The organism is Virgisporangium aurantiacum (assembly GCF_016863635.1).
GTDB lineage: Bacteria > Actinomycetota > Actinomycetes > Mycobacteriales > Micromonosporaceae > Virgisporangium > Virgisporangium aurantiacum.
Window position 1 is genome coordinate 1 of record NZ_BOPG01000012.1, and the last position, 115,343, is coordinate 115,343.

Annotated in this window: 102 protein-coding genes and 2 pseudogenes (1 of these 104 running past the window's edge); 42 read left to right on the forward strand and 62 right to left on the reverse strand. The window is 69.9% G+C overall.

Annotated elements, in window-relative coordinates; all coding sequences use genetic code 11:
• From Vau01_RS08830 to Vau01_RS08845, 4 genes are all read right to left on the reverse strand, one after another.
• The coding region (locus tag Vau01_RS08830; protein WP_203989125.1) for a ricin-type beta-trefoil lectin domain protein at window positions 1-2,249 on the reverse strand (2,249 nt) is incomplete at its 3' end.
• 214 nt (window positions 2,250-2,463) lie between these two features.
• Window positions 2,464-3,867 (reverse strand): endo-1,4-beta-xylanase, encoded by a 1,404-nt coding sequence (locus Vau01_RS08835; RefSeq protein ID WP_373320206.1) that lies wholly within the window; start codon window positions 3,865-3,867, stop codon window positions 2,464-2,466.
• Window positions 3,868-4,026: 159 nt separating this feature from the next.
• Entirely contained in the window at window positions 4,027-4,821 is a 795-nt protein-coding gene (locus Vau01_RS08840) for an RNA polymerase sigma factor (RefSeq protein WP_203989128.1), read from the reverse strand.
• Between the two features lie 42 nt (window positions 4,822-4,863).
• Entirely contained in the window at window positions 4,864-7,239 is a 2,376-nt protein-coding gene (locus Vau01_RS08845) for an RICIN domain-containing protein (protein WP_203989130.1), read from the reverse strand.
• 626 nt (window positions 7,240-7,865) lie between these two features.
• Here Vau01_RS08845 and Vau01_RS08850 point away from each other — a divergent pair.
• Window positions 7,866-9,554, forward strand: coding sequence for an arabinofuranosidase catalytic domain-containing protein (locus Vau01_RS08850; protein ID WP_239151436.1), 1,689 nt, complete (start codon window positions 7,866-7,868; stop codon window positions 9,552-9,554).
• 29 nt (window positions 9,555-9,583) lie between these two features.
• Window positions 9,584-10,918: a ricin-type beta-trefoil lectin domain protein gene (locus tag Vau01_RS08855; protein ID WP_203989132.1), complete on the forward strand. Its 1,335-nt coding sequence runs from the start codon at window positions 9,584-9,586 to the stop codon at window positions 10,916-10,918.
• Window positions 10,919-11,037: 119 nt separating this feature from the next.
• Here the strand turns inward: Vau01_RS08855 and Vau01_RS08860 are convergent, their stop codons facing one another.
• Window positions 11,038-12,084, reverse strand: a complete 1,047-nt coding sequence (locus tag Vau01_RS08860; RefSeq protein ID WP_203989134.1) for a LacI family DNA-binding transcriptional regulator — start codon at window positions 12,082-12,084, stop codon at window positions 11,038-11,040.
• Between the two features lie 193 nt (window positions 12,085-12,277).
• Between Vau01_RS08860 and Vau01_RS08865 the strand changes: the two genes are divergently transcribed.
• The 8 genes from Vau01_RS08865 to Vau01_RS08900 all read left to right on the forward strand — a co-directional run bounded on the left by Vau01_RS08865 (window position 12,278) and on the right by Vau01_RS08900 (window position 21,076).
• Window positions 12,278-13,489: a sugar ABC transporter substrate-binding protein gene (locus Vau01_RS08865; RefSeq protein ID WP_203989136.1), complete on the forward strand. Its 1,212-nt coding sequence runs from the start codon at window positions 12,278-12,280 to the stop codon at window positions 13,487-13,489.
• 16 nt (window positions 13,490-13,505) lie between these two features.
• The gene (locus tag Vau01_RS08870; RefSeq protein WP_239151437.1) at window positions 13,506-14,447 is read left to right on the forward strand and encodes a carbohydrate ABC transporter permease; all 942 of its coding nucleotides are present in this window, start codon (window positions 13,506-13,508) and stop codon (window positions 14,445-14,447) included.
• Between the two features lie 11 nt (window positions 14,448-14,458).
• Window positions 14,459-15,274 carry a carbohydrate ABC transporter permease gene (locus tag Vau01_RS08875; RefSeq protein WP_203989138.1) on the forward strand — a complete coding sequence of 272 codons (816 nt, stop codon included), beginning with the start codon at window positions 14,459-14,461 and terminating at the stop codon, window positions 15,272-15,274.
• A gap of 39 nt (window positions 15,275-15,313) precedes the next feature.
• A complete protein-coding gene (locus Vau01_RS08880) occupies window positions 15,314-16,498 on the forward strand; it encodes a mandelate racemase/muconate lactonizing enzyme family protein (protein WP_203989140.1) in 1,185 nt (394 codons plus the stop codon).
• A gap of 41 nt (window positions 16,499-16,539) precedes the next feature.
• Window positions 16,540-17,838 (forward strand): enolase C-terminal domain-like protein, encoded by a 1,299-nt coding sequence (locus Vau01_RS08885; protein ID WP_203989142.1) that lies wholly within the window; start codon window positions 16,540-16,542, stop codon window positions 17,836-17,838.
• A gap of 414 nt (window positions 17,839-18,252) precedes the next feature.
• Entirely contained in the window at window positions 18,253-19,290 is a 1,038-nt protein-coding gene (locus Vau01_RS08890; RefSeq protein ID WP_203989144.1) for an ABC transporter permease, read from the forward strand.
• Window positions 19,287-20,045 carry an ATP-binding cassette domain-containing protein gene (locus Vau01_RS08895; RefSeq protein WP_203989145.1) on the forward strand — a complete coding sequence of 253 codons (759 nt, stop codon included), beginning with the start codon at window positions 19,287-19,289 and terminating at the stop codon, window positions 20,043-20,045. The genes Vau01_RS08890 and Vau01_RS08895 overlap by 4 nt, the downstream gene beginning before the upstream one ends.
• Window positions 20,046-20,128: 83 nt before the next feature.
• Window positions 20,129-21,076, forward strand: a complete 948-nt coding sequence (locus tag Vau01_RS08900) for a sugar ABC transporter substrate-binding protein (protein ID WP_203989147.1) — start codon at window positions 20,129-20,131, stop codon at window positions 21,074-21,076.
• 8 nt (window positions 21,077-21,084) lie between these two features.
• Here Vau01_RS08900 and Vau01_RS08905 read toward each other — a convergent pair whose 3' ends face one another.
• From Vau01_RS08905 to Vau01_RS08945, 9 genes are all read right to left on the reverse strand, one after another.
• The gene (locus Vau01_RS08905) at window positions 21,085-21,810 is read right to left on the reverse strand and encodes a hypothetical protein (protein WP_203989150.1); all 726 of its coding nucleotides are present in this window, start codon (window positions 21,808-21,810) and stop codon (window positions 21,085-21,087) included.
• 8 nt (window positions 21,811-21,818) lie between these two features.
• Complete coding sequence (locus Vau01_RS08910) at window positions 21,819-22,865, reverse strand: aldose epimerase family protein (protein ID WP_203989151.1); 1,047 nt, start codon at window positions 22,863-22,865, stop codon at window positions 21,819-21,821.
• Between the two features lie 5 nt (window positions 22,866-22,870).
• A complete protein-coding gene (locus tag Vau01_RS08915; protein WP_203989152.1) occupies window positions 22,871-23,914 on the reverse strand; it encodes a Gfo/Idh/MocA family protein in 1,044 nt (347 codons plus the stop codon).
• On the reverse strand, window positions 23,911-24,915 hold the full coding sequence (locus Vau01_RS08920) for an ABC transporter permease (RefSeq protein WP_203989153.1): 1,005 nt from the start codon (window positions 24,913-24,915) through the stop codon (window positions 23,911-23,913). Before Vau01_RS08920 ends, Vau01_RS08915 begins: the two co-directional genes overlap by 4 nt.
• Before the next feature lie 36 nt (window positions 24,916-24,951).
• A complete protein-coding gene (locus Vau01_RS08925) occupies window positions 24,952-25,911 on the reverse strand; it encodes an ABC transporter permease (RefSeq protein ID WP_203989154.1) in 960 nt (319 codons plus the stop codon).
• The gene (locus Vau01_RS08930; RefSeq protein ID WP_203989155.1) at window positions 25,904-27,463 is read right to left on the reverse strand and encodes a sugar ABC transporter ATP-binding protein; all 1,560 of its coding nucleotides are present in this window, start codon (window positions 27,461-27,463) and stop codon (window positions 25,904-25,906) included. The genes Vau01_RS08925 and Vau01_RS08930 overlap by 8 nt, the downstream gene beginning before the upstream one ends.
• Before the next feature lie 14 nt (window positions 27,464-27,477).
• The gene (locus tag Vau01_RS08935) at window positions 27,478-28,560 is read right to left on the reverse strand and encodes an ABC transporter substrate-binding protein (protein WP_203989156.1); all 1,083 of its coding nucleotides are present in this window, start codon (window positions 28,558-28,560) and stop codon (window positions 27,478-27,480) included.
• Window positions 28,561-28,745: 185 nt separating this feature from the next.
• Window positions 28,746-29,564: a DeoR/GlpR family DNA-binding transcription regulator gene (locus Vau01_RS08940; RefSeq protein ID WP_203989158.1), complete on the reverse strand. Its 819-nt coding sequence runs from the start codon at window positions 29,562-29,564 to the stop codon at window positions 28,746-28,748.
• 37 nt (window positions 29,565-29,601) lie between these two features.
• Window positions 29,602-31,050, reverse strand: a complete 1,449-nt coding sequence (locus Vau01_RS08945) for a rhamnulokinase (protein WP_203989160.1) — start codon at window positions 31,048-31,050, stop codon at window positions 29,602-29,604.
• Window positions 31,051-31,213: 163 nt separating this feature from the next.
• On the opposite strand from Vau01_RS08945, the gene Vau01_RS08950 reads away from it, so the two are divergent.
• Window positions 31,214-31,939, forward strand: a complete 726-nt coding sequence (locus Vau01_RS08950) for a FadR/GntR family transcriptional regulator (RefSeq protein WP_203989161.1) — start codon at window positions 31,214-31,216, stop codon at window positions 31,937-31,939.
• A gap of 19 nt (window positions 31,940-31,958) precedes the next feature.
• Here the strand turns inward: Vau01_RS08950 and Vau01_RS08955 are convergent, their stop codons facing one another.
• Genes Vau01_RS08955 through Vau01_RS08975 form a run of 5 tightly spaced genes read right to left on the reverse strand, consistent with a single transcriptional unit; the run spans window position 31,959 to window position 37,506 of the window.
• Window positions 31,959-32,942: an aldo/keto reductase gene (locus tag Vau01_RS08955; protein ID WP_203989163.1), complete on the reverse strand. Its 984-nt coding sequence runs from the start codon at window positions 32,940-32,942 to the stop codon at window positions 31,959-31,961.
• A complete protein-coding gene (locus Vau01_RS08960; RefSeq protein ID WP_203989165.1) occupies window positions 32,939-34,102 on the reverse strand; it encodes a mandelate racemase/muconate lactonizing enzyme family protein in 1,164 nt (387 codons plus the stop codon). Before Vau01_RS08960 ends, Vau01_RS08955 begins: the two co-directional genes overlap by 4 nt.
• A 28-nt stretch (window positions 34,103-34,130) precedes the next feature.
• A complete protein-coding gene (locus Vau01_RS08965; protein WP_239151438.1) occupies window positions 34,131-35,012 on the reverse strand; it encodes a carbohydrate ABC transporter permease in 882 nt (293 codons plus the stop codon).
• A gap of 5 nt (window positions 35,013-35,017) precedes the next feature.
• The gene (locus Vau01_RS08970; protein ID WP_203989167.1) at window positions 35,018-35,959 is read right to left on the reverse strand and encodes a carbohydrate ABC transporter permease; all 942 of its coding nucleotides are present in this window, start codon (window positions 35,957-35,959) and stop codon (window positions 35,018-35,020) included.
• Window positions 35,956-37,506 (reverse strand): ABC transporter substrate-binding protein, encoded by a 1,551-nt coding sequence (locus Vau01_RS08975; RefSeq protein ID WP_239151439.1) that lies wholly within the window; start codon window positions 37,504-37,506, stop codon window positions 35,956-35,958. Before Vau01_RS08975 ends, Vau01_RS08970 begins: the two co-directional genes overlap by 4 nt.
• 178 nt (window positions 37,507-37,684) lie before the next feature.
• Here Vau01_RS08975 and Vau01_RS08980 point away from each other — a divergent pair, with 178 nt between their 5' ends.
• From Vau01_RS08980 to Vau01_RS09000, 5 genes are read left to right on the forward strand one after another with little or no spacing between them, the layout of a single operon-like run.
• Window positions 37,685-38,752 (forward strand): sugar ABC transporter substrate-binding protein, encoded by a 1,068-nt coding sequence (locus tag Vau01_RS08980; protein WP_203989169.1) that lies wholly within the window; start codon window positions 37,685-37,687, stop codon window positions 38,750-38,752.
• Entirely contained in the window at window positions 38,749-40,248 is a 1,500-nt protein-coding gene (locus Vau01_RS08985) for a sugar ABC transporter ATP-binding protein (protein ID WP_203989171.1), read from the forward strand. The genes Vau01_RS08980 and Vau01_RS08985 overlap by 4 nt, the downstream gene beginning before the upstream one ends.
• Window positions 40,241-41,275, forward strand: coding sequence for an ABC transporter permease (locus tag Vau01_RS08990; protein WP_203989173.1), 1,035 nt, complete (start codon window positions 40,241-40,243; stop codon window positions 41,273-41,275). The genes Vau01_RS08985 and Vau01_RS08990 overlap by 8 nt, the downstream gene beginning before the upstream one ends.
• 26 nt (window positions 41,276-41,301) lie before the next feature.
• Window positions 41,302-42,624, forward strand: coding sequence for an enolase C-terminal domain-like protein (locus tag Vau01_RS08995; protein WP_203989175.1), 1,323 nt, complete (start codon window positions 41,302-41,304; stop codon window positions 42,622-42,624).
• The gene (locus Vau01_RS09000; RefSeq protein ID WP_239151440.1) at window positions 42,588-43,499 is read left to right on the forward strand and encodes an amidohydrolase family protein; all 912 of its coding nucleotides are present in this window, start codon (window positions 42,588-42,590) and stop codon (window positions 43,497-43,499) included. Before Vau01_RS08995 ends, Vau01_RS09000 begins: the two co-directional genes overlap by 37 nt.
• Here the strand turns inward: Vau01_RS09000 and Vau01_RS09005 are convergent.
• Window positions 43,478-44,185 carry a FadR/GntR family transcriptional regulator gene (locus Vau01_RS09005; RefSeq protein WP_203989177.1) on the reverse strand — a complete coding sequence of 236 codons (708 nt, stop codon included), beginning with the start codon at window positions 44,183-44,185 and terminating at the stop codon, window positions 43,478-43,480. The two genes, Vau01_RS09000 and Vau01_RS09005, sit on opposite strands and share 22 nt — an antisense overlap.
• Window positions 44,186-44,241: 56 nt before the next feature.
• On the opposite strand from Vau01_RS09005, the gene Vau01_RS09010 reads away from it, so the two are divergent.
• Entirely contained in the window at window positions 44,242-45,276 is a 1,035-nt protein-coding gene (locus Vau01_RS09010) for a zinc-dependent alcohol dehydrogenase (protein WP_203989179.1), read from the forward strand.
• Window positions 45,273-46,034, forward strand: a complete 762-nt coding sequence (locus Vau01_RS09015) for an SDR family oxidoreductase (protein WP_203989181.1) — start codon at window positions 45,273-45,275, stop codon at window positions 46,032-46,034. The genes Vau01_RS09010 and Vau01_RS09015 overlap by 4 nt, the downstream gene beginning before the upstream one ends.
• Window positions 46,035-46,049: 15 nt before the next feature.
• Here Vau01_RS09015 and Vau01_RS09020 read toward each other — a convergent pair whose 3' ends face one another.
• Window positions 46,050-47,924, reverse strand: a complete 1,875-nt coding sequence (locus tag Vau01_RS09020) for a substrate-binding and GGDEF domain-containing protein (protein ID WP_203989189.1) — start codon at window positions 47,922-47,924, stop codon at window positions 46,050-46,052.
• 186 nt (window positions 47,925-48,110) lie between these two features.
• Between Vau01_RS09020 and Vau01_RS09025 the strand changes: the two genes are divergently transcribed.
• The gene (locus tag Vau01_RS09025; RefSeq protein ID WP_203989191.1) at window positions 48,111-48,836 is read left to right on the forward strand and encodes a hypothetical protein; all 726 of its coding nucleotides are present in this window, start codon (window positions 48,111-48,113) and stop codon (window positions 48,834-48,836) included.
• Window positions 48,837-48,838: 2 nt separating this feature from the next.
• Window positions 48,839-49,447, forward strand: a complete 609-nt coding sequence (locus Vau01_RS09030; RefSeq protein WP_203989193.1) for an ankyrin repeat domain-containing protein — start codon at window positions 48,839-48,841, stop codon at window positions 49,445-49,447.
• Here Vau01_RS09030 and Vau01_RS09035 read toward each other — a convergent pair.
• From Vau01_RS09035 to Vau01_RS09045, 3 genes are read right to left on the reverse strand one after another with little or no spacing between them, the layout of a single operon-like run.
• Complete coding sequence (locus tag Vau01_RS09035; RefSeq protein ID WP_203989195.1) at window positions 49,415-50,020, reverse strand: response regulator transcription factor; 606 nt, start codon at window positions 50,018-50,020, stop codon at window positions 49,415-49,417. The genes Vau01_RS09030 and Vau01_RS09035 overlap by 33 nt on opposite strands.
• On the reverse strand, window positions 50,017-51,183 hold the full coding sequence (locus Vau01_RS09040; RefSeq protein WP_239151518.1) for a sensor histidine kinase: 1,167 nt from the start codon (window positions 51,181-51,183) through the stop codon (window positions 50,017-50,019). Before Vau01_RS09040 ends, Vau01_RS09035 begins: the two co-directional genes overlap by 4 nt.
• Window positions 51,183-52,181: a hypothetical protein gene (locus Vau01_RS09045; RefSeq protein WP_203989199.1), complete on the reverse strand. Its 999-nt coding sequence runs from the start codon at window positions 52,179-52,181 to the stop codon at window positions 51,183-51,185. Before Vau01_RS09045 ends, Vau01_RS09040 begins: the two co-directional genes overlap by 1 nt.
• Before the next feature lie 185 nt (window positions 52,182-52,366).
• On the opposite strand from Vau01_RS09045, the gene Vau01_RS09050 reads away from it, so the two are divergent.
• Window positions 52,367-53,209 (forward strand): Rossmann-fold NAD(P)-binding domain-containing protein, encoded by an 843-nt coding sequence (locus tag Vau01_RS09050; protein ID WP_203989201.1) that lies wholly within the window; start codon window positions 52,367-52,369, stop codon window positions 53,207-53,209.
• Window positions 53,210-53,220: 11 nt separating this feature from the next.
• Window positions 53,221-53,778, forward strand: coding sequence for an anthrone oxygenase family protein (locus Vau01_RS09055; protein WP_239151441.1), 558 nt, complete (start codon window positions 53,221-53,223; stop codon window positions 53,776-53,778).
• Here the strand turns inward: Vau01_RS09055 and Vau01_RS09060 are convergent.
• On the reverse strand, window positions 53,763-54,446 hold the full coding sequence (locus tag Vau01_RS09060; protein WP_203989203.1) for a TetR/AcrR family transcriptional regulator: 684 nt from the start codon (window positions 54,444-54,446) through the stop codon (window positions 53,763-53,765). The two genes, Vau01_RS09055 and Vau01_RS09060, sit on opposite strands and share 16 nt — an antisense overlap.
• Window positions 54,447-54,524: 78 nt before the next feature.
• On the opposite strand from Vau01_RS09060, the gene Vau01_RS09065 reads away from it, so the two are divergent.
• Window positions 54,525-55,412, forward strand: coding sequence for an SMP-30/gluconolactonase/LRE family protein (locus Vau01_RS09065; protein ID WP_239151443.1), 888 nt, complete (start codon window positions 54,525-54,527; stop codon window positions 55,410-55,412).
• Window positions 55,413-55,418: 6 nt separating this feature from the next.
• Here Vau01_RS09065 and Vau01_RS09070 read toward each other — a convergent pair whose 3' ends face one another.
• From Vau01_RS09070 to Vau01_RS09100, 7 genes are all read right to left on the reverse strand, one after another.
• Window positions 55,419-56,465: an LLM class flavin-dependent oxidoreductase gene (locus Vau01_RS09070; protein ID WP_203989205.1), complete on the reverse strand. Its 1,047-nt coding sequence runs from the start codon at window positions 56,463-56,465 to the stop codon at window positions 55,419-55,421.
• 75 nt (window positions 56,466-56,540) lie between these two features.
• A complete protein-coding gene (locus tag Vau01_RS09075) occupies window positions 56,541-57,083 on the reverse strand; it encodes a cupin domain-containing protein (protein WP_203989207.1) in 543 nt (180 codons plus the stop codon).
• A gap of 11 nt (window positions 57,084-57,094) precedes the next feature.
• On the reverse strand, window positions 57,095-58,705 hold the full coding sequence (locus tag Vau01_RS09080) for a long-chain fatty acid--CoA ligase (RefSeq protein WP_239151445.1): 1,611 nt from the start codon (window positions 58,703-58,705) through the stop codon (window positions 57,095-57,097).
• A 20-nt stretch (window positions 58,706-58,725) separates the two neighbouring features.
• Window positions 58,726-59,730: an ABC transporter permease gene (locus Vau01_RS09085; RefSeq protein ID WP_203989211.1), complete on the reverse strand. Its 1,005-nt coding sequence runs from the start codon at window positions 59,728-59,730 to the stop codon at window positions 58,726-58,728.
• Window positions 59,727-60,716, reverse strand: coding sequence for an ABC transporter permease (locus Vau01_RS09090; protein WP_203989213.1), 990 nt, complete (start codon window positions 60,714-60,716; stop codon window positions 59,727-59,729). The genes Vau01_RS09085 and Vau01_RS09090 overlap by 4 nt, the downstream gene beginning before the upstream one ends.
• A complete protein-coding gene (locus tag Vau01_RS09095) occupies window positions 60,713-62,239 on the reverse strand; it encodes a sugar ABC transporter ATP-binding protein (protein ID WP_203989215.1) in 1,527 nt (508 codons plus the stop codon). The genes Vau01_RS09090 and Vau01_RS09095 overlap by 4 nt, the downstream gene beginning before the upstream one ends.
• Window positions 62,236-63,261, reverse strand: a complete 1,026-nt coding sequence (locus Vau01_RS09100) for a sugar ABC transporter substrate-binding protein (RefSeq protein WP_203989217.1) — start codon at window positions 63,259-63,261, stop codon at window positions 62,236-62,238. Before Vau01_RS09100 ends, Vau01_RS09095 begins: the two co-directional genes overlap by 4 nt.
• Window positions 63,262-63,393: 132 nt before the next feature.
• Here Vau01_RS09100 and Vau01_RS09105 point away from each other — a divergent pair, with 132 nt between their 5' ends.
• A complete protein-coding gene (locus Vau01_RS09105; protein WP_239151446.1) occupies window positions 63,394-65,166 on the forward strand; it encodes a helix-turn-helix domain-containing protein in 1,773 nt (590 codons plus the stop codon).
• A gap of 16 nt (window positions 65,167-65,182) precedes the next feature.
• On the opposite strand, the gene Vau01_RS09110 is transcribed toward Vau01_RS09105, so the two are convergent.
• The 8 genes and pseudogenes from Vau01_RS09110 to Vau01_RS09145 all read right to left on the reverse strand — a co-directional run bounded on the left by Vau01_RS09110 (window position 65,183) and on the right by Vau01_RS09145 (window position 72,732).
• Window positions 65,183-65,638 (reverse strand): DUF4190 domain-containing protein, encoded by a 456-nt coding sequence (locus Vau01_RS09110; RefSeq protein ID WP_239151447.1) that lies wholly within the window; start codon window positions 65,636-65,638, stop codon window positions 65,183-65,185.
• A 137-nt stretch (window positions 65,639-65,775) separates the two neighbouring features.
• Window positions 65,776-66,405, reverse strand: a complete 630-nt coding sequence (locus Vau01_RS09115) for a TetR/AcrR family transcriptional regulator (RefSeq protein WP_203989219.1) — start codon at window positions 66,403-66,405, stop codon at window positions 65,776-65,778.
• 68 nt (window positions 66,406-66,473) lie between these two features.
• Window positions 66,474-67,415, reverse strand: a pseudogene (locus tag Vau01_RS09120) (branched-chain amino acid ABC transporter permease); the annotation flags it as partial.
• A 68-nt stretch (window positions 67,416-67,483) separates the two neighbouring features.
• Window positions 67,484-68,356 carry a branched-chain amino acid ABC transporter permease gene (locus Vau01_RS09125; RefSeq protein WP_203989223.1) on the reverse strand — a complete coding sequence of 291 codons (873 nt, stop codon included), beginning with the start codon at window positions 68,354-68,356 and terminating at the stop codon, window positions 67,484-67,486.
• Window positions 68,353-69,597, reverse strand: a complete 1,245-nt coding sequence (locus Vau01_RS09130; protein ID WP_203989225.1) for an ABC transporter substrate-binding protein — start codon at window positions 69,595-69,597, stop codon at window positions 68,353-68,355. The genes Vau01_RS09125 and Vau01_RS09130 overlap by 4 nt, the downstream gene beginning before the upstream one ends.
• Before the next feature lie 18 nt (window positions 69,598-69,615).
• The gene (locus Vau01_RS09135) at window positions 69,616-70,308 is read right to left on the reverse strand and encodes an ABC transporter ATP-binding protein (RefSeq protein WP_203989227.1); all 693 of its coding nucleotides are present in this window, start codon (window positions 70,306-70,308) and stop codon (window positions 69,616-69,618) included.
• Window positions 70,301-71,074: an ABC transporter ATP-binding protein gene (locus tag Vau01_RS09140; RefSeq protein WP_239151448.1), complete on the reverse strand. Its 774-nt coding sequence runs from the start codon at window positions 71,072-71,074 to the stop codon at window positions 70,301-70,303. The genes Vau01_RS09135 and Vau01_RS09140 overlap by 8 nt, the downstream gene beginning before the upstream one ends.
• The gene (locus Vau01_RS09145) at window positions 71,071-72,732 is read right to left on the reverse strand and encodes a tannase/feruloyl esterase family alpha/beta hydrolase (RefSeq protein WP_203989235.1); all 1,662 of its coding nucleotides are present in this window, start codon (window positions 72,730-72,732) and stop codon (window positions 71,071-71,073) included. Before Vau01_RS09145 ends, Vau01_RS09140 begins: the two co-directional genes overlap by 4 nt.
• A 222-nt stretch (window positions 72,733-72,954) precedes the next feature.
• Here Vau01_RS09145 and Vau01_RS09150 point away from each other — a divergent pair, with 222 nt between their 5' ends.
• On the forward strand, window positions 72,955-74,889 hold the full coding sequence (locus tag Vau01_RS09150) for a WD40 repeat domain-containing protein (RefSeq protein ID WP_203989244.1): 1,935 nt from the start codon (window positions 72,955-72,957) through the stop codon (window positions 74,887-74,889).
• 44 nt (window positions 74,890-74,933) lie between these two features.
• Here Vau01_RS09150 and Vau01_RS09155 read toward each other — a convergent pair whose 3' ends face one another.
• Complete coding sequence (locus Vau01_RS09155; protein ID WP_239151449.1) at window positions 74,934-75,305, reverse strand: response regulator; 372 nt, start codon at window positions 75,303-75,305, stop codon at window positions 74,934-74,936.
• Between the two features lie 102 nt (window positions 75,306-75,407).
• Between Vau01_RS09155 and Vau01_RS09160 the strand changes: the two genes are divergently transcribed.
• Window positions 75,408-76,106: a response regulator gene (locus Vau01_RS09160; protein WP_239151450.1), complete on the forward strand. Its 699-nt coding sequence runs from the start codon at window positions 75,408-75,410 to the stop codon at window positions 76,104-76,106.
• Between the two features lie 21 nt (window positions 76,107-76,127).
• Here the strand turns inward: Vau01_RS09160 and Vau01_RS09165 are convergent, their stop codons facing one another.
• The 3 genes from Vau01_RS09165 to Vau01_RS09175 are packed head-to-tail and all read right to left on the reverse strand — an operon-like array spanning window position 76,128 to window position 78,614.
• A complete protein-coding gene (locus tag Vau01_RS09165; protein WP_203989252.1) occupies window positions 76,128-76,547 on the reverse strand; it encodes a CBS domain-containing protein in 420 nt (139 codons plus the stop codon).
• Complete coding sequence (locus Vau01_RS09170) at window positions 76,540-77,832, reverse strand: sugar ABC transporter permease (protein WP_203989254.1); 1,293 nt, start codon at window positions 77,830-77,832, stop codon at window positions 76,540-76,542. Before Vau01_RS09170 ends, Vau01_RS09165 begins: the two co-directional genes overlap by 8 nt.
• Window positions 77,829-78,614, reverse strand: a complete 786-nt coding sequence (locus Vau01_RS09175) for an ATP-binding cassette domain-containing protein (protein WP_203989256.1) — start codon at window positions 78,612-78,614, stop codon at window positions 77,829-77,831. The genes Vau01_RS09170 and Vau01_RS09175 overlap by 4 nt, the downstream gene beginning before the upstream one ends.
• Window positions 78,615-78,830: 216 nt before the next feature.
• Here Vau01_RS09175 and Vau01_RS09180 point away from each other — a divergent pair, with 216 nt between their 5' ends.
• Complete coding sequence (locus Vau01_RS09180) at window positions 78,831-79,190, forward strand: SPW repeat domain-containing protein (protein ID WP_203989258.1); 360 nt, start codon at window positions 78,831-78,833, stop codon at window positions 79,188-79,190.
• Between the two features lie 68 nt (window positions 79,191-79,258).
• On the opposite strand, the gene Vau01_RS09185 is transcribed toward Vau01_RS09180, so the two are convergent.
• The 3 genes from Vau01_RS09185 to Vau01_RS09195 all read right to left on the reverse strand — a co-directional run bounded on the left by Vau01_RS09185 (window position 79,259) and on the right by Vau01_RS09195 (window position 83,568).
• Entirely contained in the window at window positions 79,259-81,763 is a 2,505-nt protein-coding gene (locus Vau01_RS09185) for a GAF domain-containing protein (RefSeq protein WP_203989266.1), read from the reverse strand.
• 72 nt (window positions 81,764-81,835) lie between these two features.
• Complete coding sequence (locus Vau01_RS09190) at window positions 81,836-82,348, reverse strand: DUF6069 family protein (RefSeq protein ID WP_203989268.1); 513 nt, start codon at window positions 82,346-82,348, stop codon at window positions 81,836-81,838.
• Between the two features lie 134 nt (window positions 82,349-82,482).
• Window positions 82,483-83,568, reverse strand: a complete 1,086-nt coding sequence (locus Vau01_RS09195; protein ID WP_203989270.1) for a sugar ABC transporter substrate-binding protein — start codon at window positions 83,566-83,568, stop codon at window positions 82,483-82,485.
• Between the two features lie 306 nt (window positions 83,569-83,874).
• On the opposite strand from Vau01_RS09195, the gene Vau01_RS09200 reads away from it, so the two are divergent.
• The 3 genes and pseudogenes from Vau01_RS09200 to Vau01_RS64580 all read left to right on the forward strand — a co-directional run bounded on the left by Vau01_RS09200 (window position 83,875) and on the right by Vau01_RS64580 (window position 86,358).
• On the forward strand, window positions 83,875-85,314 hold the full coding sequence (locus Vau01_RS09200; protein ID WP_203989272.1) for an MFS transporter: 1,440 nt from the start codon (window positions 83,875-83,877) through the stop codon (window positions 85,312-85,314).
• Window positions 85,311-85,781: pseudogene (locus tag Vau01_RS65200) on the forward strand (DUF475 domain-containing protein); the annotation flags it as partial. The gene Vau01_RS09200 and the pseudogene Vau01_RS65200, both read left to right, overlap by 4 nt.
• Window positions 85,782-85,860: 79 nt before the next feature.
• A complete protein-coding gene (locus tag Vau01_RS64580; protein WP_275423929.1) occupies window positions 85,861-86,358 on the forward strand; it encodes a DUF475 domain-containing protein in 498 nt (165 codons plus the stop codon).
• Window positions 86,359-86,379: 21 nt separating this feature from the next.
• Here the strand turns inward: Vau01_RS64580 and Vau01_RS09215 are convergent, their stop codons facing one another.
• Window positions 86,380-86,865, reverse strand: coding sequence for a YflT domain-containing protein (locus Vau01_RS09215; RefSeq protein WP_239151451.1), 486 nt, complete (start codon window positions 86,863-86,865; stop codon window positions 86,380-86,382).
• 190 nt (window positions 86,866-87,055) lie between these two features.
• Here Vau01_RS09215 and Vau01_RS09220 point away from each other — a divergent pair, with 190 nt between their 5' ends.
• Window positions 87,056-87,343: a hypothetical protein gene (locus Vau01_RS09220; RefSeq protein ID WP_203989276.1), complete on the forward strand. Its 288-nt coding sequence runs from the start codon at window positions 87,056-87,058 to the stop codon at window positions 87,341-87,343.
• A gap of 195 nt (window positions 87,344-87,538) precedes the next feature.
• Here Vau01_RS09220 and Vau01_RS09225 read toward each other — a convergent pair whose 3' ends face one another.
• Genes Vau01_RS09225 through Vau01_RS09250 form a run of 6 tightly spaced genes read right to left on the reverse strand, consistent with a single transcriptional unit; the run spans window position 87,539 to window position 92,520 of the window.
• A complete protein-coding gene (locus tag Vau01_RS09225; protein WP_203989278.1) occupies window positions 87,539-87,796 on the reverse strand; it encodes an NAD(P)-binding domain-containing protein in 258 nt (85 codons plus the stop codon).
• 36 nt (window positions 87,797-87,832) lie between these two features.
• Entirely contained in the window at window positions 87,833-88,150 is a 318-nt protein-coding gene (locus Vau01_RS65205; RefSeq protein WP_203989280.1) for an NAD(P)-binding domain-containing protein, read from the reverse strand.
• Between the two features lie 18 nt (window positions 88,151-88,168).
• Window positions 88,169-89,653, reverse strand: a complete 1,485-nt coding sequence (locus tag Vau01_RS09235; RefSeq protein ID WP_203989282.1) for an MFS transporter — start codon at window positions 89,651-89,653, stop codon at window positions 88,169-88,171.
• Window positions 89,654-89,666: 13 nt separating this feature from the next.
• Complete coding sequence (locus Vau01_RS64585; protein WP_203989284.1) at window positions 89,667-90,059, reverse strand: ATP-dependent metallopeptidase FtsH/Yme1/Tma family protein; 393 nt, start codon at window positions 90,057-90,059, stop codon at window positions 89,667-89,669.
• On the reverse strand, window positions 89,945-91,564 hold the full coding sequence (locus Vau01_RS09245) for an ATP-dependent metallopeptidase FtsH/Yme1/Tma family protein (RefSeq protein WP_203989286.1): 1,620 nt from the start codon (window positions 91,562-91,564) through the stop codon (window positions 89,945-89,947). The genes Vau01_RS64585 and Vau01_RS09245 overlap by 115 nt, the downstream gene beginning before the upstream one ends.
• Complete coding sequence (locus tag Vau01_RS09250; protein ID WP_203989293.1) at window positions 91,561-92,520, reverse strand: PrsW family glutamic-type intramembrane protease; 960 nt, start codon at window positions 92,518-92,520, stop codon at window positions 91,561-91,563. Before Vau01_RS09250 ends, Vau01_RS09245 begins: the two co-directional genes overlap by 4 nt.
• A gap of 356 nt (window positions 92,521-92,876) precedes the next feature.
• On the opposite strand from Vau01_RS09250, the gene Vau01_RS09255 reads away from it, so the two are divergent.
• Window positions 92,877-93,194, forward strand: coding sequence for an aldo/keto reductase (locus tag Vau01_RS09255; RefSeq protein WP_203989295.1), 318 nt, complete (start codon window positions 92,877-92,879; stop codon window positions 93,192-93,194).
• Here Vau01_RS09255 and Vau01_RS09260 read toward each other — a convergent pair.
• Window positions 93,145-94,107, reverse strand: coding sequence for a serine/threonine-protein kinase (locus Vau01_RS09260; RefSeq protein ID WP_308440455.1), 963 nt, complete (start codon window positions 94,105-94,107; stop codon window positions 93,145-93,147). The genes Vau01_RS09255 and Vau01_RS09260 overlap by 50 nt on opposite strands.
• Before the next feature lie 133 nt (window positions 94,108-94,240).
• On the opposite strand from Vau01_RS09260, the gene zwf reads away from it, so the two are divergent.
• On the forward strand, window positions 94,241-95,656 hold the full coding sequence (gene zwf / locus Vau01_RS09265) for a glucose-6-phosphate dehydrogenase (protein ID WP_203989299.1): 1,416 nt from the start codon (window positions 94,241-94,243) through the stop codon (window positions 95,654-95,656).
• Window positions 95,657-95,752: 96 nt separating this feature from the next.
• Here the strand turns inward: zwf and Vau01_RS09270 are convergent, their stop codons facing one another.
• Entirely contained in the window at window positions 95,753-96,145 is a 393-nt protein-coding gene (locus tag Vau01_RS09270) for a hypothetical protein (protein WP_203989301.1), read from the reverse strand.
• Window positions 96,146-96,452: 307 nt separating this feature from the next.
• Here Vau01_RS09270 and Vau01_RS09275 point away from each other — a divergent pair, with 307 nt between their 5' ends.
• The 4 genes from Vau01_RS09275 (at window position 96,453) to Vau01_RS09290 (ending at window position 99,241) form a co-directional block, all read left to right on the forward strand.
• Entirely contained in the window at window positions 96,453-97,112 is a 660-nt protein-coding gene (locus Vau01_RS09275; RefSeq protein ID WP_203989303.1) for a hypothetical protein, read from the forward strand.
• A 148-nt stretch (window positions 97,113-97,260) separates the two neighbouring features.
• Complete coding sequence (locus Vau01_RS09280; RefSeq protein ID WP_203989306.1) at window positions 97,261-97,683, forward strand: hypothetical protein; 423 nt, start codon at window positions 97,261-97,263, stop codon at window positions 97,681-97,683.
• 9 nt (window positions 97,684-97,692) lie between these two features.
• On the forward strand, window positions 97,693-98,151 hold the full coding sequence (locus Vau01_RS09285; RefSeq protein WP_203989308.1) for a hypothetical protein: 459 nt from the start codon (window positions 97,693-97,695) through the stop codon (window positions 98,149-98,151).
• A 274-nt stretch (window positions 98,152-98,425) separates the two neighbouring features.
• Window positions 98,426-99,241 (forward strand): hypothetical protein, encoded by an 816-nt coding sequence (locus Vau01_RS09290; RefSeq protein ID WP_203989310.1) that lies wholly within the window; start codon window positions 98,426-98,428, stop codon window positions 99,239-99,241.
• Window positions 99,242-99,250: 9 nt separating this feature from the next.
• On the opposite strand, the gene Vau01_RS09295 is transcribed toward Vau01_RS09290, so the two are convergent.
• Window positions 99,251-101,644 (reverse strand): ATP-binding protein, encoded by a 2,394-nt coding sequence (locus Vau01_RS09295; RefSeq protein WP_203989313.1) that lies wholly within the window; start codon window positions 101,642-101,644, stop codon window positions 99,251-99,253.
• A gap of 193 nt (window positions 101,645-101,837) precedes the next feature.
• Between Vau01_RS09295 and Vau01_RS09300 the strand changes: the two genes are divergently transcribed.
• Complete coding sequence (locus Vau01_RS09300; RefSeq protein ID WP_203989315.1) at window positions 101,838-102,887, forward strand: hypothetical protein; 1,050 nt, start codon at window positions 101,838-101,840, stop codon at window positions 102,885-102,887.
• Between the two features lie 35 nt (window positions 102,888-102,922).
• On the opposite strand, the gene Vau01_RS09305 is transcribed toward Vau01_RS09300, so the two are convergent.
• Both Vau01_RS09305 and Vau01_RS09310 read right to left on the reverse strand, forming a co-directional pair.
• Complete coding sequence (locus tag Vau01_RS09305; protein ID WP_203989317.1) at window positions 102,923-103,102, reverse strand: hypothetical protein; 180 nt, start codon at window positions 103,100-103,102, stop codon at window positions 102,923-102,925.
• A 179-nt stretch (window positions 103,103-103,281) separates the two neighbouring features.
• The gene (locus Vau01_RS09310; RefSeq protein WP_203989319.1) at window positions 103,282-106,035 is read right to left on the reverse strand and encodes an AAA family ATPase; all 2,754 of its coding nucleotides are present in this window, start codon (window positions 106,033-106,035) and stop codon (window positions 103,282-103,284) included.
• A gap of 139 nt (window positions 106,036-106,174) precedes the next feature.
• On the opposite strand from Vau01_RS09310, the gene Vau01_RS09315 reads away from it, so the two are divergent.
• On the forward strand, window positions 106,175-106,864 hold the full coding sequence (locus Vau01_RS09315) for an alpha/beta fold hydrolase (RefSeq protein ID WP_203989321.1): 690 nt from the start codon (window positions 106,175-106,177) through the stop codon (window positions 106,862-106,864).
• 64 nt (window positions 106,865-106,928) lie between these two features.
• Here the strand turns inward: Vau01_RS09315 and Vau01_RS09320 are convergent, their stop codons facing one another.
• Both Vau01_RS09320 and Vau01_RS09325 read right to left on the reverse strand, forming a co-directional pair.
• Window positions 106,929-107,786, reverse strand: coding sequence for an alpha/beta fold hydrolase (locus Vau01_RS09320; RefSeq protein WP_203989323.1), 858 nt, complete (start codon window positions 107,784-107,786; stop codon window positions 106,929-106,931).
• Between the two features lie 81 nt (window positions 107,787-107,867).
• Window positions 107,868-110,624 (reverse strand): helix-turn-helix transcriptional regulator, encoded by a 2,757-nt coding sequence (locus Vau01_RS09325; protein ID WP_203989325.1) that lies wholly within the window; start codon window positions 110,622-110,624, stop codon window positions 107,868-107,870.
• Window positions 110,625-110,783: 159 nt separating this feature from the next.
• Between Vau01_RS09325 and Vau01_RS09330 the strand changes: the two genes are divergently transcribed.
• From Vau01_RS09330 to Vau01_RS09340, 3 genes are all read left to right on the forward strand, one after another.
• Window positions 110,784-111,455 carry a sigma-70 family RNA polymerase sigma factor gene (locus Vau01_RS09330; RefSeq protein ID WP_203989327.1) on the forward strand — a complete coding sequence of 224 codons (672 nt, stop codon included), beginning with the start codon at window positions 110,784-110,786 and terminating at the stop codon, window positions 111,453-111,455.
• Between the two features lie 13 nt (window positions 111,456-111,468).
• Window positions 111,469-112,650, forward strand: coding sequence for a low temperature requirement protein A (locus Vau01_RS09335; protein WP_239151452.1), 1,182 nt, complete (start codon window positions 111,469-111,471; stop codon window positions 112,648-112,650).
• Between the two features lie 140 nt (window positions 112,651-112,790).
• On the forward strand, window positions 112,791-115,220 hold the full coding sequence (locus Vau01_RS09340) for a discoidin domain-containing protein (RefSeq protein WP_203989329.1): 2,430 nt from the start codon (window positions 112,791-112,793) through the stop codon (window positions 115,218-115,220).
• A gap of 27 nt (window positions 115,221-115,247) precedes the next feature.
• Here the strand turns inward: Vau01_RS09340 and Vau01_RS09345 are convergent, their stop codons facing one another.
• A protein-coding gene (locus Vau01_RS09345) for a HEAT repeat domain-containing protein (RefSeq protein WP_203989331.1) crosses the window boundary here: on the reverse strand, window positions 115,248-115,343 show its 3' end. Its footprint extends 1,065 nt past the window's final position; the window shows 96 of its 1,161 coding nt (coding positions 1,066-1,161); its start codon lies off the right edge, out of view; the stop codon is at window positions 115,248-115,250.

Sequence of the window (115,343 nt, forward strand, 5' to 3'; positions counted from 1 at the left end):
ATCCGGATCCGGGCACCGGCGGCGGTGCCGGGCGCGTCGAGGCACTTGTTGCCGTACACGGTCAGCTGCTTGTTCGACGCGAGTGTCCATTGCTGGTTCGCACCGCCGTTGCAGTCCCAGATCTGCACGACCGCGCCGTCGGCCTGGCTGGCGCCGTTGACGTCCAGGCACCGGTTGGCGCCCGCGCCCCGGATCTCCCCGGTCGGGCCGGGTTGGGTGCCCACCGGGGTGATGGACAGGTTGTCGAACTGTGCCGTCACGCCCTGCCCGGTGGCGTAACCGATCTGCCCGGCGACCCAGGCGGAGTCCGTCACGCTGCCGACGGTGGCGCCGTCGACGGCGGCGGTGAGGGTGCTCCCGTTGAGGGTCAGCGACACGGTGTGCCAGCGGCCGGTGCCCAGGGCCGAGACGGTGCCGCTGGCGAGCGTCCGCTGGTTTCCGCTGGTGTTGTTGCTCCGGATCGACCAGGCCCCGTTGTCGGCCACCCGCAGGTAGTAGGCGTTGAGGTTCTGCGGTTGCTCGTGGTTGTAGGTGGTGGCCCGTCCGACGAGTTGCACGTAGCCGGACTTCTCCAACATGACGTCCGACGACACGGTGTAGTTGCGCCACGTCGTGTCACCCAGCAGGGCGAACGGTTCGGCGTGGCCGGAGGTCCAGTAGATGGGCGCCTGCTCCGACATCTGGCGCACGCACTGGCCGGTCCGGCCGCCGCCGCACCCGACCACCTCGAACGAGCCCTGGTGGTCGCTCAGGTACTTCGCTTCCCGCGCGGTCGCATAGCTGTCGAAGGTGTCGCTGTAGGGCAGCTGCAGGTTGCCCTGTGCGGATCCGCTCGCGGTCCCCTTCCCTTGTCCGCTGGTCGTGGTGATGCTGTAGACGTAGCCCGGCTGGACGGTGAGCGAGAACGTTCCGTTCGATGGCGTGATGTCGGCGCGCCTGACGAAGTATTCGCTCGCGTTGCTCGACCGCACGTTGGTCGACCACACGTGCACCGTTCCGGTCGACAGCCCGCCCGCCACGGTCAGCGTGAGGTCCTGGGCCGCGGCGGCGTCCATCGTCTCGATGACGGTGCTGTAGTCGCGGTTGTTGGTCGATTTCAACGAGACGTAGCTGCCGTTGCTGCGGTTGCCGCCGAGGTAACCGCTGGAACTGTCCAGGTACCGCCAGCCCGGCGCGACGAACTGCGTGGTGTGCCCCATCACCCACGCGTTCTTGCCGATGGAGTAGTAGCCCGACCACGGCTGCGAGGCCACCGCGAGGCCCGTGGTCGCCCACGGGATGTTCGGCGTGACCGCGGCGATGACCGGCCAGTTGATGTAGGCGGTCATCTTTCCGTCGATGTAGTCACGGTTGATACCGCGGGCCAGGGCCTGCGCGCCGGCGTTGTAGTCGTCGGAGCCGTTCTCGCTGGCCCACAGCGCCTTGCCGGAGTTCACCGCGGTGGTCGAGCTCGGGCAGTTCGTCTGCGCGCTGCGGTAGCCGCAGACGTAGTGGCTGCCGAACACGGCCACCGCGTTGGCGAACGCGGAGTCCCGCTGCGCGTCGTCGGCGGCACCCCAGCCGAACTCGTCGGCCGCCACGATCTTCACGTTCGGGTAGCCGCGGGAGTTCAGCGCCGAACGGAGGTTCTTGTACCAGGTCACGTCCCGGCCGCGCTCGTTCCACCCGCCGAGGTAGTCGATCGTCAGGCCGTGGCTGGACGCGCAGCCAAGGTAGGCGATCAGGTAGTCGATCGAGTCGGTGGACCAGAAGTTGCCGTTGCCGATCCAGCCCGGCGCTCCCCAGGACAGGGCGTAGATCTTGATGTCGGGGTTGCGGGCCTTCGCCTGGCCCATCAACCACCATTCGTACCCGCGGTCGCAGTTGACAGTGCCCCGGGTGTGTTCGTGGCTGGGTTCCGCGCCGGACGTCGAGTTGGTGTCGCCGCCGATCTCCACCTTCAGGATCTGCATGGCGGCGCCGTGGCCCGGCTTGAACAGGTAGTCGAGGATCTGGCCGCGTTGCGGTTCCGGATAGTCGACCAGCAGCCGGCTGTTGCCGCCCCCGCCGCTGATCGCACCGACGCCGTCGAACGCCCGTCCCCCCGACGAGCCGTTGATGGTGATCGCCGTCGCCGCCTGCGCGGGCGTGGGAAACGCGACAAGCACACCGGCCGCCGTCACCAACAGGCCGACGACGGACGCCCGGAGGCGACCGGGCCGGTGCCGGGCGGGCCGGTGGTACGACCCGCTGTCCGCACGTGTTCTCATGAGTTCCGTCCTTCTCGGTGAGGGGCCGACCCGTGACTGTCCGCGGCATCGGCGGCCGCCGCGTGTCGGCACATCGATCACGCAGGCACCTGTCGTCGACGATCCGGAGCTGGCCGGGGCGGCCCACCCGGTGCTGAGCACCACCGCCCCGGCCTGGCCGCCCCACCCCGGGCAGCCGTCTCCGCCGTGCCCTACGACATGGCGGTCGTTCCCGTCAGATCCGCGTCCACCGCTGGTTGCTGTTGCCGTGGCAGGACCAGACGATGACCGCGGTGCCGTTGGCGGTACCGGCGCCGTTGACGTCCAGGCACAGTCCGGTCTGGGCGTTGCTGACGGTGGCGTTGCTGTTGAGGGTCCACTGCTGGTTGGCGCCGCCGTTGCAGTCCCAGATCTGAACCCGGGTGCCGCCCGCGGCGTTCGACGGTGCCTCCAGGCACTTGCCCATCACCTGGAGCGCGGAGCCGTTCACGGTGAACTGCTGGTTGGTGCCGGTGTGGCAGTCGTAGATCTGTACCTGGGTCCCGTTGGTGGTCACGGAGTTCGGGATGTCCAGGCAGCGTCCGGAGGCTTCGCCGCGCAGCCGGTTACCGGTCGGGTTCGGGTTCGAGCCGCCGTTGAGGGTGTCGAGCACGGCGCCGTACGCGGCCTTCTTGTTGCCCGAGCAGTCGAACAGCAGCGGGTTGTCGCCGCTACGCCACGAGTCGCAGTCCCGCACGCCCCACACGGTGATACCGGTGCACCGGGACACCGCGAGACAGGCCCGGGTGACCGTGGCGTAGGCGTTCGCGTTGGCCTGCGCGATATCGAGCTCGGTGATCTGGACGTCGACGCCCAGGTCGGAGAAGCGCTGCAGGTTCGCCTGGTAGTCACCGGGAACGGAGCTGCCCAGGTGCGACTGGAAGCCCACACAGTCGATCGGCACGCCGCGGGACTTGAAGTCGCGGACCATGTTGTAGATGCCGGTCGACTTCGCGTTGATCCCGTCGGTGTTGTAGTCGTTGTAGCACAACTTGGCCAACGGGTCGGCGGCGCGTGCGGTGCGGAAGGCCACCTCGATCCAGTCGTTGCCGGTGCGCTGCAGGTTCGAGTCGCGCCGGCCGCCGCCGCCACCGTCGGCGAACGCCTCGTTCACCACGTCCCACGCGTAGATCTGCCCACGGAAGTGGGTGGCCACCTGCGTCACGTGGTTCATCGCCGCGTTGCGCAGCGCCGAACCGGACATGTTCTGCGCCCAGGGCGGCTGCTGCGCGTGCCACAGCAACGTGTGGCCACGCACCGACATCCCGCGGGACCGGGCATGGCTGACGATGCGGTCGCCGTTTCCGAAGTTGAACTGGCTCTGGTTCGGTTCGGTGTGGTCCCACTTCATCTCGTTCTCGGGCACGAGGCTGTTGAACTCGCGGTTGAGGACCGTCATGTAGGTGGAGTCGCCGAACTTGTACGTCCCGACGGCGGCGCCGAAGTAGCGGCCCTTTTCCGCCGCCGCCGTGCCGAGGGTGGTGCCCGCGTGGGCCGGTGCGGCGACGGCCACGGTCATGCCGGCCGTCAACAGCCCGACCGTCAGGATGGGCCGGACCGCTCTCAGAAGGTGTCGCCTCGACCCGCTGGAAAATCTCATGCTGACCTCTCTCAAAGTCGGACCGTCAGGTCGGCCCGCTGGAGGCTGCGGGTGGAAGCGCTAGCCCTCGATGTAACGCACATTGCCAGAATGTTTCGACACAATCAATAAACGACTATCGATGTTCTGTGGTCTTTCCCAACAGGCGGTCCACACCCGTCACGGGACCCCCGGTCGCGCTCCCACATAACACTTTTCCGGAAGCAACGCGAGACATTCGAACAGGACCTCCGGCGGAGGCAACCACGCCGACCGGTGGTCGCAGTCGGGGCACGACCGCACGTGCCGCACGATCCGCTTGCGCCAGAGCGGACCGGGCACGCCGTCCCAACCCTCCACCGTCGCGGCCAGCCCGCCGCAGCGCGGCACGGTGTCCAGCGCGACCACGACGGCTCTGCTCAGGTCCAGCCGGTTGCGGGAGCGCTGCACGCACACCCCCGCGTGCGGCACGCTCTTTCCCAGTGCCGACGCCAGCTCGGTGCGGGTCAGCCGGCCGGCGCTCTCCAGCCACCACAACCACAGCGGCGCCCGATCGTCCGGGTCGATCCACCGGCTGGCCCGCGCCATCTGTCGACGCTGGTTCGCCAGTTCCAGGCGGAGCAGGGCCGCGTCCTCGGCGGCCGCCACGGGCACGTCGACGGCCTCGTCCAGAGCGACGGTCCGGACGTCCGCCGCCCGCCCACGCGTGCGGAACGTGCTGACCTGACGCATGACGATCGCCATCAGCCACGGCCGGAAGCTCTCGGGTGTCCGCAACGCCCGCAGTTCCCGCAGGACACGCAGCATCGTCTCCTGCACGACGTCGTCGACGTCCGGCACGCCACCCAGTCCCCTGCGCACGGTGGTGTACACCAACGGCAGGTACGCGGTGACGAGTTCCGTGAGCGCGCGCCGGTCGCCGGCCTGCGCGGCGGAAAGCAGGCTCAGCTCGTGGGCACCGGCAGCCGACGTCATGCGTCACCCCCGCACCACCCCGCGGCGGCGCCGGCCTCCGGCCTACCTGCGCGTCCACTGCTGGTTCGTCCCGCCGTGACACGCCCACAGGTGCACCTTCGTACCGTTGGCCGTGCCCGATCCGCTGGCGTCCAGGCACAGCCCCGACTGCACCCCGGTGATCGTGCCGTTGGCGTTCAGGTTCCACTGCTGGTTGGTCTGGCCGTTGCAGTCCCAGATGATCGCGGTGGTGCCGTTCGCGGCACCCTGGCCGTTCGCGTCCAGGCACTTGGTGCCGTACACCATGAGCTGCTTGCCCGAGGTGTACGTCCAACTCTGGTTCGCGCCTCCGGAGCAGTCCCACAGTTGGGTCTGGGTGCCGTTGGTGGTGGTCGCGTTCGGGACGTCCAGGCAGCGCCCGGACGCGGCACCCACGATCTGGTTGCCCGGCTGCGAACTGCCGCCCTGCGGCCCGGCGGAGGCCATCACCGACTGGGCACCGGCCGGCCAGTTCCCGTTGGTCACCGTCACGTTGTTGTTGACCACGTTGCCGCGGTCGCCGTTGGTGACGTTGGTGCTGCCGTTGGTCGTCCAGTTGCCGGTGACGGTGAAGTTGCCCATGTTCTCGGCGAAGTAGTAGTTGGCCGTGGCCCACGTGCCGATGGCCGAGAAGACGTTGCGCGTCGCGGTGTAGTACCGCGAGCCCTCGTCGAAGTAGATCCCGAAGTAGCCGTTGGTGCGTAGGCAGTAGTTGTCGCTGATCATCGCGTTCGGGTTGGCCGACAGCGTGTAGATGCATCCGCCGTCGTTCATCTGCTGCATGACGTCGTGCACGTAGTTGCCGACGAGCCGGTTGTTCGACGCGGTGGTCGCCGTGGTGTATCGCGGCTGGTAGTTGTACAGGCCACGATCGGCGTAGTGGTTGCTGCCGCCGGCGTCGTTGGATCCCCAGCCGTACCCGATCGACATACCGGTGTAGGGCAGGTTGTACACCTCGTTGTGCGAGATGGTGGCGTTGGTGATGTAGGTCGCCAGCACCGAGACGATGCCCCGGTACTCCAGTCCCAGGTCGTGGACGCGGTTGTTGCTGATCGTGATGTCACGGTTGACCATCCGCTGGTCGCTCGGGTGGTGCGCGTCGGCGCGCACCCCGCCGACCACGATGCCGCCGGCCGAGCTCTGGGCGATCTCGGAACGGGTGACGGTGATACCGCTCGCGCCGAGGCCGACGCCGCTCGCGTGGGCGTTCGCGTCATTGCCGATGCCGATGGCTGTCTGGCCCAGATTGACGAACCGCGAGTCGGTGACGGTGACGGTGTTGGCGGCCGAGATCTGCACGGCGGCGGGCATCTGGAACCAGTTCGGCCGGGTGGCCTCGAACTGGGTGCAGCCGTTGTGGCAGGAGGTGAAGCCCGGCCAGCTCCAGTTGCCGGCCATGTAGGCGCCGGTCTGCTGGTCGACGTAGCCCTGGTTGCTGCTCGGGCCCAGCCAGCTGGTACCGGTGAAGGTGATGCCGCTGAACGTGATGTGGTGGGCCGGCGCGCCGTAGGTGCCACCGATGTTCACCAGGGACTGCAGCGCCGGAAGTTCGGCGCTGACGGTGGCCATGTTCTGGCCGGTCCGCGGGATGTAGTACAGCACCCCGGTTCCGGGGTTCAGGTACCACTCGCCGGGTGAGTCGAGGAACTCGTAGGCGTTGGTGAGGTACAGCGGACCGGCCCGGTGCGGGCTGGTGAAGGTGTCGTACCCGAAGTTGTTGTTGTTCCACGCCGGCTGCTGCATCGTGATGAGGTTCCCGCTGATGCTCTGCACCGGCGAGTACCGGTCGGTGAACGAGTTGACGGCCTCCATCTCGACCCGGCTCTGGTTGGCCAGGTTGTTCAGGTAGCTCAGGGCACCGTTCGAGAAGCGCATGCCGGTGCTCGACGCGGTGAAGTCGGCGCGGTTCACCTGGGTCCGGGCCCGGGTGGCGATCGCGCCGTCGACGTAGAACTGGCGGGAGTCGAGTCCGGGGGTGACGTTGGCACGCCAGATGTTGCGGCCCTGGTCGGCCACCGACCAGCCGGTCACCGGCCGGGCGCCGCTGATCACCGGCCGTGCCGACGCAGCCGCCTGCCACACCACCGTGTGGCCGTTCGACCCCGAGTCGTCGGCGGTCAGCCGTAGCGGTGCCGACGGCCGGTAGACCCCGTCGGCCAGTTGCACCACGATGTCGTCGGACATCGCGTCGTTCAACGACCGGACCGCGGCCTGCGCCTCGCCCAGCGAACACGGCTGGGCGGAGGAACAGGCGGTGCCCGATCCGGAGGGGGCGACATACAGGGTGGTGACCGCGGCGGACGCGGGGGCGGCAAGTGCCACCACGGCGGCCGCGGCGATCGCGGTCGTGGCGATCGCGGCCAGCAGGTGCCTTCGTACCGCGGGGGACGATACGAACACGGGATCCTCCTACCAGGGTGGGGGTGATCACGGGACGCGCGGCGACGGGTACCCGGACCCGATCGTCGGGTGGTCGGCGAGCCACCTGGCGATCGGAGCCGGGACCCGGGTCTGGACGCGCTGCGCCTACACGCATGCGGCGCTGTGGCCCGCGGTCGGGCGTGACGGTTCGGCCGCGGGGCGGGCCGCGGCTGGAGTCGAACATGGTCGATTCATATGACGTATTACGAAGCGTGAGCAACCTTAGAATGTTAACGTTCTCTTCGTCAAGTGATCGCGGTCGATTTGGTGGATGACCTCGCGAAAGAGGGCCAGTCCATCCCGGGCGATGGGCGGCATCCCGCCACGCCACGCGCCGCCGATGTCATGCGCCAGGCCACCCCACGGCGGCGCACACCGGGCGGGTTCGCTCACGCCTTCGCAGCGCCTTCGCGGGCACCCTCGCGGACGCCGAAAATCCTCAAAATCGTGCGCGATAAGTGTTATGGAATCCCTCCCACGAGGGTCGCATTGACTTATTCCGATGTGTATCTGCATGCTTGCCACGCCGGAGACCTGACTGCCTGTCACGGCGGACGGCATGTCGATCTCACGGCACACGCACGGCGCTCCGCGCCCGAACGCGGTTGCGCCGACTCGTGCCGGCGGCCGCGACACCGGCCGTCCACACCGCGCCAAGCGTCCTCAGCGGACAGTTCGTCGGCGCACGGTTGCTGCAGTGGGGCCGCCGCGGCGGCATGAACCAGTGGCGGCGGTTCAGCCTCGCCCGGCCCCACCGCATCGGGGTGCCCGGCGCGGCCTCGCCGGGCACCCCTCCCCCACGACACCAAGGAATCGACATGGACCTTCCACACCTCAGAAGTCGCCCGTACCGGCGGCTGACCGTGCTCGGCGCCGCCCTGCTGCTCGCTTTCGTCCCCGGCGCCGCGGCGGCCGCGCCGATCCAGCCCGGGCAGAGCGCCACCATCAGGGGCGTCCAGTCGGGCCGTTGTCTCGACGCGCCCGGCTCCACCAACGGCACGCAGGCACAGCTATGGGACTGCAGCGGCGCGGGCGGCCAGACGTGGACCTACACCTCGGCCCGACAGCTCATGGTGTTCGGCACCAAGTGCCTGGACGCCAACGGGCAGGGCACCACCAACGGCACCGCGGTCATCGTCTGGGACTGCAACGGTCAGCCGAACCAGCAGTGGAACGTCAACACCAACGGCTCGATCACCGGCGTCCAGTCCGGGTTGTGCCTCGACGCCAACGGTTCGGGCACGGCGAACGGCACGAAGATCATCCTCTGGGCCTGCCACGGCCAGAGCAACCAGCAGTGGGACTCGCCGTCGACCCAGCCGCCCTCCGGCACCGCGCCGTGCGACATCTACGCGTCGGCCGGTACACCCTGCATCGCCGCCCACAGCACCGTGCGGGCCCTCTACGGCGCTTACGGCGGCAACCTCTACCAGGTCCGGCGCTCGTCGGACAACGCCACCCGCGACATCGGCGGGCTGGGCACGGGCGGCGCCGCCAACGCCGCGACCCAGGACTCGTTCTGCGCCGGCACCGCGTGCGTCGTCACCGTGGTCTACGACCAGTCCGGCCGGGGAAACCACCTGTGGTATCAGGGATCCAGCGTGGTCCCCGGGTCCAGCCAGAGCCGTCCGGCGTCGGCGACCTCGGAGTCGCTGACGGTCGGCGGCACCAAGGCGTACTCGCTGTACATCAACCCGGGCAACAGCTACTGGCGCGACGGCCACCTCACCGGCGTGCCGACCGGCAGCGCGCCCGAAGGCATGTACATGGTGACCAGCGGCACCCACGTCAACAACGGCTGCTGCTTCGACTACGGCAACAGCGAGACGACGCGGGCGGCCGACGCCGCCGGTGCCATGGACGCGATCAACTTCAGCACCCAGTGTTGGTTCGGCGGCTGCTCCGGTAGCGGCCCGTGGGTGCAGGCGGACCTGGAGTGGGGGCTCTACCCCGGCGGGTCACAGTCGTGGAACCCCAACCAGCGGGCGTTCACCAGCAAGTTCGTGACGGCCATGTTGAAGAACAACGGCACCAACCGCTTCGCGCTCAAGGGCAGCAACGCGCAGGCCGGCAGCCTCTACACGCTCTACGACGGCGCCCTCCCGTCCGGGTACAGCCCGATGCGCAAGCAGGGCGCCATCATCCTCGGCAGCGGCGGCGACTGCTGCAAGCCCGGCGGCGGCGCCAACCTCAGCGCCGGCACCTTCTACGAAGGAGCGATGGTCGCCGGCTACCCGTCCGACGCCACGGAGAACGCGGTACACGCCAACGTCGTCGCCGCCGGCTACCGCTGACCCCCGCACAGAAGATCGGAGAAACGAACATGCGACACGGCAACGATCGTCATCGGTGGCGCGCGGGCCTCGCCATCGCCGCCACGACAGTGTTGGCCGCCGTCGGTTTCGTCGGCATCCGTCCGGCGTCGGCGGCCGGCAACCTCACCACGGACGTCACCACGCTCGCGACGACGGCGGGATGCGGCAAGGCGCCCGGGTTGGCCAGCGGTACCCACACGATCCAGAGCAACGGCAAGTCACGCAGCTTCATCCTGCGCGTGCCCGCGAACTACAACAACAGCAACCCGTACCGCCTGATCTTCGCGTTCCACTGGCGCGGCGGCACCATGAACGACGTCGCCTCGGGGGGCACCAGCGGCACTCCCTGGTCCTACTACGGGATGCAGGAGCAGTCGAACAACAGCGCGATCCTGGTCGCCCCGCAGGGCCTCGGCAACGGCTGGGCCAACTCCGGCGGCGAGGACATCACGTTCGTCGACGACATGAACCGGCTCATCGACAACGCGCTCTGCGTCGACACGACACAGCGGTTCGCCCTCGGGTTCAGCTACGGCGGCGGCATGAGCTACGCGATCGCGTGCGCCCGCGCCACCGTGTTCCGGGCGGTGGTGGCCTTCTCCGGCGCGCAGATCAGCGGCTGCAACGGCGGTACCCAGCCGATCGCGTACTTCGGCATCCACGGCATCTCCGACAACGTTCTCAACATCTCGGCCGGACGCTCGTTGCGCGACACGTTCGTCCGCAACAACGGCTGCACCGCGCAGAGCCCGCGGGAGCCTGCGGTCGGCAGCCGGACGCACATCACCACCGTCTACTCCGGATGCCGCGCCGGGTACCCGGTCCAGTGGGCGGCGTTCGACGGCGGCCACATGCCCGGACCGGTCGACGGGTGCGCCTGCGAGAGCGGCATCACCACCTGGACCAAGGGTGAGGTGTGGCGGTTCTTCTCGCAGTTCCAGGCAGGCGGCCCGGATCCCGGGCCGACCGGCAACCGGTTGCGCGGCGAGGCGTCCGGTCGCTGCCTCGACATCCCGAACTCCGGCACCGCCAACGGAACTCAGGTGCAGATCTGGGACTGCCACACCGGCACGAACCAGCAGTTCACCCAGAACGGCGCCGCGCTGCAGGTGATGGGCAAGTGTCTCGACGCGCCCACCAATGCCGCCGCCGGTACCCGGGTACAGATCTGGGACTGCAACGGCGGCACCAACCAGCAGTGGAACCTCAACGCCAACGGCACGATCACCAACGCCCAGACCGGACTGTGCCTGGACGTCAACGGCGCCGGCACCGCCAACGGCACCGCGGCGATCGTGTGGACCTGCCACGGCGGCACCAACCAGCGCTGGGCCCGCGCCTGACCGGCTCCGGGTACGGGTACGGCCCGCGGCGGACCGCCGCGGGCCGTACCAGCGCGTCAGCTACAGGGAGCCCGTTGAGCGCGGGCGAGTGGTGATCGCGGCCGGGTCACCGTCGCGGATCACGTCCTGCGGCGTGCGGCCGACCGCCCCGGTCCCGCGGTGCCGGCGGGAACCCGGCCGGTGGTCCCGCCGGGCACGAGCACACCCGTACGCAGCGCGGCGGACACCGGCGGCCTGCCGTCCAGCTGCTGGAGCAGGGCCTCGACTGCGAGGCGTCCCAGCTCCAGACCCGGAGTGCTGATGGTGGTCAGGGGCGGATCCCACATCTCCGCGAAGTCGGCCGAACTCAACATGGACAGGACCGACATGCGGTCGGGCACGGCCCGGTCGAGCCGCTTGAGCTCCGCGACGAGACCGGCCGCGCCCGCCTCGTCCTGCACGATCACCGCGGTGGTCCGCGGCGCCAGGGCCAGCAGTTCGCGGGCTGTTTCGCGGCCGGAGGCGACGTTCGACCGGCAGTACAGCACCACCGGGTCGATGCCGCGCTCGCCGGCCAGCTCCCGGTAGGCCTGCTCGGAGCGGACATACGGACCGAACCCGGCGACGCCCTCCTCGTCGCGGTCGCCGTTCACGAACGCGATGTGTCGGTGCCCGAGATCGACCAGGTGGTCCATGGCCACCCGCATCGAGGCCGCGATGTCGATGTCGACGTAGTGCAACCCGGTGACGTCGCGGGTGCGACCGATCAGCGTGAACGGGGTGTCCAGCCCGCGCAGCGCCTCCACCCGCGGATCGTCCAGCGCCACGGACATCAGCAGCACCCCGTCGACGAGCTTCTGGCCGACAAGCGTGACCAGTTCGTCGCCGTCGTTCCCCACCGGCCAGATCACCAGGTGGTGCCGGGCTTCCTTCGCCGCGGTGGCGGCACCGATGATGAACTCGCGGGTCGCGGCGCCCAGCCAGAGCCGGGAGAACGGGGTAGCGAGCGCGAGAATCCGGGTCCGGCGGCTGGCCAGGGCACGGGCGACCACGTTCGGCCGGAAGCCGAGCTCCGCCATGGCCCGTTCGATCCGCTGCCGGGTCTCCGGCGTGACCGGCTTGGTGTTGTTGACCACGAACGAGACGGTGGCGATCGACACCCCTGCGGCCTCCGCGACCTCACGCATCGTGACTGCCATTCGCGCGACCCCATTCCTGTCCGAAAGGACGTGTTGACAACCTTCCGGCTGGCTTCCAGACTCTACCGCGAGTCAGGTATAGCGCTTAACCACCCGTCGCGTCATGTCACAAGCCACCCCCTGTGTCCCGGCGGTTAAGCGCTATACCGAGCGCGATCGAGTCAGCTAAGGAGCTGTACCGATGACAAGAAGAATGGCCGCTGTCGCGGCCGCGGCCACCCTGGCAGCCCTCACCCTCACCGCCTGCGGCAGCGACGGGTCCTCGTCCGACGAGACCGTCGACAGCCTGACCGTGCTGGACTACTACACCGACGAACCGACCACGTCCCAGGTGCGCGCCCTGCTCGAGAAGTGCGGGACGACCATCGGGGTGGGCAAGATCGACCGGACCGCCGTGCCCGGACCGACCCTCATCCAGAAGGTCCTGCAGCAGGCGTCGTCGAAGACGATGCCGGACGTGCTGATGCTCGACAACCCCGACATCCAGCAGATCGCCGCCACCGGCGCGCTCACACCGCTGGACGACTACGGCATCAAGGCCGACGGCTACGCCGCCGGTCCGGTGTCGGCCGCCACGTACAAGGGCAAGCTGTACGGTCTGCAGCCGGCCGCCAACACCATCGCCATCTTCTACAACAAGGACGTCCTCGCGAAGGCCGGCGTCACCCCGCCCACCACGTGGGCGGAGCTGAAGGCCACCGCCAGGAAACTGACCGCCGGCGACCAGTACGGCTTCGCGTTCAACGCCACCGCGGACTTCGAGGGCGCCTGGCAGTTCCTACCGCCGATGTGGACCAACGGCGGCGACGAGACCAACCTCAAGAGCCCGCAGGTCGCCGGGGCACTCCAGCTGTGGAAGGACCTCGTCGACAGCGGTGTGACGTCCAAGAGCGTGGTCACCTGGACCCAGGCGGACGTCAACGACCAGTTCATCGCCGGCAAGGCAGCCATGATGCTCAACGGGCCGTGGCAGATCCCCACCCTGGACAAAGCGAAGGTCAACTTCGGCGTCGTCCCGTTCCCGGTCAACACCCCCGGACAGACGTCGACCGCACCGCTCGGCGGTGAGGCCTGGACCGTTCCGCTCACCGGCGACAAGGCGCGGATGAGCAAAGCGGCTGAGCTGGTCAAGTGCATGAACACCGACGAGAACCAGCTGGCCCGGGCGAAGGACGGCGGGCTGGTGCCCACCAGGCTCGCGCTCGGAGCCAGGTTCAAGACCGAGGTACCGGCGATGGCCGGCTTCGCCGACGCGGTGGCGCAGGCCCGGGCACGCACCGGAAAGCTCGGCGAGAAATGGCCCGACACCGCCAAGGTGATCTTCTCCGGCATGCAGTTGGTCCTCACCGGTCAGGCGGCTCCCGCCGACGCGATGGCCAAGGCCGGCGGCTAGCCGGTCCGTGGCCGAGATGAGTCGACGAATGTCGAACGACGCCCGGGTGACCCCCGCGCCGGCCCCTCGATGGGGCCGGCGCGGGGAGCGGATCGCGGAAATCCTGTTCGTGGTGCCGGCCGCCCTGGCCATCGCCGTCCTGTTCGGCTATCCGGTGGTCAAGAACCTGGTCATGAGCTTCCAGGACTACAGCCTGCGGACCTTCTTCACCGGCGAGGCGCCGTGGGTCGGCCTACGGAACTTCGCGACCGTCGCCGACGACGCGGTGTTCACCAAGGCGGTTGTCAACACGGTCGTGTTCACCGCCGGGTCGATCGCCGGCCAGTTCGTGATCGGCCTGTCGTTGGCGGTGTTCTTCCACCGCAACTTCCCGCTCAACCGGTTGATCCGCGCGCTGTTCCTGCTCCCCTGGCTCATCCCGTTGATCGTGGGCAGCGCCGCGTGGCGGGCGATCCTGGACCAGGACAGCGGGATCCTGAACGTCATGCTCCAGCGCGCCGGCGTCATCGACTCGCCGGTTCCCTGGTTGACCTCCCCGGACGTCGCGCTCGTCACGGTGATCCTGGTGAACATCTGGCTGGGGGTGCCGTTCAACCTCACTCTCCTCTACAGCGGCCTGCAGGACATTCCGTCGGACCTCTACGAGGCGGGCTCCCTCGACGGCGCCACCGGGTGGAAGGCGTTCCGGCACATCACCTGGCCCAACCTGCGCGAAGTCGTCGGCATCGTGCTGATGCTCGGCGTGATCTACACGTTGAAGGTGATCGACATCATCCTCGGTCTGACCGGAGGCGGCCCGGCCAACGCCACCGAGACCATCGCCACACAGTCCTACGAGCGCTCGTTCGTGGAGTTCGCGTTCGGCGAGGGCGCCGCCCTGAGCAACATCCTCATCGTCATCTCGTTGGCGTTCGCGGTCGTGTACCTGCGCGCCACCCGACGCCGGATCTACGACTAATGAACCGACCCATGACCGTTCATCGAATCCGGAGAACCGTCCGCACCGCGGTCGCGCTGGTTCTTCTCACCGTCATGCTGTTCCCCGTCTACTGGATGGTGAACATCTCGCTGCAGCCCAGCGGGAACACATTGTCCGCCACCTATCTCCCGGCCCATCCGACGCTCGACGGCTACCGGACCGCGCTGCACGACCAGGGACACAACCTGGTGACCAGCCTGCTGGTCGCCTCCGGCACCGTGGTGCTCACGTTGGTCGTCGCCGCACCGTGCGGCTACGCGCTGGCGCAGTTCAGGTTCCGCTGGATCAACTGGGCCCTGCTGGCCGTGCTGCTCTCGCAGATGATCCCGGGCATCGTGATCGCCAACGCGTTGTACACGCTGTACGAACGGCTGGGCCTGCTCAACTCCGTTCCCGGCCTGATCGTCGCGAACGCCGCCAACGCGATACCGTTCGGCATCCTGATCCTGCGCTCATTCATGCTGGGCGTGCCACCGTCGATCGTCGAGGCGGCCCGCGTCGACGGCGCCGGTCCGCTCCGGTCCTTCCTGTCGGTCGTGGTACCGATCAGCCGCAACTCACTGATCACCGTCGGGCTGTTCGCGTTCCTGTTCGCCTGGAGCGACTTCATCTTCGCGCTGACCCTGACGACGAAGGGCACCGTCGTACCGGTCACGCTGGGGATCTACACCTATCTGGGCGCGCACGTGTCCAACTGGAGCGCGGTGATGGCCACCGCGGTGCTCGCGTCGATCCCCGCCGTCATCCTGCTCGTCGTCGCCCAGAAGTACGTCGCCGCCGGCGCCACCGGTGGCGCCGTCAAGTAGCGCGTACCCGTTCCACCGAGGGAAGATCGAAGGGCTGACATGCGGATTACCGGGTACCGGACCCTGACGACGGTCCAGGACTGGGGTCGACCCATCGGCGACGCCAACGGCGTCTACGCCGACGGGATCGTGTCGGTGCCGATCATCCTGGTCGACACCGACGAGGGCATCACCGGTGTCGGCCTCGGCCCGCACGTGCAGGTCGACTCGGTGTTCGCCGCCATCGACGGCGAGGACCCGCGCAGCGTGACCGCGCTTTACGACCGCATGTTGCGGCGGACGTTCAAGGCCGGCCACGCGGGCGCCGTGTTCGGAACCATCGGCGCGCTGGACACCGCGTTGTGGGACATCAAGGCACAGGCGGCGGGCGAGCCGTTGTGGCGCCTGCTCGGTGGACGCGACCGCACAGTCCCCGCCTACGCCTCCGGCCTCGACATCGGCCTGACCGACAGCGAGCTCGTCTCGGTCTACCGGACCTTCGCCGGGTACGGGTTACGCGCGGCCAAGCTCAAGGGCGGCCTCGACATCGAGCGCGACCGCCACCGTCTGACCCTGGTGCGCGACGTTCTGACCGACGCCGCGCACGGCTCGCGGCCGAGCCTGATGCTAGACGTCAACGAGTCGTGGACCCGCAAGCAGGCGGTTCGGCACGTCCAGGAGATCGAGCGGATCCTCGACCTCACCTGGATCGAGGAGCCCGTCCGGCGCTGGGACGCCGAGGGTCTGGCCGTGGTCAGTCGCGCGGTCCACGCGTCGGTCGCGACGGGCGAGAACCTCACCGGCCTGGAGCAATTCCGTCCACTGGTCGCCGCCGGAGCCGTCGACGTGGTCCAGATCGCCGCGGTGTGGGGCATCACGCACTTCCTCCGGGTCGCCGCGCTCGCCAACGCGCACGATCTTCCGGTGAGCCCGATCGGCAACACTCCGATCGCGCTGCTGCACGCCGCAACGTCGACGCCAAACCACCTCGTGAGCGAGCTCCAGGACCTCCAGCCGCCGGTCGGGGTCTCCTTCGACCTGACGATCGAGGACGGCGCGTTCATCCTGGCCGACTCGCCCGGACTGGGCATCAGGGTCGACGAGGCCGCGATCGCCGCCACCCCTCTCCGGCCGCACGACGACGTGGGCGAGGGGCCCTCGGTGCGGCCGGACCAGGCAGGGCGGCGGCTGCTGGTGACCGCGCGAGCCGTCACCCGGCCGGCTCCGGCCCCCGTCGCGTCGTGAACCGGTAACGCCGCCCGTCTCTCCCGCATCGGAGTTCAGCCATGCCGACGATCACCGCGATCGACGTCGTCGACGTCCGTTTTCCCACCGCCCGGGTCCGGCCCGGGTGCCCGCCGACGCATCCGGACCGGGAGCACTCCGTCGCGTACGTGGCGATCTGGACCAGCACCGAACTGGCCGGCCACGGCCTCGCGTTCACCATCGGCCGAGACAACCCCGTGTGCGTCGCCGCGGCGCGCCGGGTCGCCGCACCGCTGCTGGGTCGGGACGTGGACGACGTGGCCGCGTCGCTCGGGACGACGTACCGACAACTCGTCGAGGCCGGCGAACCTGACGCGGGCACGGCTGTGGTCCGGCTCGCCACCGCCGCCGTGCTGACGGCGGTCTGGGATCTGGTGGCCCGGCGGGCGGGGAAACCGGTGTGGCGCCTGGTCTCGGAGATGGAACCGACCGAACTGGTGGCGGCGTGCGACTTCGGGCCGCTGTCCGACGCGTTGCCCCGGCAGGAGGCGGTGGAGATGCTCGAGCGACTCGCTCCCACCCGCGCGCAGCGGGTGCGGCATCTCGCCCAGGTCGGGTATCCGGCGTACACCAGCGTTCCGGGCCCGCCGGGCCACACCGACGCGCAGCTACGGACGTTCTACGAGAACGCGGTCGCCGACGGGTGGCACGCCGTCAAGGTCGAGGTCGGCGGCAACGTCGGCGGTGTCAGACGGAGGCTGGCCGCCGCCCGCGCGGCGCTGGGTCCCGACGCCACGCTGCTCGTCGACGCCCGACACCGGTGGGACGTGAAGGAAGCCATCCACCACGGCACCGAGCTCGCCGAGTTCGGTCCACTGTGGATAGAGGAGCCGACGGATCCGGACGACGTCGCCGGGCACGCCTCCATCAGGGCGGCCCTGTCACCGGTCGGCGTGGCGACGGTCGGCAGTTGCCACAGCCGGGTCATGGTCAAGCGGATGGTGGAGGCCCGCGCCGTCGACTGTTGCCGGATCGACCCCGGCCGGTTGGTGAGCGTCAACGAGATCGTGCCGGTGCTGCTGCTCGCGGCGAAGTTCGGCGTTCCGGTGTGCTATCCCGGCGATGGCGTCGGGCTGAGCGAGCTGGTTCAACACATCGCCATGATCGACTTCATCTGTGTGAGCGGCAGCATGGTCGGGCGGCTCATCGAGCACGTCGACGTCCTCCACGAGCACTTCAGCAGTCCCGCGGTCGTCGAAGGTGCGTGGCACCGGCCGCCGACGGATCCCGGATACAGTGCCCGCATGCAACCCGAGTCCCTTGCGACGTACCGCTATCCCGACGGCGCGTACTGGCGTGAGGCCGCGGCGCGGCGGTAGGAGCGGCGTGGCCGGCTCGACCCCGGCGCCACATCATCGGGGTCGAGGACGCGGTGCGCGCAATGAGCGCCACCGGCCGGCGGGGATGCCCTGGCCCACGTCAACACGTCCGAGTCGTGGCTGCGCACCGTCCTGAGTCAGCAGCCGACCGAGGATCCGGCGTAGCTCCGCATGGCACGAACATCAGATGAATCCGTGATCGATGAAGCTAACGCGTCTGCGATCTGCGCACCGCTAAGCAAGCATTTTTGTGGTATGACCTCGATTTATGGCCGCCCGAGCCGTTTGGAGACTAGACGAGAAGTCTGCCGCCGCGTATAAAACATCTTATCAATCCTGACGGGATTGCCGTACTACGTTCACCGCCCGTAGTGCGCACCCGTCGCCGTGCGCGGTCCGGAACGAGGTGGACGCATGGCCGTGAGCACGACCGAGCCCGACGTCACTCCGAAGACGGGTCCGCCCTCGCGGCGCCCCACCTGGCCGAGCATCGCGCTCGCGGTGATCCGCACCGGTCCGGCGCTGATGCTCGTCGCGGTCATCGCGGCGGCGGGCATGCTGTCGCCGGTCTTCCTCACCACCCGCAACCTCGGCAACGTGCTCGCGCAGACGGCGGTCATCGCGATCCTGGCGATCGCACAGCTGCTCGTCATCATCACGCGCGGCATCGATCTCTCCGTCGGCTCCACCATCGCTCTCGCGGCCGTCGTCGGCGCACTGACGTTCGAGGCTGTCCCGTCCACGCCACTGGTCGTGCTGGCGATGCTCGGCACCGGCCTGGCCGTGGGTCTGGTGAACGGCACCGGACTCGTGTGGGGCCGCCTGCCGCACCCGTTCATCGTCACGCTGGCGACGCTCAGCGTGGCCCACGGCCTCGCGCTGTGGCTCGCCGGTGGCCAGCCGCACCGGGGAATGCCCGACCTCGTCCAGCAGATCGGCGGGGGCTCGATCGGGTGGCTCCCGTACTCGACGTTCCTCGTCATCGCGCTCGCCCTCGCGGTCCTGTTCCTGACCACACGCGTGGTCTGGGGACGGTGGATCTATGCCGTCGGCGGCAACCCCGACGCCGCGCGTCGCTCGGCGATCCCCGTCAACGGCGTGCTCATCTCGGTGTACGCGCTCAGCGGTCTGTCCGCGGGCATCGCGGCGATCGTCACCTCCGGCCGCCTCAACGCCGGCTCACCGACCTTCGGGGAACTCGCCGAGCTCGACGCCATCGCCGCGGTCGTGATCGGCGGGGCGAGCTTCCTCGGTGGACGCGGGACGGTGGGCAACGCGCTGATCGGAGCCTTCATGATCGGGGTCATCCGCAACGCGATGAACCTCCTGAACGTCGACGCCTTCGTCCAGCCGATCGTGATCGGCCTGGTGATCCTGGTCGCGGTGGAACTCGACGTCGTGCGCGGCGTGCTGGAGCGGCGGTTCCGGGTGATGCGGGCGGCGCAGTCATGACCGCCACCGCCCGGGTACCGGCGCTCCGCGTGGTCGCCGCGGTGAAGAGATTCGGGCTCGTCGTCGCGCTCGACGGAGTCGACCTCGAGGTCCACCACGGCGAAATTCTCGCTCTCCTGGGCGACAACGGCGCCGGAAAGTCAACGCTGATCAAGTGCATCAGCGGGGTGCACCGGCTCGACTCCGGACACGTCGAACTCGACGGCACGCCGGTCGACCTCCACTCGCCGGCGGCGGCCCGCGCCCACGGCATCGAAACCGTCTACCAGGACCTGGCGCTGTTCGACAATCTGGATCCGGCGGCCAACTTCTACGCCGGGCGGGAATCGGCCGGGCCGCGATGGCTACCACGGGGACTGCGGGTGCTGCGACGCCGCGCGATGGCCGAAACCACCGCCGACGTCCTCGACCGGCTGCAGGTCCAGGTGCACGGCGGCCAGTCCACCGTCGGCCTGCTGTCCGGCGGTCAGCGCCAGGCGATCGCCGTCGCCCGCGCGGCCGCGTTCGACTCCCGCATCGTCATCCTCGACGAACCGACCGCCGCGCTCGGACTCCGCGAGTCCCGGCGCGTCCTCGACCTGATCATCCGCCTTCGCGACGAAGGCCGGGCCGTCATCGTCATCTCACACGCCATGGACCACGTGATCGAAATCGCCGACCGGGCCGCCGTCATGAGGCGGGGCCGCAAGGTAGGCGAGGAAGTGCCCAACCCGGACACCCGACAGCGGATCGTCTCGCTGATCGTCGGCGCCTGACGCCGCCACCCCACCCCGCAGGCACGCACCGTGTGCCTGCGGCACTTCCCCCATCCCACGTCGATCCCGAAGGGACTGACTCCATGAAACGCACCCGATCCCTGCTTGCGCCTGCCCTCACCGTCGCCGTGGCCGTCGCCATCGCCGCGGCCGGCTGCGGCTCCGACGACCCGGCCGCCGGCTCCGACACCATCAAGGTCGGTTTCATCACCAAGTTCCCGGTGGACTTCTACGACACCATGGTCGACGCGGTCAAGAAGTACGACGCCGACCACAAGGACGTCGACGTCGTCTTCGGCCAGGGAAAGAGCGGCACCGACGACGAAGGCGTCATCGCCATCATCGAGAACATGATCACCCAGGACGTGAAGGCGATCGCCGTCACGCCGACGAGCCCCAACGTCCAGGGCGCCCTTGACAAGGCGGTGAAGGCGGGCATCAAGGTCGTGCTCGTCGACAACGACATCCCGGGCTGGAACGGCAAGTCGTCGGTGGTGGCGACCGACAACCTCGCCGGTGGCAAGCTCGCCGGCGAGTGGCTCGCGAAGAAGCTGTCGCCCGGCTCCACCCTCGCCGTTCTCCAGGGTCGGCTGGGCAACCCGTCGCTGGACGATCGCGTCAAGGGCCTCAAGCAGGGACTGGGAACCGTCGCCACGATCGTCGCCGAGCCCGCCACCGACTGCGACCAGACCAAGGGCCTCAACGCGGCACAGGACATCCTCACCGCCAACCCGAACGTCACCGCGATCTACGGCGCGTGCGGACCGCCCATCACCGGCGCCCTGCAGGCGATCAAGGCCGCCAACAAGAAGGCGGGGGCCATCACCGTGGTCGGGTTCGACGCCTCCCCCGACGAGCTGACCGCGATCGCCAACGGCGAGCAGGCCGCGTCCGTCGCGCAGTTCCCGGCCAAGATGGGTTCCCTCGGTATCGAGACCGCCGTCGCCGCCGCCCGCGGGGAGCAGGTGTCGGCCAACGTCGACACCGGTACGGAAATCGTCACGAAGGACAACGTGAGCCAGTTCAAGTAGGACCCGGCCTATCCCCCGGAGATCAGCACGTACGCGATGGACGCGGCGCACAGCAGCCCGAACAGGACCACCGGCACCAGCAGCCAGGTGACAATGCCGAGGCCGGCGGCCACGAAACCCTGGGCGCCGGCCGACAGGTGGAACCGCGGATCCGGGGACGGGTTCGGCGTGGGTTCGGTGGCCAGGTGGATGACGTCGCCCGGCGACAGGAGGTGCTCGGCGACCGTGAAGCGGCCCGGATCGGCTTCGATCCGGGCGCGCACCGCGGCCGGCAGCCCCACCGCGGAAAGGCGGTCCAGCATGGCGATGTCGATCGGGAACCGGGTCACGTGACCCACCGGCACGTCCACGACGATCCGGTCGGCGCGCACCGCCAGCGTGCCGGGCCGGTGGGTGACCTGCTTCCGCCGGGTGCGGATCTCCTGGTCGTAACGGACCTGGATGTCCCCGGCGGACGTCCACTGCCACAACGGGTGCGGCTGGTCGGCAGCCGTGACGGAGGTCGTCGCCAGCGCACCCGGCGCTCCGGTCAGCGGGCCGCGGACGGTGGACGGGCCGGTGATCACGCCGCGGACCGCGATCGCCACCGCGCCCGCCTCGTGGAGCCTGATCAGCGCGTTGCGCCCCGGAGCCCGGTTGGCCGCGCGCACGACGAGGCGCGCGGCCCAGGCGCTGACCGCCGCGATCCCGGCGACGAGCAGCCAGCCGAGCACGTCGCCGATCAGTCCGAGCACGACCTGCATTATCGGCTCGTGCTGAACCGGTAGACGGTGGTGGTCCGGTAGACCTGTCCCGGCCGCAGCACCGTGGTGGGGAAGTTCGGGTGGTTCGGGGAGTCGGGGAAGTGCTGGGTCTCCAGCGCGAAGCCGGCGCCCCGGTGGTAGGCGCGTCCGCTGGTGCCCGTCAGTGTCCCGTCGAGGAGGTTGCCGGAGTAGAACTGGATTCCGGGCTCCTCGGTCAGCACCGTCAGCACGCGTCCACTCTGCGGCTCGACGACCGTGGCCACCTCCACCAGACCGGAGCCCGGCTCCCGGTCCAGGACCCAGTTGTGGTCGTAGCCACCACCGTTGACCAGTTGCGGGAAGTCGTCGCGGATCCGCTCGCCGATCGCGACCGGCCGGGTGAAGTCCATCGGCGTTCCGGCGACGGGGTCGATGCTGCCGGTCGGGATCAGGGTCTCGTCGACCGGCGTGTACCGGCCGGCGTCGATCCGCAGCACGTGGCCCTCGACGCTGCCGGAGCCCTCGCCGGCGAGGTTGAAGTACGTGTGGTTGGTGAGGTTGACGATCGTCGGCCGGTCGGTCGTGGCCCGGTACCCGATCCGGAGGGCGTTGTCGGAGGTGAGCGTGTACGTGACCGTCGTGGTCAGGGTGCCCGGGTAACCCTGGTCGAGATCCGGGCTGATGTGCCGCATCCGGACGCCGACCGCGTCGCCCCGCTCGAACGGCGTCGCTTTCCAGACGTGCTTGTCGAAGCCCACGGTGCCACCGTGCAGGCTGTTCGGACCGTCGTTGGTCGGCAGCCGGTAGCTGGCACCGTCGAGGGTGAACCGGCCCAGCGCGATCCGGTTGGCGTAGCGGCCGGTGATGCATCCGAAGTACGGACTGCGCTCCACGTAGTCGGTGAGACCGGCGAAACCCAGGACGACGTTCGACACCCGACCGCGCCGGTCGGGAACCTCGATCGACTGGATGATCCCGCCGAACGTCAGGATCCGTACGCGCATGCCCTGTGTGTTGCCGAGCGTGAACCGGTCGACCTCGCCGTCGAGGACGTCTCTTCCGTACATGTCCGCTACTCCACTGTGGACACTCGCGTGCCGGTCTCGAAGGAGCGCACGACCGCGTCGGCCAGCACGAGGGCGCGCCGCCCGGCGGCCATCGGGACCGGCGGCTCACGCCCGTCGCGCAGCGCCGCGAACACCTCGTCGACGTGCCGGTCGAACGTCGCATGGAAGCTGCGGTCGGTGTCGTTGAAGTAGCCGGCCCGCCAGACGTGTGCGGTCTCGTCGCCGGCGCGTTGCAGGCTGAACCGGCGCACGGTGTCGTGGATCTGCACCCGACCGGCGGTGCCGTTCAGCTCCACGACGTGCGTGTCGGGGTAGGCGTACGACGAGTCGTAGCTTCCGATCAGGCTGCCGACCGCGCCGTTGTCGAAGCGCAACGCGACCGCGAGGGTGGACCAGCCGTTCCCGCTGGGGTCGGCCAGTTGCGCCATGACCGAGGTGATCGGTCCGCACAGGTGCTCCAGCATGTCGAAGCCGTGGCACTGGGTCTCGATGAGATTGGCGTGCGGGTGCCGGCCGGTGCCCGCCTCGCCGCCGAAGCGCCACGTGGCGAACGCGAGCCGGCCCAGGTCGCCGCGGGCGATCGCGTCGAACGCCAGGCGCACCGGCCGGGCGTACCGGTGGTTGAAGTTGATCCCGACGAACAGCCGGCGTGCCTCCGCCTCCGCGATGAGGATGTCGGCCTCGTCCAGCGAGAACACCAACGGCTTCTCCACCAGCAGCGGCACCGCGCACCGGATGAGCTGCAGCGTCGGCGCGAAATGCGCCTCGTTCGGCAGGCAGACCGTGACGAGCTCGGGCCGTTCGCGGTCGATCATCTCCTCGACGTCGACGTAACCCCGCGTCCTGAACTCCAGCGCGCGGGCGGCGGTGCGCGCCGGATCGCGTCCGACGACCGCCACCAGCGACGCGTCGGTGCGGCTGGCGAACAGTTCCGCGTGCTGGCGTCCCCACCATTCGCCCGTTCCGACGACGGCGACCCGCACCGGCGCGCCCGTGCCGCGGTCGCCGCGCCGGACCACGCCGGGAGCGTAGGCCGCGGCCCGGTTCACCGGGGCCTCCGCCGGGCCAGCCGGGACTGGACGAGCACCACCACGATCAGGAACGTCCCGCTGACGACCTGCTGGTAGTACGACGTGAGCGTGCCCACCTGGTTGATCAGGTTCTGGATCACCTTCAGCAGCAGCACTCCCACCAGGGTCCCGCTCAGCGAACCGGCACCACCGGACAGCAGGGTCCCCCCGATGACCACCGCGGCGATCGCCTCCAGTTCCCGCCCCTCGCCGATCGTCGGCAGGCCCGACTGTGTCTGCGCGGCGACGAGGACACCGGCGACCCCGGCCAGAACCGCGCTGATCACGTAGACCAGCAGCCGCACCCGGGCGACGGGTGCGCCCATCAGCTCCGCCGCCTCCTGGTTGTCGCCGACGGCGAACACGGACTGGCCGAACCGGGTCCGGTTGAGCACCACCACGCCGACCGCGAACGCCAGCAGCGCGAGCCACACCGGCGCGTGCAGGCCCAGCCAGCGGGCCTGGCCGAGCCGGGTCAACGTGAGATCCGCCGGGATGATGAAGACCGTGTTCCCCTCGTCGGCGACGGCGAACGCCAATCCACGGGCGAAAAGCAGCGCGGCCAGCGTGACGATGAACGGAGCGATCCGCGCCCGCGCGATCAGCAGTCCGTTGACCAGACCGAACACCGCGCACACCAGCAACGGCAACACGATGGCCGGAACGCTGCCCCAGCGCGCGCCGTACGCCGTGAGCACGCCCGACAGCGCCAGCAGCGAACCCACCGACAGGTCGATGCCACCGCTGAGAATGACGAACGTCATCCCGATGGCGATCAGCAGAAGGTAGGACCCGTCGAGCGCGATGTTGCCCAGGTTCTGTGCGCTGGCGAAGCTGTCGCCGAACGCCACCGCACCACCGACGAGCACCAGCGCCAGGACGATCGGCGCACCGGCCCGCTCGGCCGGCCACCGCCGGCCGCGCAGCGACAGGCCCAGCCGTCGTGGCGGTGTCCCGACCGCGTTCTCAGCCGTCGTCATGCGATCCGCCCGACCCGGTGCGCCGCGCGTGGGAGGTCAAGCCCGGCTCCGTCCGCGTTGCGCGTACACCGCCGCGACGATGATGCCCGCCTGGATCATGCGGGCGGCGGAGTCCGGCAGGTTCTGCTGAATCACCGTTGCCGTGATGAGCTGCATCAGCAGCGCTCCCATCAGTGTGCCGAGAATGCGGACGCGGCCACCGGACAACGGTGTGCCGCCGACGACGACCGCCGTGATGGCGCTCAGTTCGATGAGCAGACCGACGAACGACGGGTCGCTCGCGCCCTGCCGCGCGGTGCTCAGGACCCCGGCGCCGGCGGCGAGCGCCCCGCTCACCACGTACACCGTGACGAGCGTCCGCTTGACCGGTAGACCGGCGAGCGTGGCCGCCGCCCGGTTCCCACCGACCGCGAGCACCCGCCGGCCGAACGCCGCCCGGCGGACCGCGAGCCCGGCGGCGGCGGTGACCGCGAGCACGATCAGGACGCTGATCGGGACGCCGAGCACCGCCCCGTTGCCCAGCGCGTCGAGGGTCGGGTCGAACAGCTCGGTCAGCCGCCCGTCGGTGAAGACCAGCGCCAGCCCGCGGCCGGCCACGAGCAGACCGAGCGTCGCGATGATCGGCTGCATGCCGGCGAAGGCCACGAGGGAACCGTTCACCAGACCGACCGCGACGCCGGCCACGAGCGCGATCGCGATCGCGGGCCACACGCCGTAGCCGATGTACAACGGCAGCAGCGCCGCGCTGATCGCCATGGTCGAACCGACCGACAGGTCGATGCCCTCGGTGGCGATGACCAGCGCCATCCCGATGGCGACGATGGCCACCGGTGCGACCTGCACCAGTTGCAGGCGCAGGTTGGTCACCGTGGCGAAGTGCGGCGTGAACATGAGGTTGAAGACCAGCAACAGCGCGGTCGCCACGTAGACACCCGTCCGCTGGACCAGGTCCGGTACGTCGACGCTCCGCCGGCGCGCGGTGCGGCTGTCAGGCATCGCGGTCCCCCGGCTCGTACCCGGCCTCCGACGCCGACTCCGACGCGACGGCGATGGTGCGCATGATGCGGTCCTCGCTGATCTCGTCGCCGCGCAGCGTGCCGACGACCGCGCCGTCACGGAGGACCAGCACACGGTCGGCGCCCTCGACGACCTCCTCGAGCTCGGAGGAGATCAGCAGGACGCCGAGGCCCTGCTCGGCGAGTTCGTCGATGAGGGACTGGATCTCCGACTTCGCGCCGACGTCGATCCCGCGGGTGGGCTCGTCGAGGATGAGCACCTTCGGGTGCAGGCACAGCATCCGGGCCAGCAGCACCTTCTGCTGGTTGCCCCCGGACAGCTCGCGCACCTTCTGGTCGGTGCTCGCGACCTTGATCCGCAGGCGTTCGACGAAGGTGTCGACGAGCTCCGCCTGCCGGCGTTCGGACAGGAATCCACCGGTGGTGAGCCGCGGCAGTGCCGCCAACACGATGTTGTCGCGCACGGACAGGTCGGCGATGATGCCCTCCGCCTTGCGGTCCTCGGGGATCATCGCGAGACCGTCACGGACGGACGACGCCGGTGACCACCGCCGCCGCGCGCGGCCACCGACGCTGACCGATCCGCTGTCGACCGGGTCGACGCCGAAGACCGCCTTCGCCGTTTCCGTGCGCCCCGATCCCAGGAGTCCGGCCAGGCCGACGACCTCACCCGCGTTCACGTCGACGGTGATGTCGTCGAGCAACGGCCGCCGGGTGAGCCCGGCGGCCTGCAGCACGGGCGCGCCGGTGACGCCGCGATGTTCGTCGGTGAACGTCGTCGCGCCGTGTTCGCGCACCTCGTCGACGTCGCGGCCGAGCATGGTCGCCACCAGCCGCAGCCGGGTGGTGTCGGCGACCGGGCCGCTGTGCACGAGCCGGCCGTCCCGGAGGACGGTGACCCGCGCGCAGAACCGGAAGACCTCGTCGAGCTTGTGCGTCACGTACAGGACGGCGACCCGCTGGCGGCGCAGCACGTCGATCACCCCGGCGAGCAGGTCGACCTCGCGTGGCTCCAACGACGAGGTCGGTTCGTCCATGATGACCACGCGGGCGTCGGTCGACAGCGCCCGGGCCACCGCGACCATCTGCTGCACGCCGAGCCCGAGCTCGCCGAGCCGGCGCCGGACGTCGACGGTGATGCCGTACCGGGCCAGCGTGTCCCGCGCTGCCCGGTACATCCGCCGGCGGTCGACGAGGCCGAGCCGGTTCCTCGGTTCCCGGCCCAGGAACAGGTTGCTGGCGACGCTCTGCAGCGGCACCAGGTTCACCTCCTGGTAGATGGTGCTGATCCCGGCGGCCTGCGCGTCGCGGGGCCCGGCGAACGCGACCGGTTCGCCGAGGAAGCGCACCTCGCCCGCGTCCGGCCGGTACACCCCGGTGATGAGCTTGATCAGGGTCGACTTGCCGGCGCCGTTCTCGCCGACCAGCGCGTGCACCTCGCCGGCCCGCAGCTGCATCGAGACGCCGTCGAGGGCTCGGACACCGGCGAACTGCTTGCTCACCGACCGGACGTCGATGGCGGGGGTCGTCATGCGGCTCACACCCGTCAGTACGCGTTGACCAGTTCGGCCTGCGCGTTCTCCTTCGTGTACTCCTTGTCCGAGATGATCGTCTTCTCCGCGACGCCCTTGCCGCTGTAGAAGTCCTCGAGCGCCTGGAAGGCAAGGGGACCGAAGCGCGGGTTCGACTCGATGACCCCGGCGATCCAGCCGTCGACGATGCCCTGCACCGCGCCCTTGGTGCCGTCGATCGTGATGATCTTGACGTCGCCCGGCTTCTTGTTCGCGCCCTTGAGCGCCGCCACGGCACCCAGCGCCATCTCGTCGTTCTCGGCGTAGATCGCCGTGATGTTCGGGTTGGCGGAGATCAGCTGCTCGGTGACCTTCTGGCCCTTCTCCCGCGTGAAGTCGCCGGTCTGCTCGGCGACGACCTTCAGCTTGGAGCCCTTCGCCACGAGCTGGTCCTTGAAGCCCTTCGTGCGGTCGACCGTGACGTTGACACCCGACGCGCCGAGCAGGATCGCCACGTCGCCCTGGTCACCGGTCGCCTTCATCATGGCGTCGGCCGCCCGCTCACCCTGCTTGACGAAGTCCGAGCCGATCCAGCCCAGGTAGTCCTTGCAGGCGGTCTTCGTGGTCAGCAACCGGTCGATGGTCATGACCGGCACCTTCGCGTCCTGTGCCGCCTTGAGCGCCGGGTCGAGGCCCTCGGAGTTGAGCGGCGAGATGATCAGCGCCTTGGCACCCTGCGCGATCATGCCCTGGATGTCGGCGATCTCCTTGTTGAGGTCCGACTGGGCGTTGGTCGTGATCAGCTTGATGCCGCGCTTGGCCGCCTCGTCCTTGATGGACTGGGTCTCGGTGATCCGGAAGGGGTTGGCTTCCTTCTCCGATTGCGCGAAGCCGACGGTGATGTTCTTCAGGTCGAGCTTGGGAACGCCGCCGTTGTACTTCTCCGGCGTACATCCGCCCGCCCCGGAGGTCGCCTGGACCTGCTGGGCGGAGTCGCCCTGGGCGCCGGTCTTGTCGGCGTCGTCGGCGCTCTTGGTGCAGGCACCGGCGCCGAGCACGAACACGGCGAGGACGGTGCCGACTGCTGTGCCACGGAAGAGTTTTCTGGACCGAGGCATCGGGTGCCTCCCTTTCCATAGGTACGGCGGAGCGGGCGTCGCAGCCCGGGGAAGGGCGGCTCGACGCCACAAGATGAAAGAGTTTGACTGAACGTGGTCGGATCCTAGTCGCAACATGCCAAGTTCTGTCAAGAGTGTCGACGCGGATGACAGAAAACGCGCCAGGGTGGTGCCGGGAGCGCGAGCTACGCGATCCGCACGTCGATGCCCTCGGTGCGCAACCGGCGCACGACGTCCGCGTCGGCCCGCTCGTCGGTGACGAGGATGTCCATCCGCTCGCTGGGAACGGTCTGACACATGGTGTCGCGGCCCAGCTTCGTGTGATCGGCCAGCACCACCACCTGGCTGCCGGCGGCCATCATCGCCTGGTCGGTCGCGGCGGCGAAGACGTTGGGCGTCGTAAGACCCCGTTCGACCGTCACGCCCTCGCCGGAGAGGAACACCTGGGCCCCACGGAGCCCCTGCAGCGCCTGCTCGGTGATGGGACCCACGACCGCGCCGATCGAGCGGCGCAGCGCGCCGCCGATCAGCAGGACGTCGATCTGTGGCGCGGGGACCAGCGCGTCGGTGACGGTGATCGAGTTGGTGACGACGGTCAGGTGGCTGATCGTGGCGAGGTTGCGGGCCAACGCGGTGGTCGTCCGGCCGGGGCCGAGGAGGATCGCGCTGCCCGGGACGACCAGCGCCGCCGCGGCGGCGGCGATCGCCTCCCGCTCGGCGCGCTGCGGGTCGGACGGGTGGCCGCCGCGGGCCGCCGGCGCCGCGCCGGCGCGGTGGTCACGGTCATGGCCCGTGGTCGGCTCGGCCCGCGCCGCCACGATTGACGACGCCGGCCCCACGCCGCCGCGGGTCGCGGTGAGCAGCCCGTCGGAGACCATCGAGCGCAAGTCCCGACGGACCGTCGACTCGGAGATGTCCAGCGCCTCGGCGAGCTCGCGGAACGAGACGTAGCCCCGATCGCGCACGTGATCGAGCAGCCGCCGCCGACGCTCAGCGATCAGCACTGACGACACCTCCCCGGTCGCACCTTGGCAAAATATGTCAGATCCTGTCACCACTGTCCAGCAACCGGCGGAACCGCGCGTAGGCCGCCTCGACCGCGGCGGACCCGTGCGGCTCGAACCGGCGCGGTGGAAGAGATCGTGCCACCACGTCCCGGAGCTCGGTCAGCGAGGTCAGTGCGCCCGTCGCCCGCGCCTGCAGGAGCAGGTTGCCCACCGCGGTCGCCTCGACCGGGCCCGCCAGCACGGGCCGGCCGCTCAGATCCGCGGTGAGCTGACACAACAACGGGTTCGCGGCGCCGCCACCCACGATGTGCATGACGTCGGCCCGGACACCCGACAACTCCTCCGCCTGTTCCAGCGTCCACCGGTGCTTGCAGGCGAGGCTCTCCAGGATGCAGCGCACCACCGAGGCGCGGTCGTCCGGCACCGGCTGCCCGGTCTCCCGGCACCGGGCCGCGATCCGCGCCGGCATGTCCGGCGGCGAGACGAACTCGGGAGCGTCCGGGTCGACCAGCCCCTGGAACGCGGGTGCGTCGGCCGCCGCGGCGACCAGATCGGCGTACGGCGGCGAGTCCCATACCGCCCGGCACCGCTGCAGCAGCCACAGGCCGGTGCCGTTGCGCAGGAACCGGATCGTGCCGTCGACGCCGGCCTCGTTGGAGAACCCGGCCGCCATCGCCGCGTCGGTGAGCACCGGTGCGGAAAGCTCCAACCCGACCAGCGACCAGGTACCGGACGAGATGTAGCCGAACGTCGGCGCGGTGGCCGGCACCGCGGCGACGGCCGACGCGGTGTCGTGGCCGGCGACCGTCCACAGTGGAACCCGCGGATGGTCGAGCAGGGTGCCCACCCGGACGCCCGCGGGCACCACGTCGAAGTCGAAGAGCCGGCGCGGGATACCGAGCTTGTCGATCACGTCGATCGCCCACGTGCGGGTGGCGACGTTCAGCAGCTGGCTCGTGCTCGCGATGGTCTGCTCCGTGGCGAGGTGCCCGGTCAACCAGAAGCCGAACAGGTCGGGCAGCATCACCAACCGCTGCGCCACCTCGAGCTGCGGCGAGCCTTCCATCGCCACCAGTTGGCTCGCCGTGTTGATCGGCAACGGCGGCGTGCCGGTCGTCCGGTAGATGGCGCCGGCACCGACCCGGGCGGCGACGAGGGCGGTGCTGGCACGCGTCCGCGGGTCCCGGTAATGCCAGGGGTTGCCGACGAGCCGCCCGTCGCGGTCGAGAAGGGCGAAGTCGTTGCCCCAGGCGTCGATGCCCACGCCGGCGGCCTCGGACCCGCACTCCGACACCGCCGCGTCGAGGCCCTCCGACAGGTCGGCGAACAGCGCCAGCACATCCCAGTGCAGCCCTTGAGGCAACGCCACCGGACGGTTGGTGAATCGGCGGACCTCCCGCACCGTGAGCCGGCCGTCACGGAGCGAGCCGCGCAGCACCCGGCCACTCTCCGCGCCGAGATCGACGGCCAGGAAGACGGGCACCGCCAGAGCTTAGCCGCGCCGGTACCGGTGCCGCCCGGCCCGCTGATCGTCCGGGACCGCGTGGTCAGCACGGTATGCTGACGCGGTGCCACATGTCCGACCCGCGACCGCGAGCGCCGGCCCGCTCCAAACCGGGGACGACGTTCGCCGCCCACTCCCGCCCGTGGAACCACGACGCGGCGGACGGCTGGGCGACACGGTCGTGGCCCATGTCGTGGACCGCATCGTGTCGGGCAGCTACGCCGTCGGAGAGAGTCTTCCCACGGAGCCGCAGTTGTGCGCGGAATTCGGCATCTCCCGCACGGTGGTACGGGAGTCCATCAAGCTGCTGGAGGAGAAGGGTCTGGTCAAGGCCACCTCCGGTCGCGGCACACAGGTACTCCCCCGGGCCGGCTGGAACCTGCTCGACCCCGTGGTGCTCGAGGCACAGATCCGCCACGACCGGGGACTGCACATCCTCGACGATCTGGTCGAGGTCCGGGCGGCGCTCGAATGTGACATGGCCGCGCGGTGCGCCCGGGTGATCGGGCCCGCCGACAAGGAGGCGTTGGCGCGTCAGCTGGATTTCCTCGCCACCTGTGTCGACGACCCGGAGCGCTACCTGGCCGAAGACGTCGTCTTCCACGAGATGATCATGGCGGCGTCCGGCAACGAGCTCGGATACGCCATCGTCCACAGCATCCACGCCAAGGCGCGCCTGTCCGGGCGGTACAACGGCATGCCGCCGGCCGGTGACCTCGCCGTCTCGCTCGCGGAGCATCAGCGCATCGGAGCGGCCATCCTCGCCAACGACCCGGACGCCGCGGCGACGCACATGCGACGGCACATCGTCGAGTCGTGGGAACGACGCCGCCCGGCGTTGCACGGCGGACAGACCCCCACGCCCTGAACCCGCCCCGAAACCAGCCCTACGGCCGCGGTGCTTCGATCAGGCCGTCCGCCCGAAGCGCCGCCCACAGCTCGTCCGGAACCTCGGACCCGGCCCGGTGGATCGTCTCGGCCACCTCGATATCGTTGTGCATCCCGACCACCGTCGACACGACCGCCGGATCCGACCGCACGAACGCGAGGGCGGCCACCGGCAGGGTGACGCCGTACCGTTCGCAGACCACGGCGATCCGCGTCGCGCGGGCCACCCGCTCCGGATCGGCGGGTCGGTAGTCGTAGGTGGCGTCGGTGGGCGGCCGGTCGCGCGACAGCAGCCCCGAGTTGTACACGCCGGCGATCACGACGTCCACGCCGCGCTCCCGGGCGGCCGGCAACAGGTCACCGGCGGCGCTCTGATCCAGCAGGGTGTACCGGCCGGCGCACATCACCAGATCGACGTCGGTCTCCCGCACGAACCGCGCCAGCGGGTCTGACCGGTTCATACCGGCCCCGACGGCACCGACACTGCCCTCGTCCCGCAGTTCGACCAGTGCCGGCACCCCGACGTCGGCCGCCTGCCGCCAATGCTCGTCCGGATCGTGGAGGTAGACGATGTCGAACCGGTCCAGGCCGGTGCGGTGCAGGCTGGCGTCCAGGGACCGGCGAATCCCGTCGCGGCTGAAGTCCCAGACGCGCCGGTGCGTCGCCGCGACCGCGAACCCGTCCGGGTCGGCCCGGCCCGCGGTCTCCGGCGACGGCACGAGCAGCCGCCCGACCTTCGTCGACACGACGTACTCCTCGCGTGGGCGGCCCCGCAGGGCGGCGCCGAGGCGGCGCTCGGACAGCCCGAGCCCGTAATGCGGCGCCGTGTCGAAGTGCCGGATTCCCGCGTTCCAGGCCGCGTCGACGGCCGACGCGAACTGCTCGTCGGTGATCGCGGAGTACAGGTTGCCACCCGGCGATCCGCCGAAACCCAGTTCGCTGAGCCGCACCGCCGGCCGCCGGCGCAGTCGCCGCACCCTCACGCGTCGACGGAGGTCTCGAAATGAGCGTCCGGTACGAGTCGCAGCCCGGCGCGCGAGGGACGCACGTGCGGACCGTCGACGGCCACCGACGGATTGACCGCCGGGGCGGCGTCGACGCGCTGCTCGTCGACGCGGATCCCCAGACCGGGCTCGTCGCCGAGAACGATCCCGCCGTCGACGAACTGCTGATCGATGTGCACGCCGATCGGTGCGGTGAGGTGCTGCACCTCGAACGTCAGGTGGTTGGGGACGGCCGCGGCGGCGTGGGCGAGCGTGTTGCCGTGATGCCCGACCGGGCTCACCGGCAGGTCCCGGCTGTGCGCCACGGCGGACACCCGCAGGAAGTGGGTGATACCCCAGACGTTGCCGACCTGGACGATGTCGACGGCGTCGGCGTCGAGCAGCGGGCGGTACTGCTCCAGGCCGGTGAGGTTCTCACCGGTGGCGACCGCGGCGCGGATGCCGTTGCGGACCGAGGCGAGCCCCGCGGCGTCCCAGCGGCGGACCGGTTCCTCCACCCAGGTCAGATCGACGGTTCGCTCCAGCGCGGTGACGTAGCGGACGGCCTGCGAGCGGTGCCACGACTCGTTCGCGTCCAGCATCAGCGCGGGACTGGCCGAGTTCCGGCCCAGGACGTCGCGCAACGCCTCCAGCCGTCGCCGGTCCCGCGCCAGGTCCCGACCGCCCTTGAGCTTGGCCGCGCTGAAGCCGCGATCGGCGAAGCCTTCGTAGAGACGGACCAGGGCGTCGTCGTCGAGCGCGATGTCCAGACCCGAGGCGTAGCCGGGCACGAACCGGTCGAGCGCGCCGAGGATGCGCCACAACGGCTCACCGGCGGCCTTCGCCTTGAGGTCCCACAGGGCCATGTCGATCGCGCCGATGGTTCCGAACACGCTGCCGGCATGGCCGCTCTTGAAGGCACGGTTGAGCATCCGGTCGTACAGCGCGGTGACGGCCCGCGGATCCTCGCCCTCGACGGCGTCGAAGACGCGGCCGATGTCGCCGTGCGGGCCGACACCGACACCGTCGAGCCCTTCGTCGGTGGTCAGGATGAGCAGATGCACGTCGGTACGCGGCTCCGGCAGCACGCCGTTGGCGTCACCGACGAGACGCTCCCAGTCGTATCGCGTCGTCAGGCTGCGGTATCCGGTGATTTTCACGGTTGTTCCTCGTGGTCGGTGCGACGGTTCACTCTTTGGTGCCTCCGGCGGTCATGCCCGCGACCAGGAAGCGTTGCGAGAACAGAAAGACGATCAGGACGGGCAGGATGGAGATGACGGTCGCGAGGGCCAGCGTCGGCAACTGCACCGACTGGGAACCGACGGAACTCGGGTTGAACGCGGGCGTCGACGCGAGCAGCGACGTGAGACCGACCTGCACCGGGTAGCCGTCGCTGGAGGGCAGCATCACGAAGGGTAGGAAGAAGTTGTTCCAGCTCTGCACGAAGCTGAAGAACGCGACCAGCGCGACGACGGGCCGGGCCAGCGGCAGGGCCACCCGGGTGAACACCTGACGTTCGGAGCAGCCGTCGATGCGGGCCGCGGCGAGCAGGTCACGGGGAACGCTCGTGGCGAAGTAGATGTAGGTCAGGTACACCCCGAACGGGAAGAACGACATCGGCAAAATCACCGACAACGGGTCACCGATCAGCCCGATCACGTTGAGCTCCAGGAAGATCGGGAGCACCAGTGCCGTGTTGGGAACGAGCATGACGACCAACGTGAGCACCAGCAGCGACCGGCGGAACCGGAACCGGGTCAACGCCATGGCGTATCCGGCCGGGATGCTGACGATCAACGTGATGACCAGTGCGCCCAGGGCGTAGGTCGCCGAGTTCAGCACCCATCCCGTCACCGCACCGTCCTGGAAGTCGAACAGCTCGTTCCAGTTCTCGGCCAGATCGCCGAGACTGCCGGGCCGGAACGGGTTGCCGACGATGAGCCCGCGCGCCGATTTCGTCGTGGCCAGCAGCAGCCAGACGATGGGGATGGCGAAGAACAGCACGAAGACGGATACGACGACCGCGACGAGCACCCGCCCGCTCCAGCCGGTGACACCTTTTCCGTCCACTGTGGTCAGTCCGTCTCGAACAGGCCGCCGCGCGTCACGAAGACCGTCGACAGCACGAGGGTTATCAGGAGCAGCATCAGCGAGATGGCGGCAGCGCCGTTGAAGTCGTTCTGCTGGAACGCGTAGAGGTACGCCAGCTGGTTGAGCGAGTAGTCGTTCGGCACGACCGCGGTGCTGGCCTGGGACAGCAGTTGCGGTTCGACGAACAGCTGGGTGCCGGCGGCCAGCGACATGATGCCCATGTACGAGATCCATTTGCGCAGCAGCGGCAGTTGGATGCGCCAGGCGATCTGAACGACGTTCGCACCGTCGATGCGGGCGGCCTCGATCATCTCCGCGCTGATGGTGTTCAGCGCGCCGTACATGATGACGATCCAGCCCCCGGCACCGGTCCAGAACGCGATGATCGCGAAGATCGGCGGAAGGTGCGACGGCGCGATCACCTGAAGGAAGCTGTCGTAGCCCAGCAGCCGCAGCACCGGCGCGACCGGGCTGACCGTCGGGTCGAGCACGAACAGCCACAGCAGCACGCTGGAGGCGCCCGCGACCGCGCCGGGCAGGTAGAAGACCAGCCGCAGGGTCCGGCTGAGCCAGCGCACCCGGATGGCGTGCACCACCAGCGCCAGCACGGTCACCAGCACCACCAGGGCGACCAGCCAGATCACGAGGTACAACGCGACGTGGCCGACGGCGGGCAGGAACCGGAAGTCGTCGATCACCTTGGTGAAGTTGTCCAGGCCGGCGAAGCCGCCGGTGCCGGTGGTGAACGCCAGGTACAGGGCGTAGAGCGCGGGAAGCACGCCGAAGGCCAGGGTCAGTGCCGCGTGCCCGGCTACGAACAGGTAGCTCATGCCCCCGCGACGGGACCGGGCCCGGCGGCGATGGGTGGGGTGGCGAGGCCGCCCGTCCGCGGACCGGGCGGCCTCCTCCGTGAACGTGGTGCTCATGAAACGGTGTAACCGTCCACCTGCGCCTGGTTCTTGATCGCGGTGCCCCACTGCGGCAGCATGTCGACCAGGCTCTTGCCGCTGGTGACCGCCGGTGTCATGGTCTTCGCCCAGATCGCTTCCTGGCTGAAGATTCCCGACCCCCAGCCGCTCCAGATCTGGGTTCCGGCCTTGATCACCGCCTGCAGGTCGGTGGCGTAGTAGCCGCTGGCCTCCTGCTTCTTGATCCATTTGTCGCCGGCGGGCCCGTACGCGGGGTATCCGGGGGCGACGTTCACCTGGTAGTCGTCGGCCGTCGTGACGAACTCGACGAACTTCGCGGCCGCCTTCAGGTTCTTGGAGTGGCTGCTGATGAACCAGGTTCCGCCGCCGACGTTGCCGGTGACGGCCTCCTCGCCCTGCCAGGGCAGCGGCGCGGCGACGCCGAGCTGTCCCTTGGGGACGTTGAGCGATTGGGGATTGTTGAAGATGGCGCCCGCGTACCAGGCCGGCCCCGGCATCATCACGACCTTGCCGGAGTACTTCTGGACGAACTCCGGGGTGAAGACGCTGATGTTCGGCGTCGTGCCGTTCTTGATGAGCGTGTCGAGCAGCGCGGCGGCGCGCTTGCACTCGGTGGTCTCGACGTTGACCTTGACCGTCTTCGAGCCGGTGATGTCGTTCGCCTGGCACTTGCTGGCCCAGAAGAACACCTCGGGAGTCCACGGGTCGCCGGTGGTGCCGACGATGTAACCGGGGTGCTCGCGGGCCACCTTCTCGCCGAGGGCCTGGTACTCCTGCCAGCTGGTGGGCAATTGGTAGCCGAACTGGTCCAGCAGCGTCTTGTTGTACCACAGCACCGCTTGCGCGAGGTCGTTGCGCAGGCAGTACACCTTGCCACCGACCGTGCACGGGTTCAGCGCGCCCTTGGTGAAGTTGTCCAGCACGGTCTTGGGCACCAGACCCTGATCGAGCGTGGCGGCGAACGCCTGCTTGCCGTTGGTGGTCTGGCTCGCCCAGGCGGCGTCGTTGTTCTGGGTGGAGAACACCACGTCGGGCCAGCCGTCACCGGCCCGGTCGAACAGCTGCATCTTGGTGCGGAACGAGTTCGAGCCGTTCGCGGATCCGTCGTACGACACGACCTCGATCGGAACGTCGGCGTTGGCCTTCTTGAAGGCGTCGGCCGCTCCGGCGCGGTCGGAGTCGACCCAGACGGTGATCTTCGCCTTGTCGTCCTGCTTGGTCTGTGGGAAGCCGTAGGAACCGGACGACGTACCGCTGTCGTCCTTGTTGCACGCGGTCATCGTCAGGGCCAGGGCCAGGGCCCCGACCGCGATCGCCCCTAAGGCCCGGCGGGGGCGCCCGGGTGTGGAGTTGTCGACCATTGAACGTCCTTCATGTGGCGGCGGTGTCCTCGGTAGGTAACGACGAACAGTAAGACCATACGTATGATGTTTACAAAAACCAATCGCTGCAGCGCTCCCCTCACGGCGCCGCCCGAACATCAGATGTAACGCCACCGCGTCGCCGCGTCGCGGCGCACGGAACAGGGAGATGTCGGAGACCATGGACAGAATCCAGAGCCTGTTCTATAAATACATCTGATGTCTGGCCGGTTACGAGCCGGTCAGCGTCCCCCACTCGCCCCCGCGCGACGCCCCACTTCTGTCTCCGCCGGCCCCGCCATGCGGCCGACGGCGATCAGTTCGCCGCGCCCGTGCACCGAATCCGTCCCGGAGGGAACCGGTGAACCACAAAGCTCTGTTCAGCCTGGGGCTGGCCGTCACGCTCGGCGTGGCCACGTCCGTCACCGGCTGCGGCAACGACGGCCCGTCCGACAGCGGCGGTGGCAGCTCCGCGCCGTTGATCGGTGTCGACTACCCGCGGTCGGACACCGACTTCTGGAACTCCTACATCAAGTACGTGCCGCAGTTCTCGAAGGAACTCGGCATCGACCTGAAGACCACCAACTCCCAGAACGACATCGCGAACCTCATCTCCAACGCGCAGACCTTCATCAGCCAGGGGGTCAAGGGCGTCGTCATGGCGCCGCAGGACACCGCCGCCATCGCACCGACCCTCAGCCAGTTCGCGGCGAAGAAGATCCCCGTCGTCACCATCGACACCCGCCCGGACACCGGAAACGTGTTCATGGTGGTGCGGGCCGACAACCGCGCCTACGGCACCAAGGCGTGCCAGTTCCTGGGCACCAAACTCGGCGGACAGGGCAAGGTCGTCATGCTCCAGGGCGACCTCGCCTCGGTCAACGGCCGGGACCGGACCGAGGCCTTCAACGAGTGCATGAAGAAGGACTTCCCCGGTATCACCGTGTTCGGCGAGGCCACCGACTGGAAGGCCGACGTGGCCGCGACCAAGCTGCAGACCCGGCTCGCGTCGGACCCCGACATCAAGGGTGTCTACATGCAGTCGTCGTTCGCGCTGTCGGGCACGCTGCAGATCCTCAAGCAGAAGGGCCTGCAGGTCGCGCCGTCCGACCCGAAACACGTCTACATCGTGTCCAACGACGGCATCCCCGAGGAGCTCAAGAACATCGGGGACGGTCTCATCGACGCCACGGTCAGCCAGCCGGCCGACCTGTACGCCAAGTTCGGCCTGTACTACGCGAAGGCCGCGATCGACGGCCGGACGTTCCAACCCGGCCCGACCGATCACGGCAGCACCATCATCAAGGTCCGCGACGGCCTGCTCGAGGACCAGCTCGCTGCACCGCTGGTGACCCGGGACGGCACGGCGATCGGCGGGCAACCCACCCTCAAGTTCGACGACAAATCCCTGTGGGGAAACAACACATGAGTCCCGCCGTCGTCGAGGCAGCGCACATCACCAAACGATTCGGATCGACCGTGGCGCTGTCCGACGCCGGCATCGTGGTCGACCAGGGCGAGACGCACGCCCTGGTCGGGCGCAACGGGGCCGGCAAGTCGACCCTCGTCGGCATCCTCACCGGCCTGCAGACTCCCGACGCGGGCACGGTCACCTTCGGCGGAACCCCGGCACCCCCGATCAGTGACCGCGACGCGTGGCGGCAACGGGTGGCGTGCGTCTACCAGAAGTCGACCATCATCCCGACGCTGACCGTCGCGGAGAACCTGTTCCTCAACCGGCACGCCCGCGGCCGGGACCGGCTGATCCGCTGGTCGACCCTGCGCCGCGAGGCCGAGCAGTTGCTCGCCACCTGGGCGGTCGACGTCGACGTGCGCCAACCGGCGGCGACGCTGTCGGTGGAACAGCGGCAATTCGTGGAGATCGCGCGGGCGCTGTCGTTCGGCGCCCGGTTCATCATTCTCGACGAGCCGACGGCACAGCTCGACGCTGCCGGGATCAGCCGGCTGTTCGACCGGATCCGCGACCTGCGCGCGCAGGGGGTCACGTTCCTGTTCATCAGCCATCACCTGCAGGAGATCTACGAGATCTGCGACCAGGTGACGGTGTTCCGCGACGCCCGGCACATCGTGTCGGCGCCGGTGGCCGACCTCGACCGGCAGGCCCTGGTCACGGCGATGACCGGCGAAGACGTGACCATGCCCGAGGCCGTCCACAGGCCGCCGCCGGCCGACGCGCCGGTGCTCCTGTCGGTGCGGGACCTACGGACCCGCTCCGGCGCCGAACTGTCGATCGAGGCCCGCACCGGCGAGGTCGTCGGCATCGCGGGCGCCGGCGGCAGCGGCAAGGTCGAGGTGGCCGAGGCGATCGTCGGGCTGGCCCGTCCGTCGGGGGGAACCGTAGTCCTCGACGGGCGCACGCTGCGTCCCGGCAGCGTGCCGGACGCGCTCGACGCCGGCGTCGGGCTCGTCCCCCAGGACCGGCACCGGGAAGGGCTGATACCCCAGCTGTCGATCGGCGAGAACGTCACGATGACCGTCCCGGACCGCATCACCCGCAACGGGTTCATCTCACCGGCCCGGCGCGACGCGGTCGCCCGCGAGGCCATCGCCGACCTCGCGATCAAGGCGACCGGGCCGGACGTCGCGGTGTCGGACCTGTCCGGCGGAAACCAGCAGAAGACCGTGATGGCCCGGGCCCTGGCCAGCGATCCGAAACTGCTGGTCCTCATCACGCCGACCGCGGGCGTCGACGTGCGCTCCAAGCAGACACTGCTCGGCGTCGTCGACGAGGTGCGTGGGCGCGGCAGCACGGTGCTCGTCGTCTCCGACGAACTCGACGACCTGCGCATCTGCGACCGGGTGCTGGTGATGTTCCAGGGCCGGGTGGTCGCCGAGAAGCCGCGCGGATGGACCGACAACGAACTGGTAGCCGCCATGGAAGGGGTCGACCTCCACCATGTCTGACACGCTGTCGAAGACCGACGCGTCACCGGCGGCGGCGCAGCCGCCCGGTCGCCGCCGGGCCCTCGCCATCGCCCGCCTGCGCGACCTCGCGCTGGTTCCGGCGATCATCGCCGTCGCGATCGTCGGGTACTTCGTCAACCCGGTCTTCCTCCAGTCGGACAACGTCATCAACGTGCTGCAGAGCATGTCCGAGATCTCCATCCTGGTTCTCGCGCAGACCATGGTCCTGATCACGGGCAAGATGGACCTGTCCCTGGAGTCCACCTTCGGGCTCGCCCCCGGCATCGCGGCGTGGTTGATCGTCGACCCCGCGGTCACCCACGGGCTCGGCGTCCACGTGCTGCCGCCGGCGTTGGCGATTCCGGTCGTCCTGCTCGTCGGAGTTCTCGTCGGCGCCTTCAACGGACTGCTGATCGTGCGGTTCGGGCTCAACGGGTTCATCGTCACGCTCGGCATGCTCATCGTGCTGCGCGGCCTGTTGACCGGGGTGTCCGGCGGCAAGACCTTCTTCGCGCTGCCGTCGTCGATGACGTATCTCGGCTCCGCCGTCTGGCTCGGCGTCCCCGCGTCCGTCTGGATCTCGCTGCTGCTGTTCGTGGCCGGAATCGTCGTGCTGGGCTTCACCCGGGTGGGCCGTGCGCTCTACGCGATCGGCGGAAACGTCGACGCGGCCCGGGCGGCGGGCATCCGCACCGACCGCATCCTGTGGCTGACCCTGGTCGTGGCCAGCACCCTGGCGGCCCTCGCCGGTCTGTTGTTGAGCGGCCGGCTCGCGGCCGTGCCCGCCGCACAGGGCGACGGCGCGATCTTCCAGGTCTTCGCCGCGGCGGTCATCGGCGGGGTGAGCCTCAACGGGGGCAAGGGAACGGTCTTCGGCGCCTTCACCGGCGTCCTCCTGCTCTTCATGATCATTAATGTCCTCACCCTGGCCGGCGTGCCCGCGCAGTGGACCAACTTCCTCAACGGCGCGGTCATCCTCGTGGCGCTGGTGGTCTCCCGCGTCACCGGAGGCAAGGCACAGAACTGAGGCCGTCCCACAACCCGTCAGGAGCAATGGTGATCGACCGCGTCCTTTCCGTGGACACCATCGACATCCGGTTTCCCACCTCCAGGCATCGGGATGGATCCGATGCGATGAACCCGTTCCCGGACTACTCCGCCGCCTACGTCGTCCTGCGCACCAGCGCGGGGGCGGAAGGGCACGGATTCGTGTTCACCGTCGGCCGGGGCACCGAGATCGAGGTCGCGGCGCTGCGGTCACTCGCCGGCATGGTCATCGGCCAGCCCGTCGACGAGCTCGTCGCCGATCCGGGATCCCTCGCGCGTCGACTCATCGGTGACAGCCAGATCCGATGGCTCGGCCCGGAAAAGGGTGTCGTGCACATGGCCGCCGGCGGACTGGTCAACGCGGTGTGGGACCTCGCCGCACGACGGGCCGGCACGCCGCTGTGGAAGTTCCTGTCCGCCCTCGCTCCGGAAGATCTGGTGGCCCAGATCGACTTCCGCTACCTGCGCGACGCGCTCACCGAGGACGAGGCCCTCGACCTGTTGCGGTCGGCCGCCGCCGGGCGGGCCGGCCGGGAACGGCTGCTGTTGGCCGAGGGCTACCCGGCCTACACCACCACCCCGGGCTGGCTCGGCTACGACGACGAGAAGCTCGCGCGGCTGTGCCGGGAGGCCGTCGGGTCCGGCTACCGGCTCATCAAGCTCAAGGTCGGCGGAGATCTGGCCGACGACGTACGCCGGCTGGGCATCGCCCGTCAGGTCGTCGGGCCGGACATCCGCATCGCCGTCGACGCCAACCAGATCTGGGGGGTGCCCGACGCCATCGAATGGATGCGGGCGCTCAGCCCGTTCGACCCGTACTGGATCGAGGAGCCGACGTCACCGGACGACGTGCTCGGCCACGCCGCGGTCCGCCGGGCCGTCGCACCCGTCAAGGTCGCCACCGGTGAACACGTGCACAACGCCGTGATGTTCAAACAGCTCCTGCAGGCAGGCGCCGTCGACGTCGTCCAGATCGACGCCTGCCGCGTCGGCGGGGTCAACGAGAACCTGGCGATCCTGCTGCTCGCGGCGAAGTTCGGCGTGCCGGTCTGCCCTCACGCCGGCGGGGTCGGACTGTGCGAACTGGTGCAGCACCTGGCCATGTTCGACTTCGTGGCGGTCAGCGGCAGCACCGACGAGCGCGCCATCGAGTACGTGGACCACCTGCACGAGCATTTCGTCGACCCGGTCCGCATCGACAACGGGCGGTACCTGGCGCCGACGGCCGCGGGCATGAGCGCACAGATGCTCGCCGCGTCGCTCGACGAGTACCGGTTCCCCGACGGTCGCGCGTGGGCCGCCGCACCGGCGACAACGGCAACGGCCTGACCATGATGATCGACGCCCATCACCACCTGTGGCAACCCGACCGTGGCTACACGTGGCTCGACGAACCGGGCCTGGCGGACATCCGCCGGCCGTTCACGCCGGCCGACCTGACCGCCGAACTCGACGCCACCGGCGTCGACGGCACGGTGCTCGTGGAGGGCGGCCGCTGCCATCCCGACGAGGCCGCCGAGTTCCTGGCCTACGCCGCCGACACGCCGCCGATCCTCGGGGTCGTGGCCTGGATCGACGTCGCGGCGCCCGACGTGGCCGCGACCATCGACCGGTACCGTCGCCGGCGCGGCGGCGACCTGCTGGTCGGGTTGCGCGCGCAGGTGCAGGGGGAGGCCGACCCCGACTACCTCGACCGGCCCGACGTCCGGCGCGGACTCGCCGAGATCGGCGCCGCCGGGCTCGTCTTCGATCTGGTGGTCCGCGCCGACCAGTTGCCCGCGGCCGCCCGCGCCGCCCGGGCCGTACCGGGGCTCCGTTTCGTCCTCGACCACCTCGGCAAGCCCCGCATCGACCGGGGCGCCGACGGGCTGCGGCGGTGGCGGGAGCCGTTCGCGACGCTGGCCGCCAACCCCAACGTGATGTGCAAGCTCTCCGGAATGGTCACCGAGGCCGGGACCGGGTGGACACCCGACGCGCTGCGCCCGTTCGTCGGCGTCGCGGTCGAGGAGTTCGGGCCCGGGCGGCTGATGTTCGGTTCGGACTGGCCGGTGTGTCTGCTCGTGGCCGACTACCGGGCCGTCCTCGACGCGTTGCGCGACGCCCTCCCGCCGCTGCCGCGGCCGGACCGGGACGAGATCTTCGCCGGCACCGCGATCCGGGCCTACGGCCTCGCCGACCGGATTCACCCGGGAGTCGCGCGATGACCCGCCGACGCGGCGAGCACCGCCCGCAGCCAGGCTTCCGACGTGTTGACGTGCATCAGTGCCGTGGCGTGGGCGAGCAACTGGTCGCCCGCGCGCAGCGCCAGATAGATGGCGTGGTGTTCCTCGATCGTCGTGTGCGCGGAGTTGCCCTCGATCAGACCCCGCCAGACCCGCGCCCGCACCGTGCGGCTCGACAGCCCGTCGAGCAGCGAGGTGAGCGTCTCGTTGCCGGTGGCCGCGACCACGGTGCGGTGGAACGCGGTGTCGAACCCGATCAGTTTCTCGGCGTCGTCGGCGGCCCCGCGCATGTCGTCGAGAATCTGCGCGAGCTCGGCCAGCGTCTCCCCGGTCATCCGCAGCGCCGCCATGCCGGTCGCGACCGGCTCCAGCATTCGCCGCACCTCCATGACCTCCAGCAGCGTGTCGTCGCGCAGCAGTTCCACCGCGACGCCGAGACCCTCCAGCAGAAGCCGGGGCGCGAGGCTCGTCACGTACGTGCCGTCGCCGCGGCGAACGTCGAGCACCCGGGCCGACTCGAGCACCTTCACCGCTTCGCGCACGCCGCTTCGCGACAGCCCCATCTGTGCTGCGAGCTGCTGCTCGGTCGGCAGCCTCGACCCCGGCGGCAGCTCGCCGCTCTGGATCATGCTCCGGATCTTCACGATCGCCTCGTCGGTCAGTGCCACCCGCCAACTATAGAGACATCAGATGTTTCTGCCGGTCACGACATCAGGGAGAACGCATGACGCGCAGCGCACGCTACGTCGGCGATCGGAGGATCGTCGTCGGGGACGCCGATCCGGTGCCACCCGGACCGGGACAGGTCCGCATCGACGTCGCCTACACCGGCATCTGCGGCACCGACCTGCACATCATGCACGGCGCGATGGACCGCCGGGTGCACACGCCGGCCGTCATCGGCCACGAGATGTCCGGCCGGATCGCGGCGCTCGGCGCCGGCGTCACCGACCACGCCGTCGGCGACCCGGTGACGGTGATGCCGCTGGACTGGTGCGGAAACTGCCCGGCCTGTCACGCCGGACACACCCACATCTGCCACCGGCTCAACTTCGTCGGGATCGACTCGGCCGGCTCGATGCAGCACTCCTGGACCGTGCCGGCCCGCATCCTGGTCCCCCTGCCGGCGGACCTGCCGCTGCGCCGGGCCGCCCTGATCGAGCCGACGGCGGTGGCCGTGCACGACGTGCGCCGGTCGCGGCTCACCGCGGGCGAGCGGTCGGTGGTCATCGGCGCCGGTCCGGTCGGACTGCTCATCGCCAAGGTCGCCCAGACCACCGGCGCCACGGTCACCGTCGTCGAGATCGACCCGGATCGCCGGGCCGTCGCCGCCGAACTCGGCATCGCCACCGTCGACCCGACCGACGTCGACGTCGCCGCCCACGTGGCCGAGCAGACCGGAGGCGCCGGCGCCGACGTGGTGTTCGAGGTCTCCGGATCCGCCGCCGGCGTCCGCACGGCAACCGACCTGCTCGCGGTGCGGGGGCGGCTCGTCGTCGTCGGCATCCACCCCGCGCCGCGCGAGGTCGACCTGCACCGCGTCTTCTGGCGGGAGCTCGAGATGATCGGCGTCCGCGTGTACCAGCGCGAGGACTACGACGAGGCCGTCCGCCTGGTGCACGAGGAACGGATACCGGCGGACCGCCTCATCTCCCGCGTGGTGCCGCTCGAGGACGCCGCGGAGGCGTTCCGGGCGCTGGAGGCCGGCGGCGACGTCAAGGTGCTCATCGACTGCGGCGACCCGGGAGCGGACGCGTGAACCCCTTCGACCTGAGCGGCAAACTGGCCGCCGTGACGGGCTGCCGCCGCGGCATCGGCCTGGCGATGACGGAGGCCCTGGCCGCGGCCGGCGCCGACATCATCGGCGTGAGCGCGACGCTGGAAGCCGACGGCAGCGAGGTCGCCGATCGGGTACGGCGCCACCACCGCTCGTTCGTGCCCTACCGCGCCGACCTGTCCGACCGGGCCGCGGTCCGCACCCTGGCCGCGTGGCTGAACGACCACGACCGGCCGGTCGACATCCTGGTCAACAACGCGGGCACCATCCGCCGGGCTCCCGCCGAGACCCACAGCGACGAGGACTGGGACCACGTCCTGGAGGTGAATCTGTCCGCGCAGTTCGTGTTGGCACGCGAGGTCGGTCGGCAGATGCTGCGGCGCTCGACCGGAAAGATCATCTTCACCGCATCGATGCTGAGCTTCCAGGGCGGAGTCACCGTCCCCGGCTACGCCGCCGCCAAGTCGGGTCTCGCCGGCCTCACCCGGGCGCTGGCCAACGAGTGGGCCGGACGCGGCGTCAACGTCAACGCGATCGCCCCCGGCTACATCGCCACCGACAACACGCAGGGGTTGCGGGATCAGCCGGAACGCAACAGGACCATCCTGGAACGCATCCCCGCCGGCCGGTGGGGCCGCCCCGACGACCTGGCCGGCGCCACGGTCTTCCTGGCGTCCGCGGCCGCGGACTACGTGCACGGGGCGATCATCCCGGTCGACGGCGGCTGGCTCGCCCGCTGACCAGACCGCCGCGTGTCATGCGGCCCGGCTGGCCTTCCGCCGCAGCTTCGCCTCGTACATCGCCGCATCCGCGTGGCGCAACAGGTCCTCGGGAGAAGACGGGCCGTCGGCGGACGTCGCGACACCGATGCTCACACCGACCCGGACCTCCTGACCGTCGAGGATCACCGGGTCGACGAACGTGGCCCGGATCCGGTCGCTCACCTGTCGCGGTCCCTGCGGCAGGTCCACCCCGTCGAGGAGGATGACGAACTCGTCTCCGCCCAACCGGGCCGCGGTGTCACTGTCGCGCAGCAGGTCGGACAGCCGCCGCCCGACCCGCACCAGCAACTGGTCACCGACGGCGTGGCCGAGCGTGTCGTTGACGTGCTTGAAGCCGTCGAGATCCATGAACAGCAACGCCAGCCGGTGGTCCGGGTCGTCGACGGACCGCTGCCACGCCTGCCGGAGCCGGTCGGTGAACAGTGCCCGGTTCGGCAGACCGGTGAGGTGATCGTGGAGCGCCGCCTGACGCAGCCGCTCCTCGCTCTCGTGCAGCGATCGCAGGAGCGCGTGCTGTTCGAGCGCCAACGCCAGCAGCGCACTGGAGTTGTTCATCATTTCGCGGCCCGGCGGTGTGGTGTCCTGGATCCGGCCGACGGCGGCCAGGACACCCCAGTCGTGCGCCTCACTGCGGACCGGGACCACGAACACGACGTGCCCGGCCGCGCCGTCAGCGAGCGCGAACAGGTCGGCGGGCGGGAAATCGCCGACCCGCATGACCGGGTCCGCCGGCAGCTGTGCCGGGCCGTCGGCGTCGTACACGCCGACGATCTCGATCGCGGGCTCCGGGACGGTGCCGACGATCGCACCGGGACGGCTCGCCCGTCGCCACAGGCCCAGGCAGCCGGCGAGCGCCGGGGTGCGCCCCAACCAGGCCAGCCCCAACGGATCCCGGCCGTGCCGGCCGAGCAGTTCGATGCTCAGCCGGTACTGGATGTCCAGGGTCTTCTGCAGGTACGCGGTGTCCTGGAACTGCGCCCGGAACTGGTCCTCCGAGACCCGCAGGCCCTGTGGCGGGCACCCGCACGAATCGCGGGTGACCAGCTCCGACGCGACGGTGTGCGTCGCCGCCGGTGCGGGAGCCCGCGGTGTGGCGACAAGTTCGTACGCGAGCCGCCCCAGCCGGTCCAGCGGCTGGTTCACCGTCGACAGGCTCGGCCGCAGGAAGCGGGCGTCGGGGATGTCGTCGAACCCGACCACCGCGAGCGCGTCGGGCAGGTCGAAACCCGCCCCGGTCAACGCCCGCATCAGCCCGATCGCGTTCCGGTCGGTTCCGAGCACGATCGCGGTGGCGGGCATGCCGGCCGCCATCAGCTGCCCGGCGATCGTCACGCCGCCGCTCTCGTGGTTGTCCGGCGCGGGGAACAGCAAAGCCGGGTCGGGGACGATTCCCTTGTCCAGCAGCCCCGCCCGGTACCCCTCGTGGCGTTCCCGCAGGTCGAAGTGGCTCAGGTCGCCACCGAACGCGATCCGTTCGTGGCCGTGCTCCACGAGGTGGTGGACGCTGTCCCGCACGCCGCCCCGGTTGTCGGCGAGCACCACCGGACAGTCGACGCCGGCCAGCTCGTGGCCGATCAGCGCCACCCTGATACCGGCATCGATCAAGGCCCGCACGTAGTCGGGAGCGACCGCGGCCGGCATCACCACCACCCCGTCCAGGTGCCGCCAGGCGATGGGACGTCGGAAATCGGGTATCCCGCTGGAGTCGGCGCTCGGTGATCCGGGATCGAGGGTCTGAATGGCGATCGCCCGGTCGCCGTCCGCCACCGCGGCACGGTTCACCGCGGCGATCACGGCACCGTAGTAGTCCCCACCGACGAACGGGGTCAGCACTGCGAACGTTCGCACGCCACCTCCGTCTCGCCGGCCCCACCGGATCCCGCACGTCGCGCACGTCGGGCCTGTCACCACGTTCGGCAGGCACGGCCGGATTCTGAGGCTCCCGCGCGGCTCCCGCGAGGGACTCGACGACGCTCGCCCGCCTTGCGCGATCGGCAATGTGCGCAATGATGCGGACATGGCAGGTGGGAGATCATGACGGACGAATCCGGTCAGGCACCGGCGCCGAAAGACACCGACAACGCGGCACTGCGCGCCCAGGTCCTGGCGGCCGAGCACTGGAGCCTGCTCGCGACCCGCAGCAGCATCTGGCAGGAGATCTTCAGCCGCACCGGCACCTTCCTCACCATCCTCTCCGCGACGGTGGTGGCGCTGTCGCTGGTGGTGCAGGCGACCGGGTTCGAGACGAACTTCCGGATCATCGCGCTGCTGGTGCTCCCCGTGGTCCTCCTCGTCGGCATCGCCACCTTCATCCGCCTCATGGAGGCCGACGTCGAGGACGCCTGGCTGCTGATCGGGATGAACCGGCTCCGGCACGCATACGTCGAACTCGTGCCCGACCTCGACCGCTTCCTGGTCACCGGACACCACGACGACGAAGCCGGCCTCACCCAGACCTACAGCTTCCGGCGCCGCCTCGGGTTCGGCCACTTCCTCGCCGGATCGCCCGTCATCGTCGGAATCATCGACGCGGTGCTCAGCGGCGTGCTGGCCGTCATCGTGTGCACCGCGCTCGGTGCCCCCACCTGGCTCCAGGTCACGGCGGGCCTGCTGATCGCCCTCGGCACCGCCGCGGCCCTGGGCACCGTGCTGCACGGCCGGGTCAGCCGGTTCCGCCGCGCCTACCGGCCACAGTTCCCGACCCCGCCGGACACCGACGACAAGGGGCGCGAACGACACGTGCACGAGAGCAGCGAATAGGCATGGCGGAGGAACTGCACGATGCGGCCTGGAACGGCGACCTCGACCGTGTCCACGCACTCCTCGCCGACGGCGCCGACCCGAACGTGCCGGAGTTGGACGACACGGCGTTCGGCTGGTCCCCGCTGATGCTCGCCGCCCGGAAGCCCGGGGTGATGAAGGCACTCCTGGCCGCGGGCGCGGATCCGGCCTACGCGACGCCGAGCGGTGAACTGGTGGCGATGGCGGTGGCCCGGATCGGTACACCGGAGGGGCTGAGACTGCTTCAGGCGGCCGGTGCCGACCTGCGGGCGACGGACCGCGCCGGCAACAACGCGTTGATGGAGGCGGCCGGCGCGGGCAACCGGGACACCGTCGCGTTCCTGCTCGACCAGGGCCTGGGCGTCGACGACACGACGCACGACGGTGGAACGGCCCTCATGGCCGCGGCCGAGGCCGGAGAGGCCGAGGTGACGCGGCAACTCCTCGCGGCCGGCGCCGACCCGCGTCGACGCCTTCGCACCGGAACCCGTGCGGACCGGACCGCGATCGACCTCGCCGCCGAACACGGCCACGCGACCGTGGTGGAACTGCTGGCCTCACAGCCACCCGGCGTTGCGGGCGATCCGTAGGGCATCGATGCGGTTGCGTGCATTGGTCTTGGTGATGGCGCTGGACAGGTAGTTGCGAATCGTGGCCGGCGACAGCGACAGCCGTTTCGCGATCTCGGCGGTCGACAGGCCGGCCTCGGTGGCCAGCAGCACATCGGTCTCCCGCGGCGTCAGCGGGCTGGCGCCGGTTTCGAGGGCGTCGGCGATCAGGTCGGGGTCGATGAAGCGCTGGCCGGCCGCGACCCGGCGGACGCCGTCGGCCAGGCTGCGGGCCGGTGCGTCCTTGAGAATGAAGCCACGGGCGTGGGCCTGGAGGGCACGCAGGAGGTTCCCGGGTTGGCTGAGCCCGGTGAGGATGAGGGTGCGGCACTCGGGCAGCGCCGTGTGGAGCCGGTCGGTGGCGGTGAGGCCGTCCACCACCGGCAGGTCGATGTCGATGACCGCCACGTCCGGGCGGACCCGCAGCGCGGTGGGCACGATCTCGTCACCCCGTTCGACCTCCGCGACGACCAGCATGTCCGCTTCCCGGGCGAGCAGGGCGGCGACCGCGCCGCGGATGAGGTGCATGTCCTCCGCGATCAGGATCCTGATCACCACGGTTCCCGGGGAATCTCTACCTCGAGCCGGAACAGGCCGTCGGGGGTGAACTGAGCGGTGGCACGGCCGGACAGCAGATGCGCGCGGGCCGCCACGCCGGCGAGACCGCCGAGCAGGCTGTCGCCACGCGCCGCGTCCTGCAGGGCGTTGTCGTTGACGATGGTCAGCCGGATCCGATCGGAGGTGTTCCGGGTCGTGACCGACCATCTCGTCGCCCGGCTGTGCCGGAGCGTGTTGGTCGCCGCTTCCCGCACCGCCCAGGCCAACGCCTCGTCGACCGGGCCGGCCAGGTCCGACTCTCCGAGGTCGATCTCGGTATGAACGCCGGCCGCACCGAGCAGGGTCGTCGCACTGGCGATCTCGGACCGAAGCGTCACCGAGTGCTCGTCCCGTGTCACGGCTCGGATGTCGTGCAGGGCACGACGGGCGACGGTGGCCACGCGTTCCATCTCCGCGCGGGCGGCGGCGGGGTCGGCGGGCAGCAACGTCAGCGCGAGGTCGCCCTGCAGCGAGGTCGTCGCCAGGCTGTGGCCGAGCAGGTCGTGCAGGTCGCGGGAGAGCCGCACCCGTTCCCGGGTCGCGGCGAGGCGGGCCTGCGCGTGCCGCGCCTCGTCGAGTTCGGTCAGGGTCCGCGCCAGCCAGCCCGAACCGACGAGCGCGGCACTGCCCGCGGTGATGAGGGTGAGGGTGTACAGGACGAACACGACCAGCAGGCCGGGCCCGACGGTCGGATCGTGCCCGACGTACCAGCCGGCGGCCACGGTCTGGCCGACGATCGGGCCGGCGCACACGACCACGGCCAGGCGGCGGGGCAGCGTCATCGCCGCCGACGCGACCACGAACCATTGCATGATCGCCCAGTCCCAGGTGAACAGCGGCAGCGGAACGTAGACGAGCAGGCACACCCCGAGAAACGTCCAGGGCGCGCCGGCGGCCCGGCGGCCGTGTGCGGCGGCCAGGCTGTGACGCATCTGCAGCCCGCCGATGGCGGCCGCGGTGAGTGCCAACAGCACGGCGTCGGCCGGTTCGAGCTGGTGACGGGGAATCGTGACCACCGGCCCGGCGACCACGAACGGCACGTGGAGGGCGGCGAGGAACCACGCACTGCGCCGCGCCGTCCACGCCGGCACCCCGACCGTGTCGCCCGACGACGGGCGCATCACGACCGGGCCTCGACGTGCACACTCAGCCGGGCCGGCTCGTCGTCGCGACCGACCCGGATGACGCAACTGCGAACCGTCTCGTCGTGCAGAACGGCGGCGACATCGCGCTGGAGGTCCGACCGCAACCGCGCGTCGGCGGGCAGGTGGCGATCCGCGTCGGCGAACTCGACGCTGGTCGGAATTCCCGCCGCGGTGAGCAGCGCCGCTGCCGCATCGACCTCCGAGACGAGCGGGTGCAGGCGGTAGCTGCGCAGCAGCCGACGCACGTCGGCCCCGGCCTGCCGCGACGTCAGCACGGACGTGCGGATGTGCCGGGCGGTGGCCGACCGGTCCGACGCGGCGAGCCCGGCGGCCGCGTCCGCCTGCGCGGCGATCGTCTCCAGCGCCGACCCGACCACGGTCCGCACCTCACCGTCGACGCGCAGCCGCTCGTCGACGACCGCCTTCTCCGCCAACGCATCCTGGGCCGCCGAGAGTTGACGCAGCGCACGCAGCAGCCAGATGGGGACGAACAGCGCCGAGGCGCGCCACCAGAGGGCGAACACGTAGTAGGACGGTGCGGCCGTCACGGGGCTGTCGAGCAGCACCGCCAGGGGTGCCTGCGCGGCCACGAGCGCGAGCGCGACCACCAACGACCGCGGCCACGGCAGCACCAGCATGGCCGACACCGCGACGACGGCGAAGACCGGAAGCCAGTTGCTGCCGGCGATCGGGACGCCCGCACCGACGATCGCGGCCAGCCCGGCCACCGTCCACGCGCCGCCCGGCACCCGGGTACCGGACACGGCCGCGTGTACCTGCCACAGAAAGAGCGGCAGGTAGCAGGCCGTCGCGAGAACCGCCCACCCGGCGTGCTCGGACCGACCCGGATAGGTCAGGACGATGCCGAGTTGCACCAGCGCGAACGTGCTGCAGTACACGAGGACGGCGGGCACTGCCAGCCGCCCGATACGCGCCCACGGCCCATGGGCCCGGGACTCCGGTGCCCATCCCATGCCCGGGAGTCTCCCACGACGTGGATCACCTGACGAGGCACCGAAGTCCCGGCCCGCGCCGTGACAATTGTCAGTGCCGCCGCTCCGCATCGACGACGGCCGCCCGGTGACAAGAGTTCCTACCGGCCAATTCGTCCAACCGGCACTGTTCGGTGACCGACATCCACACCGGGAGGACGATCACCATGACACCGGAATCAGGGCACACGGTTCTGATCACCAACGGCACGGGCAAGACCGGGCGGCGGCTCGGGGAACGACTCGACCGTCTCGGCGTGCCGGTGCGGCTCGGCTCGCGGAACGGCGCGACGACGTTCGACTGGGGCGACCGGCGGACCTGGAAAGCCGCACTGGACGGGGCGTCCGCGGCCTACGTCACCTACGTTCCCGACCTCGCCGCGACCGGCGCGACCACGGTCATCGAGGCATTCACCGATGCCGCGCTGGCGGCCGGCACCCGACGCCTCGTGCTGCTGTCCGGCCGCGGCGAGGAGGAGGCCCAGGAGTGCGAGAAGATCGTCGCCGGTTCCGGTGCCGATTGGACCGTCCTACGCTGCAGCTGGTTCGCGCAGAACTTCGACGAGGGGTACCTGCTCGATCCGATTCTCGCCGGCGAGGTCGCCCTGCCCGCCGGCGACGTCGGAGAGCCGTTCGTCGACCTCGACGACGTCGCCGAGGTCGCCGCCGCCGTGTTGACCGGGGACGGCCACCTCGGCGAGGTCTACGAGTTGACCGGGCCGGGCCTGCTCACGTTCAGCGAGGCGGTCGACGTCATCGCCCGCACGGCCGGCATTCCGATCGTGTACCGCAGGATCTCCCCGGCCGAGTTCACCGCCGCCCTCGACCCGGAGACTCCGGCCGACATCGTCGAGCTGCTGAGCTACCTGTTCACCACCGTGCTCGACGGTCGCAACGCGCACCTGGGCGACGGCGTCCAGCGCGCCCTCGGCCGGCAACCCCGCGACTTCGCCGCCTACGCACACGCTGCCGCCGCCACCGGCGTCTGGACCGCGGGCGGAACCCGATGAGCCTCCGGACGGTGCAGACGATCTCACTGATCGCGGCGACGATGACGACGGGACTCATCGCCGGGGTGTTCGGGCTCTACGCGCACACCATCATGCGGGGCCTCGGCAACACCGACGACCGCACCTTCGTCGGTGCCTTCCAGGCGATCGACCGCGCCATCATCAACCCGTTGTTCATGCTGACGTTCTTCGGCGCACTGCTGCTCAGCGGTGTCGCCGCGGCGTCCCACCTCCGCGGTGACGCGCGGCGCGCGGCGCCGTGGATCCTGGTGGCCGGCGTTCTCTACTTCGCCACCGTCGTCATCACGATGACGATCAACGTTCCGCTCAACGACGCCATCAAGGCGGCCGGCGACCCGGACCGGATCGTCGACCTGGCGGCCGTCCGGGCGGATTTCCACGAGACGCGCTGGATCGCCTGGAACGTCGTGCGGACGGTGGCCACCACCGTCGCGTTCGGATGCCTCGCCTGGTCCCTCGTCCTGCACGGTCAGGTCCGCACCGCGGCGGGTGAATCGCGAACGCCACCCGCCGACCGGGTGATCGTGAAGGGTCACCCATCACCATGAAGCACCGGCGGGTGCTCGACGAGTTTCAGCGCGAGGGCGGCATAGAACTCGCCGAGTTGTTCCGGCGAGTCGGTGCCGTCGAGCCGGTACCAGCGCACGAGGTCGATACTGAGCGACAGCATCGCCCGGGTCACCCGTTTGACGTCGACCGGGGCGAAGGACCCGTCAGCGATGCCCCGCGTGACGGCGTCGTGGAAGAACTCGTTCGTCCGGTGCCGCAGTTCGAGGATCTCCGCGTAGTGCTCGGACGTGAGCGCCGAGAGCTCGAACTGGCAGACGCGGGCGGCGACATGGTGGCGAGCGTGCCAGGCGGTGTACCGCGAGATGATGGCGCCCAGCCGCTCGTCGGACCGGTCGATGTCGAGGACGGCGGGCTCCTGCACGGCGGCGAGCGCACGGTGGTGGCCGGCCAGCATGATGTCGAAGAGAACCGTTTCCTTCGAGTCGAAGTGGACGTACAGCGCGGCCGGGCTGAGACCGACGCCGACACAGATGTCACGGGTCGTCGTGCCGTGATAACCGTTCTTGGCGAAGCACCGCACCGCCGAGGTCAGCAGACTGCGCATGACCTCGGGCCGTTCCTGGTCCCAGAGATCGGCCGAGTCGTCGTGCAGCCGTGGATCGTCGGCCAGTTCCTCGACGGTGAACCGGGCCTGCCGTTTCGCCATTCGCGACCGCTCCTTCTGGGCCCTTGACACGTCCACTGTAAACGGTGACTATGCGCTTATTCACCTGAGGAGCGCAACGTGACCGGTCCGATGACAACGGTGGCCGACGGCTTCCACTTCCTTGAAGCACCCCGCTGGCACGCCGGGCGCCTCTGGTTCTCCGACTTCTACGGCTATCTCGTCCGGTCGATGCGGGAAGACGGGTCCGACATCCGCGAGGAGGCGAGCGTCCCCGGGCAACCGTCGGGTCTTGGATGGTTGCCCGACGGGCGGCTCCTCGTCGTGTCGATGCTCGACCGCACGGTCCTGCGCCGGGAGCCCGACGGCACCCTGTCGGTCCACGCCGACCTGGGCGGCCACGCGACCGGACACACCAACGACATGGTCGTCGACGCGCGGGGCCGGGCGTACGTCGGCAACTTCGGCTTCAACCTGATGGCCGGTGACCCGATCGAGACCGCCGCGCTGCACCGCGTCGACCCCGACGGGACCGTCACCGAGGTCGCCGACGACCTGTGGTTCCCCAACGGATGCGCGATCACCGCCGACGGCGTACTGGTCGTCGTGGAGACGTTCGGCAACCGGGTCACCGCGTTCGACGTCACCGACGGCGGTGAACTCGTCAACCGACGGGTGTGGGCGGAGTTCGGCCCACTGCCCACCGATCTCAGTGTCGCCGGGTCGCTCGCGCAGGTGAATGTCGCGCCCGACGGCGCGTGCCTCGACGCCGAGGGCGGGCTGTGGATCGCCGACGCCATCGGCAACCGGCTGATCCGGGTGGTCGAGGGCGGCACCATCACCGACGTGGTCGATCCCGGTTCGCCGGTGTACGCCTGCGGGCTCGGTGGACCGGCCGGCACCACGCTGTTCGCCTGTGCCGCCCCGGACTTTCACGAAGGCCCCCGCAAGGCCGCCACCGAGGCCCGCATGCTCGCCACCGAGGTGTCCGTCCCCGCCCCGAAGTGACGACCGTCAGCCCATCAGTTCAGCCAATGCGGCCATCTCGCGGTCGGGGTCGACGACGGGTTGGATGACGATCTCGTCGATGCCGGCGGCCTCCAGCGTCGCGATGCGCGCCACCAGTTCATCCCGCGTGCCGATCAGCGCGAGCTTGTCCACCAGCGACGGCACCACCAGGTCGCGGTCGGCGGCGTCGATGCGGCCGAGATAGTTGCGGTACAGGCTGCGGTGCCGGTCGGGCGCCGTCGCGGTGGTGCCCCGCCGCTGCAGCAGGCGTCGCACGGCGTCGGCCTCATCGGGCTCCAGCGAATCGCCGAACGCCGGGTTGTCGGCCGCGAACGTCAGGAGGGCCATCGCGACGTGGCCCATCGAGTCCTTCGCCAGGTCGCTGTGGCGGCTTTCCCCGTCGTCCAGCACATGTAGCGACGTCATCACGTACGAGTCGGCGCGGGCCGGCTGCCCGGCGGCCACGGCCGCCTCCCGCCGCGTCTCGTGAAATGCCGTCCACAGGTCGGGAGCGAGCAGCCCGAAGGAGATGATGCCGGCGCCCAGGCGGCCGGCGATCGCCGCGGCTTTGAGTCCGAACGCCGCGACGACGAACTCCACCGCGTCCTGCGTGTTGACGTAGGGACCGACGTGCAGGAACCGGACGTCGCGCGTCCGCGCGCCTTCCGTGTACGCCGTCTCCCGCCCGGACGTGAGATCCTGCAACGCTCGCGTGAACTCCTCGAGCCGGGCCATCGTCGTCGGCAGCATGCCGAGCGTGCGGCGGGCAGTGTTGCCGGTGCCGACGCCGCAGATCACCCGGCCCGGCGCGATCGCGTTGAGGCTCGCCACCGCGGCGGCGGCCGCCGGCGCCGAACGTAGGGCCGGAGAGGTGACGCCGATCCCCAGCTTGATCACGCTCGTCGCCTTCGCGCACAGCGCCAGGGCGACGAACGGATCCCCGTTGACCATCGGCGTGTCATAGACCCAGAAGCTGGTGAACCCGAGCTGCTCGGCCCGTGCGGCCAGGTCTTCGACTCCGGGCCGGGCGGTGACCACGATTCCAGTGCGCATCGGCACTCCAACGGCTGGGAGGGGCGGTTCCGGCGCTTGTGACTAAGCGCATAGTCACCGACGCTCGTCCCGGTGTCAAGGCACCCGCGTGGCGCCGATCTGCACGTAGCACATGAAGGCCGGCCGATCGCTCTTGTTCTTCCACGCGTGCCTGGTCCCGCGCTGGACCACGCACGTCCCGGGCGTCAACGTGATCTCCGCGCCGTTGTCGAGTTCGAGGCACAGCTCGCCCTCGACACAGATCGCGTAGTCGACGGTGTCCGTCGTGTGCATTCCCTCGTTGCCGTCCTCGAACGGGTCCAACAGACCGGGAAGCTTGTCGGCGACGTCGCTCCGCACGGCCTCGGGATCCGGGGTCGGCGCGGGTTCGTCGGAGTGGGGAGCCCACCGCAGGAAGATGACGCGGCTGCCGCCGACGCCGGGGAAATAGGGCCGCATGACCGGCATCGGGTCCGGCTCGCCGACCGTCGGAGCCCCGTCCTGCGTACCCCACATCATGTAGAACTCGGCTCCGGGCAATGCCAGGACCTCAACCGGTTCCGGGTGACGTTCGTCGACGAAGACCGCGTCACCGTCGGAGTTGTGGCCGGTGACGACAAGGCGCGGTTCGAAGGGCATGTGGGTTCCTTTCAGTCCGAGTCGGAAGTCTGGTCGACGAAGCGCTGCCGCAACGCCTGCTTCGACAATTTGCCGGTGGCGGTCTTCGGGATCTCGCTCATCATTTCGATGCGCTCGGGGATCCACCACGATGCGACCCGGTCGCGCAGGTGCGCCCGAACGTCCTCGGGCGTGAGGTCGGTCCCGGCGGACGGAACGACACAGGCCACCGGACGTTCACCCCACCGCGGATCGGTCACGCCGATGACGGCGGCCTCCTTGACCCGCGGATCGGACATGACCGCGTTCTCCAGGGCAACCGACGAGATCCACTCACCGCCCGACTTGACCAGGTCCTTGGTGCGGTCGACGATGCGCAGGTACCCCCACTCGTCGATCGTCGCCACATCGCCGGTGCGGAGCCAGCCGTCCGGGGTGAACGCGTCCGCTCCCACGTCGGTGCCGAAGTAGGCGCTGGCGATCGTCGCTCCGGCCACCTGCAGTTCCCCCGGGGAGCTTCCGTCGCGCGGCTGCTCCACGCCGTCGTCGGAAACGACCCGCATGTCGGTCAGCGGCACCGCCGGCCCGGGGGTGCCGAGCAGCAGCCGTCGGGCGTCACCGTCGAGCCCGGCGTGGTGCGTCCCCAGGCGGGAGGTCGTGACGACGGGACTGGTCTCGGTCATCCCCCACGCGTTGATGAGCGGGATCCCGAGGGCCTTCTCGTACGCGCTGGACAGCGCGTCGTCGACGGCTCCGCCGCCGCACGCGATGTGGCGCAGGCTGCTGAGGTCGTGGTTCTTCAGGACCGGGACCAGGTCACGCCAGACCGTCGCGACGGCGGCGCTGAACGTGGCGCGGTGCCGGGACAGGAAGGAGACGAGCTCCTCCGGTGTGCTGGTGGGTCCCGGCAACAGCAGGTCCGAACCGCACTGCATCGCCGCGTACGGAAGCCCCCAGGCATTCACGTGGAACATCGGGACGATGGGCGCGACGACGTCCCGCTCGCTCAACGCGAAGACGTCCGCGCCGAGCAGAAGGAGGCTGTGCAGGACGACGGACCGGTGGCTGTAGAGGACCCCCTTGGGATTGCCGGTCGTTCCGGACGTGTAGCACAGTGACGCGGCCGCGTTCTCGTCCTCGACGGTGTTCTCCAGCGGCACGTCGGACTGCTGGCCGAGAAGCGTCTCGTAGTCGAGGATCCGGGGGTCGTCCGGTATCGGCATGTCACCGCCGTCGTCCATGACGACGACGTACCGGACGGTGCGGAACGTCGAGACCAACGGCCAGACCACCGGCAGGATGGTCCGGTCGACGAACAGGACGTCGTCGGCCGCGTCGTTGACGATGAACGTGACCTGTTCGTGGAACAGCCGGTGGTTGATCGTGTGCAGGATCCGGCCCGAGCTCGGGATCGCGAGGTAGAGCTCGACGTGGCGCTGGCTGTTCCAGGCGAACGTCCCGACACACGCGTTCGCCGGCACGCCGAGGCTCTCCAGGACCCGCGCCAGCTTGCGGACGCGGGGCGCCACGTCGCGCCAGGTCGTCACGGTCTCCGTGGCACCACCGGAGATGATCCGCTTGTGCCCGAAGGTGGCCTCGACCCGGGACAGCATCGACGGGATGGTCAGCGGCCGATGCTGCATCAGACCGCGCATGGGGTGTGTCACGTGGCTTCGTGCCTTCCGGGCTCCAGCTGCGGGTGAGACTGCGGATGGGTGAGGCGGGTGCGCTGCCGGACGAGCGCACGGTGCAGATCCGGGGCGTCGACGACGACGATGACGCCGAGCAGGCTCGCGAAGAACAGCTGCGTGACGTATCCCGGAACCGCGGTGACCGTCACGATCTCGGCCAGCATGGCCACCGCCAGGATCCCGCCGAGCAGACCGGGTGCGGAGCCGCGCCCGCCGGCGAGGGACACCCCACCGAGCAGGGCGGCGGCAGCGGCCACGATCAGCGGCTGAACACCGGGGTCGGGGTTCGCCGATCCCAGGCTGAAACTCAGCAGCGAGCCGCCGAGCGCCGACAGGACACCGGAGACCACGAACGTGCCCACGATCAGACGGTCGACCCGCACGCCCGCCACCCGGCTCGCCCGCCGGTCGCCACCGATCGCGCGCAGCTCGTACCCCCACCGGGTGAAGGACAGCACGGCCGCCGCGAGGACGAAGAATCCGAGCGTGATCAGGCTTCGCGGGGAGAAGTACGTCAGCACCGTCTGGTCGACCCACAGGGTCACCGACACGTTCGAGTAGGTCTTCGTGAGTCCACCGGACAGCGCGCTCGTGAGTCCGAGCAGGGCGATGTAGGTCGCCAGGGTGACCGGCATCGACGGCAGCCGCAGCCCGGCGATCAGACCACCCTGCAGCAGGCCGATGGCCGCCCCGGCGGCCACCGCCGCGAGCAGGCCGTAGAGGGCGTGCTCCGGCCCGACCTGAACGGTCAGCATGCCGCCGAGGGCGTACGTGCCCACCACCGACAGGTCGAACTCTCCCGCGATCATCGTCAGTCCGAGCGCGAGGGTGAGCAGACCGAGCCGCGCGAAGATCTGGAACGTGTTGTAGACGTCGAACGGGGCGACGGTCGAGTCCGTGTACGTCGGGATCAGCGCGAACGCGATGACGGTGATGGTGAGGGCCGTCGTCGGCAGGAGCACCTCGGGTCGCCTCATGCACGGCCCTCCTTCGAACGCAGGTGCACGATGACGACGACGAACAGGACGATCAGCCCCTTGACCATGATCTGGACTCCGGTGGAGTAGCCGCGCAGCAGCAGGATGTCCGACACGGCCGCGATCAGCACCGCGCCGGCCAGGGTGCGCAACGCGGACCCGCGCCCGCCCGCGACGGACGTGCCGCCGGCGAGGACCGCGGCGATGGCGTCGAACGTGAGCGTGCCACCGAGGTTGACGTTGGCCGACGTGTTGAAGGCGGCGGTGAACACGGCCGTCACCGCGAACAGGGTGCCCGCGCCGAGCCAGGCGACCGTGGTCGTCAGCCCGACCGGCAGGCCCGCGGCGCGGGCCGCCGGACGGTTCTCACCGACGAGGTACAGCCGCCGTCCGAAGCTCGTCCGTCGGAGGCTCCACTCCACGATCAGGGCCAACGCGATCAGGACGTAGACACTCAGGGCCACGCCACCGGGTGTGGCGTTGAGGCTGTCGTATCCGGCATCGGTCGGCGACACCGTCGATCCGCCGCTGATGCCGATCGCCGTTCCCGTGATGGCGAAACTTGCCGCGATGGTGAGGACCACCGGGTTGGCGCCGGCATAACCGACCACGGCGCCCTGGACGCCGGTGACGAGCATTCCGCACATCACGGCGATGAGCAGTGCCGGTCCCAGACCGAGCGACTGGGTCGCCAGGAAGATCATCCCGACCGCCGCGACGGTCGGCGAGATAGCCAGCGACACCGCGGACCCGCCGATCGTGATCAACGTCAGGCCGAGCGCCGCGATCCCAACCAGACTGGCCGACGTGATGATCGCCTTGGCGTTCGCCACCGTCGCGAAGCGATGGGTCGACAGGCCGACGACGACCGCCACCAGCACAGCGAGGACCACAGTCGCGGTGATGGCGATGTCGACCCGGGACCGGTGCCGGCTCCGTCCGGCCGGTGTCGCGTTGGGCCGGGTCGGTATGGAGAGGACCTTCACGATGCCGCGCCGTGGGTCATCTCGCGAACCAGCACCGCGCCCGCCGTCGTGCCCTCGTGCCGCTGAACCGCCACGCCCTTGTGCATCGTGACGACGACGTCGGCGAGGTCCAGCAGTTCCTCCAGGTCGGTCGAGGTGAAGAGCACCGCCACGCCCCGGTCGGCGGCCGCCCGCAGGAGGGCGTGGATCGCCGCGCGGCCACCGATGTCCACGCCCCGCGTCGGATCGTCGAGCAGCAGCACGCGGACGTCGTCGCGTCCGAGGCCGCGCCCGACGAAGACCTTCTGCTGGTTGCCGCCGCTCAGGGAGCGCACGGCGTGGTCGGCGCGCGCGGCTTCCAGGCCGCACAGCTCGACGAGCCGGGCCAATGTCGCCGACCAGACCCGGCGGTTGACCACCCCGAGCCGGGTGACGTGCGGCAGGCGGGTGGCGAGCAGGTTCCAGCTCGTCGGCTTGTCCAGAAACAACCCCTCCGACTTGCGGTCGTTGGAAACAAAGGCAATTCCGGCCCGGATCGCGGCCCGCGGCCGGCCCGGGCCGACCGCGACGCCGTCGACGGTGATGCCGGCGGTGGCCGACGGCACGAGCCCGGCGATCGCGCGCAGCACGTCGGAGGCACCCGACCCGAGCTGACCGGCCACGGCACACACCTGGCCGGCCCGCAGGACGATGCCGAAGTCGTCGACCCGGCCGGGCACGGACAACCCGGAGACGGCGAGCGCCTCGGCGCCATCGCCGGTGTCATCCTTGGTCCGCTTGTCCGGTCGGTGCGGCAACTCGCCCAGCATCTGCACGATGAGCGAGTCGATCGTCAGGTCGGCGACCGGCGTGGTCGCCACGACCTCGCCGTCACGCATCACCGTGACGTTGTCGCACAGGTCGAGCACCTCACCGAGCCGGTGCGAGACGAACAGGATGGCGCAGCCCGTGGTCACCACGGTGCGGACAGCCGCGTACACGTAGTCGCTCTCGACGTCGCTGAGGGTGGCGGTCGGCTCGTCGAGGATGACGAGCCTCGCGTCCTGGCCCAGTGCCCGCGCGATCTCTATCAACTGGCGCTCGCCGATGCTCAGGTCCGACAGCGGCCGGTCGAGATCGACATGGCCGAGGCCGACGCTGTCGAGCAGGGTCCGGAACCGCTTGCCGGCGGCACGTCGCCGCGTGATCCAGCGGGTCCGCACGTCTCCCAGCATCAGATTCTCGGCGACCGTGAGCGACGGGACGACGCTCAGCTCCTGGTCGACCAGCGCGATCCCGTTGCCCTGCGCGACCTGCCGGCTGCGCAGGTCGAGCACCTCGCCCCCGATGCGGATGGCCCCGCTGTCCGGTGTCTCCTGCCCGGACAGCATCTTGACGACCGTGCTCTTTCCGGCGCCGTTGTGCCCGCACAGCGCGTGGATCTCGCCGCGCGCGATGCTGAAGGACGCCCTGCGGACGGCCCGCGTGCTGCCGAAGCTCTTGGTCAGGCCCTCCGCGCGGACCAGCTCCTCGCCGGGCCGCGCGAAGGGCGCTGCCGGGTTCACGCCTTGCTGCACTGTTCCTCGAACTGCGCGACGTTCTGGGCGGTCACCCGGTCTTCCTTGACGAGTTCCTTCTTCGGCGGGTTCTCCCCGTTGAAGTACCGGATCACGTAGTCGGCGGTCTGCTCGGCGATCGTGCCGGGGTCCTCGGTGGCGGTTCCGTACAGGGTGCCGGCCTTGATCGCGTCGATGCCCACCTTGAAGCAGTTGCTGGCGGTGACGATGACGCCGGTCTTGCCGCCGACCTCACAGCCGGCCTGCTTCGCCGCCGCGACGATCGGGAGCGCCATGTAGTCGGCCATGCCGAAGGCGCCCTGGATACCCGAGCAGCCGTACTTGGCGAACAGCTGGGTGGCGATCTTGCCGGACAACGTCGGATCCCAGTTGCCGTCCTGGTTGTCGACGACCTTCAACCCCGGCGTCTTGGCCAACTCGGCGTCGAAAGCCTTCATCCGGTCCTGCGACGCATACCCGGACTTGGTGCCGGTGATCACGATGATGTTGCCGGAGTCCTTGCCCTGGCCCTTCAGCCCTTCGACGAGGTTCTGGGCCGCCGCGATCCCGAGCGCCTCGTTGTCGGAGAGGACCTGCATGACGTCACCGTCGACGGACGGGTCGGGCCGGCCGTCGAAGACGAGCACGGGAATCTTCGCCTGCTTGGCCTTCTTGATCGGCACCACCGTCGAGGAGGTGTCGAGGAGGGCCGCCACGATCAGGTCGGGTTTGTTGGAGATGGCCTGGTTGAAGTTCGTCACCGCGGTGCCGGGGTCCATCGTGGTGAGGTCGACGACCTTGGCGCCCTGGGACTCGAGCTTCTTGATGAACACGCTGTTGAAGTAGGCGCCCCACGGGTTGTCCTTGCCGTAGCCGACGAAGTCGATCGTCTTGCCCTTGAGCCCGCCACTGCCCGACGTGGCCGCCTGGTCGCCGGAGGAGTCGTCTCCGCACGCGGCCGTCGTGAGCGACACACACAGAAGGACTGCGGCCAGCGTTCGGAACCGGTGCGCGAAATGGACCTGAAACATGCCAGACTCCCGATTTACCCGGTGCTTGTGATGCGCGTCACCACTCCGGGGACTTTAGGGCTGGAGAGACGCTTCGGAGAGAGACGTTCTTGCCACTGTTCATGGGCAGACGGTGTGCATATCCTCCACCGTGTGGAAAACGCTGATCTCGCGTCGTATCGCATCCGGCGGGAGCGGGAGCTCGGCGCGCTGTACGCGACTGCGCGGTCGTTGACCGCTCTCGGGGAGCTCGACGCGGTGCTGGAGTCCATCGTCCGCGAGGCGCACGAGCTCGTCGGTACCGACTTCACGTACCTCTCGCTGGTCGACCCCGAGGGCGAGCTGAGGCTGAAGGCGTCGCAGGGCACGATTTCGCCGTCGTTCAACCAGGCGCACGTGCCCTCGGGAACCGGTGTCGGTGGCCGGGTCATCGCCAGCGGCGCTCCGGCCTGGGTCAGCAACTACCTGCAGGCGCGGGATCTCCCGCACGACCGGACCTTCGACGATCTGGTCATTCCCGAGGGCATGGTGGCGTTACTGGGCGTCCCTCTCCTGGTCGGAGAGGAGGTCATCGGTGTCCTGTTCGCCGCCGACCGCACCGAGCGGCCCTTCGAGCCCGACGAGGTGGCGTTGCTGAGCGCATTCGCCGATCACGCGGCGATCGCCCTCAACAACGCCCGGCTGTACGACGAGAGCCGGTCGGCACTCAAGCAGTTGCAGGCCGCATACCTCACGATCGAGCGCCAGGTCGCGATCATGGAACGGGCGCAGTCCGTCCACGAGTCGCTCACCCACGTGGTGCTCAAGGGTGGCGGCGCCGACGAGATAGCCCGGTTGCTGGTCGACCACCTGCAGGGAGCGGTCACCGTGTTCGACCGGTCCGGCGCCGTCGTCGCCCGGTGTTCGCTCGACCCGGACCTCGACACCGGCACAGCCCAGCAGCCGTCCGACGGCGCGGTCGAACAGGCCCGCCGGTCCGGACGATGGGCGACGACCACCGACAGCACCGGTCGGTGGCACACCGCGGCAACCGTGCAGGCGGGCGACACCTACCTCGGCGCGGTTCTGCTGACGCGGGTGGAGGCGCCCACACCGGTCGACATCCGCACGGTGGAGCGCGCCGCACAGATCATGGGACTGCTGATTCTCAAGGACACCGCCGTCGCCGAGGCCGAGGAACGGGTCCGGGGCGAACTGCTCACCGAACTCCTGGTCTCCGCCCCACCGGTGGGTTCCGCCCAGCGGGCGCGCGCTCATGCCCGGGGCGTCGACATCGCGTCGCTGAACGTCGTCGTCGTCGCGATGTCGGAGACCAGATCCGCCTCCGACGTCGGCCGTCGACTGCGTGCGCTGTCCTCGGAATGGAACGGGCTCGCCGGGGAACACCGGGGTCGCGCGACGCTCCTCGCCGCGGCGTCCGAGCCCGCCCTGGTCGCGGAGACGGTGCACGCCCGACTCCGTAAGGAGCTCGGGTCGGCGGTCCGGGTGGTCGCGGAGCGGGTCGCCGACGACAACTGGGGACGGGCGTTCGAGCTGGCCAGCAGGTGCTGCGACCTCATGCGGAACCTGGGCGTGACCGATCTCGGGTCGACGGCAGAGCGGTACGCCATGTTCGCCCTGCTGTTCGACACCGACCGCGCACAGGACCTCGACCGGTTCGTCACGGACACGCTGGGGCCGCTGCTCGTCTACGACGTGCGGAGGTCGACACAGCTGGTGGTCACCCTGTCGTCGTACTTCGGAAACTCCGGGAACCTCACCCGGACGGCCAAAGCACTGCGGGTACACATGAACACCCTGCTCAAGCGGCTCGACCGGGTCGAGGGCATCCTCGGCGACGACTGGCGCGCGCCCGACCGGGCCCTGCAGCTCCAGATGGCGCTGCGGCTGCACGGTCTGCGGACGCAGACCGGCCGGACCACATGACGCGGACGCCGGCCGATCACGACTCGGTTGCGGCCCCGAAGAAGCCCATGGCGAAGGGCACCCAGAAGGCGAGCCAGAGAACAAACGCGATCCAGCCGATGATGACGCCGGCCAAGGCCACGCCGCTCCCTTTCTGGAGGTACGGCTGGAGGATCCGAAACACCCCTTCGCGATCCTCGGGTGCGACTCCCACCGGACGGTGCACCATCTGGCGGGCGCCCTCTACCCGCTGCCGGATCTGCTTGCGGGCGACGTGGCCCATGATCGCCCCGATCAGGGCCGGGAAGCCGCACACGAACAATCCGCACAGCGAGATGACCAGGCTCGCCACCGCAAGCGTCTTGGCCCGCGGGTAGAGGTCGAGCCCGGCAGTGGGCAGGCGAGGCCGGTATCGCGTGCCCGGGGTGAGCCTGGTACCCAGGGGCAGCATACGCCTGGTTCGCAGCCGGCCACGACGGATCTTGCGGACCACCGGGTTGCTGTGGGTAGGACATGTCGACGCTCCACGCCGTGAAATGGCCCGGTGTCCCGCTAAGGACCGGCTCGGGCCAGCGTAAACATGGCGGTCCACTGCAGAAGTCACCGCAGTTGCCCGATGTCGGACGGCCTCTAAAGGAGCTCCTCCGCCGCATCCTTCAACGAGGTCAGGACGCCGCGGGTGTGCGGCGTGTCCGGGAGCACGGCGAGGAGCAGTGGAGTGCTCGAGAACGACGTCTGGTGGATCATCAGGCGGCGAACCCATTCCATGCCCGCCGCCGACTCGGCAACCGCATCGGTGGCGCCGCCGCTGCGCACCCAGTTACCGAGCGCCGAGCGATGGATCGCGTCGATGAGGGCCGCGAGGGCGATCGGCTGGAACGACGGGGTGTCGGGCGGAAGGTGATCGCGTAGGAACGCACGGGTCAGCGCCACGTACCGCTCGTGTTCGACGATTTCCCGCTTGCGCAACTCGGGCACGATGCGCGTCAGTTTGTACCGTCGCAGGGCCAGTTCGGGCCGGCTGAGGAAGTCGCGCAGGGACTCCTCCGTGGCCGCGATGACGGCATCGACCGGATCCGTGCCGGGAGCGGATTCGACGAGACACCGCTCCACCAGCCCGAGGCGTTCGGTGTGGTCCGGGAACACCAGTTCGTCTTTGCTTTCGAAGTGCCGGAAGACGGTGCGACGCGACACGCTGGACGCCTCGGCGACGGCTTCGACGGTGACGTTCGCGTACCCCTCCTTCAGGAACAGGGCCATCGCCGTCTCCGAGATCCGGTACTTGGTCTCGAGTATTCTTCCGGAAGTCACCGACAGGTGCCCTATCCTCACTTGGTGTCGCGCGAGCGCTGCCGCCGGGCCAGCCATTGGCCCCGAACGGTACCCCAGATTCCACGACGGAACAGCAGCACCACCAGCACGAAGACGGTGCCGGTGACCAGGTCGATGCCGTGGAAGCCGGACGAGGCGAGGTAGTCGGCGAGCATCACGTTCAGGAACGCACCCACGGTCCCTCCCCACAGGGTTCCGATGCCGCCGAGCACCGTCATCAGCACGACTTCGCCCGAGGTGCTCCAGTGCAGTTCGGTCAGCGCGACGAAACCGTGGTTGATGGCGAACACGCCGCCGGCCAGGCCGGTCAGTCCGGCCGACAGCACGAACGCGATGACCTTGTACTTCTCCACTTCGTAGCCGAGGGCCCGGGCCCGCTGGCTGTTGTCGCGGATCGCCACCAGGACCCGTCCGAACGGCGAGTGCACGATGCGCCAGGCCGCCCACATGCCGAGCAGGAGGATCGGCAGGGCCGCGTAGTAGAAGTAGAACGACTCCGTCTCGATCAGCTCGATGCCGAAGAACGTCCGGGGCACGCCCTGCAGCCCGTTCTCGCCGCCGGTCAGGTCGCTCCACCGGTAGCCGATGAAGTAGACCATCTGCGCGAAGGCGAGGGTCACCATGGCGAAGTAGATCCCGGACCGGCGCACCGACACGTACCCGATGGGTAGGGCGAGGATCATCGCGAACACCGCGCCGCCGAGGACGGCCACCGGAAACGGCACGCCGTAGTGCGTCGCGATCAACCCGGTCACGTACGCCGAACTGCCCCAGAACGCCGCGTGGCCGAAGGAGAGCAGGCCCGTGTAGCCGAGGAGGATGTCGAGGGCGATCGCGAACAGTGCCAGCGACACGATGTCCATCGCCACCGGCGGATAGACGAACCAGGGCAGCGCCAGCGCCGCCGTGAGGCCGACGGCCAGCAGGATCCATCGCAGCTTCGGGCCGCTGCGCACCGGACGGCTGTCCGCCCGGACGACCGGGGCCTCGGTAACGACGGGGTGAGTCATGCGGTCGCCTCCTTGCGTCCGAACAAACCGGCGGGCCGGACGAGGATGATCAGCGCCATCAGGACGAAGATGAGGATCTGCGCGAACGTCGGGGCGTAGGCCTGTCCGAACGCCTCCACCAGGCCCACCAGGAAACCCGCGAGCACCGCGCCGGAGATCGACCCGAGCCCGCCGATGACCACGACCGCGAAGAGAATGATCGCGAAGTTGTTGCCCATCTCGGCGGTGATCGCCCGGAACGGTGCCGCGAGCACGCCGGCCAGGCCGGCGAGCGCGACCCCGAAACCGAAGACCGGGGTCACCCAGCGACCCACGTTGATGCCGAGGGCCCGGGCGAGGTCGGGCTTCTCGGTCGCCGCCCGCACGATCATGCCGACCCTGGTCCGCGTCATCACCAACCAGACGAGCACGCAGATCGCCACGGAGAACAGCAGGACGAACAACTGGTAGCGCGGCAGCACGACGCCGGCCAGGTCGAACCGGCCCTGAAGGGCCTTCGGAAGCCGGTACGGCAGCCCCGAGACGCCGTACCGCTGCTTGACCAACTCGACGAGGACCAGCGTGAGACCGAACGTGAGCAAGAAGTTGTAGAGCGGGTCGAGCCGGAGCAGCCATTGCACGAGCAGCCGCTCCACCGCGACGCCGAAGACGAACATCAGCACCGGAACCAGCAGCAGCGACCACCACAGCGCGAGATCGAGCGAGTCGAGCAGGACGGCCGCGGTGACCGCGCCGAGCATGTAGAACGCGCCGTGGGCGAAGTTCACCACGCCGAGGACGCCGAAGATGATCGCCAGTCCGAGGGCGGCCAGCGCGTAGAAGCTGCCGGCCGCCAGTCCCTGCACGGTGTACTGCAGGAACGCGTTCACATCGAGCAGCCCGACGCCTCAGCGGGAGGGAACGCCTTCGCCGCGGGAATCGTGGTCACGATCTCCTCGTAATCCCAGTCCTCCTTGACGTCGGCCGGCTTCTTGACCCGCACGAGGTAGGCGTCGTGGACGACGGAGTGGTCCTTGGCGCGGATCTCGCCGTTGCGCAGGAACACGTCGTTGAGCTTCTTGCCTTCGAGCTTGCCGATCACCTTGTCGGCGTCGTCGGTGCCGGCCGCCTGGACCGCCTCCAGGTACTGGGTCGCCGCGGAGTAGTTGCCGGCGTGTTCGAAGGACGGGCGGGTGCCGGTCTCGGCCTTGAACCGGTCGGCCCAGGCGCGCGACTCGGCGTCCATGTTCCAGTACCAGGCGTCGGTGAAGAGCGTGCCGGCGAACTGTTCCACGCCCAACGAGTGGATGTCGTTGATGAGCATCAGCCCCACGGCCAGCTCGATACCCTTCTCCTTCAACCCCGACTCGTTGAACTGCTTGACGAAGTTGATCAGGTCACCGCCGGCGTGCATCGTGCCGATCACGTCGGGATTGGTGCTGCCGGCCTTGGTGAGGAAGGTCGCGAAGTTCTCGTTCGGGAACGGCGTGGGAATGGTGCCCTGCACCGCGCCACCCGCCTTCTTGACCGCGTCGGTGAACGACTTGGTCATGTTCTGACCGAACTCGTAGTCGGGGTAGACGATGTTCCAGTTCTTGCCGCCGTTCTCGGTGACCGTCGTGCCGGTGCCGTTGGCGAGCATGTAGGTGTTGTAGGCCCACTGGAACGTGTACTTGTTGCATTGGGCGCCGGTCAGGGCGGTGGTCGCCGCGCTCACGTCGAGAAACAGCTTCTTGTGGTTCTTCGCCTGGGTGGCGACGGCCAGGGCGGCCGACGAGGTCGGCACGTCGAGGATGACGTCGGCCCCGCCGCGCTCGTACAGCTCCGAAGCCTTGGTGTTGGCGATGTCGGGCTTGTTCTGGTGGTCGGTCGACGTCACCTCGATCTTGTCGACGACCGCCTTGTCGCCGTACTTCTTCTTGAAGTCGGCAACGGCCATCTTGACCGCCTTGACGGTGTTGGGTCCCGACGCGTCCTTGTAGATCCCGGACTGGTCGTTGAGTACGGCCAGCACCAGCTTGTCTCCGGAGAAGTCGCCGCCCGACGCCCCGGGTCCGCCGCCGCCACAGGCGCCGAGTAGCAGTGCGGTCGTCAGGGCCGAAGCACCGGCCCACGTTCGCGTGCCCTTCATGAAGTTTCTCCCCAGTGGTCAGATGCCGAGGTGTTTCAGAAGTTCGCCCTCGCGGCGCCGGAATTCGGAGTTGTCGAGGGTCTCCACGATGCGTCCCTGGCTGAGCAGGTAGTGCCGGTCGGCCACGGTGGCCGCGAACTTGACGTTCTGCTCGATGAGCAGCACGCCGGCACCGGTGGCCTTGATTTCGCGGATGATCGTCCCGATCCGGGCCACGACCACCGGGGCGAGGCCCTCGGACGGCTCGTCCATGAGCAACAGGCGGGCACCGGTCCGCAGCGCCCGGGCGATGGCCAGCATCTGCTGCTCCCCGCCGGACAGCGTGGTACCCGACGCCTTGCGACGCTCGGCGAGTACCGGGAACGCCTCGTAGACCCGGTCCAGGGGCCAGGCCCGGTCGGAAACCGTGGGCGGGAGGAGCAGGTTCTCCTCCACCGTGAGGCTGGCGTAGATACCGCGGTCGTCCTGGACCCAGCCCATGCCGGCGCGGGCCCGCTGGTGCGCCGGCATGCGGGTGACGTCGCGGCCGAGGAACCGCACGGTGCCGCGAACCTGCGCGTGCAGGCCGATCAGGCATCGCACCGTGGTCGTCTTGCCGGCGCCGTTGCGGCCGGCCAGCGCGACGACCTCGCCCGCGCCGACGCGTACGTCCACCCCGTGCAGCGCCTGCGCCTGGCCGTACCACGCCTGGAGACCGGTGACCTCAAGCATGGTCGGCCTCGCCCAGGTAGGCGGTGATGACCCGTTCGTCGTTGCGCACCTCGTCGTAGTCACCCTCCGCCAGGACCTTGCCCTGCTGCAGCACCGTCACCCGGTCGGCCAGGCTGCCGACGACGTGCATGTTGTGGTCGACCAGCACCACCGTGCGGCCGGCCGCGATGCGGCGGACCAGCTCGATGGTGCGGTCGACGTCCTCGGTGCCCATCCCGGCCGTCGGCTCGTCGAGGAGCATCACCGGCGGGTCCAGCGCCAACGCCAGTGACAGCTCCAGCGCGCGTTTCTGCCCGTACGCGAGCAGTCCGACCGGCTTGTCCGCGAGTGGCGTCAGCCCCACCTGTCCGAGCAGTTCGTCCACGCGGACCTGATTCCTTCCCAGCAGCTTCTCCGACCGCCAGAACCGGAATCCCTGTCGGGTGGGTCCCTGCAGGGCCAGTTCCACATGCTCGCGGCTCGTCATGCTGTCGAAGAGGCTGGTGATCTGGAACGACCGGGCGACGCCCCGGCGCGCGATCTGCTCCGGCGGCCGGCCGGTGACGTCCTCCTCGAACACCGTGATGGTTCCGGACGTCGGTGCGAGGAAGCCGGTCAACAGGTTGAACAGGGTCGTCTTCCCCGCACCGTTGGGGCCCACCAGCGCGTGCACGGTTCCTTCGCGAACCTCCAGGTTCACGGAGTCGACCGCCCGAAAGCCCCGGAAAACCTTGGTCAGGGCCTGCGTGCGCACCGCGACGCGCTCGTCCGCCGTCTCCTTGCTCACAGCGAACACACGAAGCTCTGGGCGTTGTCGGGATCACCGGAGCGGTACTTCGGCCAGCGCGGGTACTCGCAGAGCGGGCGCGTTCTGCCGTTCCTGCTGTCGACAGCGACCGGCTTGACCGGGGGCCGTCCGTCGTCGACCCACCGTTCCAGGGCCGACAGCGAGTCCCAGTTGGCGGCGAACGCGGGTGCACCGAAGTTGGCGTGGTTCGCGCCCGGCACGAGGTAGTACCGCATGAACTCGTGTGTCTGTCGGGAACCCACCGTGTCGAGCACCCGCCGGTAGTAGTCGCTCGTCGAGCGGTGCGAGACCAGTTCGTCGGCGGCGCCGTGGAGAAGCAGCAGTCGTCCACCGGATCGCGCGAAGGGACGCAGGTCCGCGTTGTTGCGATCCTGGATGGTGGAGAGATAGCTGATCCGCGAAAGCCACTCCCCCGGCCGCCGTGGGTCGACGTCGAGCGAGTTGTAGCCGGGATCCCGGGTCAGGAAGTACTTCACCCACTGATCCCAGTACTGGGGCCCGAACCCGCTCGTCGCCGGCATCGGGTTGGCGGGGGGTGTGGTGCCGAACCCGAGATACGGCGTCCTCATGTCCGCGCCGGACAGGAACGGAAAGCCCGGGTAATGCCGTTCACCGCTGGCGATGCGGTACGGCCAGCCGAACGGTGTGGACGCGGCGACCACCGAGGCGAGCTGAGGATCGGACAGACATGTCGGCCCGGCATCCGCACCGTCCGGGCAGCGGAGCACCCGGGGGTCGAAGTGGCAGCCGCTCTCGTTCGAGATGATGTTGTCCTCGACACCGTCGCGTCCGTCGCATGCGGCCATCACGCTGTTGTAGAGAAGGGTCTGCTTGTCGGGCCCGGGGTATGCGCCCGGGCGGGACATCACCTGCACGAGGTAGCCGAGGTACAGGATCTCGGCCATGTTGTTCCAGGCGGGATAGGCGGAGATGATGCCGTCGAAGGCGTGCGGCCACCGTTGCGCGACGACGAGAGCCTCGCGACCACCCGTCGATCCGCCCGCGAAATAGGCGTGGCGGGCCTTCGTGCCGTAGCCGCGACGGACGAGGTACGTGGCGGCATCGTGGGTCTTCTTGAGCGCATCGCCGGCGGAGAAGTTCCGGAGCGCCTCGTCGTTCACGCCGAAGGACCCGTCCAGGGGTCCGGTGGGACCCGCCTGGTGGCCGGAGTCGCTGGCGTACGTCGCATACGCACGGGCCAACGGCGCGGGTTGGTCGGGGCGGCCGAACGGCACGTTCTGGGCGATGTCAGGGACCGTTCCGTTGTATCCGCCGCCGCCGAACATCATCGTGTCGTGGTTCCAACCGACCGGCATGCCGATGCGCAGTCTGATGTCGGGAGCGGACGGATCGATCGGAGCGAGCGCGGCCCGGACGTTGCAGTACTCGACGGTCCTGCCACTGACCACCTGGGTCACCAAGGCTGCCGACTCGACCCGGCCGCCCCTGGTCGGCAACGTGATCGCGGATGCCGGGATCTGTGTCCCCGCCAGTTCCGTGCATCTCGGGACCGCACTCCCCGCGGCGACGGTCGGTGCCGGCCCGAGGATCGCCGACGCCCCCACCAGTGCGGTGACGACGATCAGCCGGGCGGGGATTCGCCCCGATCTCTCCCGAACTCGCAGTACTCGGCTCATGGCGAAGCTCCTGACTGAGCAGGCTGTGGATAGCACGCTGTGCCGTCAGTGCCGTATATTGACGGCACTGAGTGCCATTCACTGTGCCATGGGTCACAAGAGCCCGCAAGGGTCACACGGAGGAAATGGCGGCGTCACAGCCCGCCGGCGGAGCTACGGGAACATGCCCCGCAAGCCTTGCGCCGGCCCGGTGCGCTGTGGGTTGGTTCGTACGATCTGTGGATGCGGACCGTGTGGACGACCGAACAGGGGCCTGATCCGGCGTTGCGGCACCGGTTCGCGGCCGATCAACCGGCCGCCGTCGCGGCTGCGGTCGTCGGCGGGGTGGACGTCGTGGTGACGCTGGTGTTGAACCACGAGGACTTCGACTGTCACCTCGGTGGTTTGCATGAGCGGCGTTGTCCGGAGCCGGGACTGCGGATCTGGGACCGGGCCACCGGGACGCTGATCCGGGCGGTGCCGGAATCGGAGATCTGCGACAACAGCGTGGGGTCGAACGTGCTCGTCACCGTTGCGGTCCACGGCCACGCGCTGGCCGTGGTGCAGGACTGGGCGCGACCGCCCAAGGTCGTCGACCTGGAGACGGGCCGTCGGATCGGAATCGTCGCCGGCCACGACGATGCGGTCAGCGTTCAGGGTTTCGCCGCAGTCGAGTTGGTCGACGGCCCGGCACTGGTGACCGCCGGCTGGGACGGCATCCTCCGCATGACCGGGCTGGCGACCGGACGGACCACCACGGTCGACACCGGTGAACGGCTGAACGCCGTCGCCGTAATCTCGCTTGCCGGACGCCCGGTCGCCGCTGCCGGCCGGGACGGCGTGACGCTGTGGGATCTCACCGAGGGCACGCGAGTCCGGACCCTTGCGCTGCCTGACGGCCAAGTCCCGTATCAGATCGCGAGCTGGCCGCACGACGCGATCGTCGCGGTGCTGTCCACCGAGGGCGCGATCAGCGGGTGGGACGGCACCACCGGACGTCGCCTGCCCGTCAGCCTGCGGTCCTTCCCCCGACCGGTGACGATCGCGGCCGCCACTGCCGCCGACGGGCGGCCCGTGCTGGCCGTCGACGACGGCGAAGCGGTAAACCTCTGGGACGTGCACGCCGACGCGCCGTTCGCACCGCCGTTGACAGGTCCGGTGGGATACGCCCACGTCGTCGCCGACGGTCCCGGCACACTGATCACCACGTCGGCGACCGACAACGCGGTCGCGATCTGGAACATCGACCGGGACCGGCCACCAACCGCCCCCGCGCATCGCACCAACCTGCGCTGCCTCACCGTCACTGCCGGCGGTTCCCTCGTAGCCGGCGGCGGCGACGGCACCCTGAGTCGATGGAGACTGGCCGACGGCGCACCGGAACCCGACCTCGGTCAGCTGCCCAGCAGGGTCAACGCCGTGGCCGCAGTCACCGACACGCGCGGCGGGCATGTGCTGGCCGTTGGCGGCGACCTTCACGGCGTACCGGACTCGACGCTGTACCACTGGATCGACGACGCACCCCAGGAACCGGTCACGCTCGACCACGGCGCGCAGACCGACTTCGTCGCCACCTACTCCGTCGACGGCGAAACCGCGGTCCTGACCGCCGGGAAGGGCTGCGGAAACGCGCAACTCAGACAGCTCGACACCGGCCTGCCGCTGGGCACCATCCCGCACGACTATCCGCCGTACGGGGTGGCGGTCGGGCTGTGGGCCGGCCGGCCAGCCGCCGCGGTGAACTGGATGTTCGGCCCGTTCGTCGGCTGGGATCTCACCAGCCACAGCCCCGTCTCGACCCCTGCGGCGGCCAACGTCCAGATCGGCGAAGCACCCCATGCGTGGATCGAGACCGGCACCGGCCCCGCCGTGATCACCGTGCACGACGCCCAGGTACGGATCCACGCTCTGCTCACCGGCGCCGTTGTCCACCTGCAACCCCGCCACGACGAGCCGGTGACCGCCCTCGCCGTCACCACCCATCCCGGCCGCCCCGCCGCGGTGGCGATCGCCCGCACCGACGGCACCGTGTCCGTGGTCGACCCCGCCACGAACCGCGAGACAGCCCACCTCACCCTGCCCTACCCCGCCACCGCAATGGCCTGGGCACCGGAGGACGGCCTTCTGGCCATCGCCTACCGTGACCACATCCGTTGCGTCGAGGTACCCGCTCTCTAGTCAGGCCCCGCCCGGCAGCGGCGGTTCCGGTTCGCTGGCCACGCTCATCGGCCCTCGGTGGCGACCAGTTCGCGCACCGCGCTGGCGGACAGGTCGGCCTTCCACACGAACCCGACGGCCGGGCTTGCCGCGATAAGTTCGGCGAGGTCGTCCTCGCGCCGCGTCGAGATCAACACCACCCCGGCACGGAGACCCGGGTAGCGGTCGACCAGTTGCCGCGCGAGATCGAACCCGCTCTCGGCTCCGAGCGCGACGTCGACGAGGACAACGTCCGGCCGCAGCGTGCCGGCCTTGTCCAGGGCCTCTGCCACGGTCGTCGCGGTGCCGACCACCTGTAGCCCGTCCCGCTCCAGGCTGGCCCGGGCCACGGCGAGGAAACGTTCGTTGTCGTCGACGATCAGACAGCGCTGTGCCACGTCCAGAGCATTGCAGGTGACGGCCGGTCCTGGCATTACGGTTAACTGCAATACCGGCCTCGATCCCATCGCCACCAGCGGACATAATTTGACCATGACGACATGGCTCGGCTGTCATGCCCGCAATCCGGGCTCGCCATGACCGTGGCGGAAGGACTGCGGGTTGTCCTCGCCGACGACGACATCCTCCTGCGGGAGGGCCTCGGCAGCCTGCTGCAACGCTCCGGGGTCACGGTGATCGGGCAGGCCGGTGACGCGCAGCGGCTTCTGGAACTCGTCCGCGCCACCGGGCCTGACCTCGTGGTGGTCGACATCCGGATGCCGCCCACCCACACCGTCGAAGGGCTCGACGCGGCCCGGCAGATCCGGCTGGAACGGCCGCAGACCGCGATCCTGGTGCTGTCGGCCCACGCCGAGGTCGAGCACGCGATGGAGCTGCTCGCTGGTGGCCGGGGCATCGGCTACCTGCTCAAGAGCCGGGTCAGCGACGTCGCCGACTTCGTCGACACGGTGCACCGCGTCGCCCGGGGCGGCTCGGTCGTCGATCCGGCGCTGGTGCAGGAGCTTGTCAGTGCGCGGCGACGCAACGACCCCCTGGCCGTGCTCAGCGAGCGGGAGCGTCAGGTGCTGGCGCAGATGGCCGAGGGACGCTCGAACGCTGGCATCGCCCGCCGGCTGTGGGTCACCGAAGGCACCGTCGAGAAGCACGTGCGCAGCATCCTGGCCAAGCTGCGCCTGCCGGAGACAGACGACGATCACCGGCGCGTGCTGGCCGTGATCACCTTCCTGGAGGCCCGCTGAGGGCTGCCCGTCCGACGGCGCTCAGACCGGCCGAACGTAGGCATCCGCGATGTCGAGTAGTCCCACGAGTTGACCGTCCTCGACGACCGGCAGGTGCCGGACGCCGGCCGAAGCCATGAGTGCGATGGCGTCGCCGACCGAAGTCTCCGGCCGTACGGTGATCGGCCGCCTGCCGCCGAGCTCCTCGACCCGCGCTTCGTTGACGTCCATACCGTCGGCCACCGCTTGCGCGATGTCTGTCACGGTGACGATCCCGATGGGTCGCCGGCTCTCATCATCGGCGGTGACCACGAGTGCGGTCTGGTGCGCCCGCCGCATCAGATACGCCGCCGCGGCGATGTGAGCCCGCCGACCGACGGAGATCACCACCGGCCGCATCGCGTCGCGCACGATCGGCGGCCGGTGCCGTGGATCAGTTGCGGAGCCAGGTGTCTCATCCATGGTGGGCCTGTACACGTCGGACGGCGGCGTCGAATCCGGCGGCCAGCAGCAGCACCGCGCCGGTGACGATCCACTCGTAGCCGGCGGAGTTGGCACCCTGGATGAGGTCACTCATCCCGTTGATGATGACCGCCACGACGAGGCCACCCAGCACCGCGTCGACGACGCGGCCCCGACCGCCGAACAGCGACGTACCGCCGATGACGGCCGCGCCGACGGCCAGCAGCAGCGTGTTGCCCGCGCCGGCGTTGGATTGCACCGACTGCAGCAGGGACGTCGCGACGAGACCGGAGACGGCCGCCATGCCGGAACAGATGACGAAGACCGAGGTCCGGATGCGGGACACGACGATGCCGGCCCGCCGCGCCGCCTCCTCGTTGCCGCCGACCGCGTACACGTGCCGGCCGTAGCGGGTGCGGGACAGCAAGAAATGCCACCCGACGTACAGGACCGCCAGCAGCGGCACGACCCACGGCATGCCCTGCGCCTTGCTGTGGAAGAACGCGTTCGAACTCAGGTTCCGGTTGACGCCCATGACATAGGTGAACGCCGAACCCACCACCGTCACCACGACGATCTTCGTAGCGATCACCGGGAACGGCACCGCGGGCAGGCCGGCCCGACGGCGCCGGACCGCGTCGTTCACCTTCACCGCGGCATAGCCCGCGACGAACACAGCGAGAAAGACCCAACCGAGCCACAGCGGCACGAACCGGTTCTCCAGGAACACCAGCGGCGAGTTCCTGGGCAGGTTCACCGAACCCTGGCTGCCGACGAGGATGAGCGTGACCCCCTGGAACGCCAGAAAGGTCGCGAGCGTAATCACGAAGGACGGTACGCCGAGCCGCGCGCGCAACGTCCCGATGCCCAGACCGATGGCGACACCCACCACCAGCGCGGCGATGATCCCCAACCACCACGACACGCCGTGCCGCAGCATCAGCACGGCCATGATGGTCGAGCACAGGCCGCCGGTGGTGCCGGCCGACAGGTCGATCTCGCCGAGCAGGAGCACGGCGACCAGGCCCATCGCCATGACGATGATCGGCGCCGCCTGGATCACCAGCGCCTCGATGTTGTACGCGCTCACGAAACCCGGGTGCACCACGGCGAAAACCGCTGTGACGACGACCAGGCCGGCCAGCGCCGGGATCGAACCCAGCTCGCCGCCCCGCACCCGACCGAGGTAGCCGCGGACGTACCCGCCCAGCGTGGCACCCCATCCGGCCGGCTGCGGACGGTTCGGCTCGTCCCGCTCGACGATCTCGTCGACCGGCGCGCTCATATTCCTGCCCCCCATGACTCGGTGGGCGAGAGCCCGAGGCTTCCCGAGCGACCGGCCGTGATCAGCTCGACCACCTGCGTCTGCGTCACGTCCTCGCGCCTGACCTGCGCGGCCATCCGGCCCAGGTACAGCACCACGATCGAGTCGGCGACGCTCAGGACGTCGTTCATGTTGTGCGAAACCATGAGCACGGCCACGCCCTGACCGGCGAGCCGGCGGACCAGTCCGAGCACCTGTTCCGTCTGGGCGACACCGAGCGCGGCCGTGGGCTCGTCGAGGATGACGACCGTCGACTTCCACAGCAGCGACTTGGCGATCGCCACTGTCTGGCGCTGGCCCCCGGAGAGGCTCGCCACGACCTGGCGAACGGATCGGACCGTGCGGACGGACAAGGCGTCCAACGCCTGCCTCGCCTGCTGCTCCATGGTGTTCTCGTCGAGCGTGCCCAAGCCGGTGACCTCCTCCCGGCCGAGGAACATGTTGTCGACGATGTCGAGGTTGTCGCACAGGGCGAGGTCCTGGTAGACGATCTCGACACCGAGCCGGGCCGCGTCGCGCGGGCCGCCGATGACCTGCGGGGTGCCGTCGAAGATGAACTCCCCCGCGTCGACGCGGTGGATTCCGCCGATGCACTTGACGAGCGTCGACTTGCCGGCCCCGTTGTCGCCGACCAGTGCGGTCACCTCGCCCGCGTTCGCGGTGAGACCGACCGACGACAACACATGCACCGGGCCGAAGGACTTGTCGACGCCTCGAAGTTCGAGGGTTGCGGTTGGGGACATGCCGCCAGCCTCGCGCTGGCACCGCGGGTGCCGCATCACCGCCAGCGACACCCGTATCTGGTGGCTGTCCGCCATCGCGGTACTCCGGCTGGCTGGTACCGGATATGGGCGCCCGCCATGACGACGGCGGCCCGGAAGTCGGCAAGGTTGGCTGGTATGGGAAGTGCGGGTCCGCGCAATGCGGCGCGGATCTCAGCGAGAAAGGTTGGGGTCGTCATGAGGAAATGGACCCGTTGGCAGGACTGGGTGGCGCTCGTCGCGGGTGTGTACGCGATCCTGGCGCCGATCTGGACCACCACCGTCACCGCGGCCACCGGAACGCTGATCCTGCTCGGCTTCGTCACCGCGCTCGCCGCGGTGCTCTCGCTCGCCGAACCGGGCATCGTTGCTGTCGAGTGGTTCAGGGCGACGCTCGGCGTGGTCGTCTTCGTTTCACCGTGGGTGGTGAATTTCCACTCCACCACCGGCATGGCGTGGACGGCGTGGATCGTCGGCGCGGTGTCGTTCGTCGCGAGCCTGCTGGCCGTGCCGGAAAGCAACAAGGCGCACCGCGGTCTCCTGGCCGCACCGCACTGATCCGGACGGGGTAGCAAACACACCGGTGCCCGGCGGCGGCGCGAGCCACCCGCCGGGCCTGTTTCCGTTCAAACCGCCCGTCGCGGAAGCGACACCTCTATCAACGTGCCCTCGCCGGGCGGGCTGCTCACATCGATCGATCCACCGAGGGCTTCGACGCGGTCGCGCAGCCCGGTAAGGCCCGAGCCGCGCCGTGCATCCGCTCCACCGGAACCGTCGTCGCGTACGGAAAGCCACAGTCCGTGGTCGCGCTCCTCGACAACGACCTCGACATAGGACGCCGCCGCATGTTTGGTGGTATTGGTGATCGCTTCGGACACGACGTAGTACGCCGCCACCTCCAACGGCTCCTGGAATCTCGCCCGGGCGCGGACGTCCACCTCCACCGGTAGACCAGCGCGCCTGGCGAGGGTACGAAGCGCCGGGCCGAGCCCACCCTCGGAGAGAATCGCCGGGTGGATCCCGCGGGAGAGCTCGCGCAGTTCGTCGAGTGCCCCGGTCACGTCGTGCGCGACCCGCCCGAGGTCCGCCCGAAGCTGGGGCAGATCGCCCGGTACCGCTCCCTGCGCGTGGCGCAGTTCGAGCGCCAGCGACACCAGCCGCTGCTGCGCCCCGTCATGCAGGTCGCGTTCGAACCGGCGCCGGGCCGCGTCACCCGCCGCGATGACCCGCGCCCGCGAGGCCGCCAACTCGGTTCGGCTCTCGGTGTTGGCAATGGCGATGGCGACGATTTCGGTGAAGTCGACCATCCGCTGTTCCGTGTCGGCGGGAAGCGGCCCGGATCGCGACCCGACGGTGATCGCGCCCCACAGGCGTGCCCCGACGACGATCGGACCCGCCACCGTGCTCACGATCTTCTCGCGGTGGGCGATGTCGGACAGCCGAGCCCCGTCGCCGGCGGACGGCTCGGACAGGTCGAGCCGGGCCGAACGACCCGTCTGCCGGACCAGTGCGACGGATGACGGTGGCTCGGGCTTCCACCGCACGAGATCCTTGTGCGGGTCGGTGTCGAGCCACCCGCGCCCACCCATGTACGTCGTCGTGCCGTCCGCCTCGAACCGGGCGATCGCCGTCAGGTCCGCCCGGACGAGCTCGCCGATTTCGTCGGCCACCACGCTGAAGACGCGTTCCGGCGGCGCTCCCCGAGCGGCCAGCGTCGCCACCCGCCGCAGGGCCGACTGCTCGTCGGCCATCCGTCGCAGTTCGGCGCGGGCCTGCGCGTTGGTGACGGCGGTGATGATCAGGTCGATGAACGCCGCCATGTGCTGCTCGACGTCGGCGGGGAAGCGCTCGCCGCGCGTGCCCACACCGAGTGCGCCCCAGATCCGCCCGCCGACGATGACCGGCACGGCGACCGACGACCGGATCCCGGTCTGGCGGATCACCTCCGCGAACCTGCCCTGTAGCCCGTCGTAATCGTCACGACGTGCCGGGCGCCCGGTTTCCAGGACCTCCGCCAGCGCCAGTTCGGGATCGAGCGTCCATCGACCGCCCACGGAGACCCTGTCCGGATTTTCACCGGCCTGGGCCATGATCGTGACCATGCCACTGCCTGAGTCACGGCCGGACCTGACGACCACCGTCACGTCGGCGGTGACCAGGCGGTGTATCTCCTCGACAACCGTGGCGAAGACCTCGGCCGGCGGCACCTCGCGGGCCACTTGGGTGGCGACGCGGCGCAGCGCGGCCTGCTCCTCCAGCAACTGGGTGATCTCCGCCCTGCTCTGCGCGTTCGCGATCGCCGTGGCGACCAGTTCGGTGAACTCGGTGATCTGTGACTCCGTACCGGTTGGGAACGAATTCTCGCTCTTCGACGAGGCGGCGATGACACCCCACAGGTGCCCGTCGACCATGATCGGACAGCCGACCGAGGAGCGGATACCCAACTCGTGTGCCTCGACCGCGATCGCGCCCGTGGCGTCGACGAAACTGTCCACCCGGACCGGTCCCCTGGTTTGCCGCACCTGCCGGGCGATGCTGACACCGTCGAGGGCGAAACGCGTGCCGACAGCCAGCTGAACGGGCACCCGGCTCCACGCGCCGACACCCGTGACCGATCCGTCCTCGCCGTAGCATTCCATCCGGGCCAGATCGGCACCGCAGAGCGTGCCGACCTCCCGGGTGACGGCCTCGAACACCGTCGATGACGGGGCGGTCTGCGCCACCAGCGTCGCCACCCGCCGTAGCGCCGCCTGCTCCTCCGTCAGGCGGGCCGACTCCCGGGCCGCCCGCCGTAACCGCGCCGCGAGGTTGCCCACGACCACCGCGGTGAGGACGAAGACACCCAGAGCCACGATGTTCCGGCGCTCCGCGACCCACCAGACGTTGCGGGGCGGAAGGAAGACGAACCCGAACACGACCGTGCTCAGTACCGCGACCACCGCGGCCGGCCCCGCCCCCCACCGGACCGCGACCGGGAGGACCGCGAGCATGTACAGCACCAGAAGGCTGAGCGACGGCAGTTCCGGCTGCAGAACAGCGATCACGACGGTGACCCCGCCGCCCATGGCGACGCCGGCCACCAGCCCGCTCAGCCAACGCGCGGCCGACGGCGTCATCGGCAGGCGGGCCACGTCACCGGTCCCTTGCCGAGATAAGGACGCACTTCCCCAGCATCGCAGGCCGTCCCCGCGACAACAATCCAGCTAGCCGGTACGCCAGGTCCCGGTCCCGACCGGCCGTCTCCTGGCAGCGGACGCCGCGCCCGACACCAGACTGCCGATCGCCAGCCCGATCACGAGGCGGATCACCGCGGTCGCCAGCAGTACCGGCAGCGATCCGCTGGACAGGAACGGCAGCACCACCGCGGCGGCCGTGACCAGTCCGACGATCCAACCGAAGTACGCCAACGGTCGCGGTGTGGAGAGCAGGAGCAGGTGAACCAGGCCCGTAGCGGCCAAGGCAGCGACCGCCGCGACGACACACAGCCGTACGGTGTCGACGTCGCCGAACGCACCGGCCGTCCGCGGGGCCAGGAGCGCGACCCGGAAGACCACCCGGGCGATGAGAACACCGACCAGGCCGGTCAGGCCGGCGACCACGGCGGCGGCCAACCCGCCGGACCACAGGCGGACCGCGTTCACCGACCGCCCGTTGTCGAAAGGACCGTCCGGACCGTCGGGCAGACGGTACGGGTCCTTGTAGTAATCGGAGGTCATGTCGCGATCCTCCTCGTCCCCCACGGACCGACGTATCGGCGACCGTGGATCATCGTGACGCCTGATGGGCCTGACGTACCGCCGGGTCCGCCCGCCGCAGCGCGGACGGACCCCGTCGGGCGTAGGGTCGCCCGCTACTTGTTGGTTATGCCGTTGGCAGCGCAGAGCTGCTGCGTCGCGGCCGTCGGACAGACGGCGGCGTACGTCACGTAGCCGTCGTTGACCGGCGTGGCGACGTTGGCCTTGGTGATGACCGTCGGGGTGGCCAGGAACGAGGGGACCTCGCGGCCGTTGGTCGGGTCCTTGGTGGTCGCGGGGGCGGTCACCTTCTGCCCGGCGAGGATCTGGCTCGCCAGCTTGACCGCCGCGTCCGCCTCCCCGGCAACCGGCTTGTAGACCGTGAAGCACTGCGTGCCGGCCATGATGTTGTCCAGGCCGCCGGCGGTCGCGTCCTGGCCGGAAACCGCCACCTTGCCCGCCAGGTTCTGGGATTCCAGCACGTTGAGGACCGACTGCGCCATCGTGTCGTTGGCCACCATGACGGCGTTGACGTCGGGGTGTTGGCCGAGCATGGTGGTGAACACGGTCTGCGCGGTGGCGGCGTCCCAGTTGCCGCTCTGGTCAGCGAGCTTGCTCCAACCCGACTGCTTCGACAGCACCGAGTTGTAGCCCTGGGCGAACTGGGCGGCGTTGTTGTCGGTGGCCGCGCCGTCGATCTCGACGTAGTTGACGCTCGCCTTGCCCGTCACCTGCGGGCATTGCGTGAGTGCCGTGCCCTGGTCGACGCCCACCTGAACGTTGTCGTAGGAAACGTAGTACGACGCGCTGCCGCCGGACGTCAGCCGGTCGTAGTCGACGGTGACGACGTTGTGCTGCCTGGCGAGGCTCTGGATCGCCGCGCCCGAGCCCGGATCGAGGTTCACGAGCAGCAGGACCCCGATACCGTCGTTGATCATTGACTGCGCCTGCGCCTGCTGCGTCGTCGCGCTGCCGTTCGCGTTGTCCACCAGGCAGGTCAGCTTGTACGCCTTGCATTGCTTGTTGATTTCGTTGGGATCGGCCGACACCCAGCGGGGCGAGGACGCGGTGTCCGGCAACAGAACGCCGACCTTGTTGTTGGTGGGCGCGGACTTGCCGTTGCCCCCGCATGCGGTCAGCCCCGCCACCAGCATGGCGGCGACGCCGATCATCGCGACGACCCTTCGAGAGGTGCTTCGCATCGGTGCTTCCTTCCTGATCCGTTGCGTTCCGCGGGCCTTCCGCGCGTGGCGTTGTGTCCGCCAGCCTCGCGCCCGACGGGGCGGCGTCGCATCACGGCCAGCACGCCGTTCGAAGGAGCAGCAGCAGGAATGCGCGCCTACCCGCTAGCTGCAATCGCTGCGGGGGTGTCGTCGTCGACTCGAAGATTCCGGCCAGCCGGGGGCGGCAACGGCCGCTGGCCGGGGCGACGGGACACGGTCGCGTCGCGAAGCTGGACGGGCCGGCCGCGCCGAACGTGGTTCGGCGAGCCACGGAAGGAGACCGAGATGAGCGATGCGGCCGATCCGCGGCGCTGGCGGGCGTTGATGGTCAGCCAGATCGCCGCCTTCATGAGCCTGCTCGACGTGAGCATCGTCAACGTCGCGCTGCCCTCGATAGAACGGGATCTGGGCGCGTCGGCCGCGACGGCGCAGTGGGTGGTGTCCGGATATGCGTTGGCCTTCGGGCTGGTGCTGGTCGCGGCCGGTCGGCTCGGGGACGCGTTCGGCCGGCGGCGCATGTTCCTGGTCGCGTTGTCGGCGTTCGTGCTGACCAGCGTGCTGTCCGGCGCGGCGCCGAGCATCGGCCTGCTGATCGGGGCCCGGCTGCTGCAGGGTGTCGCGGGCGGCCTGCTGATCCCGCAGAACTCGGGCCTGATCCAGGACCTGTTCCGCGGCGCCGAACGGGGCCGGGCCTTCGGGATCATGGGCGCGACGGTCGGCCTGTCCACCGCGACAGGTCCCGTGGTCGGTGGCCTGATCCTGAGCGCGTTCACCGGTCCCGACGGCTGGCGGTGGATCTTCTACGTGAACATCCCGATCGGTCTCGTCGGTCTGGTTCTCGCCGCGCGGTTGCTGCCACGGACCGCGGCCCGCCGCGACGCCCACCGCACGCACCTGGACCTCGTCGGCTCGCTGTTGCTCGGCGGCGGCGTGCTCGCCCTTCTCCTGCCGGTGGTGCATGGCGAGACCGGGAGCCTGGGTGGGTGGTGGCCGCTGTTCGCCGTCGCGGTGGCGATGCTCTTCGCGTTCGTCCGGTGGGAGGCGCGGACGATCCGGCGGGGGCGGCAACCGCTGATCGACCCGCAGTTGGCGCACACACCGGGCTATGCCACCGGATCCGGCATCGGCCTGCTCTACTTCGTCGGGTTCACGGGGATCTGGCTGGTGCTTGCGCTGTTCTTCCAGGACGGGCTGGGCTATCCGCCGCTGCACTCGGGCCTGGCGGTGACGCCGTTCGCGCTCGGCGCGGCGGCCTCAGCGGCGGTCGCCGGCCGCCTCGTGTCCCGGGTCGGCCGCTGGCTGACCGTGTACGGGCTCACCGCGGTCATCGTCGGACTGCTCGCCACCGCGCTGGCACTGGCTCACGTCGGCGGCACCGCGGCAGCATGGGCCGCGGCGGTGCCGTTGCTGCTGGCCGGCGTCGGTGGCGGCATGGTCACCTCACCGAACCTCACGCTGAGCCTGCAGAACGTACCGGTCCGGATGGCCGGCGTGGCCGGTGGCGCGCTGCAGACAGCGCAACGCATCGGCGCCGCCGTCGGCACCGCGGTCCTGGCCACGATCTTCTACCGGATCCTCGCCACGACCGGCCATCGGTATCCCGACGCGATCTCGCGCACCCTGCTGTGCGCGGCCGGATTCATGGCCCTGGCTCTGCTGGTGGCCCTCGCCGACGCGCTGCGACAGCCGTCCGGGGCGGAGTCACGTGCCGCCGTGACCGGATGAAGACGCTTGTGCGGGCATTCCGGTGGTCATTCCTGACCACGACGATCGGGCTGGCCGGTGCGCTGCTGTACGGCGGCTGGTCGGTCGTCGTGCTCGTGGTCATCCTGTCGATCCTGGAGATCTCGTTCTCCTTCGACAACGCGGTGATGAACGCGACGGTCCTGCGCCGGATGTCGAAGCGCTGGCAGACCCTGTTCCTCACCGTCGGCATCGTGATCGCCGTGCTGGGGATGCGTCTGGTCTTCCCACTGCTCCTGGTGACCATCACCGCCGGTATCAGCCCTACCCACGCGCTCGACCTGGCGGTCAACCATCCGGATCGGTATCAGCTCCTGCTACAGGACGCACGCCCCTCGATCGCCGCCTTCGGCGGCGTCTTCCTGCTCATGATCTTCCTCGACTTCGTGTTCGAGGAGCGGGACACCCGCTGGCTACGCCCGATCGAGACAGCTCTGATCAGGATCGGTCGGCTGGATCAGCTCTCGGTCGTAGTCGCGTTGATCGCTCTCGTGGCGGCCGCGGAAACTGGCGCCGGACGCCCGGACCGTGCTGGTGTCGGGTGTCCTGGGCATGGCCACGTACCTGCTGGTCAACGGGCTGGGCGCGCTGTTCGAGACCAGCGGTGCCGACACCGCCGGCGACAAGCCGAAACGGGACGGCCGAGCGGCCTTCTTCCTGTTCCTCTACCTGGAGGTGTTGGACGCCTCGTTCAGCTTCGACGGCGTCATCGGCGCCTTCGCCATCACGCAGAACATCTTCGTCATCGCGCTCGGGCTCGGCATCGGCGCGATGTACGTCCGGTCGATCACGGTCTACCTGGTCAACCGCGGAACGCTGGACGAGTACGTGTACCTCGAACACGGTGCGCACTGGGCCATCGGCGCTCTCGCCGTCATCCTGCTCGTCAGCATGGAATACCACGTCCCGGAGACGGTCACCGGTCTGATCGGCGTAGTGTTCATCGCCGCCTCGGCCCTCAGCTCGATCCGCCGCAACCGGACACTGGCCCGCGAGGAGTCGGCCACACTCCGCTCGCGAGGTTGACCGGGCCGCGCAGCGGACCGGTCACCGTGACCGGGCAAGCATCTGCTGGGCCAGTTCCGCCCACGCGTCGACGACGGTCAGTTCGTACCTGTCCGCAACCAGGCCACGGGCCGACGCGAAGTCGCGCCTCCCCCGCAACGCCCGGTGCGCGACGAACCCGAATACCGCACCCCATATCCCGCCGATCAGAACGCCGCCGAGGATGAGGCCGAGCCAGATCGGCGTCGGCGTAAACAGCCCGACGAGCAACCCGATGAACAGGCCGAACCAGGCACCGGTGCCGGCACCTGCCCACGCGGCGCCGGCGGTGGTCAGCCGGCCGGACACCCGCTCGACGAGCCGCAACTCACGGCCGACGATGTCGGTGTACTGGACCGGAAAGCCCTCATCGGACAGTCGGTCGACCGTGCGCTCCGCTTCTGCGTAGCTGCCAAAGGTGGCGACGACCGTCCGACCAGCGCCGCTGTAGCTGTCAACGAATCCGTTTGTCACGCTGTCGATTCCCATGATCCCTCCATCGGGTCGAGAGTGTGGCCATCTGTCCCTCGACCATCCGGCTGGACGGGCCGGCCGACATCACCGCCAGCGGCAATTGTCTTTCCAGGCAAGCCGTGCCGCGCCTGTACCCGCTGGCTGGCGCTGAAGTTGGGCGCTGGCCACAATGGCACCTGCGCGTCAGAAGTCGATAGTCCGAAGTATGGAGAGTGTGAACGGCAACGCCGGAGAACCCGCGGAGAACACCGTCGCGATGAAGGAAATCGCTGCATTCGAATCGGCGATACTTACCGACCTCGAACACCTCAGCGAGATTGTCGCCCCCAGAGCCCGCCCGAGGACCATACATGACTGTGCGGAACTGATCGCCGTCTCGACGTTCGACTTCGTGACCACGCCGATCGATGCCATCGTCGACGGCCTCACCGCAAGGACGTCAAAAAACCGAGGTCGTCGACCCCACCCGCGAGGCGGCCCGCTCCCGGGATGAGCGGGAGTCCGGGCCCGCCACGACACTCCGGCGGCCGTCGGGCTGGTCGGGCGCGCCTGACCCGAGGCGGGCGGCGACGCCCGCGACGGTCCCGCACGGCCACGCCGCCGAAGCGACCGTGAGCCGGGTCCGGCCAGCGAACGCCCCGGTTGGCGAAGGTGTTGGACACCTCCTTGCGGCGCGGTTGCCGGGTTCCTACTCCAGTGCGAGGCGGGCGACGCTGATGTTCTCGCGGCCGTTGCCGGCGGCAACAGCGGCGTGCCATTGTGCTGATAGCGCGGCCAGCAGCGGCGGGACGTCGCCAGGCGCGGCCCCGATTGCCAGGTCCACGTCCTTGAGCGCCCACTCCAGCGGAAACTCGGCCGCGAAGTCGCGCCGATCCATCTTGTGGAACTTGGCGACGGCCGCCGGTGCGTCGAGTGGCCCGCCCTCGACGTTGACGACCAGCTTCATCCGGCTGCCCTGGCCCGCCTCACCGAGCCACACGGTCTACGGCCGAGGACGTCGAACACCGGGCGCACCACGTCGGTCGCCACGGTCGGACCCGACGCCACACCGTTGCGCGGCCAGCCGGTCCCTCACGCGCACAGTCGCCTCGACGCCGATCGTGCCCATCTGCACCCATACGCATCCGTCGGCGAACGCGCCAGTTATGTCACTGTCGAAGATGACCGAATCCAGTACGTCGGCGGTGGGCAGCATCGTGATCACCACCGCGGCGGCAGCGGGCCGTGGCGGTCGGTCATGTCCGGAACCACGGTGCGCCAGGTTTCGCGTAGCGTGGCGATCACGAGTTCTCCTCCTCAAATGGAGTCCATGACGACGCTACGGCGACGATGGCACGGCACCGTGAACCGCCGACAGCGGCAATGCGACGGCCTCCAGCGGTTTGCGTTCGGCGGGTACCCCGAAGATGACTTCCACGATGCCGCCGACGACCATGACCGCCCCACCGATGAGGTAGCCGACGAACAGCCGCGACGGGTCGGCGCCGGTGCCGATGAGGTGGCCGTACAGCACCGGACCGATCGCGCCGAAGCACTGCGCGATCGCGAAGAACACCGCGATGGCCTGGGCCCGCACCTCAAGCGGGAAGACCTCGCTCACCGTCAGATAGGCGGCGCTGGCACCGGCCGAGGCGAAGAAGAAGATGACGCACCAGGCGACGGTCTGCGTGATGGCATTGAGCATTCCCTGGTCGAACAGGTAGGCGCTGATCGCAAGCAGAACACCGGAGCCGATGTAGGTACCCGCAATCATCGGCTTGCGCCCGATGGTGTCGAACAGCCGGCCGATGGTAAGCGGGCCGAGCAGGTTCCCGGCCGCGAACCCGAGCAGGTAGATCGGGGCGCTGGCGGCGTTCACACCGTAGAAGTGGGTGAGCACCAGGACATACGTGAAGAAGATCGCGTTATACAGGAACGACTGCGTGATCATCAACGTCGCACCGAGCACCGATCGGCGCCAGTGCCGCACGAAGAGCACCCGCAGAAGGTCACGGTAACCGACCGGCTCGGGCCTGATCTCGATCGCCTTGTTGCTGGGCAGCGCCTGCTGCGGCAGGCCGGAACTTGCCTGTGCCTCGACCGCGGCCATCGTCCGCTCCGCCTCCGCTGCCCGGCCGTGCATGAGCAGCCAGCGTGGGCTTTCCGGCAGCGTACGGCGGACGAACACGATGACCACGGCGAGCGCTGGTCCGAGCAGGAATCCCAGTCGCCACCCGACCGACGGAGCCAACACGTTCAGGAACAGCAGTGCGCCGAGTGTGCCGATGATCGCGCCGGCCCAGTAGGTTCCGTTGACAGCGATGTCGACGCGTCCCCGGTAGCGGGCCGGGATCATCTCATCGATCGCCGAGTTGATCGCGGCGTATTCGCCGCCGATGCCGGCACCGGCGATGAACCGGGTGGCGAACAGATAAATCACCCAGCCGGTGCCGTGGCCCAGTGTCAGGGCGGTCAGGCCACTGCCGACCAGATACACCGCGAGGGTCACCATGAACAGGTTGCGCCGGCCGAGCCGGTCGGACAGCCGCCCGAACACCAGGGCACCGACCACCTGGCCGACGAGATACACCGTGGCCATGGCGCCCACAGCGGTCGTGGACATGCCCAGGGTGTCGGATCGGCTGAGCATGCCCGTCACCGAACTGGCGATGGTGATTTCCAGCCCGTCGAGCACCCAGGCGACCCCGAGTGCCATGACGAGCCGGGTGTGGAACGGTGTCCAGCTCAGCCGATCCAGCCGGGCGGGAATCAGGCTCCGGACGACCCCTGCTGAAGCGGATGTGGCGTTGGTCGCTACGGCCATGATGTGGGTCCTCTCAGCTCTTCGTCGTCGCCGGGGTGCGGCCGAGAATCTGTTCCACGTCGGAGCCGTCGATGGTCTCCCGCTCAAGCAGCACCTGGGTGAGGCGGTCCAGTTCCAGCCGGTGCTCGGTGAGGGTGGCGGTGGCGCGCTGCTCGGCTTCGCGCAGCAGCTTCGCGACCTCCTCGTCGATCACCCGTTGGGTCGCTTCGGCGTACGGGCGGCTCCTGACCTGTTCGCCGCCGAGGTACATCGGCTCGCCGGAGGCGAATCCGACGGGGCCGAGCGTCGGGCTCATGCCGAACTCGCGGACCATGCGGGTGGCCAGGTCGGTCGCGCCGGCCAGGTCGTTGGCGGCGCCGGTGGAGGTGTCACCGAAGACGATTCCCTCGGCGGCGCGTCCGCCCATCGGATGGCCAGCGAGTCCTTCAGGTATCCCGCGGAGTGCAGGTGGCGTTCGTCGATGGGAAGCTGCTCGGTGACGCCGAGAGCCTGCCCGGCGGGCAGGATGGTCACCTTGGCCACCGGGTCTCCGTGGTCGGACAGCGCGGCCACCAGAGCGTGTCCGCTCTCGTGAACCGCGACCGCGAGCTTCTCGTCCGGGAGCAGGACGTTGGACCCGTCGCGGCGGCCCAGCAGGATGCGGTCCCGTGCGTCGGCGAAGTCCCGTGCCTCGATCACCTGCCGGCCGGCGCGTACCGCGAAGATGGCCGCCTCGTTGACCAGGTTCGCGAGGTCGGCACCGGAGAATCCCGGGGTGGCGCGGGCCACCACATCGAGGTCCACGTCGATGCCCATCTGCTTGCTCTGGCCGTGGACCACGAGGATGGCTCTGCGTTCGCGCTGGGTGGGCAGCGGGATCACGACCTGCCGGTCGAAGCGGCCCGGGCGCAGCAACGCGGGGTCGAGCACCTCGGGGCGGTTGGTCGCCGCGATCACCACCACACCGACGGTCGGGTCGAAACCGTCCATCTCGGCCAGCATCTGGTTGAGGGTCTGTTCGCGTTCGTCGTTGGAGACGAGTTGGCCGCCGCGGCGCTGCCCGATCGCGTCGACCTCGTCGACGAAAACGATCGACGGTGCCCGGCGGCGGGCGTCGGCGAACAGGTCCCGGACCCGCGCGGCGCCGACGCCGACGAACATCTCCACGAAGCTGGAACCGGTGACCGAGATGAACGGCACGCCCGCCTCACCGGCAATCGCGCGGGCCAGCAGCGTCTTGCCGGTGCCGGGCGGCCCGACCATCAGCACACCGCGAGGGCCGACCGCGCCTGCCTGCCGGTAGCGATCGGGGTGCTTCAGGAAGTCGACGACCTCGGTGACCTCCTGCTTGGCACCTTCGTAGCCGGCGACATCCGCGAACGTCGTACTGGGGCGCTCGGTGTCGAAGACCTTGCCGCGGGAGCGACCGATCCCGCCCAGACCGGCCAACTGACGGCGGGCCGCGCGGCCGGTCCAGACGAACAGGCCCACCAGCAGGGCCATCGGCAGCAGGCTGAGCAGGATCGACGAGATCGAGGTCTGCGCCGGCTGGGTGCTGACCTTGACGTTGTGGTCGTCCAGAAGTTGAGCGAACTGCGGGTCCTGCAAGGACACCGGGTAACTGGAGGCGAAGTCTTTGCCGCTGGTCAGCTTGCCCGAAATGCCGCCGTCCGGGCCGAGCGCCACCGACGCGACCTGACCGGCCGCGATGTCGGTCTTGAGCTGGGAATAGGAGAGCTGCTCGACACTGCCCGGCGCATGCGTCGGTAGGAAGAACAGCGCACCGGTCAGCATGACCCCCACGACCAGCAGCCAGGGGCGCCATCGCGGCGGTGGCGGCGGGGCCGGCGCGGTTGGCCGGTCCGGTGGTGGGCCCGACGTGGCCGACCCGGTGGAGTGCCGGCGGCCGCTCCAGAGGCGATGCGTGTTCATCGTCCTCCTCCCACGGCTGTCGCGGGCGCGGTCGCCCTGCGCCAGCGTCCACGCAGGATCACCAGGCCGAGGACGGCGTCCAGCGCCAACAGCGCCCAGCTCACGACCGTGTACAGATGCACCTGGGTCTGGGTCACGTCGGGCGCCCGGCCGAGCTGGATCAGCGCCCATTGCGTCGGCGTGCCGGTGAGCAGGAACGGCACCCACACGGCGATGCCGCCGGAGGCGTCCCACAGGGCGTGCAGCAGGGCCACCAGCACGAGCCAGCCCAACAGCGAGGCACGGAGCCGGGGCCGCCCGCGGCGCGCCCGCGCGGCGGTCGCGAACAGTGCGCCGCCGAGGATCGCCGTCCACAACCCGTGCCCGACCGGAGTCAGGATGCCGCGCAGCGCCTCGGTCTCGATGACGTTCAGCAACGACAGGCCGGAGTTCGTGAACAGCGCGTTGAAGGCGTAGCCCGCGCTCTCGAACGCGGCGAACCCGAAGCCGACCGTGGCACCGAGCACCATCCCGTCGCGCATCGTGTACCGCCGCAGCCGCCGGGCCAGCAACCACAGGGCGATCAGCTTGACGGCCTCCTCGACCAACCCGACACCGACGTACCCCAGCACGGACGGCTCCCGCAGAAACTCCGCCTCCAGGATCGATGCGCCCAGTACACCGAGGACGCCGCCGTAGATGAAGGCGGCGAAGACGCGCTGTGGGGTCACGATCCCGTCGGTCCGGCCGAACGCGTACGCGACGAATGTGACCGGGACCAGGAAGCTGCCGATCAGGATGATCGTGGGGACCAGGTTGGCGTTCCCGGTGATGAAGGTGACCAGCACGGTCGCCACCCACAGCGCCAGACCGCCGAGAAAGATGCGAGTCCAGCTCGGCAGGCGGTGTCGCGTGCGGGTGATCGTGCCGGCGGGGATGGTCGTCTGCGGGATGACGTGCCCGGCTACCTGTGTCATGTCGCCCTCCGTTGGTGGGGTCGGCGCCGCGGTCCGCGGCGTACGATCCGTCCCACCAACGCTGGCGGAACGCCGGTCGGATGACCTCGCGGCCAGCGCCCAACCCTCGTACCGGCTAGCCGGCAATTACCGTGGGGCGTTACCAGCGATGACGCGCACACAGCGGGCGGGAAGGCGCTCCACCCGTATCCGGACGACCTGGTGATCGCGACCAAAGGCGGCCTTGAGCGCCCCGGCCCGGGACGGTGGTCGACCAACGGCCGGCCGGAGCACCTGATCGAGGCCTGCGAAGGCAGCCTGCAACGGCTCAAGCTCGACCAGATCCCGCGCGGCGCGCACAGCGGCTCACACCGGTCGTGTCCATCCAGAACCGCTACAACGTCGACGACCGCACCTCGGAGTCCGTGGTCGACCTCTGCGAGCAGGAGCGGATGATCTTCCTTCCCTGGGCGCCGATACAGGATCTCGACCGCAACCGGGCCGTGCCGGAGATCGCGCGGAGCCACGGCGCGGAGCCACGGCAGATCGTGCTCGCTTGGTTGCTGGCCCGGTCGCCGTCCATCCTGCCGATCCCCGGCACTGGAACCGTGTCCCATCTGGAAGACAACGTCGCCGCCACGGCGATCACACTGACCCCCGCCGAGGTCGCCGCCATGACCCGCGCCGCCGGTTAGGACCGTCGCTGGGGCTCCCGGTCATGCGCTTCTGGAGGAGCAGCAGCACGCCGCGGGCCTGCGCGGCGGTGAGTCGCCCTTCCGGCTCCTTGGTCAGCAGCCCCGCGATGACCGGGCCCAGCGGACCGGCGCGCCGAAACGGCGCCGGCGCGCCCGCCAGGACGGCGACGACGGTCGCGAACACGTCACCCCTGTCGAAGGGAGCCACGCCCTCGGCCGCGGCGAACAGCGTCGCGCCGAACGAGAACAGGTCCGACGCCGGCTCGGGCCGGACGCCGTTGAGTTGCTCGGGCGAGACGTACGCCGGGCTGCCGGCGACAGCGCCCATCGGACCGTCGCACTGCTCGCCCGCGTTTCCGGCGATGCCGAAGTCGGTCAGGACCACCCTCCCGCCGTCGCAGAGATGAACGTTGCCCGGCTTGACATCGCGATGCACGATGCCGGCTCGGTGGATCGCCTGCAGCGCGTCCAGAAGACCAAGACCGATGTGGACCACGTCGTCGAACGGTAGGGGCCCGTCGGCCACGAGCGCTTCCGCGAGCGTGCGTCCGGACAGCGGCTCCATGACGATCCACGCGCAGTCGCCGTCCCATACGACGTCATGGATCCCGATCACGCCCGCATGGCCGACCCGGGCCGCCGCGCGCGCCTCGCCGAGCACACGCGTCCAGGCCGTCCCGGACAACTGACGGGACCCGGCATCGCCGAGGACATCCTGTTTGATGGCTACCTGCCGGTCGAGCAGCTCGTCATGGGCGAGCCAGACCCGCCCCATGCCGCCCCGGCCCAACAGTGATCGCAACCGGTACCGGCTCGCAACGAGTCGTCCGTGTGATGGCGCCTGTCGCTCGGCCGGACCGGCAGACCCGCCCGCCGTTGACGCTGTCGGTGGCATTTCCAGGAGACCCCTCATACGGGTCAACCCTGGCGAAGGTCGCGGCTCCTGTCGTCTCCGCTGGCGCCCACTGTTCGTACCGGGTAGCAGGTAGTACGACACGGCCGCTAGCGATGATGATTGCCGGCTCCGGCGGTGTGACGCTGTCCATATGACCGAAACACCGTCGCGCCCGGAGAATCACGTCATCATCCTGTTCGGCGCGACCGGCGATCTGGCCCGGCGCAAACTGCTGCCGGGGCTGTTCCACCTCGCAGCGGCCGGGCTGATGCCGGACAGGTACCGCATCGTCGGCACGGCTCGGAGTCCCATCACCGATGCGCAATTCCGCGACCTCGCCCACGAGGCGATCACGACGTTCGGGACCACCGAGCCCACCGGTGAGACGTGGCAGGCGTTCCGGCGGACGCTCTCGTTCGTCGGCGCCGGGCCTACGGGCCCGTCTCTGGTGGCCGCGATCGATCACGCGAAGCGGGCGATCGGTGGCTCGCCGGGGCGGCTGTTCCATCTCGCCGTTCCGCCGGCGGCGTTCGAGTCGACGGTGAGCTTGCTGGGCGCCGCGGGACTGGCTCCCGGATCCCGCGTCATCATCGAGAAGCCGTTCGGGACGGACCTTCGATCTGCCCGCGCCCTCAACAAGACGGTCAACGCCTCCTTCGACGAGTCACAGGTCTTCCGTATCGACCACTTCCTCGGCAAGGAGTCCGTCGACAACATCCTGGCCTTCCGCTTCGCCAACGGTCTGTTCGAGCCGGCCTGGAACCGCCGGCACATCAGCTACGTGCAGATCGACGTGCCGGAGACACTTTCGATCGAGGGACGCGCCGACTTCTACGACCACACCGGCGCCTACCGGGACATGATCGTCACCCATCTGTTCCAGGTGCTGGGGTTCGTCGCCATGGAGCCACCGACCACCCTGGGCGCCGACCACCTGCGCGCCCGGATGGCCAGGGTCTTCGACGCCCTCCGGCCGGTCGACGTGGCGCACGTGGTACGCGGCCAGTACGCGGGTTACCGGGACGAGCCCGGCGTCGCGTCCGACTCACAGACCGAGACCATGGCGGCGGTGCGGGTCGAGATCGACAACCGGCGATGGGCCGGGGTTCCGTTCTTCCTACGGTCCGGCAAGCGCCTCGGTGCGAGCCGTCAGACGGTGACGCTCGGCTTCCATCAGCCGCCGCTGCACATGTTCCCGATCGACGGAACCGGGCGATGGAACGAGGTCGTCATCGACTTCGCCGATCCGGGATCCATCACCGTCGACTTTCTGGCGAAGGTGCCGGGGGCCGAGATGAGGCTCGCCGCCGCCAGCATGACCTTCCGCTACGCCGACTCGTTCCGAGCCGGAAACGGCCTGGAGGGGTACGAGCGGCTCATCCTGGACGCCATGCTCGGCGACCAGTCCCTGTTCACCCACGCCGGCGCGGTGGAGCGCCTGTGGGAGATCTCCGAACCACTCCTGGAGAACCCGCCACCGGTCCAGCCGTACGCCCCAGCCTCCTGGGGACCGCAGCCATCGGTGGACGAGCTCATCGAACCGTACCGCTGGCGCCTTCGCGGCTGACGCACCGTGACGCCCGGCGGCGACCTCGGCGGGGTCAGTGTGATCGCCGCGGCACCGCATCAGTCGTCGGTGTTCCGAAGTCGATGCCCGACCGGATCAATTGGTCAGGTATCTGCGGGCCGACCGGACGTTGACGCAGCAGAGTACCGCCGTCTGCATGAACAGGCCCGGAATGCCGACGATCAACGATGTGTATCCACCGTTGGCCAACCGGATGCCGGTCGCGACCAGTAATACGCCCGCGAGGACGTTCGCTGCGGTCCTGGCCCACGACGTGCCGGTCAGCAGGCGTACCCCTGTCGCGATAGCCAGGCCTGTGACGGCGAAGTACAGGAGGGCGGAGCCGGTACCGGCCCCGCCGAAAGCCGCACTGAGCATGGCCATGACACTGCCCGCGAATCCGAACAGTCCGGCCGTGATGAACAGGAGGGTAGCCGCGGCGATCACGCTTCCCGGCCGGGGCGGATCGGTGGTGGGTGCGGCAGTCATGCTGATCCTCTCGCGGTCCTGTAGTGAGTGACGCTGTCCGCACCCGAACCGTACGAGCGGTGGACGGGCGTCCAGGCCCGGGTTGGACCGGAACGGACAGGGGCGGACCCGACGAGCCGCGCCTCAGGTGGCGTGGTCGTGGAGCCGGGCTGGACAGCACGCCACGTTCGACGAGCGTCGCACCGAACAGTTCCGGCAGGACGTCGAACCGGTCCGTGTCCGTTGCCGTCCGCCGCCGTCCGGTCTGTGCGGAAACCCGGCCCGGGACCGGTCATGCTGCCTCCAACACGCAGCAGGAGGTGGCGCCATGACCAGCGGAGCCGGCAACGACGAACGGGCCGGCAGCAACAGCGACACCGCGGAGTTCGACCGCCAGGTGACGGCTTTCTACGGAGCCACAAGCGGAACACCGCAGCTGGCAACACAGCCGGAGCCTGAGGCACCGGCGTGGAGTTCTCCGGTCACCGTCCCCGCCGAACTTCCGCCGCCGCCGCCGTTGTCGCCCCCGCCGGCCGCGCCGGGCCGTAGGGCGTTCCGGATCCTCGTGTCCATCGCGGTCGTACTCGCCGCGGCGATCGCCGTGACCGCGGCACTGGGCTGGTCCGACGTGTCGAGTCTGCGCGCGGGCGTGTCGGAGCGGCAGGCCGAGCTGGACACCATCGCGCAGCAGGAACAGGCAGCCGCCCGCAAACTGCTCGACGACTTCCGTGGCGCCGGCCTGGACTCGCTCATGCAGCGCGTCAAGGACCTGGACAAGGCGGCAGATGTGGCGTTCGTCAGCTGGCGGAGCGGCACGGCGCGCTTCGGGGTGCTGGACGCGGCGATGAACGACTGCAACAACGCCGTCATCGCCTACAACAGCGCCGCCGGCCCGTTCCCCGACCACCTGTTCACGGCATTGCCCAGGCAGATCGACCTGAAGAATCCGGAGACCGACTGCGGACGCGTGTTCACCGGAAGCATCTGAACGAAAGGCGGTCGACACCATGTACGCGCAACCCGGGCCGGACACAAACCTGCCGACACCCGACTGGCCGACGGCACCGCCCACGAGCGGGGTGTGGCAGGCACCGGCACCCGCGGAGCTCCCGGCTGGAAGCCGACGGCCGACGCGGGTGACCGTTGCCGTCGCGGTAGCCGCCCTGCTGCTACTCGTCCTGGCCGTCGACGGCCTCGCCGTCCTCACGTTCCGCGGTCAACAACGCGGCCAGACGACCCGGCTGGACAGAGAGCTGACCGCGCACCGGCTGGCGCAGCAACAGGCCCGCGAGGAACTGCAGGCCCGATTCCGGCAGGCCGACCTGCCCGGCAAGCTGCAGACGGTCCTCGCCCGCAACAAGGCCGCGACTGCGGCTCTGCTCGCGTGGGGCACTTCCGGCCAGGCGTCCAGCGGGCTCAAGACCGTCCGCCAGGCCCGGAACGAGTGCGCCGACGCGGTGATCGACTACAACGCGACGGCCGCCCGGTTCCCCAACGACATGCTGACCGGCCTGCCACGACGCATCAACCTGTCCGACGACCCCGTCGGCTGCGGTTAGGGAACCCACATGCGTACATTGCTGCTCGCCATGGTCGCCGCGATCGCCGTCTTCATGGGTGGCTGCGCTGGCGATTCGGGCAAGGGATCGTCGGGAACGGCGTCCTCGCCGACCGGATCCGCCGCGACGACCGCGTCGTCGGCCGCGGCCGACAACACCCAGCAGGTCTGCACCCAGGCGAAGGCACTCGTCGAGGAGTACAACCAGAAGGCCGCCGCCGTCCTCACCCGGGCGGTGACGACGGGCATCAGCGATCCGGAGAAGGCGGACCAGATCCTCAACGAGATGGTCCCGCTCGCCAAGGACTACAAGACCAGATTCGAGGCACTCTCGGCTACCGCGACCAACCAGCGACTCAAGGACGCGCTCACCACGCTGGCCAAGAAGCTGGACGAGGTCACGTCGGAGAACGCCTCCGGGGCGCTCGCCGTCACCGAGGGGGTACTCACCCGGACCTGCGGACGGTGACCCGGCCATGGGCGCGTCCCGTAGAACCATGAAGCCCGCGGTCGTCACGGCCATCGCCGCCCTGGCGCTCGCTCTGCTCGTCGGTTGCTCAGACGAGCGGGATGCGTCGGACCCACCGCGGTCACAACAGGTGGCAAACCTCAATCCGTGCGAGGTGCTGGACGGATCGATCAGGGCCGACCTGGAACTCGAACCCCTTCAACCGATCGTCGAGTCGTACTCCCGTTCCTGCCAGTACCGGTCGATCCGTGATGCCGGCGACGAGTCCGCGCACGTGCTCGGCGCCACCGTGGTGATTCGGCACAGCACCGCGGCCAACACGATCGCCGACGCGCGACGGCTCGCCGAGGCCTACGAACGCTCCTACCATGCAACAGCCACCGAGAGAGACGTCGGCGGGAGGAAGGTCTACGAGCTCACCGGGGCCCGATCGAATAGGCTGTTCCTGACGGAGATCACCGCAGACTGCGTGCTGATCTACGCAATCGACGCCACGTCATCAATTCAGGTCACGGCAAACGTCGCCGGGCCAGACCGGGGATGCGGCTTCCACGACCTTCCGGCACAGTTGGCAACGCGGATGCCACCCACCGACGACCGGTCCGTACCGCCACGCACCGACCGCGTCACCGACGTTTTCACGATCGATCTCTGCGCTGTCATCGATTCCGACCGTCGCAGAACCCTGGGCCTGGACGACGGCAGTCCCAGCGAGTCACCGCCGGTCATGTACAGGTCGGACTCGTGCAACTTCTACAGTCAGGCCGACCAGCCCGGCGAGCTGACCTCTCTCTTCGCCTCCACCATCGACTCCGACGCCCACGGCCTCACCGAAAACCATGCGCCGCCCCCGGTCGCCCGCGAAATCGGATCGCGACGCATCTTCCGGATAGCGACGTCCACGACCGACGGGCGCCGCTGCAGCGACCACTACGAGGTCGACAACCTCGCGTCGTTCAACGTCACCGCCATGACCATTGGACCCGATCCCGCCCCGGCGTGCCGCGTCCTCGATGAGCTCGCCCCCGCGATCGAACCGAAGCTGCCGCTGGTCGTTCTGGAACCGAGCCTGCCCCTGAACCTCCGATAAAGCCGGGCCTCAGGTGGCGTAGTCGTGGAGCCGGGCCCGGATCCCGTCGGCGTTGGTGTGGCCGAGCCGCTCGAAGATGTCCAGGGCCTCCTGCCAGGCTGCACAGGCGTCCGGTCCGTCGCCCATGGCATGCCGGACGTCACCGAGGTGGGTCAGCGCCTGTGCCGTGTAGTACGGCTCGCCGAGGGCGCGGAAGAACGCCAGCGACTCCAGGTAGCAGTTCGCGGCCTGCTCGTACTCGCCCAGGTGCTGGTGCGCGTAGCCGATGCTGTCCAGCACGTTCGCCATGGCGATGTCGTTGCCGAGGGTCCGGTTGAGCTCCAGGGCCTGCCGGCAGTACACCAGGGCCATCGAATGGTCACCCAGCTGAGCCTGGTACCAACCGACGACGTTGAGCACGTGGGCCCGGGCGCGGAGGTTGCCGGTCTCGTGGAAGAGCCGCAACGCGTGTTCGGCGTGCCGCACAGCGTCGCGATGGTTGCCCTGGTCGTCGGCAATCCAGCCCATCCGGTGAAGGGTCCAGGCCACACCGTCGGTATCGCCCAGACTCGCGTGGATGTCGTGGGCCTGCCGCAGCTGCGCGTCCGCCTCGTCGAACCGCTGGAGCCTGGCCAGGCACTGGGCCAGGTCCCGGCGGACGGTCGCCGCCGCCGCAAGGTCTCCGGCTTCGTTGACCGCCGCCAGGGCGGCCTGCTGCGCCTCGAGCGAGTCGTGCCAGCGGCCCCGCAGATGCAGGAAGAAGAACATCGACCAGGCCAGCTGCCAGGCGTGGGTCGCGAAACCGTCGCTGGCCGCCTGCCGGACGACGGCCAGCAGAACCGGCCGCTCCGTGCCGAACCAGGCCACCGCTGACCGATGACTGGTCACCGGCTCGACGATGACGCCCGGCTGAGCCGGATCGAGCGTGAACAGGTCGCGTTGCGGGGCGATGACCAGCGAGGCCGTGTAGGCGGTGTGCAGGTAGTGGTCGAGGATGCGCAGCCGGGCCGCGTCGCGTTCCCGCGGGTCGACGGCGTCGGCGAGTTCGGCGGCGTAGACCCGGAGCAGATCGTGCATCGAGTACCTGCCCGGCACGTGCTCGATCAGCAGGCTGGCGCGGGTCAGTTCGGCGAACAACGACTGGGCCTCGCCACCGGACGTGCCGGCCAGACTCGCGGCGGCCGCGGCCGAGATGTCCGGACCGGGATGCAGCCCGAGCAGCCGGAACAGGCGTGCCGCCGGCGGCTTGAGCCGCTCGTACGACCACGACAGCACCGTGCGTACGTCGCTGGTCGGTTCACCACCGTCGAGCACGTCGAGACCGTCGGAACCGGCGAGATCCGCCTCCAGACTCGCCAGCGGAAACGTCGGGTTGTTGGCGGCCCGGGCCGCGACGATCGACAGGGCCAGCGGCAGCCGCGCGCAGGCGTCGATGAGCCCCTGCGCGGCGGCCGGTTCGGCGGTCAGACGATCGGGGCCGAGTCGCCCGACGAGGAGATCGCCCGCCTCCTGCAACGTCAGCAACCCCAGCGGCAGTGGATGGGCACCGTCCATGACCGTCAACGACGTCAGCCGGCTCGTCACCACCACCAGGCAGCCGGCCGAGCCGGGCAGCAGCGGCCGCACCTGCTCCACCGACGCGGCGTTGTCCAACACGACCAGCACCCGGCGTTCGGCCAGCACCGTGCGATAAAGCCCCACCTGCGCGTCCAGGTCGGCCGGGATCCGCTCCGGCGCGACGCCGAGCCCGTCGAGGAACCCCCGCACCGCCTCGCCCGGCGTCATCGGTGGCGCCGTCGGCTCGAAACCGCGCAGATTCACGAACAACTGCCCGTCGGGAAAGCGATCGGCGACGCGGTGCGCCCAGTGCACCGCCAGCGCGGTCTTCCCGACCCCGGCCGTCCCCGACACGACCGCGATCATCATGGCCGGGTACGGCCCTTCCGCGGCGGCGAGGCCGTCGAGCGCGGCCAGCTCCGCGGTCCGCCCGGCGAAGCCCCGCACCCGCGCCGGCAGCTGCCGGGGGATGGCCGATCGACCCGCACCGGACGTCGTCGTGGACGGCTGGCCGGCCGCGTCCCCGTCGACGGCCACCGACCCGGACCGACGCGCCTCCTCGACCCGGTCCCGGGCCGTCGCCAGCACACCACGTTCGACCAGCGTCGCACCGAACAGGTCCAGCAGGACGTCGAACCGGTCCGTGGGGGGCAAGGTGCGGCCGCTCAGATACTGACCGATGACACTGCGCGCCCAGCCGGTACGGGCCGCCAGCTCACGCAGCGTCCACTGGCTGGCGTTGTCCCGCCGGGCGTGCCGGCGCCGCAACCCCCGCAGCAGCTCCGCCAGTTCATCCACCCGCGACACGGCGTTCGCAGCGGCGAGAAGGGCCGCGTCAGCCGGCTGACCGGCGTCCCCGACACCCACTGCGACCCTCCACCCGATGTCACTCCCCGTGCGCACATGGTAGATGACCGATGGAAGCCGGTGCCGGCCACGCCCGTGTCCGTCGTCGTCCGGCACCGGCCGCCGCCGTCCGCTCCGCGCGGGTACGGCAGCCCGGACCGGTCATGCTGCTGGCGGGCCGGTACGAAATCGTTCTGCACCCGGGTGAGGGAAAATGACCTGGCCGTTCCGACCACCGCCGGCTCTCGGGCTCGCTGCCGACCGGGCCGATCTCGGCGCGCGGGAACTCGTGGTACGCGGGCGCCGTCCGATCGGCTCGACCCTGCTCCGGGGCACCCTCGGCGCTGGCGCGCTGGTCACCGCGATCGCCGCGCTGGCCGGCGTGGTATGGCTGGCGGCGCTCGGGTTGCCGCTCGCCGCGCTCGGGCTCGTGGTGTACGCCTACGCGGTGCCGCCGCGCGGCGGACACCGCTGGATTGCCGTGCATGAGCGTGGGCTGGTGCTGTCCCGGCCGCTGGCGGCGGTCGGCTGGGAGGATGTCGGCAACGACGGCGACCTGCTGACCGCGGCGGTCGGCGACGGCCGGCAGGTCACGTTCGGCCCGTTGACCATCGACGCTGGCGGGCGAGCCGACGAACGCCGCCCGGTGCGGACGCTGTCCGCAATCGTGGCCGGGGTCGTCCTACTCACCGGCGCCGGCACCGTCGTTGCCGCCGCCCGCGCCGCCGATCCGGCACCGCCCGTCGCCGCAACCCCCACCGAAACGCGGACGACCCCACCGGCGCCGGTGTCCACGCCGCCGCCCTCGCTGCCCTTCGACAGCAGCGAATGGGGCGAGGTCTGCGCCTTCCGCGAGTTCCCCGCAGCAGCACCCTACGCCGGCCCCGGCCCGCACCCGATCGCGTTCGTCGTGTCCGGCTCGCGCGGACCGGCCTTTCCGTCGCGGCCGGCGGCATGGGAGCCACCGACCATCAAGGCCACCCAGCTCGTGGCGTGCATCGACGGCGTGCCGGGGCCGGTGGCCGGCACGTGTGACTACTCCGACGGGGTGACCGGGCAACTGCTGCACAGCAAATACGAGATCAAACTCTATGAGACGCGCACCCGCGCGCTGGTCGCGTCGTTCACGCTCCTCGGTGCGAGCACCGCGTGCAGCGTGATCGTCATGGCGCCCCGGAGTGGCTCGCTGGCACCGCAGTACACGCTGGTCACCGAGGCTCAGATGCGGACCGCGTTCGCTCCGTACGTGGAGGCGCCGCGCTGAGTTCGACGGCCTTCAGCCGGCACCTGGCCGCCGATCTACCGCCGACCGTCCGCCCGGTCCCGGTCAGTCCCGACCCAAAAGGCGGCGAGGTACAACGGCAACATGCCGACCCCGGCCACGACCAGTTTCGGCCAGCCGAGCCCCAACACGAGGAACAGGGACAGCGCCATCGACGCCGCGCCTCCCGCGGCATAGATCAGAATCCGTCTGAGCATGGTTTCTCCATCCAGACCAACGAGCGGAGACCCGGGTGCAGACCCGGCTGGGCCGGTGCGATCACGGGCAGCGTAGTGACGCACAACGACCTGACGGCGACGAGTCGCCCGTCGGCGGACACAGCTGGACGCGAACGGACACGCCCGTGCAGGACGGTCAGGGCGTGGTCACCCTGGTGTCAGAGCCCCAGCCGGCGGGCGAGTTCGGTGCGCGACCGAACCGCCAGCTTGCGGTAGATCCGGGTCAGGTGCGCTTCGACGGTCTTCACGGACATGAACAGCGCGGCGGCCACCTCCTGGTTGGACCGTCCCGCGGCGACCAGTTCCGCCACCCGGCGTTCGTTCCCGGTCAGGTCCGTGCCGGAGTGGTGCAGTCCGGATCGGGCCAGCTCAGCTCGGGCACGCTCGGCCCAGCAGGGATAACCCAGGCGGGCGAACACCTCCGCGGCCGCGGTCAACGTTTCGGCCGACTTCCGTTTGTGGCCCGCTCGGCGGCACACCTGCCCGAGCGCGAGCCGTGATCGGGCCGCCTCGAACGGGCACTCGATGCCGTCGAGGTCGACGACCCGCTGCAGTTCCCGGAGTGCCGCGTCGACATCTCCGGCCGCGGCACGGCGAAGGGCCTCGCATCGATCGGCCGCCACCGCGGCTTCGGGGCGACCGGACCCGCCTTGCCGGCGGAGGAACTCCACCGCACGTGCCGCCTCGTCGGGCGCACCGACCTGCAGAGCGGCGTCGGCGTAGTCGACGGCCCAGAGCGACTGTTCGAGGTCGACCATGTGGGTGCGGTCGAACACGGCCGCGACTTCCCGCAGAGCGTAAAGGGCGGCCTGCCACTCGCCGGCAGACGTCTCGATGAACCCACGGATGGCCAGGAACGCGCAGAGCCAGTACGTCGATTCGATCGCGCGCGACTCCTCGGTGGCCGCCTCGACGGCGGTTCGGGCGAGGTCCAGGTCACCGGCGTAGGCCGCGACGAGCCCGCGGGCGATCTGCTCCTGAAACGCCGACAGCGACCACGCGCCGATCCGATCCGCATCCTCCAGAGCGGCCCGCGCTTCCGGCAGGCGGGAGGACCGGGTCAGATGCAGGATGAGCGCGATGTAGAGCTGCGTCAGGTCGCCGTAGCGCCCGGCTTCGAGAGCGGAACGGATCTCCCGTCGCACCGGCGCTTCCGCCGCAGGGTCGTCCCACGGTGCGAAGAAGGCCCGGGTCCAAGCCACGATCGAACCGGGCAGGTCGTGCGTCGACGCGACCAGTTCGTCGATCTCGCCGAGGGTCCGCGCGGCATCTCCCGACGCCCAGTGGCGTTCGACGGTGAGCCGTCCGTAGAGCGCCCGCAACAGCGCGGCGTCCTGCTTGCCCGCCCGTGCCTCTGCCACCGCGACCCCGGTCAGTCGCAGTGCTTCGGCACCGTTTCCTTCCAGACGGTGCAACGCGCCGAGCAGCGTGGTGAGTTCGTTGCGGACCTCGGTTCCGGGCGGGGCGAGCGCCAGTCCCTGTTCGGCGAGCGCGCGGGCGCCGGGCATGCGACGCGTGAGGTCGATGCGGCGACGGATGGCCTCGGCGCGCGCCGTCGGATCGGGGGCCAACGGTTCGAGCACGTCGAGGGCCGCACGGGCGGCTTCGGTGTCGCCGGCGAGGGTGTAGGTATCCACGACGCGCAGCCAGCGCGCGAACCGGTCGGTCCGCGTCCCGGCGGCCGGGGTGGCGCGGGCCGCCGCCTCCAGCAGTTCGCCGGCGAGCTGGAGCGCACCGCGGCCGGCCGAGGTGGTGGCGGCGCGCTCGATCTCGTCGGCCACCGCCCGGTCGGGCGTGGTGATGGTGCGGGCGCGGTGGAGCGCCCGCTCCACCGGGTCGTCGAGGGAGTCGGCGAGCAGCCGGTGCACCCGGCGTCGCTCGGCCGGGGTCGCCGCCTCGTACAGGGCGGAGGCCAGCAACGGGTGGGTGAACACCACCCGTTGGAGCGGGCCGACCTTCGCGACGTCGGTGTCCGCCGCCGCTTCGAGGGCCGCGCCGACGCGGTCGGGTCCGACGAACTTGTCCAGCTGCCCGACGCTGAGGCGGCCCGCCGCCGAGACGATCAGCAGCACCTCCCGCGCCGCGGCCGGGAGCAGCGCTACCTTCTCCCCCAGCACGTCGCTGAGGCTCGGCGGCACCGGGAACACCGGGTCGTGACCGTCACGGGCGCTCCACCGCCAGCGCGACACGTCGGACTGCATCGCCTGGGCGATCATGAGCGCGAGGAAGGGATTGCCGCCGCTGGTGCGGGCGATGGCCGCGCTGACCGCCTGCGTCCACGTCGACCCGAAATGCCGACGCAGCAGTTGAGCGATCGCCGGCTCGTCGAGCGGTGGAAGGTCGAGATCACGGCGCGGTTCGGGAAGGGTACGGACGAGATCGCTCCGAAGACCCTCGGGGCGCACGCCGACCAGGACGCTGAGGCGCTGCGACGCAACCGCGAGGCGCCGTAGCGCGAACGCCAGACCGCCGGCCGTGGCGGCGTCGAGCCACTGGACGTCGTCCAGAATCACGGTGACCGGTTCCGTGCGGCAGAGGTCGGTCAGCAGGCTCCGGATCGCCAGCGGCATCGCGAGCGGATCGACCACGCGGCCGTCCGGCTCGACCTGTTGCAGCGCGACCGACAGGGCCCAGCGCTGGGGTGCGGGCAGTCCGTCGGCGGCGTCGGGCGGGCACTGGGCCAGCAGGTCGGCCAGCCCGGCGAACGGCAGACCCTGGTCGAACCGGGTCGGTGAGACGGCGAGCACGCGACGACCGGCGCGCTGGGCGATCTGGCCGGCGGCCTTGAGCAGGCTGCTCTTCCCGACGCCCGGCGCACCGGAGACGACGACCTGTCCGCCCGCCGCGCAGGCGTCCGCGACGACCCGGAACGCCGTCTCGCGCCCGAAGAGTCCGAAACCCTCGGCCGTCATCGCGGGCAACGCGGCGCCCTCCGCCCAGCCCGTGCAGGGTCCACTCGAGGGATTTCCCCGACGCCTCACCAGGCAGTCCATTCCTAGCGTCAGGGCGCCCGTTCGAACAACCCCGTTCGAACAAACTCAGGAGGACGCGATGAGTGAAGGCCGACCCACGGTGGTTCTCATCCACGGAGGCTTCGTCGACGGTTCCGGTTGGCGCGGCGTGTACGACCGCCTCCGCGCGATGGGACATGACGTACGCATCGTCCAGAACCCCACCCAGTCCCTCACCGGCGACGTCGACGCCGTCAGGCAGGTCCTCGACGACATCGACGGCCCGGCCGTCCTGGTCGGCCACTCGTACGGCGGGGTGGTCACCACCGAAGCCGGCAACGACCCGCGGGTGGCAGGCCTGGTCTACATCGCGGCCTTCGCCGCCGACAAGGGCGAATCGGTGCTCGCCCTCGTCGCCGATCCCGCCCCCGGCGCCCCGGTCCCGCCGATCCTGCCGCCGCGCGACGGCTACCTCTACCTCGACCGCGAGAAGTTCGCGGCCTCCTTCGCCGGCGACCTCCCCGCCGACGAGGCCGCCTTCATGGCCGACTCCCAGGTCCCCTGGGGCCTCGCCGCCGCCGAAGGCGCCGTGACCCAGGCCGCCTGGCAGACCAAACCGAGCTGGTACCTGGTCGCGGCCGACGACCGGATGATCCCGCCACCGGTGCAACGCCGGATGGCCGAACGGGCCGGCGCCACCGTGCGCGAGGTCGAAGGCAGCCACTCCGTCTACGTCTCCCAGCCGCAGGCCGTCGCCGACCTGATCCACACCGCGGTGGAGTCGATGTAAGCGACAGGGCACCGAGCCTCGCCGGCTCGATGCCCTGTCAGGATTTCGGCGCCGGTCCGTGCTGTCAGCCGGCGTGGACGGTCGCCCGCGCGGCCCGCTCGATCACCTGTGTGACGGTCCTGGGATCCGACATCAGGCCGAGGTGGCCGGCGTCGTACTCGGTGACGGTGGAGCCGGCCCGCGCGGCCATGGTCCGTTGGGCACCGGCCGGGATGATCCTGTCCTTCCTACCGATCAGGTACCAGGACGGGATCGTCCGCCAGGCCGGAACTCCGGACGGCTCGTTGAGCGCGCTGATCGGGCCCGACCGCTGGGTCGCCCACACGATCGACTTCTCCTGATCGCTGAGGCCGGACGCGAACGACGCGAAGACGGTCGACTTCTTCAGATACAGCTCGGTGGCCGGGGTCGGCGGAAGGGTCGCGGGAACGAAGTCGAACACGGTCGTCGGATCGGCCGCGAGCGCGGAGTCCGGGCCCGCCAGCACGAACGGGGTTTCGCCCTGGTCCGGCGCGAACGCGTTGACGTACACGAGTGCCTTGATGTTCGGGTTGCCCGTGGCCGCGTTGGTGATGACGGCTCCGCCGTAGGAGTGGCCGACGAGCACGACTGGGCCGGTCAACGTCTCGAGGAAGGCCCGTACGAACGCGGCGTCGCCGGCGATCGACCGGAGCGGATTGGCCGCCGCGACCACGGTGTATCCGTCGGCCTGGAGCCTGGTGATGACCCGGGTCCAGCTCGAGGAGTCCGCCCAGGCGCCGTGCACGAGCACGATGGTGGGCTTCGCCGGGCCGGGCCGGCCTTCCTGCGCGACGGCGCTCGTGGTCGTACCGAAGGTCAGCGAGACGAGGGTGACCGCGGCGAGCGCGATCGCATGTGCTCTCCAGCCTCGCCGGGCCGGGTGAGAGCGGGGACTGATCATGATCCCTCCATGGTGGTCGGCTCACGTGTAGACCGGACACCCATCACCCGATGTGACACGCGCCCGGCTGTCACCGATCCGTCAGGTCGGGTCGAGCCCGCTGAGCGGGAGCCGGTTGAGTTGGCCGCGTGAGGTGATCTCGAGCTTGGCGAAGACCTTGCCCAGGTGGTACTGCACCGTCCGGGGGCTGATGAACAGCTGGGCGCCGATCTCGGGGTTGGACAGGCCCTCCCGGGCCAGCCGGGCGATCTGCCCTTCCTGCGGCGTGAGGGCGTCGCGGGTGTCCACGGTCCGCCTGCGGGCGGTCCCTCCGGTGGCCAGCAACTCGCGGCGGGCGCGCTCGGCGAACGCCTCGGCCCTGGTGCGGGTGAACATGTCGTGCGCGGTCCGCAGCTGCTCGCGGGCGTCGACGCGACGGTTCTCGCGGCGCAGCCACTCGCCGTACACCAGGTGCGCGCGGGCGAGGTGCACGGCGATACGACTGTGCGCGAGCCGGTCGATCGCCTCGCGGTAGCAGGACTCGGCGGCCGCACCGTCGCTCAACAGGGCGGTCGACCGGGCCTGGACGCCGAGCGCCCAGTCGGTGCCGGCCGCGCCGGTCCGTTCCTCGAGCCGTCGCAGGGCGGCCGCGGCCTCCTCGTGAGCGCCGCTCCGGGCCGCCGCCTCGATCAACTCGACCAGGGCGAAGCCGAGGATGCCCAGGTCGTCGTACTCGCACGCCGAGCGGGCACCCGCCAGGGCGTCCCCGTAACGGCCGAGACCGTTGTACAGCACCGCGCTCGTGTACCCGTACCCACCGATCCCCCGTCCCTCGCCGCGCGCGGTCGCGTTCCCGAGACCCCAGTTCAGGGCGGCCAGCGATTCCGTCTCGACGCCGCGCCACACCGCGAGCAGCAGCGAGGCGTACTTGGCCGGGGCATTGCCGGTCGCCTCCGTGATCGCGTCGGACTCGTCGACCAGCGACGCGGCCGGCTCGAACTCCCCGGCGTGCAGGTGCACGACGGCGCGGTATCCCAGCGCCAGCGGCAGGACCACCAGCGCACCGGCGTCGCGACAGAGCCGCACCGCCCGCGTGGCCAGCCCGTACCAGGTCTCGTCGTCCCACAGGTCGCCGGCGACGAGCCAGGGCAGCCAGAACCACCGCATCAGCTCGTCGTGATCGCCCCCGGCGTCCGGCCCGAACGCGGTGAGCGCACGCCGCAAGGGGGCCACGCCGGCGACGTAGCCGTCCGTGTACCGCGTCGTGAGACCGTCGAGGAGAAGATCGATCGGACGCGGCGGCTGTCTCGCGCGGGGGGCGTCCCGGGCGGCCGTGGCCACCTCGGCCGGGCCGACGCGGTCGTTGAGCCGACCCGCGAAGATCGCGGCTCCGAGCGCCTCCAGGTACGCCTCGCGCGCCGCGTCGCCGTCGAGGGGTGCGAGCCGGTCGGCCGCGTCGAGCAGCAACGGCGGGGAGTCGCTGCCGCGCCGGAGAGCGAAGGCGATCTGGGCGCGCAGCCGGGCGAGCCGGGCGCGCTGCAGGTCGTCCAACGGGCACATCTCCGCGACCGCCAGCAGCTTGTCCGCGGCGTCCGGCGCTCCCGAGTCGACCTTGGCCCTCGCGGCGGCGAGCGCCCGCCGGCCCCGACGGGCCGGGTCGGGGGTCAACTCGGCGGCCCGCTCGAGGAACGCCGCCGCCGCGGCGAGCCCACCCCGCCGAGCCGCCCGCCCCGCCGAGAGTTCCAGTTCGGTGGCGATGTCCTCGTCCGGCATGGTCGTCGCGTGTGCGCGGTGCCAGGCCCGGCGGTCGGGATCGACGTCCGGATCGGTGGCCTCGGCGAGCGCGTGATGCACCCGCTCCCGTTCGGGCAGGGTCGCGGTCCCGTAGATCGCGGAACGCACCAACGGATGGCGGAACCGCACCCGGCCACGGAGGTCGACCAGCCCGGCGGACTGGGCCGGTGCCGCCGCGTCGGCGCCGAGCCCGAGCCGGGCGGCCGCGCGCCAGAGCAGTGCCACGTCGCCCACCGGCTCGGCGGCCGCCGTCAGCAGCAGCCGCCGGGTGTCGTCCGGGAGCGAGTCGAGCCTGCGCAGGAAGCTCTGCTCGATCCGGTTCGCCAGCGGCGTCGCGTCGAGCACCCCGAAACCGCCCGCCAGTTCGGCCGGCGTCAACCCGCGCGGCAGCTCCAGCAGGGCGAGCGGGTTACCGCCCGACTCGGCGACGATGCGGTCCCGGACCAGCTCGTCCAGGCGTCCGGGGAGCGCCGAGTCGAGCAGCGCCCGGGCGTCGTCGTCGCCGAGACCGCCGACCACGAGCTCCGGAAGCCCCGTCACCTCCGCGAGGTTGCTCGGCTCCCGGACCGCGAACACCAGACCGACCGGTTCCGCGAGCAGGCGGCGCGCGACGAACGCGAGGGTCAGCGCCGACGTCTTGTCCAGCCATTGGGCGTCGTCGACCACCCAGAGGAGCGGCCGCTCCTCGGCGACCGCCGAGAGCAGGCCGAGCACGCCCAACCCCACGACGAAGCGGTCCGGTGCCGGGGCCGCGCTCAGGCCGAACGCCGCCGCGACCGCGTCGCGCTGCGGGCCGGGTAGCCGCTCGCGCAGATCGAGCAACGGGGCGCACAACGGGTGGAGGCCAGCGTAGGCGAGCTCCATCTCGTATTCGTGGCCCGCCGCCCGGGCGACGCGAAAGCCGGACGCGCTTCGCACCAGGTGCTCCAGCAACGCCGACTTGCCGACGCCCGCCTCGCCGCGCACGACCAGAACCTGGCTCCGACCCGCCCGCACGCTCGTCAGCAGCTGGTCCAGCACGTCGCACTCGTTGCGTCGACCACGCAGCGCCGGGCTCGTCGACACGTTCCGGACGCTATATCGACCATCCAATCGCGTCAATCAGCCCGGCGACGCTCGCCTGGCGATCCTGGCTGGCGTGTTGGCGGACTCGATGGCACGCGTCTGCCCGCGATCCTCGACCTAGTTCGCGCACCTGGTCCACCTCGACCACCGGAGCTGACGATGGCCATCACCACCGCGGTCGCACCCGAGCCGGCCCCGTTCGAGACCCTCCGTCCCCGCCTGTTCGGGATCGCCTACCAGACACTGGGTCGTGCGGCCGACGCCGAGGACGTCGTTCAGGATGTGTGGATCCGCTGGCAGGGCGTGGACCGCACACAGGTCCGGGATCCGGTCGCCTACCTCGTGACCATCACGACGCGGGTCGCGCTCAACGCGGCGACCTCGGCCTACGCCCGTCGCGAGGTCAGCGCCGGCGAACGGCTGCCGGAACCCGATCTCGCGTCCGTCGATCCGGCCGCGGAGGTGGACCGCGGCGAGGTGATCGAGGCCGCCGTTCACCTCCTGTTGGAACGGCTGTCCCCGGCTGAACGCGCCGTCTACCTGCTACACAAGGCGTTCGACTATCCGCTCCGCGAGATCGCGGAGGTACTCGGGCTCGGTGAGGCCAACGCGCGGCAACTGGCGCACCGGGCGCGTCTGCATCTGGCCGGACACCGACGCAATCCGGTCGATCGGGCGGAGCGGACCGGACTGCTCAGAGCCTTCCTCGACGCGACGCGGCTCGGCGACCTGGCGCGCCTGATCGACCTGCTGTCCGCTCACCGCCGTCAGGTGCCACCCGCCGCCGACCTCGAACGGGGCGTCTGGTCGTCGCCGGGCCCGCCGGCCTGATAAACATCATCGTGTGAATACCGAGGCCCGGCGCCGGTGGCTCAACCCGATGCGGGCGCGGGCGGCGGACGAGCCGCACCGGGTGGCGACGCCGCTCGAGCTGCTGTTCGATCTGTGTTTCGTCGTCGCGGTGGCCCAGGCGGCGCTGCCGCTGCACCACGCGATCTCCGAGGACCACGTCCGCGACGGGGTGACCCACTACCTGATGGTGTTCTTCGCCATCTGGTGGGCGTGGATGAACTTCACCTGGTTCGCGTCGGCGTACGACACCGACGACAACCTCTACCGGATCACGACGCTGGTGCAGATCGCGGGAGCGCTGGTGCTGGCCGCGGGCGTCAAGCCGGCGTTCGAGGACTCCGACTACGCCGCGATCACGCTGGGCTACGTGGTCATGCGGCTCGCACTCGTCGCGCAGTGGTTGCGGGCGGCCCGCAACGACCCGCCCAGACGCGTGGTGGCGCTGCGCTACGCGGCCGGCATCACCATCGTCCAGGTCCTGTGGTTGGCGCACCTGGCCCTGCCGGCGTCCTGGTCCACGCCGGTGTTCGTGGTCCTCGTGGTGTGCGAGCTGCTGGTGCCGGCGATCGCCGAACGCGCACCCGGCGGCCCGACCACCTACCACCCGCACCACATCGCCGAACGGTACGGTCTGTTCACGATCATCGTCCTCGGTGAGTCGGTCGCCGCGGCGACCGTCGCCGTCCGGGCCGGCCTCGACGAGGGTGAGCATCGCGCCGAGCTGATCTCGGTCGCGGTCGCCGGCGTGATCATCGTGTTCGCGTTGTGGTGGCTGTACTTCGACCGGTCCGCGCACGACCTGCTGACATCCCTGCGGGCGTCACTGGTCTGGGGCTACGGCCACTATGTGATCTTCGCCGCGACCGCGGCGATCGGTGCGGGGCTGGGTGTCGTGGTCGACCACGAGACCCATCATTCGCACGTCTCCCGCACGGTCGCCGGCTACGCGGTCGCCGTGCCGGTCGCGCTGTTCCTCGTCGCCGTGTGGTTCCTGCACGTGCGGCCCATGCAGACCGGACCGCACGTGGTCGCGTGCCCGATCGTCGCGGCCCTGGTGCTGCTCGCACCCCTTGTGCCGGCGCCGGTTCCCGTGATCGCCGGTCTGGTGGTCGTTCTGGTCGCGCTCACCACGGTGAACGCCCACGGTAGACAGTCATTCGTGAACGTCGATTAATCCCGGCCAACTTGTTACAGTCCTGCCGAGCGTTGCCAACGGGGAGGCACGATGGCATGACTCGAACAACACGCCGTGCCGTCGTTTCGGCCTTCCTGGCGGCGTCATTTCACCTTTCCGCGTCGGTCGCGATGCCCGGCGTGGCTGCGGCCAGCGACGGCGACTCCGACCTGCGGCGGTGCTCCCAGCAGGTGGCCGACGCCGCCAAGCAGCACCGGCCGGTGAGCGGCTACGCACTGGACACGGGAAACCTGGTCGGCGATCCCTCAGGCCCGTCCCCCGCCGATCCGGCCCCGACGCACAAGGATTTCAACGGCTCCGTGCACACGGTGTGGGACGCCGCGCAGACGGCCGACACCACCTATCTGGGCGCCTCGCCGCAGATGACCGCCGTCGACCAGGGCAGCGCCGCCGCGCCGACGACCGCGATCACCGGGTTCTGGGCCCACACCGGTGACACCCCGAACGCCGCCGAACAGAACCTGCGGGCGGTGTCCGCGGACGGCGGCTCGTCGTGGTCCGCGCCCATCACCACGAGCGGCGGCACCGCCGCGTTCTCGGTGGGGCTGCGCGACGGCCGGGTGTTCTCCGTGGGGTTCAAGACCACCGGCGCGGCCGGCTACTCCGGCAGCATCACCGACACGACCGGCGCCGCCGCCACGGCCACCCCGATCACGGTGACGTTCCCGGACGCGACGGGGGCGGCGTACAGCCCGCTGACCTGGACGCGTACGGCGGGCCGGCCGATCCAGCGCTCCGACGGCTCGGTGCTGCTGCCACTGTACGGAGTGGACAGTGCGAACACCGGCCACACCGTCATCGCGCTGACCGTCGCCACTCCCCCGGCGGGCCCGTCCACCTGGACCTTCCAGGCGCTTCGACCGGACCTGCGGTCGCCGCTGTCGGCCACCAACAGGGCCGTCACGCTCGGCTCGGCGTACCCGGGCGTCAACTTCAGCGAGGCCGGCCTGCTCGAACGGCCGAACGGGTCGCTGATCGCGGTGATGCGCAACCTCGTGGTCGGGCAGAGCAGCGGAGCCGACGTCATGCGGTGGAGCACCTCCGCCGACGGCGGGCTGACCTGGAGCGCGTACGCGGACGTCACCGGGACGCTCGCGGGCTGGAACGGCAACGGCACGCCGCAACCGACCGTCAGCGGACTGCCCGGTATCAGCCCGCAACTGGAGCTGATGACCAACGGGCTGATCGTGCTGAGCTCCGGCAAGCCGGACAACTGGATCGCGTTCTCGACGACCGGCAACGCCACCGGCTGGACCGGCCAGTACACCTACCGCAACTGCCCGACGACGGCCGTGGTCCCGTCCACCAGCTACTACACCGGTGCCGACGCGCCCGGCGACGACCCCGACCAGTGGCGCTACGGTTCGAGCGGCAACACCACGCTGGCCCGCACCGGCAGCAGCCGCATCCTGCAATTCGGCGACAGCTGCCACAACTACCACTGGGGCTGCGTACGCACGAACCCGTCGTACCGGCCGCAGGCGCGGCAGTCCGCGTACACGGTGGACCTGACGAGCCGGATCTGGCAACGGCAGGTGTCCGTGGTGACCCCCAACGCCGGCAAACTCGACCTCGCCGGCCTGTACGCCTCCGGTCAACTCACGGTCGGCGGAAACATGACCTGGGGCTCGGCCGCGCATCCGCGGGCAGGAGCGGCCGGCGCGTTCGACGGCAGCCGGGCCTACTGGTCGTCGGCGATCGCCACGAACGGCGCGGGCGAGCTGCGGCTCGACCTCGGCCGGACCTACACCCTGAATCGGGTGGGACTGAGCCTGCGTCCGCAACTGCCGGCATCCGCGACGGTCGAGGTCTCGACCGACGGCGCGGCCTGGACAACGGTGACCGGCGTGAGCAACGCCGTCACCCGGGCGCTCACCTATGCCGACATCACCCCGGTCGCCGCACGCCAGGTGCGCGTCACCGTGCCGGCGACGACCGGATGCGACGCCGAGCTCGGCCCGTCGTGCGCCTTCCTCAACGAGATCGAGCTGTACTCCACCGTCGACGGATTCGAGAACGACCCGTGGGGCAACTATCCCCGCGGCGCGGATGCGAGCCGGACGGCGGCGCAGATCTGGATCACGGCCGACAGCAGCGGCGGCAGCCACCAGGCGCTGCGCATCTCCGACCAGTCCGACGCGACCAACGCCACGATCTCCTTCGCCGCCCCGGCCGCCGCGACGCGCACGCTCACGTTCCGGCTCAAGCCGTTGCAGTGGGCCACCAACGTCGCCGAAGGCGGGTTCCTGTTCACGGTCGACTCGGGCCAGACGCCGGTGCTGTGGCTCGCGGTGTTCAAGGACGGGACGCTGCACGCGAACACAGCGAGCGGGTATGTCCCGCTGGCCGCGTCGGTGCCGATGAACGCCTGGTCGACCATCACCGTCACCCGCACCGCCGGCGGCGGCAGCCTCCAGATCAACGGCGGTACGCCGGTCGCCGTGCCGGTGATGACGAACGCCACGACAGTCAGCGGGTACACCTTCAGCTCGGCGGGCAGGAAACCCAGCGGCGATCAGGTGCTCGTCGACGACGTCTCCGTCAGCTGACCGGCCGGGCCGCACCCGGGTCCGGGCTCAGCGGGGTAGGCGGCTCAGCTCGGTCTCGGCGATCCGGCGCACGTTCGGGTCCGGGTCGTCGACGTAGCGGCGCACGATGCTCTCCAGCCGGTT

What these genes read in the sequence shown, in the direction of transcription:
- Vau01_RS08835 (WP_373320206.1), bottom strand. Translation starts at nt 3,867, where the DNA reads ATGAGATTTTCCAGCGGGTCGAGGCGACACCTTCTGAGAGCGGTCCGG.
- Vau01_RS08840 (WP_203989128.1), bottom strand. Translation starts at nt 4,821, where the DNA reads ATGACGTCGGCTGCCGGTGCCCACGAGCTGAGCCTGCTTTCCGCCGCG.
- Vau01_RS08855 (WP_203989132.1), top strand. Translation starts at nt 9,584, where the DNA reads ATGCGACACGGCAACGATCGTCATCGGTGGCGCGCGGGCCTCGCCATC.
- Vau01_RS08860 (WP_203989134.1), bottom strand. Translation starts at nt 12,084, where the DNA reads ATGCGTGAGGTCGCGGAGGCCGCAGGGGTGTCGATCGCCACCGTCTCG.
- Vau01_RS08865 (WP_203989136.1), top strand. Translation starts at nt 12,278, where the DNA reads ATGACAAGAAGAATGGCCGCTGTCGCGGCCGCGGCCACCCTGGCAGCC.
- Vau01_RS08870 (WP_239151437.1), top strand. Translation starts at nt 13,506, where the DNA reads ATGAGTCGACGAATGTCGAACGACGCCCGGGTGACCCCCGCGCCGGCC.
- Vau01_RS08875 (WP_203989138.1), top strand. Translation starts at nt 14,459, where the DNA reads ATGACCGTTCATCGAATCCGGAGAACCGTCCGCACCGCGGTCGCGCTG.
- Vau01_RS08880 (WP_203989140.1), top strand. Translation starts at nt 15,314, where the DNA reads ATGCGGATTACCGGGTACCGGACCCTGACGACGGTCCAGGACTGGGGT.
- Vau01_RS08885 (WP_203989142.1), top strand. Translation starts at nt 16,540, where the DNA reads ATGCCGACGATCACCGCGATCGACGTCGTCGACGTCCGTTTTCCCACC.
- Vau01_RS08890 (WP_203989144.1), top strand. Translation starts at nt 18,253, where the DNA reads ATGGCCGTGAGCACGACCGAGCCCGACGTCACTCCGAAGACGGGTCCG.
- Vau01_RS08895 (WP_203989145.1), top strand. Translation starts at nt 19,287, where the DNA reads ATGACCGCCACCGCCCGGGTACCGGCGCTCCGCGTGGTCGCCGCGGTG.
- Vau01_RS08900 (WP_203989147.1), top strand. Translation starts at nt 20,129, where the DNA reads ATGAAACGCACCCGATCCCTGCTTGCGCCTGCCCTCACCGTCGCCGTG.
- Vau01_RS08910 (WP_203989151.1), bottom strand. Translation starts at nt 22,865, where the DNA reads ATGTACGGAAGAGACGTCCTCGACGGCGAGGTCGACCGGTTCACGCTC.
- Vau01_RS08920 (WP_203989153.1), bottom strand. Translation starts at nt 24,915, where the DNA reads ATGACGACGGCTGAGAACGCGGTCGGGACACCGCCACGACGGCTGGGC.
- Vau01_RS08925 (WP_203989154.1), bottom strand. Translation starts at nt 25,911, where the DNA reads ATGCCTGACAGCCGCACCGCGCGCCGGCGGAGCGTCGACGTACCGGAC.
- Vau01_RS08930 (WP_203989155.1), bottom strand. Translation starts at nt 27,463, where the DNA reads ATGACGACCCCCGCCATCGACGTCCGGTCGGTGAGCAAGCAGTTCGCC.
- Vau01_RS08935 (WP_203989156.1), bottom strand. Translation starts at nt 28,560, where the DNA reads ATGCCTCGGTCCAGAAAACTCTTCCGTGGCACAGCAGTCGGCACCGTC.
- Vau01_RS08970 (WP_203989167.1), bottom strand. Translation starts at nt 35,959, where the DNA reads ATGAGCACCACGTTCACGGAGGAGGCCGCCCGGTCCGCGGACGGGCGG.
- Vau01_RS08975 (WP_239151439.1), bottom strand. Translation starts at nt 37,506, where the DNA reads ATGGTCTCCGACATCTCCCTGTTCCGTGCGCCGCGACGCGGCGACGCG.
- Vau01_RS08985 (WP_203989171.1), top strand. Translation starts at nt 38,749, where the DNA reads ATGAGTCCCGCCGTCGTCGAGGCAGCGCACATCACCAAACGATTCGGA.
- Vau01_RS08990 (WP_203989173.1), top strand. Translation starts at nt 40,241, where the DNA reads ATGTCTGACACGCTGTCGAAGACCGACGCGTCACCGGCGGCGGCGCAG.
- Vau01_RS08995 (WP_203989175.1), top strand. Translation starts at nt 41,302, where the DNA reads ATGGTGATCGACCGCGTCCTTTCCGTGGACACCATCGACATCCGGTTT.
- Vau01_RS09010 (WP_203989179.1), top strand. Translation starts at nt 44,242, where the DNA reads ATGACGCGCAGCGCACGCTACGTCGGCGATCGGAGGATCGTCGTCGGG.
- Vau01_RS09025 (WP_203989191.1), top strand. Translation starts at nt 48,111, where the DNA reads ATGACGGACGAATCCGGTCAGGCACCGGCGCCGAAAGACACCGACAAC.
- Vau01_RS09030 (WP_203989193.1), top strand. Translation starts at nt 48,839, where the DNA reads ATGGCGGAGGAACTGCACGATGCGGCCTGGAACGGCGACCTCGACCGT.
- Vau01_RS09040 (WP_239151518.1), bottom strand. Translation starts at nt 51,183, where the DNA reads ATGCGCCCGTCGTCGGGCGACACGGTCGGGGTGCCGGCGTGGACGGCG.
- Vau01_RS09045 (WP_203989199.1), bottom strand. Translation starts at nt 52,181, where the DNA reads ATGGGATGGGCACCGGAGTCCCGGGCCCATGGGCCGTGGGCGCGTATC.
- Vau01_RS09050 (WP_203989201.1), top strand. Translation starts at nt 52,367, where the DNA reads ATGACACCGGAATCAGGGCACACGGTTCTGATCACCAACGGCACGGGC.
- Vau01_RS09060 (WP_203989203.1), bottom strand. Translation starts at nt 54,446, where the DNA reads ATGGCGAAACGGCAGGCCCGGTTCACCGTCGAGGAACTGGCCGACGAT.
- Vau01_RS09070 (WP_203989205.1), bottom strand. Translation starts at nt 56,465, where the DNA reads ATGCGCACTGGAATCGTGGTCACCGCCCGGCCCGGAGTCGAAGACCTG.
- Vau01_RS09075 (WP_203989207.1), bottom strand. Translation starts at nt 57,083, where the DNA reads ATGCCCTTCGAACCGCGCCTTGTCGTCACCGGCCACAACTCCGACGGT.
- Vau01_RS09080 (WP_239151445.1), bottom strand. Translation starts at nt 58,705, where the DNA reads ATGCAGCATCGGCCGCTGACCATCCCGTCGATGCTGTCCCGGGTCGAG.
- Vau01_RS09085 (WP_203989211.1), bottom strand. Translation starts at nt 59,730, where the DNA reads ATGAGGCGACCCGAGGTGCTCCTGCCGACGACGGCCCTCACCATCACC.
- Vau01_RS09100 (WP_203989217.1), bottom strand. Translation starts at nt 63,261, where the DNA reads ATGTTTCAGGTCCATTTCGCGCACCGGTTCCGAACGCTGGCCGCAGTC.
- Vau01_RS09115 (WP_203989219.1), bottom strand. Translation starts at nt 66,405, where the DNA reads ATGGCCCTGTTCCTGAAGGAGGGGTACGCGAACGTCACCGTCGAAGCC.
- Vau01_RS09130 (WP_203989225.1), bottom strand. Translation starts at nt 69,597, where the DNA reads ATGAAGGGCACGCGAACGTGGGCCGGTGCTTCGGCCCTGACGACCGCA.
- Vau01_RS09135 (WP_203989227.1), bottom strand. Translation starts at nt 70,308, where the DNA reads ATGCTTGAGGTCACCGGTCTCCAGGCGTGGTACGGCCAGGCGCAGGCG.
- Vau01_RS09145 (WP_203989235.1), bottom strand. Translation starts at nt 72,732, where the DNA reads ATGAGCCGAGTACTGCGAGTTCGGGAGAGATCGGGGCGAATCCCCGCC.
- Vau01_RS09150 (WP_203989244.1), top strand. Translation starts at nt 72,955, where the DNA reads ATGCGGACCGTGTGGACGACCGAACAGGGGCCTGATCCGGCGTTGCGG.
- Vau01_RS09160 (WP_239151450.1), top strand. Translation starts at nt 75,408, where the DNA reads ATGGCTCGGCTGTCATGCCCGCAATCCGGGCTCGCCATGACCGTGGCG.
- Vau01_RS09165 (WP_203989252.1), bottom strand. Translation starts at nt 76,547, where the DNA reads ATGGATGAGACACCTGGCTCCGCAACTGATCCACGGCACCGGCCGCCG.
- Vau01_RS09170 (WP_203989254.1), bottom strand. Translation starts at nt 77,832, where the DNA reads ATGAGCGCGCCGGTCGACGAGATCGTCGAGCGGGACGAGCCGAACCGT.
- Vau01_RS09175 (WP_203989256.1), bottom strand. Translation starts at nt 78,614, where the DNA reads ATGTCCCCAACCGCAACCCTCGAACTTCGAGGCGTCGACAAGTCCTTC.
- Vau01_RS09180 (WP_203989258.1), top strand. Translation starts at nt 78,831, where the DNA reads ATGAGGAAATGGACCCGTTGGCAGGACTGGGTGGCGCTCGTCGCGGGT.
- Vau01_RS09190 (WP_203989268.1), bottom strand. Translation starts at nt 82,348, where the DNA reads ATGACCTCCGATTACTACAAGGACCCGTACCGTCTGCCCGACGGTCCG.
- Vau01_RS09195 (WP_203989270.1), bottom strand. Translation starts at nt 83,568, where the DNA reads ATGCGAAGCACCTCTCGAAGGGTCGTCGCGATGATCGGCGTCGCCGCC.
- Vau01_RS09200 (WP_203989272.1), top strand. Translation starts at nt 83,875, where the DNA reads ATGAGCGATGCGGCCGATCCGCGGCGCTGGCGGGCGTTGATGGTCAGC.
- Vau01_RS09215 (WP_239151451.1), bottom strand. Translation starts at nt 86,865, where the DNA reads ATGGGAATCGACAGCGTGACAAACGGATTCGTTGACAGCTACAGCGGC.
- Vau01_RS09220 (WP_203989276.1), top strand. Translation starts at nt 87,056, where the DNA reads ATGGAGAGTGTGAACGGCAACGCCGGAGAACCCGCGGAGAACACCGTC.
- Vau01_RS09225 (WP_203989278.1), bottom strand. Translation starts at nt 87,796, where the DNA reads ATGAAGCTGGTCGTCAACGTCGAGGGCGGGCCACTCGACGCACCGGCG.
- Vau01_RS09235 (WP_203989282.1), bottom strand. Translation starts at nt 89,653, where the DNA reads ATGGCCGTAGCGACCAACGCCACATCCGCTTCAGCAGGGGTCGTCCGG.
- Vau01_RS64585 (WP_203989284.1), bottom strand. Translation starts at nt 90,059, where the DNA reads ATGGGCGGACGCGCCGCCGAGGGAATCGTCTTCGGTGACACCTCCACC.
- Vau01_RS09245 (WP_203989286.1), bottom strand. Translation starts at nt 91,564, where the DNA reads ATGAACACGCATCGCCTCTGGAGCGGCCGCCGGCACTCCACCGGGTCG.
- Vau01_RS09250 (WP_203989293.1), bottom strand. Translation starts at nt 92,520, where the DNA reads ATGACACAGGTAGCCGGGCACGTCATCCCGCAGACGACCATCCCCGCC.
- Vau01_RS09260 (WP_308440455.1), bottom strand. Translation starts at nt 94,107, where the DNA reads ATGAGGGGTCTCCTGGAAATGCCACCGACAGCGTCAACGGCGGGCGGG.
- zwf (WP_203989299.1), top strand. Translation starts at nt 94,241, where the DNA reads ATGACCGAAACACCGTCGCGCCCGGAGAATCACGTCATCATCCTGTTC.
- Vau01_RS09270 (WP_203989301.1), bottom strand. Translation starts at nt 96,145, where the DNA reads ATGACTGCCGCACCCACCACCGATCCGCCCCGGCCGGGAAGCGTGATC.
- Vau01_RS09275 (WP_203989303.1), top strand. Translation starts at nt 96,453, where the DNA reads ATGACCAGCGGAGCCGGCAACGACGAACGGGCCGGCAGCAACAGCGAC.
- Vau01_RS09285 (WP_203989308.1), top strand. Translation starts at nt 97,693, where the DNA reads ATGCGTACATTGCTGCTCGCCATGGTCGCCGCGATCGCCGTCTTCATG.
- Vau01_RS09300 (WP_203989315.1), top strand. Translation starts at nt 101,838, where the DNA reads ATGACCTGGCCGTTCCGACCACCGCCGGCTCTCGGGCTCGCTGCCGAC.
- Vau01_RS09305 (WP_203989317.1), bottom strand. Translation starts at nt 103,102, where the DNA reads ATGCTCAGACGGATTCTGATCTATGCCGCGGGAGGCGCGGCGTCGATG.
- Vau01_RS09310 (WP_203989319.1), bottom strand. Translation starts at nt 106,035, where the DNA reads ATGACGGCCGAGGGTTTCGGACTCTTCGGGCGCGAGACGGCGTTCCGG.
- Vau01_RS09315 (WP_203989321.1), top strand. Translation starts at nt 106,175, where the DNA reads ATGAGTGAAGGCCGACCCACGGTGGTTCTCATCCACGGAGGCTTCGTC.
- Vau01_RS09320 (WP_203989323.1), bottom strand. Translation starts at nt 107,786, where the DNA reads ATGATCAGTCCCCGCTCTCACCCGGCCCGGCGAGGCTGGAGAGCACAT.
- Vau01_RS09330 (WP_203989327.1), top strand. Translation starts at nt 110,784, where the DNA reads ATGGCCATCACCACCGCGGTCGCACCCGAGCCGGCCCCGTTCGAGACC.